Raw genomic sequence first — 115,343 nt, forward strand, 5'->3', positions numbered from 1 at the left:
GTCGCTAAGCGCGTGAGGTCATCATGGCTGAACGTTGGTAGCTCGGTGGGGACAAATAGACCACCATCATTCGCTAAACCTTTTAGCAGCACGTCTTCGAACGATAGTTGCTCGGCGGCACCTCGGGTACTTTGATACTTCATAGCATTAACCTTAAAAACGTGTCTCTACGCGGATCATTGCGATATCACCTACCACGCTATCCAGCGCTTTAAGGTCTATCAGAGCCTGATTAAACAACCACTCACGCACTCCATGGGTTAGGAGTACAACGGTAACCTGATCATCCTCGGAACTTTGCTTCTCCTTCTGGGAGATAGCCTCAAGGCTAATTCCATGATTTGAGAAAGCACCCGTAATGGCCGCCATAACACCGGCTTTATCGGTAGCCTTGAAGCGGATGTAGTAACTAGACTCAGCGTCCTCAAGAGGCAACACTTTGCCTGTAGATTGCTTTGGGCGAATAACGCGAGCAGCTTCACCTGCTTTCACCACATCAACCACATCGGCAATAACCGCTGACGCGGTAGGTTCTGACCCGGCTCCAGCGCCAACAGATAGCACTCCGCCGACTGCATCCCCGTAGATGAAAATGGCATTCAGCGCATCGTCAACATTGGCCAAGCTGTGCTTCACCGGAACCAAGGCTGGGTGAACCCGAAGCTCGAAGCCATGGTGACGTCGGCGCGCGATACCAAGGTGCTTAATACGGTAGCCGAGTTCTCTCGCGTATTCGATATCAGCGGGGGTGATTTTACTAATCCCCTCAGTGGACACCGAACCAAATTCAAACGGCTTATCAAAGCCAAGGGAAGCGAGGATCTGCAGTTTGTGAGCTGCATCAATCCCCTCCACATCAAAGGTGGGATCGGCCTCGGCATAACCGAGGCGCTGGGCCTCAGCGAGGGCACTTTCAAAGGTTTTCCCCTCGTTAGTCATCGCGCTGAGGATGAAGTTACCCGTGCCGTTAATGATCCCCACAATGCTGTGGATCTCATTCGCTGATAGTCCTTCAGTAAGCGTCTTGATAATGGGGATACCACCGGCGACAGCCGCTTCGTAACGCAGCACCGCTTCACATTCTTCAGCGAGTTTAAACAGCGCATCACCATGTTCCGCAATCAGTGCTTTGTTCGCGGTCACCACGTGCTTGCCGTTCTTGAGCGCCGTTTCTACCAAATCTTTCGCAACAGTAGTGCCACCAATGAGTTCCAGAACGATATCAACTTCACCATCATTGGCCACCGCAAAAATATCGCGGCTCACCTTGATCTTGCTCACATCGCACTTGGTGGAGTCGGAACGGGCGCCAATGTGATGAATCACCACTCGCTTGCCCGTTCTTCGGCGAATGAGATCAGCATTGCGTTCGAATATGTTTACAACGCCGCTACCAACCGTACCTAAACCACATAGACCTAACTTGACTACTTTCACGCTGAACCTCAATATTTTTTCGGGATAAGTTCCCCAGTTAAACCGAGAGTATCAGACACCCGAGTTAGGTCAATTACACTAACTTATGGTTTATATTCCCAATTGTTGAAGCAGGACCTCGGTAGGCTGCGCACCCGGAATTTTGGTTCCGTCTTCAAGGAAAATATGTGGGGTAGAATTTACGCCCAGTGACATGCCGAAATTGTACTGATCGCGAACCGCATCCGAGCAATTGGCTTGCTGGAATGATTCACCTTCAAACGCTTCATTCAATGAGCCCTTGGGATCACGCGAGCACCAGACGCCTGTCATAGTGCGATAGGCAGTAGGTTGTCGGCTTTGCGTATCGCGTGGATAAGCTAAATAAACGACTTCTACGCCGGCCTCGTTAAGCTCATCGAGTTGACCGTGGAAACGGCGACAATAGCCGCAGGACACATCGGTAAAGACATAAATACGCGCCTTTTTCTCGGAGCTGGCAGGATAAACCAACGCTTCACTCAGGTCATAACTTGCTAGCTTCTCAGCACGCTCAGGCATTAATTGCTCTTCGGCGATATCTACTGGCGAATTACCACTGATACGGAATACTTTCCCAGTGAATAGATGCTCACCATCATTCGAGACATAAATAGTCTCTGCAGAGCCAATGATCGGTACAACTAACCAGCCTTCGATGGACGACGGCTCTGGCGTACCCCAGGGGACCTGAGGATAAATACGTTGCAGATTAGCCTGGGCACGGGCGACAGTTTCCTCTGCCTGAGGAGCTAACGCCTGACCAATCGATGGTACAGATAAACCGAGGGCCACGACGACCAACGCAATGTTAAACAACTTCATGATATCACTTCTCTCTTTAGCCTCGCGGGTGATGGGTGCGATGCACCTCCCCTAATCGGGCTCTACTAACGTGTGTGTAAATCTGGGTGGTGGATAAGTCGCTGTGCCCCAATAACATTTGTACCGCTCTTAAATCAGCACCGTGATTAAGTAAATGGGTCGCAAATGCATGGCGCAGAACGTGGGGAGAAATTGCCTCTTCTAACCCAATAGCCGCCGCGTACTTTTTGATTCGATACCAGAACGTCTGGCGAGTCATTATCGTCCCTCGTGTGGAGGGGAATAATACGTCACTTTGCCGTCCTTTTAACAGCTCCGATCGTGCGCTTTTCATGTAAAGAACCAGCCACTCCTCAGCCTCCTCGCCTAACGGAACTAGCCTATCCTTAGCGCCCTTCCCCGTTACCCGAATAATACCTTGGTTGATATTAAGCGATAGTCGCGACAAATTTACGAGCTCGGATACCCGCAATCCAGTTGCGTACATAAGTTCGAGCATCGTCCGATCCCTGCATCCTAGCGGCGTGCTCGTATCAGGTTCAGCCAATAAGAGCTCAACCTGTTGTTCACTAATATCCTTGGGGAGTCGCCTACCAAGTTTAGGCAAGTCAATATTTGCACAGGGATTATCACTGCGATAATTACTACTGATTAACCACAGGCAGAGGTTGCGCAAACTCGACAGCCGTCTTGCCTGTGACTTAGCCGAAGCTTCTTCAGTAAAGCCATTACTCAACCAATGTTTCACATCATCGCTTTTGAAACGATCAAGTGAGATATCAGTAAAGCGAATGAATTGGCTGACATCACGACGGTAACTTTCGCAGGAAAGTTTCGATAAACCAGCCTCAAACTGAAGGTAATGGCACCAGCCTTCCAGCCGATCCGCATTATGGGGATCCACGTCAACCATTACCCTAACTACTTCCGTGGCGAGTCATCTATGCACCGGCTATGGCAAGAAGACTGAAGGCCGCCAACCATACGAGTTCCGCATTTTGCACTAATTGAAAGAGGCGCTCTAAGGACTTTTCACCCTCATCGTGCGCGTCATTATCAATCACTAGCGCTGCCTTTGCTCCGTCACAAAGTAGTCGACTTGTACGAATGTGAAAATCAGTTAATGACTGCATAAGCACAGGCAGGGTGGTACTGAAATTCCCCACAAACGCATAGCCCAACAATGCTAAGCGCGCCGGGACCCACCCGGCTATATGCCGCAATTTAAAGAACCACTTATCGTGCGCTGCGCCAATAAAGATAAGTCGCCAAGCCATCGCAAAGAGCGCACCTAAACCAAAGAAACTTTCGCCCAGCCAGTACCAGAAGAGAATTGCGAAGAAATCAATGAAGGCACGACGAGCCAACGCCTGCCAAACTAGCTTATAGGCGCCTTCGCTGTCCGTAGGGCTATCGTAGCCAAGGTCCTTGGCCGCTCGCGCACCAACTTCCATCATCTCACCCGCTACCAGCTGCTCACGATAGTCATCGAAATGAGCGCGGAGGGACTGTTCTCCGAGGATCTGCACCAGGACGAAGAGATCAATAAGGACAAGCGCCAAACTCCCCATCATGCCCATCGGCGACAGCAGCCAGTAAGCGAAGAAAAGCCCGCCTAACGGAATTGCCAAATAGATAATTCTGCTAGCAGCGGTACCCTTATCACCGGTGATATTCCACCAATTCCCCAACCAAACACGGCGCTGCAGGCGATGCCAACCTTCGCCCTTGCGATAAAGCAAATACACCACTAACACTACAAAGAAACTCATGCCTTCTCCAATTCTTCCCTAAATTTCTGCCAAGCAAAGTGCGGTCCGGGATCGGTCTTTCGTCCTGGCGCTATGTGTTCATGCCCCACTATTCTATCTAACGTGAGGGCCGGGAAATATCCCTGTAACTGCTTTACTAAATCAACGAGCACCTGATACTGAATCTTCTCGTACCCATCCTCATCACAACCTTCCAACTCAACGCCCAGCGAAAAGTCATTACAGTTTGAGCGACCGTTAAAGGACGATAAACCCGCATGCCAAGCCCTCTCAAGACAACTCACGTATTGGCTTAGCCTACCGTCTCTGGTGATAAAAAAATGTGCCGAAACTTCCAATCCTTCAAGATCTGCAAAGGAAGGGTGCTCATTGCCGCGAATCTGATTTAGAAACAACTTATCCACCCACGGGCCGCCATAACTACCCTCGGGCAAACTGATACAGTGGACTACGAGCAAGTCTACCTCGCCGCTCGGCCGCGCATTAAAATTAGGCGACACCCGTTTCTGAGTATTCGCTAACCAACCGTCCCACTGCAATGATGACATCTCCTCGAATTCTTTAAATAGCAGTATGGGGGGCTATTATCCTGAGTTCAAGGGCGCCTGAGCTCAAGCTATATTCGTACTTCAGTGGCGCTTAGCTTAGATAGCCCTGCGTTTAAAGCTGTCATCGTTCAGTTTTCATTGACGCGCTCATAGGCGCTCCTATAGAAACTCTAATGGCGGCTCTCTTCAACCCTTGAGAAAATATTGCGCCATTAAGGGCTAGCATTATTACCTCGCTGAATTGCTGTGCTAGAATTCGACCAATTAGGAGGCAAGCCCTAACAACGGTCCTATCTCCTGCAAACCGACACCAACACCAGCTAACCAAGGGACATACCATGAGCATTGCCGCCCATCTTCTCAGCGCTGAAGACATCGCCAACCAAGTATCTCAAGCTCTGCTTGAGGATGTGGGATCGGGTGATATCACCGCACAGTTGATTAGCGCTGAGGCGATGAGTGAAGCGCGCATAATTACGCGTGAAGGTGGTGTGTTCGTGGGCAAAGCATGGGTACTTGAAGTATTCAAACAGCTGGACCCTAGCGTGACAATTAATTTTGCCGTGGAAGATGGCGATCGCCTTGAGCCAAATCAAACTTTATATACCCTCAGTGGCAGCAGCCGAAGCCTACTTACCGGCGAACGCGCTGCGCTGAACTTCGTACAAATGTTAAGTGGTACCGCAACAACCTGTCGCCGCTACGCAGATATGGTTGAAGGGACGAGTGTGAAGATTCTCGACACTCGCAAAACTATCCCACTGTTTCGCAACGCTCAAAAGTACGCGGTTAGCTGTGGAGGGTGCTTCAACCATCGAGTAGGCCTTTACGATGCTTTCCTGATCAAAGAGAACCACATCGCCGCCAGCGGCGGCATTCAACAGGCCGTTAGCCGCGCCCACGAGATTGCGCCAGGTAAGCCGGTAGAAGTTGAAGTGGAAGACCTTCACGAGTATCAGGAAGCGTTAGATGCCGATGCTGATATCATCATGTTGGACAACTTCAGCCTTGCGGATCTGCGTACTGCGGTGGAAATGAATGATGGGCGTGCCAAGCTTGAGGCTTCAGGTAATGTGACGGATAAGACGTTGCGTCCCATTGCTGAAACCGGCGTTGATTTTATTTCCATTGGGGCGCTGACGAAGGATGTTAAGGCGTTGGATTTGAGTATGCGGGTGGGTTGATCCTGCAGTTCTTAGATGGGCTACTATTACACTACAATTTCAGTCACCGCGAAATTAAAGTACCGACGAACAACCTTCATAGTAAGGTATTCTAACAAGCTCTTCGAGTTGCATAGCGGTTCTAGTCCACTCGACATCTAGATCCTCTTTAGATATGCATTCACCGAAGCCTCCATACCCTTCCGATGAAAACTTGAAACAATTCTGCCTTCCCGAATAACTTAAAACCGCCGAAGGCGTAACCCTTGCCACCTGCTTTTTGCCTAGCTCACTAACAACCTGGCTTTGGTCGAAAACCACCGCCGGCCCCTCCAGCACGAATTGCGTTAGATTTTCCTCAATAATCCGGGATTCGTTCAAGGAATCCAAGAATAATGACGGCGAAACACGCCCAGTTTCCAAGTAAACTGCCTCCGAGGATAAATTAGGTGCGCCATGAATCAAACCGGCAACAGAAGACTCAACTTGCGCTAATAATGATTCATAGATTTCTACAAGTGACCCTAACTCATCACTCCTGCCTGACCTACTTACTACCTTTCCATTCCTATACTGTAAAAAGACTACAGGTACTCGATATTGAGCTTCACTAAGAACTGATGTGCCATGCCCAGTTCCAGCAACGCTATGCTCTTTAAAGTAACCAATAGGCTGGTCGGTCATTTTTATGCTCTCTCCGTGATCTGAGTAGAAATAAACTAACGCATTATCTAAAAGCCCCATGACAGTAAGTGTATCAATATAGTCGCCAATCTGAGTCTCAACCTCTTGTATCGACAATAAGTAGTTATCATCGATTGAATACTCTCCGTGAGGTTCTGGATCATTGACATAGGGCCAATGCGCCAAGGTGAAATGAGTATGTGCAAATATTGATTTTTCTTCGCCAACTAACTGATCGAGGATTTGAGTAGTAAAAATATTAGCCTCATACATATCAGGCCTTGCCCTATTAATTACTCTGTAAGAATAGAAGTCACTTACCCATCGAAACTGATTAAGTAACACAGCCCATGGATGCTTTACAAAGGAGGATAATATCATCTCAGAACTTCCCGGCTGAGGACCGACGGTTACATCAAAACCATAACTTTCTGATATATTCGAAAACCGACGCTCGTCCATCGCGAAAAACGTTTTGTAGCCAATAGCTTTCAACTTTGCCGGCAATGATCTATCCAAAGCACAATTCTTCGGAGCCATTAAATTAAAACGTGCACCATGCTCGATGGGTTGAAGTCCAGTTAATAGGCTAGTAAGCGCTACGTGTGTTCTCGCCATCGGTGTATATATGTTTGTATAAAATACACCACTCTCGCGGAGCTGTTCAAATACACCACCCGATGCTAAATCAAATGTATCTAAACGAAGCGAATCCACCCCAATTAGAAAAATGTTTGGTTGCTCCGTGACTTGGGGCTCCGCATCCGTTAACAGACTCCCATATACCAAAAAGCCTGCTGCTAAAGAACTCGAAAGCAAAACAAACGTAGCTAATTGCAAACCTTGATTCAAGAAATAGAAGAACAGTGCTAGGCAGCAGATTAGCGAACCAAGATTTAAAGTAAAGCTTTTGAACAGCGAATAAGTACTCTCAACATTTAGTAACGAGACCAAGGTAATTGCCGCTAATTGACTTAGTACAATTAGTAAAAATCTAATCTTGGGAATCGGCTTTGCGAACCTATGTATCAACCAGACTATTGGTAAATTTACTAAAAGAAGGAGCACCAACTCAAGGAACAGAGTCTTCAGAAGTGGCAATAGCTCGGCGAACCCTAACTGAGAAACTACATAGTTGAAGTCGATAACTGTGCTAGGGAATCGCTGCAACAAACCGACCGAGTCTGAAAGCAACCAAAGTATTGAGATTAGAAGGCAATCCATCCCGATACGAAGGGGGGCTATCTTGTTCATATGTTTTTGAAACTCCAACTAGGATGGATACCTAAAACAGTTAGTAAAGAGTCGAAGAGTATAAGAGTATAAGAGTATAAGAGTATAAGAGGGCCAACGCTAACGAGCTAAAGATTATACTAGAGCACTAACAACCTTTGGAGTCGGAATTATGATCTTTACATTTAAGGACGACCTAGCACTTCAAATACTTCGACAGCAATAATGTATTGAACTTTCTAAACGAACAACAAGAAAACGGCTAACTTCAGCAATATTCAGATAATTACAGGGTACTGCATCTAAGTACCGAGCTAACCAACGAAAAAGAGGGAGGGGCTAGCCCCTCCCTCTTTTCTTTCTAACAGATCAGTCAAACTTAAGATCCTGCACCACAACCTTTCGGGTGGTGAATCGTCTCATCGATAGTCGTGGTACAGGTCCACGTGCCCGTGTCGGCTCTAGTCAAAACGATGTTTGCGCCACCCACCGCTGGCGATGATGAGGCAGCGTCAAAACTGAAAGTAATTGACATAACGCCGGATGTTACCGTTGAGTTCGAAATGTCACCCAAAGTATTGCCATCCGCGTCATAACCTAGGGTAGCTTCATCATCGGCAGTGATTGTTGCGGCGCGAAGAATTGCCTCCTCAGCTGCAGTTTTAAGCGGACTGATCGACGCTAGGCCTGAAGCCGCCTCAGAACGCGCAACGTAGTTCTGGTACTGAGGAATAGCTACTGCTGCCAAAATACCAATGATCGCAACAACGATCATCAATTCAATTAAGGTAAAACCCTTTTGATTTTTCATGATAATTCTCCATTATAAAATTTTATCGCATCACAGCGAAAACTGCTGTTAGTCGGAACACAAGCATTTACCGTGCCAATTTCACATCAGTAACCACTTACCACCTTTTAACAGGCTATTTTTCAGGGCAACGCTATTGCTTTTTTTCTAAGTAGGCAATTTCAGTGAGATCAAAGTCAGTTTTAAGAATCGACCCACCGACAATTTGCGTCACCAAAAGATCAGCCATCACGACGATTAATGTCACCTGGATTACAGTAATTGTTAACTAGCCAACTAAACCGCTAACACTCTGACAACAAGCCCTTCTTACTAATTTTCTAACACCATCACCTTTTCCGCCTTAATGGTGCTGTTTAGAGACTAGGATTTGGGGTAAGCTAACTTTAAATCACAACGACGAAAACTTGCTATGGCTTATACGCAAAATGACGCCAACCTCTTAAAGCGGTTGGCAGAGGAACAACTGCTAACCGAAGAGCAATTAGAAGAGCTTCCCCCGTTACTCAAACGAGAGGAAAGCAGCACTATTGCCTACTTAGTTAATAATGAAATAATTAGCGATTCGGCTTTAGCCCGTTCGCAAAGTAAAGCCTATGGTTCGCCGCTGTTCGCTGTGGACTCAATGAACTCGGAGATGTTCCCCGATGATATTCTTAAGACAGAATTGATCGAGAAACTTCAAGTTCTTCCTCTATATGTTCGCGGCAGCCGCCTGTTTATAGCAACCAGTGATCCTGCTCGCTTTGAAGTCTTTGACGACATCAAATTCGCCACCGGAATGAGTGTTGATGTCATTACCGTTGAGCATAAAGCCCTTACTGAGGCAATAGGACTATTTCTGAAGGGTTCTTCCAGTGAAGCAACATCCGGTATGGATGACCTCAATGACGATGAACTGGATGATATCGATACCGTGGATACCGAAGTCGCTGATGATACAAGCGAAGAGGCGGCTTCCGAAACACCTATCGTTCGATTCATCAATAAGATGCTATTCGACGCGATTAAAATGGGTTCTTCGGATTTACACTTCGAGCCCTACGAAAAAGCCTATAGAGTGCGCTTTCGCACCGATGGAGTTCTTCATGAGGTCGCTCGACCACCTATTGCTACGGCCGGGCGGATATCAGCGCGCCTTAAAGTACTGAGTCAAATGGATATCTCTGAGCGCCGTAAACCGCAGGACGGTCGAATCAAACTGAAGGTATCCAAAACCAAAGCCATCGACTTCCGCGTTAACACGCTACCTACGCTGTGGGGAGAAAAAATTGTACTGCGTATTTTGGACCCTACTAGTGCGCAGATGGGCATTGATGCATTGGGTTACGAGGATGAGCAAAAGCAACTCTTCATGGATGCACTTAATCAGCCGCAGGGTATGATTCTGGTTACCGGACCTACGGGTTCGGGTAAAACCGTATCGCTCTATACCGGCCTCAACATCCTCAATACCGAACAGCGCAACATCTCCACCGCCGAAGACCCTGTAGAGATCAACCTTGAGGGTATCAACCAGGTCAACGTCAACGCGAAGGTAGGACTAACCTTTTCAACCGCACTCCGCTCGTTCCTCCGCCAGGATCCGGATATTGTGATGGTGGGAGAGATCCGAGATTTGGAAACCGCGGAAATTGCTATTAAGGCGGCGCAGACCGGTCACTTGGTACTCTCAACCCTGCACACTAACTCGGCACCGGAAACCTTAACGCGCCTGGCAAACATGGGCGTCCCATCCTTTAATATCGCTACCTCAGTGAACCTTATTATCGCTCAACGTCTTGCTCGACGCCTCTGCAAGAGCTGCAAAATACCGGCAGAGGACATCCCGGAGGAAGTGCTTCAAAAGGAAGGTATTTTAGATTGCGGTTTCAATCCTGATGAGATGGAATTATTCCAGCCTAACCTTAAAGGTTGTGGCGGTTGTACCGGGGGTTACAAGGGGCGTGTTGGTATTTACGAAGTAGTTCGCATTACTCCGGCTATCTCTCGGATTATCATGGAAGAAGGAAACGCAATTCAAATCGCTGATGCCGCTGCCGAAGCCGGCTTCAATAACCTCCGTACCTCAGCCTTACGCAAGGTCTGTATGGGCGTAACTAGCCTCGAAGAGGCCAACCGAGTAACCAACGACTAATTATTATGGCTACAGCAACGAAAGAAAAAGTATTTGAGTACTCTGGAGCAGATCGCCGAGGCAATAGCACCAAGGGTGAAATTCGCGCAACGAATAGTGCCGCGGCTAAGGCGCTGTTGAGCAAACAGGGGATCATTGCGAAAAAAGTCCGCCCCAAAGCCAAGCCACTGTTTGGCGCGTCGAAGAAAGTTACGCCTCAGGATATCGCACTCTTTACTCGCCAGCTCTCCACCATGATGAAGGCCGGTGTGCCGCTGATTCAATCCTTTGAGATTGTAGCGGAAGGCTCAGACAGTGCCGGGGTGAAAGAGTTGATGACCGACGTAAGAGATACCGTTGCGGGCGGAGAGAGCTTTGCAAACGCCATTCGCAAGCATCCAAAGTATTTCGATGACCTATTTTGTGAACTGATTGCGGCGGGTGAACAATCCGGTGCTTTAGAGACCATGTTGGATCGGGTTGCCACCTACAAGGAAAAGTCTGAATCACTCAAGAAAAAGATCAAGAAGGCGATGACCTACCCTATTGCCGTTTTAGTGATTGCCGCCATTGTGACCGTGGTGCTACTGGTAAAAGTCGTTCCACAGTTTGCCACCACCTTTGCGGGCTTCGGTGCCGAGCTTCCTGCCTTTACCCTCTTCGTTTTAGGTCTTTCGGAAACCATGCAGGCGAACTGGTGGAAGATGTTAATAGGTATCGGAATTATTGGTCTCGTCTTCAAGGAAGCAAAAGCCCGCTCAAAAGTCTTTGCCGACGGTGTTGATAAGTTCATTCTTAAGATCCCGGTTCTAGGTGCGATTCAAGAGCAATCTGCCATCGCGCGCTTCGCTCGCACACTTTCTACTACCTTTGCCGCAGGTGTGCCATTGGTTGACGCACTAGACTCAGTTGCCGGTGCTTCGGGTAATGCCGTCTTTCGGGATGCCTCAAAGCAGGTAAAGGAAGACGTCAGCTCCGGTATCGCGCTAAACGTAGCCATGCGCCAAACCGACACTTTCCCCAGCCTTGCTATTCAGATGACGGCTATCGGTGAGGAGTCGGGGGCGTTGGACGACATGCTAGATAAAGTTGCAACCTTCTATGAAGAGGCCGTAGATAACCTCGTTGATCAGCTAACTGCGCTTATGGAGCCGTTTATTATGGCCGTACTTGGGGTGCTTGTAGGGGGTCTATTGATTGCTATGTACCTACCTATCTTCTCCATGGGGAACGCGATGTAATGTTGGCGCTATTTCAACAAAACCCTGGGTATCTCATCGCTATTGCAACCATTTTGGGCTTGGTAGTGGGTAGCTTTCTCAATGTGGTCATTCACCGCCTGCCAAAGATTTTACAGGCACAATGGGCCGCTGAATTTTCTGAGGAGGAAGCAGGTTCCGCAGGCAAGCAATACAATCTCGCCTTCCCTGCTTCGCACTGCCCTAACTGTGATGCGCCCATCAAGCCCTGGCAGAACTTGCCGCTCATTAGCTGGCTAATGCTCAAAGGTCGATGCGCTAGCTGCCGTGTTAACATTCACTGGCGCTACCCGGTAGTAGAGTTGGCTACTGGAATACTTACTGGCTTTGCAGCTTGGTATATGGGCGCTGTCGCTCCCGTTATTTATGTCATCATAGCTATCTGGATTCTAATCGCCTTAATCGCCATCGATATCGATTGCTATTTGTTACCGGACACCCTAACTCTGCCACTACTTTGGGCCGGATTGATCGCTAACAGTTTGGGTTGGTTTACGGATTTAGATTCAGCCCTTTGGGGTGCCGTTGCCGGCTACCTATCGCTTTGGATTATCTTTTGGCTGTTCAAGCTGGCGACCGGCAAAGAGGGAATGGGCTATGGTGACTTTAAGCTCCTAGCGGCGCTGGGTGCTTGGATGGGTTGGCAGGCACTGCCAATGATTATTCTTATCAGTTCATTTGTGGGTGCCCTACTCGGGATATTGGCGATAGTCATCTACGGCCGCGATAAAGCAAAACCTATCCCCTTCGGCCCCTATTTGGCGATTGCGGGATTACTGGTGTTTTTCTTTGAAGACTTTATTCGTCAGGTGATACCACTCTTCGCGGGGCTCTAGAATCAATCTAGAGTCTCTTCGGTTTATTTGCAGCGTTGACCTTAGTCTGGCCGGCATTAGGTTGAATGCCTGAGACGCTGCAGTTCAGCTACCCAACAACTCATCCAAATCCTTCAGCAACTCGACAATATAATGTCGTTCTGTCAATTTCTGCGCCCAAACGACTTCCGCCATTGCCGCTACACCACTAAGCGCTGGTAGCGGCGCCGCAACACGGAGCATTTCATCTAAACGTTCAATCAATACAAACTGTATCCATTGCTCAAATGGCATCGTATCCGTGAAGAAGGGAATGGTACTATGAAAGGCACTTAAGGCAGGACGAGTAGTGGACCAGAGTTGAGCTCGCTGCAGCTCGGCCCTGAGTGAATCCAGTGTCATTGTTAGCGCTTCGTGCTGCTCCACGGTCAGACCTCTATACGCCGGCGATACGGCGGCAGTGAATTGAGTAACTGATGGCCGTAGCGCTTGGTAATCACGCGCTTGTCTAACAGTACCACCTGCCCCGTATCGGTCTCGGTGCGAATTAAACGACCACAGGCCTGGACTAGCTTCAACGAGGCATCAGGAACCGATACCTGCATGAATGAATTACCCCCTTCGGACTCAATCCACTCGGATAACTGCGCTTCAACCGGCGCATCCGGCACCGAGAAGGGTAATTTTACAATCACCACTCGCTCACAATATTTACCGGGTAAATCTAAGCCCTCGGCGAAGCTAGCAAGCCCCAGCAAACAACTGCGCTTGCCCTCATCAATACGCGCCCTATGCAACTCAAGAACACGCGAGCGAGAATACTGCCCCTGATATAACGTTGCTTCCAGCTGCTCCGCACTTAACGCCTCGACATACTGCTCCATATGGCGTCTTGCCGTGAACAGCACCAAGGTAGCGATCTCATCATCGACTAGTTTAGGCAGGTCAGCCTCTATAAGATGATCAAATGCAGCGTTCTGACTGGGGTCAACCGCTATCGGCGGAATCCATAACTCAGCGACGTTGGCGAAATCAAACGGACTTTGGACTATGGCATAGGTGTCCTCGGCGGCGGTACCTGCACGCATTTTGAAACGGTCAAAGTGCCCTAAGCTCGAAAGCGTTGCCGAGGTCACTACCGCGCCAAAACAACGGTTCCATAATTTACTCTGTAGTGTCCCCGACGCTAAAATAGGACTACAACTTAGCAATGGATCCCCATCATTCATCCAGGTAATCCAACGTGCATGAGGCAAGCGATCCGCTGCATCCACATCGGACCAAGCCTCCCATAACGCCAAGTTCTCTTCGCCACGGGAAACCGCAGCGCCAACTCCCGCAATAGCCGCCTCAAGTTGTCCTCGTTCGTCACCGACTGCTAATTCAATACCGTCTTGCAGCGCATCTCTAAAACGCCCTAGCCAACTATTGAGACGCTTGTAGGTATCGCGGTTACGCTCAGCTTCACTGCGCAGCTGATCAGGAACCCGTCCCTGAGGGAAACGATATCTCGGCAGGTCATTTCGGTCATTCACTGGGATTTCGATGAGGTCATTCATTACTGGTTCGAACTCCTGCTGCACGCGAATGGTATCGGCAACGGCGCGCGGCAACTCGCCAACGGCAGCGAGACCTAACGAGAGTTTCTGAGCAAGATCTAACACGGGTGGCAACTGCTTTTCCAGGCTCGCCAGCCATTTGATTGAGCCATTCAGTCGACAGGTTGCTGCAAAATGATCCAGAGCCTTATCGGGTAAATGATGCCCCTCATCAAACACATAAATACTGTCCTCGGGACGAGAAAGAATAGCTCCCCCACCCAACCGAAGGTCCGCGAGAACGAGATCATGGTTGGCAACAATAACATCCGCCGTTTCCAAACTTTCTCTGGCTTGATAAAACGGGCACGCGTTGAACTGTTCGCAGCGGCGACCCGTGCAACGATTATGATCCGTGGTAACACGGCGCCAGTTTTGATCTTCAATGGAATCCGGCCAAGAGTCTCTATCCCCTTCCCAGCGCCTCGCGTCAAAGGAGGCTTTGAGCTCCTCAAAAAGCTCTCGCTGATCTTTGGTCGGTAGGCCGTCCGTTTCATCCGGATAGAGTCCTAATGAACCTTGAGAGGGGTCAGCGTTAGTGAGCTGCTGCTGCAACTGCACTGGGCACAAATAGCGTCCTCGCCCTTTGGCCAGCTCAAAAGAGAAGGATAGGCCACTATGACGAAGTACCGCGGGTAAATCTTTGTGTAGGATCTGCTCCTGCAGAGCAACCGTAGCGGTAGAGACAATGAGCTTTTTATCGTGTCGTTTCGCCAGGGGAATGGTAGGGATCAGATAGGCAATAGTTTTACCCGTACCCGTACCCGCCTCGATAACCGCTAAGCCCCCGGAAATACGCTCGCCCGATTCGTCATCAATCTCAACGGCACCCATAGCACGCGCAATGTGGGCGATCATTTCCTTCTGGCCTTGACGCGGGCCGAGTTCATTCGCCTTTAGGTAGCGACTATAGGCCTTTTGAATAGTCGACTTGTCAGAGTCTTTCAGCATTGTATCAACCTAGGCGAGGAGAGAGGCTGCAGTTTACCATGTGAACCGCACCCCCCAACTACCCCTTAAGAGAATTTTAACTACTAAGCTGCCGCGTTCGACTCGTTCTTCGCCAGCTTAATATTCAAGAGGCCGTAGGCAATACCTATAAACGGACAGATGATATTGAACAGTGCCCAAGGCGCGTAGGTCCAGGTCGCAATACCCAGGGTCGCTGCCATGTATGCGCCACAGGTGTTCCATGGAATCAACGGAGAGGTAATGGTTCCCGCGTCCTCTAAACTCCGAGAGAGGTTCAGCGCATTTAATCCGCGGCGCTCGAATTCTAGGCGGTACATTCTACCTGGCAGCACAATGGCCATGTATTGGTCTGAAGTCACCACGTTCGCTGCAAAGGCCGTCACAATGGTGGTAGTTATCAATGAACCCGTAGAGTGCACCATACTGAGTGCGCCGCCTACTAACTTCTCTAAGATGCCTACTTTCTCAATCGCGCCGCCAAATGCCATGGCGCAGACAATCAACCATACTGTATTCAGCATGCTGCTCATTCCACCTTTAGATAGCAGCGAGCCTAACATTTCATTACTGGAATCAGAGACGTAACCATCAAACAACGTGGTCCAAATGCCCTTCAGATGCAGTGCTACGACACCTAGATCACCCACTTCTCCCGCTAGCTTTTCAACTGCCTGAGGCTGTAACACCGCCGCCATAATGGCGCCAAAAAGCGCACCAAGCAAAATGGTGGGAAATGCTGGCACCTTTTTGTAAGCCAAAAATAGTAGCAATACCAACGGTAATAAGCTGATTAGTGAAATATTGAACTCAACCTGAATAGCCGAAATTAACGCAGAAATTTCGACGGGCGTAATTTGCGTCTCATTACCGAAGCCAAGAAAAGCGAAAAAAAGTAGCGCCACTGCATAGGCTGGGACCGTAGTCCACAGCATATGACGAATGTGCTCAAAGAGGTTGACGCCAGTAATCGCTGAGGCCAAATTGGTCGTTTCAGAGAGTGGCGAGAGCTTATCGCCGAAGTAAGCGCCGGAAATAATGGCTCCTGCCGTGATAGCCGGATCTAACTGCAACGCCTCAGCAATACCAATTAAGCCAATACCAAGCGTACCCGCGGTCGTCCACGACGAACCAATACTGACGGAAACTAAGGCACAAATTAAGCAGGCCGCGAAGTAGAAAATGGAGGGATCGAGTATTTGTACACCATAGTAAATCATCGCTGGTACAGTGCCCGACAAAATCCAGGTACCAATGAGCGCGCCAACAGCAAGTAAAATCATCACCGAACCAAAGGCAAGCGAAATACCCTTTAACATGCCCTCTTCGAAACTCTCCCAGCTCATGCCATTATAGATACCAATGAGGCCGGTAATCGCCGCACATAGCAGCAAGGCAATTTGGTTAGCACCGTAAGACGAATCTGCTCCGTACAAATAGACGGATGCCGATAGCATCAAGATTAATGAGATAACCGGAATAATCGACTGGAGATATGAGGGGGCTTTGATGGTAGACATAACTATTATGACTCTAGCGGCTTCTGTATTTTACAGTTTGCCGCAAACTCAGCCGAAGTGATAGTTTCTAGCTAAAAAAATCAATCTTGCCGTAGTGACTAATCGGTCATTGTTGTTTGAGTAAATCTGACTTAAAATCAGCTCCTTTTTAAACCGTGGTATTTGAAAGCAGTTATGGCAAATTTCGACGATATTCGTCCCTTTAATGATGACGAAGTACAACCTACTCTACAAAGAATTATTCGCGATCCAGAATTACTCGCTACCTTCAGTCATTATAAATTCAGTAGCTGGCCGAAGTTTCTGCGTAAATCTCTTGGCAGCAAATTGATTTCCGTGGGGCTTCGTCGACATGTCAACAAACTCCAGACTGTTCGGGACTTTCAGGAAGAAGTCGAGCAATACATGAACAAGATGATCAAAGAAACGATCAGCGATCTATCAGTGATTGGAGTTGAAAAAATTCCCAAGGGTCCATGCTTGTTCATCTCCAATCATCGCGATATTGCGATGGACCCTGCGTTAATTAATTGGAGTATCTTTCAACACGGTCGGGACACCGTTCGTATCGCGATTGGCGATAATTTGCTATCAAAGCCCTGGACCAGTGACGTAATGCGCCTCAATAAAAGTTTTATCGTGCAGCGATCGATCACCGCCCCGCGTAAACTCTTTGCAGCATTTAAAAAGCTATCGGCCTACATCGGTCACTCGATTACAGTTGATCATCACGACGTATGGATTGCGCAGCGAGAGGGCCGTGCGAAGGATGGCATTGATACCACTGAACCTGCAATCATAAAGATGTTTGCCATGAGTAAAGCTAAGGAAGAATCGCTTGGCGCCTACTTAAACACGCTTAACATCATACCCGTAAGCTTAAGCTACGAATATGACCCGTGTGATGTTGCGAAGGCACGTGAGCTCACGCTCAAAGCTACTAGCGGTAATTACGAAAAGGGTGAGCACGAGGACATTCAAACAATCGGAGCCGGCATTACTGGGTTTAAGGGCCGGGTAACGGTAGCTTTTGGCGAGCCGCTAAATCAATTATCCGACGAAACAACGGCCGATGAACTCGCTTCGTTAATCGATCAGCATATCCTTAGCAATTACAAGATTCGTCCAGCTAATGTTCTGGCGTTACGAAAGCTTGAACCCGAACTTAATTTTGACCCCGCGGCCTTTAACGTTTCCGAGCAGGACATTACTGCACAGCGTAGCGTGTTTGAGCAGCGCCTTGCGAACTGCGACGACATGTATCAAACGCAATTCCTCTCTGCCTATGCAGCGCCACTGAAACGCAAACTTGTAGCCATAGACGCGTAACCTAGTTAGTCACCGAGCACTCGCGTTACCGATCTAAGAGCTACGAGCTACGAAATGATCTGACTGTTCAGTGAACTCAAATCGCTGAATTTCAGAGACAAAAAAAGGAGTCCCAGGACTCCTTTTTTATGACTTAGCCACTTGCTCAGCAAACCGCTAGGCGATTCACGAAGCGAATCATTCGCTTGCGCTGCTGCTTAATTTCAAACTCTAGCGCAGCAAGCTTTTCTGAAATAACTACCAATTCGGTCTCGGCTAAGGCACGGAGTTCTTCTCCGCGCTGCTCCACTAACTCCTTTTTCGCCTCCACCCAACTTAGGCGAAGCTCCTTCCAGTGCTGGAGCTGCTGCTGGAAACGCATAGACTCCAATGCGATTTGATCGCTAAAGCGAAGCGATAGTGGTTTCGACTTGAAGGTGTCTTCGGCGCGCTTAAGCTGAGTTTCAATCATCGCCTGATTAATCTTAGCCGCCGGCGTTCGCTTCAGCTTCGAAGCAAGCCCCAACTTAGAAGCAGTAAAGATCAACCACTTGGTAGGGTCATACTGCCACCACTTCACACCATTACGGTAGTCACCTTGGAAAAGATGATGGTAGTTATGGTAGCCCTCACCGTAGGTGAAGAGTGCTAAGACATCGTTATCGCGCGCCGTATTCTCTTCCGTATAAGGACGTCGACCCCAGATATGAGCTAGCGAGTTGATGAAGAAGGTGGTGTGGTGAGAAACGACTAAGCGCAGGAAGCCAATAAGCAATGCGCCGGCAATAATGTCCCCAAGCAACCAGCCCAATGCCAGCGCCGGAATCAAGTTCATCACCAGTGTCAAAACTACATAGTGCTTATGCTGCCAGACGACAATCGGATCACGCTGCAAGTCCTTCACATTCGAGAAGTCCACCTCGCCACTTGGATAGGCGCGGAGCATCCAACCAATGTGAGAAAAGAAGAAACCACGCTTGGCCGAATAGGGATCGCGCTCATTATCATCTACGTGTCGGTGGTGGCGACGGTGCCCCGAGGCCCAGACCAAAATACTATTCTGAGTTGCGGCGGCACCAAACAGTGCGAACATCAGCCGCAGACTCCAGTGAGCTCGATAGCTATTATGCGCCCACAGGCGATGGTAACCGGCCGTAATGGACATTCCATTAGCGCCGAGTACTAGGATGGCTGCAAGCCACATTGCGCCGCTATAGCCAACAGCGTAGCCATACCAGGGAACACCAATAAAAGTAACAATTGTAGTAAACACGAACACCGAGACGGGTAGCCACATAATGGGCGGTTTTTCTGACTGCATATCAAATTCCAAAACTTCTTATTGCCACCACTGTACGAAAGGAGGCGCCCCTAAACATGACAGAATACGACACGAAGATGAATGGTGAGAGATCAGTGACTAGGGGGTTTCCGGAACAAAAAAAGCGCACCCTGTTACCAGAGCGCGCTTCTTTCGGTGCTGCCGAAGCAGCAAGAGGGTCAGGCTATATTAGCTCAACTTCTCTTTGATACGTGCAGAACGACCAGAACGCTCACGCAAGTAGTACAACTTCGCGCGACGAACGTCACCACGACGCTTAACGCTAATGCTGTCAACCAACGGGCTGTAAGTCTGGAACGTACGCTCTACACCGATACCGTGAGAAATCTTACGGACGGTGAAAGCTGAGTTTAGGCTGCGGTTACGCTTAGCAATGACAACACCTTCAAACGCCTGTAGACGCTCGCGGTTGCCTTCTTTAACCTTAACCTGAACAACGACTGTATCACCAGGACCGAAGGCTGGGATTTCTTTGTTCATCTGCTCTGCTTCAAGCTGAGCAATAATTTTGTTGGCGCTCATTTCAGTGCTCCTGTTAATCACGTTTTCCAGCTTGGCTATCAAAGCCAGGCATCATAAATTATTTCTGTTTCCGCTCATCGAGGTATTCCTCGAGTAAACGCTGCTGTTCGTCGCTCAGCTCCAGACGCTGTAGCAAATCCAAACGCCGCTCATAGGTGCGGCCCAACGACTGTTTTAATCGCCATTGGCGAATTCGCTCATGATTTCCCGATAGTAAAACCTCGGGAACCGTTTCGCCTTCGTATACTTCTGGACGAGTATAATGAGGGCAATCGAGCAATCCATCCGAAAATGAATCTTGCTCGGCTGATTGGTTGTGTCCAAGAACTCCAGGTAACAATCGCACAATTGCGTCAATCATCACCATGGCGCCCAGTTCACCGCCGCTCAACACGTAATCACCGATAGACCATTCTTCGTCTATCTCGGCATTGATCAATCGTTCATCAACACCTTCGTAGCGCCCGGCCAGAAAAACCAAACCGGGTTCTGCCGCCAATCGCTGCGCTGCGCGCTGATTGAACGGCTGTCCCTGAGGGGACAAATAGATAACCTTAGAACCTTCGCCCGCCCATGCTTTAGCCGCATGAAGCGCTTGTTTTAGTGGCTCGACCTTCATCAACATACCAGGCCCGCCCCCGTAAGGACGGTCATCGACAGTATGATGTCGATCGTGCGTAAAACTACGCGGATTCCAAGCTTCCAGTGCAACCGACCCCTGATCTATTGCTCTGCTAGAAACGCCATATTGGCTAATAGCAGAGAGCATTTCAGGGAATATGCTCACAACCCCATATCGTTTTGCGCGACGACGATCGCTACTCAAAACTCAGGGTCCCAGTCGATCAGCATTTCACCGACTGCGATATCCACATTGAGGATGTACTGTTCGGGCACGAAGGGGATAAGGCGCTCGCGTTCATCGATGCTACCTTTACAGCCGCGTACTACAAGGACGTCGTTAGCACCCGTCTCAACTAGGCGCTGTACCTTTCCCAAGAGCTGACGTTCGCCGCTGTACTCACTGACAACATGCAAACCAATCAACTGACTCCAGTAGTACTCTCCTTCGTCTAATGGTGGTAACTGGCTATTAGCTACCACACAATCCGATTGACAGTAAGTTTGTGCAATATCGCGGTCATCGACACCTTTAAGGTGAGCAATTAAGCCCTTCCCGTGTCTCTGCCACTGATCAACCTCAACTGCTTTATCACCTTGCGGCGTTTTTACAGTCCAGGGCTGGTAATCAAATATATTTTCTATTGGTGAGGTATAAGAATAAATCTTAACCCAACCCTTCACTCCGAATACCGAAGTGATTTTCCCTACGGTTAACGATTTCGCGTTATTTTCCATAGGGGCAGCGAATTACTTCGCTTCTTTCAATAGCTTAGCAACGCGATCAGTTGGTTGTGCGCCTTTGCTCAACCAGTACTCTGCACGTTCGCTATCTACGCGTAAACGCTCTTCTTGACCACGGGCTACCGGGTTGAAGAAGCCAACACGCTCAATGAAACGGCCGTCACGCGAATTGCGTACGTCACTTACTGTGATGTGGTAGAACGGGCGCTTTTTTGAGCCACCACGTGCTAGTCGAATAGTAACCATACGTATACGTATCCTGTAGTTAAAAATTAGCACGAAAAGCGTGCAAACATCTTAGAGCCTCAATACCCATGCACAGGCATAGCTTTGAGGCGCGCTATAATACGGAAAAAAAGCCCTCGATGCAAAGCCTAGTTTCCCCTTATAGGAAAAGGCGATTACACCCAGATGAGACCTATTGCTAAAACTAGCTTATAAGCCAGGGAATCCGCCCCCGCCAGGGAACTTACCACCGGGTGGCATGCCGCCCTGTCCAGGCATCATTCCACCCATGCCGCGCATCATATTTGACATGCCGCCCTTTTTACCCATTTTCTTCATCATTTTAGCCATTTGCTTGTGTTGCTTGAGCAAACGATTCAAATCCTGAATTTGTGTTCCCGACCCAACAGTAATACGGCGCTTGCGCGACCCGTTAAGTAGGTCCGGATTGGCTCTTTCGGCCGGCGTCATCGAGTCAATAATGCACTCCATACGCTTGAAATTCTTAGTTACCTCTGGGTTCTGAGCCATCTGACTTACTTGACCCATGCCCGGCATCTTATCCAAAATACCGCCAATACCGCCGAGGTTTTGCATTTGCTGCAACTGATCGCGAAGGTCCTCGAGATCAAAGGCCTTACCCTTCTTAACCTTTTTGGCAAGCTTTTCGGCTTTCTTCTTATCCAGCTTTCGTTCAGCTTCTTCGATCATGGTGAGCATATCGCCCATACCCAAAATCCGCGAAGCGATACGATCGGGATGGAATGGCTCTAAGGCATCCACCTTTTCACCGGCACCAATAAACTTAATTGGCTTGCCAGTAATATGACGAACAGAAAGTGCTGCACCACCACGGGCGTCGCCATCGGTCTTCGTTAAGATAACACCGGTCAATGGCAATGCTTCGATGAAGGCCTGCGCCGTATTCACCGCATCCTGACCAATCATGGCATCGATAACAAATAAGGTCTCGACCGGATTTACTGCGGCATGGAGCGCTTGAATCTCGGCCATCATAGCTTCATCAACCGCTAGTCGACCCGCGGTATCCACAAGAAGCACATCGGCGTGCGTCTTGCGCGCTGCATCGATTGCACCGTTGACGATATCTACCGGCTTTTGATCAACCGTTGAAGGATGGAAGATGGCATCAACTTCACTGGCGAGTGTCTCAAGCTGTTTAATTGCTGCGGGACGATAAACGTCAGCCGAAACAACCATGACTTTCTTCTTTTCGCGCTCGATAAGGTATTTAGCAAGCTTAGCGGTAGAGGTGGTCTTACCCGCACCTTGTAAACCAGCCATTAAGACTACTGCTGGCGGCGCTACCTTAAGATCAAGGCTTTCATTCGCCTCACCCATCACCAGCGTCAATTCATCATTTACGATCTTGATAAACTGCTGACCTGGATTCAGGCTCTTGGCAACTTCAGTACCCACTGCACGCTGTTTAACCTGTTCGACAAAGCTTTTTACAACGGGCAGCGCCACGTCAGCATCAAGCAATGCGCGGCGAACTTCACGCAGGGTATCTTTAATATTGTCTTCGCTTAACTTCGCCTTGCCCTGAATGGAGCGAAGCGTTGACGATAAGCGATCGGATAGTGAATCGAACATAAAGCTTTCCACAAGATAAATTCTGTTAGCCGCGCATCATAGCACAGACCTGAGTGTAGTTTAATCACCTCGTAGCACTTATTCATCGCAAAAAAGGAGCATATAGCGGGTAAAAAAGTTGCCAACACACTAACGAATAAACGACAATCATTATTCGACGCGTACTTTATGCATCACCACCAAGGCAACTGCCATGTTTGATAGCTTAATTGTAATTTCCGCCGCCATCTTTATCAGCTTAGGCTGGAGCCAGTTACGTGCCCTAAAGCACGGTAAGCCACGTCATGCCAAGCTTGGCACCACCAGCCTGTTGATCGCTTGCCTGCTGGCTATGCCGCCGCTATTAGCAGCACTCTATGATGGTTATGCATTGCGGCTAGAACTACTCAATGTCCTGGCGCTAATTATGATTAGCTCACAGTGGGCACTCTTGATTGCCAGTGTCCGCCAACCAACGCAGGGACTCTCGTTTGCGCTGGGACCTATCACGGCACTCGCTCTATTCGGCCTATTGTTACCCGGACAGGACTTAGCAACGCCACTTAGCGACTTAACACCGGGGCTAATGGCGCATATCTTACTCTCGGTATTGGCTTACAGTTTCTTGACGAGCGCGGCCATTCAGGCCATGTTAACCGCCATTCAAAATCGTCAGCTTCGCCAACATAACGTGACCGGTTTTAGTTCAGTAATGCCGCCGCTGCAGACCATGGAAGCTATCCTATTTAGCTTCCTCTGGGCTGGATTTATTATTCTGAGTGCAGGAATAGCCACCGGCTTCGTCTATGTGGATGATCTGTTCGCCCAACACCTTGCCCACAAAACGGTGCTCAGTATTCTGGCATGGTGCTTCTATGCGGGTTTGTTGGTGGGACACTACGCCTTGGGCTGGCGCGGGCAGCGAGCAACTACCCTATCCTTCGTTGGTTATGGCTTACTGCTATTGGCCTACGTCGGCAGTCAGCTAGTGCTAGAGTACCTCGTTAGCTAACTTAGTGTTCACCTTGACTATTTTTCTGGTTAGTCCGCTTTTCGGCTTTCTTCTCGGCTCGTCGGCGTTTAAAAAATGCCTGCAGTAGGGCCTTGGAATCATCAGCGAGCAGCCCCCCTTCAACCTCGGGCCACGCGTTGAGCCAAGGCGATTCGAAGAACTTCGCTTGGCTCTTAGCAACTCCAGACTTCGGCTCATCTGCGCCAAAAACAACCCGCTTCACTCTGCTATGAACAATTGCGCCCGCACACATTGAGCACGGCTCCATGGTGATGTAGATTTGCGCCTCGGGAAGTCGGTAATTTTGTACTGACTTAGCAGCCTGTCTTAAGGCAACCATCTCTGCATGAGCCGTCGGGTCATTCGCGGTGATGGGCTGATTGAAACCCTCGCCAATGATCTCACCATCGAGTACCACCACCGCGCCAACAGGCACTTCATTTAGCTCACCACCCATTGCCGCCAACTCAAGTGCTCGACTCATGAAGTCCTTATCACTCACGGTGCTCACCCTTCGTTAACATATTGCTAAGATGTCGCTGCAGTGCTTTAGCTGTGGCGGCCTCCGGTGCTATAGCCGGGGCAAACTGAAGTTCAGTTCTGAAATCCTCTTTAGCAAACGGCTTACCTATCGCTCGCCACCATCGTTGAGAGAAAGAAGTTCCCGCAAAACCACGAAGTGCAGCCGGGATGACAGGCACCTGAACTTCGTCTAATACTTGCTCGAAGTCAGTGTGAAAAGCTTCTAACTCAGTAGCGTCACCTAACTTTCTTTCAGGGAAGACCAATACTAACTCACCATTTTGTAGCGCTTGAACCATTGCCGCCATCGCTTCGCGATAGCAACGTTCATCTTCGTCGCGTGATGTAATGGGGATAGCGCCTGCCCAACGCAATACAGGACGAAGTACACGAATATTATAAAAAGGCCGATATACCACAAAACGTAGAGGCCTAACGCAAGCTGCTCCTAGGAGCATCCAGTCAATCACACTCACATGATTAGCAACAATTAATGCAGGCCCCGACTCCGGTATATGACGCCTACCCGACACACGCAGGCGATAAGTTGTCTGAGCCGCCAACCACATAATCATGCGGATAAAGTAAGCAGGTGCCGCTTTTACGATGACTGCTAGCACCAACAAATTGCCCATCGCGCTGAGCAATAGTAGTGTTGATAATTGCCACTTAAGCAGGACTAAAACAATAATGCTAAAGAGCGCCGCAACCACCATAAATAGTGCGTTCATCACACTATTAATTGCCATCGTTCGGCCACGCATATCGCTTCTCGTCTTCGCTTGAATTAACGCCATTAGCGGAACAATATAGAGCCCTCCGAAGACTCCTATCATCACAACATGTAGCCCTATCCAAAAACCGTCCAGACGACCAAAGAACATGGCGGCATTGACTAGCTCAAGTCCTTCAGCAGTGGGCGCATAGGCAAATAGGCTTCCGAAGATCGCCATCCCTATAGCGCCCAAGGGAACGAGGCCGATCTCCAAGCGCCCAGCAGACAGACGTCCACATAGTAATGAACCAACGCCAATCCCCACCGAGAAAATAGCTAATAACACACTAACGACCGTGGCGTCACCGCCAAGCACGGATTTACTGAAACTCGGTAGCTGAGTAAGCACCACCGTTCCGAGAAACCAAAACCAAGATACTGCTATAATGGAGAGTAGTATTCCGGGCGTTTGGCTAATCTCCCCAAGCGCCAATCGCCCCATTCGCCAAATATTCCAGTCTACCTTGGCGGTAGTATCCTGACTGGGTGGTGCGGGGGGGACAAAGCAGGCAAAAACATAACCCAGTAATGCCACTCCCACAATCAGACCACACAGCCAGTAAAGTAGTATTTCACTACTCGCGAAGATTCCACCCACTAGGGTACCCACTAAGATCGCTACAAATGTTCCCATTTGAACTAGCGCATTACCGCCCACAAGTTCATGCACCGCCAAGTGTTGAGGAAGGAGGGAGTATTTAGCTGGGGCGAAGAAAGCGCTCTGCAAGCCAAAACCAAACAACACCGCCAACATTAGCTTTACATCGCCGCTCAATAAGGCCGGAACCGACGCAAGTGCCAGCAGACATTCCGTTAATTTAAGGCGCTTAATAATAAGCTGTTTGTCCACGGTATCAGCGATGTTTCCAGCTACCAGAGCAAAGAGGAAGAATGGGAGGATAAATAAACCCGCCGCAAGGTTATTAATAAGGCCAATTTCTTGCTCGGAACGCGCTGCACCAAAGGCGACGATAATCAGTAAGGCATTTTTGAACAAATTGTCATTAAAGGCGCCCAGAAATTGTGCCACGAAATAGGGCCCAAATCGTTTTTGGTGCAGTAACTGTCGGGATGATGAAGTCTTCACTTTCTATCCTCTTAACTCTGACGCGGTTGGTTAGTACTGGGAATCAAGCGCAACTTTCATTATTCTAGACCCATGATTACGCTTAAGAAATATCCCAATAGACGAATCTATGATACGTCAATAAGCTGTTACATCACACTCGATGATGTTCGCGATATGCTTTCCTCTGGAGAGGAATTCAACGTCGTGGACTCTAGAACTGGTGTGGATCTAACTCGCGCCACGCTCCTTCAAATCCTGTTCGACATCGAAAGCGAGAAACAGTTCGCGCTACTTTCTCAGCAAGCCCTGGCATCACTCATTCGTTTGCACAGCTCCCCAGATAAGGCAAAATTTGCGCCGGTTATTGAGCAACTACTCAATATGTCCGATGATTAGTCGCCTACGCAGAGCAAACCTCTTGCTGCGTGGTTGTGTAGCAACATTTTCACTTTACTTCATATGAAGATAGCCGAAAGCCGAGTAGATCGTATTTTCATCGACGAAACTTCGTCGTATAATTTTTAAAAACGTCGACACACCCAATTAGTTGAGTTCATTATGGCCACCTCTAAGCGCTATCAACCTTCGTTCTCGCAGCTACGCGGACTGATTGCTGTCATCATCATGATTGCCAACACACTTGTATGCTTTTTGCCGCTGATTCTCATCAGCGGACTCAGGGTCATCCCCATTCAACGCTGGCAAACCTCTTGCACCAAGTTTGCCTGCACCATAGCAACCTTTTGGATCAGTGTTAATAGTTGGACGCTGAGCGTTACCGAAGTTCAGTCATGGAAGGTTCAAGTCCCTGAAAACTTATCCACTAAAAAATGGTACTTCGTCACCGCCAATCATCAGAGTTGGGCGGACATCCTCATTGCCCAACGAATACTCAACCGCAAAGTGCCAATGCTAAAGTTCTTTCTGAAGCGTGAACTATTCTGGGTGCCTGTACTTGGCCTTTGCTGGTGGGCGCTCGACTTCCCATTTATGCGTCGCTATAGCCGAGAATATCTTGCTAAGAACCCTCACAAACACGGTAAGGATCTTGAAGAAACACGCAAGGCCTGTGAAAAATTTCAGTACACGCCGACCGCTGTTTTTAATTTCATGGAAGGTACCCGCTTTACCGAACAGAAATATCACGCAAAACAAAGCAGCTTCCAACATTTACTCCCTCCTAAGGCTGGAGGTACAGGGTTTGTGTTGGGAGCGATGGGTAACACCTTAGATACCTTACTCGATATTAGCATCCACTACCCGCACGGTAGACCGACATTCTGGGAGTTCCTTTGCGGAAAAGCTGGTGAGATTGAGGCCACAGTGCGGTGCGTCGATATTCCGGACCGTGTCCGCGGCGGAGATTATCAAAATGATCCAGAGTATAAAGCCGAAGTTCAGGAGTGGGTAAACAAGGTTTGGCAAGAAAAAGATGCCATTCTCGCCGCGTTAACTTCATCGTAATTTAAAATTGCCGCGTTTCCACGTGGGCAATGACTTATTGCTCGATCAGCTCTATTGACTGAATCATCCCAACTGCTTAAAAAATGCACAAAAAAGCCCAACTCACAACAGTGGTTGGGCTTGATCACTACCTGTTTATCTAGCTATCAGCTATTCCCACTCAATCGTCGCTGGTGGCTTACCCGAAACATCGTAAACAACGCGCGACACGCCACTAATTTCATTAATGATGCGATTCGACACATGTCCGAGCAATTCGTAGGGTAGGTGAGCCCAATGAGCTGTCATAAAGTCAACTGTTTGGACCGCACGAAGTGAAATGACCCACTCATAGCGACGGCCATCACCAACTACTCCCACCGATTTAACGGGTAGGAATACTGCAAAGGCCTGACTCGTCTCATGGTACCAACCAGCTTTGTGCAATTCTTCGATAAAAATAGCATCGGCTTCACGAAGGATATCCGCATACTCGCGCTTCACTTCGCCCAGAATACGGACGCCCAGGCCCGGGCCTGGGAACGGGTGACGGTATACCATGTCGTAGGGTAGCCCTAGCTCTAGGCCAATCTTACGAACTTCGTCCTTAAACAGCTCCCTTAGAGGCTCTACCAACTCAAAGGCCATGTCGTCAGGTAGTCCACCCACATTGTGGTGCGACTTAATTACGTGGGCTTTGCCGTGCTTGGAGGCGGCTGACTCAATAACATCCGGGTAGATTGTGCCCTGCGCTAGGAAGTCGATACCCTGTAATGCCGTCGCTTCTTCATCAAAGACATCAATAAAGGTATTACCAATGATCTTACGTTTCGCTTCCGGATCGCTCACGCCAGCAAGACGATCGAGGAATAAGTCTTCACGGTCTGAACGAATCACACGGATGCCCATGTTCTGGGCGAACATATGCATAACCTGGTCGCCTTCGTTCTTGCGCAGCAAGCCGTTGTCTACGAAGACACAGACCAACTTATCGCCAATAGCCTTGTGCAGTAACGCCGCAACCACCGAAGAATCAACACCACCGGATAGCCCCAACAGAACCTGCTTGTCGCCAACTTGCTCGCGCACCGTTGCCACCAAATCATTAACGATATTACCTGGAGTCCAAAGTGTGTCGCAGCCGCAGATATCAACCACGAAGCGACGCAGAATACGCTCGCCCTGAAGGGTGTGAGTAACTTCTGGGTGGAACTGAACGCCATAGAGTTTCTTAGCTTCGTTTGCCATCCCCGCAATGGGGCATGAAGGAGTAGAAGCCGTCACCACAAAGCCCTCAGGGAGCGTGGTGACCTTATCGCCGTGACTCATCCAGACATCAATCTGCTGACCTACTTCGTCGTCATGATCTACGATGCCATTTAATAGCGAGCCTGCCGCTTCCAGTTTGACGCGAGCAAAACCGAATTCACTTTCGTCCGAACCGGTAACTTTACCGCCCCACTGCTCGGCCATGGTCTGCATGCCGTAGCAAATCCCCAGTACTGGCAATTCTGAATTGAAGACGTAGTCCGAGGCGCGAGGAGAATCCTCCTCCGTCACACTTTCAGGTCCACCTGATAGGATGATCCCCGTTGGGTTAAATTCGCGAATATGTTCTTCCGCGAGATCCCACGGAAGGATTTCGCAGTAAACCCCAATTTCACGAACACGACGGGCGATGAGCTGGGTGTACTGTGAACCGAAATCCAGAATAAGAATACGATGTTGATGAATATCTTGCGTCATAGCTATTTCACTTTGTTGGCCGAATCAACGAGTCGGCGAAAATGGTTCTGCAAAATGCAAAGAACCGAGTAACTAGCCTAGGCCTATTTACTCGGTTCCGCATGGCCATTACTACCCTAGACTTACTTCATTGGGTAGTTAGGGGCCTCTTTGGTAATCTGTACGTCATGGACGTGTGATTCACTCATACCAGCGGCCGTAACTTTTACGAATTCCGGTACACTGCGGAAGGTTTCCATATCCGCCGAACCGGTGTAACCCATTGAAGACTTTACGCCACCTAACAGCTGGTGAATCACATTCTTCAGTGCGCCTTTGTAGGGAACGCGACCTTCAATACCCTCGGGAACCAGTTTCTCAGTTCCCTTCGAGGTATCCTGGAAGTAGCGATCGGCAGAACCCTTCGTGCGGCTCATAGCACCCAGTGAACCCATGCCGCGATACGCTTTATAGGTTCTACCCTGGAATAATTCTGTCTCGCCCGGTGATTCTTCCGTACCCGCGAACATAGAACCCATCATCACAGCGCTTGCGCCAGCGACTAATGCCTTCGCAATGTCACCAGAGAAACGAATACCGCCGTCAGCGATAACCGGAATGCCTTCGCCGCCCACTTCAGCAACCGCATTGGCGATGGCTGAAATCTGTGGGACTCCAATACCAGTCACAATACGGGTAGTGCAAATTGAACCCGGGCCGATACCCACTTTCACGCCATCAGCGCCAGCTTCAACCAGTGCACGAGCGGCGGCTGCCGTAGCAATGTTGCCACCAATCACATCAACCTGAGGGAAGTCAGTTTTGATCTTGCGAACGCGCTCAAGGACGTTCTTAGAGTGGCCGTGCGCAGTATCAACCACTAGGACATCAACGCCCGCAGCAACCAACGCAGCAACGCGATCGTCGGTATCAGGACTAGTTCCCACTGAAGCGCCAACACGAAGCTGCCCTTCGGCATCTTTATTGGCATTGGGGTACTGCTCGGTTAGGTCAATATCCTTTACGGTGACTAGACCGGTTAAACGGAAATCTGCATCCACAACAAGCAACTTCTCGATGCGGTTTGCTTGCAGTAATTGCTCAACACGTGCTGGCTCAATCTCGCCATCCAGCAGTGTGACAAGGTCTGCCTTAGGGGTCATGACCTTGGCAATCTGAGTAGACATGTCTTCAATGAAGCGAACATCACGGGACGTTACGATACCTACTAAGTCATCACCATCGACTACTGGCACACCCGAGATATTATTCTCGCGGCGGATAGCCATCAGCTCGCCAACCGTAGCAGTTGGAGCAATAGTAATGGGGGAGCGAACTACGCCACTTTCGTATTTCTTAACGCGACGGACTTCTTGCGCTTGCTCTTCAATCGTCATGCTCTTATGGATTATGCCAATACCACCCTCTTGGGCGATGGCAATCGCAAGGCGACTTTCGGTGACAGTGTCCATGGCGGCGGACACGATAGGAATATTGAGCGATATATTACGTGTTAGTTGGGTTTTCACGCAGACGTCCTGCGCGGTTACTTCCGAGTAACCTGGTAACAGCAATACATCATCAAAGGTTAGAGCCTCTTGGGCGATTCGCAGCATGGGGCATACCTCTATAGATGTTAAAAAAGGCAACTAGTGTTAAAGTATCTGTAGATGACTTTAGCTAGCTGCCCGAGAATTTATAAGCCTTAAATTATGCACAATTCACCCCCCTCAGAGCAAAGGCAAATATTCACGGTTGCCCAGCTTAATAACTTCGCCAAACAGGTGCTAGAAGCCAACCTACCTATGATTTGGGTGGAAGGTGAACTCTCGAATGTAACTATTGCCGCTTCCGGGCACTGGTACTTCACCCTTAAGGATAGTCGAGCTCAGGTTCGTTGCGCGATGTTTAAAGGGCGAAATATGCGTTCTCGGGTGCGGCCACAGAATGGCCAAAAGGTATTAGTTTGTGGTCGAGTCAGTCTCTACGAAGGCAGAGGTGATTACCAATTATTGGCTGATCACATGGAAGACGCCGGGCTTGGTGCACTTCAAAGACAGCTCGACGAACTAAAACAAAAGCTACAGAACGAGGGGCTATTTAACCCCGAATTTAAGCAGCCTCTACCAGAACAACCGCAACACATTGGCGTGATCACCTCCGCCAAGGGCGCTGCCATTCATGATATCCTAAAAGTCCTCCATGCCCGTTGCCCGAGTATTCCCGTAACAATTATCCCCACAGCTGTTCAGGGCGCTGACGCCCCAGCAGCGATCGTCAAGGCCATCCAGCTAGCGGAGGCCAGTGAGTTATTTGATGTACTCATTGTTGGTCGAGGTGGCGGGTCTCTTGAGGATCTGTGGGCCTTCAATGACGAACAGGTGGCGAGAGCCATTTTCTCAGCTGAAGTGCCTATTATATCGGCCGTTGGGCATGAATCCGATGTGTCGATTGCCGATTTAGTCGCCGACGTCCGTGCCGCGACGCCTTCGCAGGCCGCTGAACTTGCGAGCCCTGACCAAAGCGTCTGGCTCACTCAGGTGCAACAGCTTCGCGCTCGTCTGCAGCGGGCTTTGATTCGCATCGGCCAACTGAATAAGCGCCAGTTCACTACTCTGTCACAGCGGCTTCGTTCGCCCTCCCGCCAGCTCCAGCAGCACGCACAAACCGTTGATCGCAATCAAATTTCCCTCCAACAGGTGATGGGCAGGCAGCTTAGCGCCCGTAAACAGCACCTAGCGAGCTTGGCACAACGACTGCGTCACCCCGGTGAGCGCCTGACTCAACAGCAGCAGCTTGTGGGCCAGCTCAGCAACCGTCTAATTCGCGCCCAGGAGGCAAATTTAGCCCACCAGCGCAACGCACTGGATCGTAATAGTCTTAGTAACACGTTTTTACAGACACCGCTTTCGGCTCAGCAATCTCGACTGCACGAGAGTGTTAAGCAAATTGGCTTTATCCAGCAGCGACTCCTCACGCCTAAGCAGGAGCAATTTAAGCTTCTAGTATCAAAGCTCAATACCGTTTCGCCATTAGCGACGCTTGAGCGCGGTTATGCGGTGGTTAAGGATGACTCCGGTAAAGTTGCACCAAGCAAAAGTGCACTTAAGACGGATGACCGAATAGAGATTCTATTCCGTGATGGCAGTCTTTCGGCCCAGATTTTGGATAAGTAGCTAACCATCTCGATTTTACTTACACTATTCATGCTTAAAAAACTCCCACAAGGAATATAATATGAAGCGAATTTCGCCTTGGCTTGCCACTAGCGCGCTAAGCCTAACGCTGGTTGCCTGCTCATCACCCGATAGCACACCTCAGCAAGAAACCACCATTGATGTAACGAGCGATAGTTTTAACACCGAAGGTATGTGGATGCCTGAACAGCTTCCTCAGCTAGGTGATACACTACAAACTCTTGGCCTTGAGTTACCGGTTGAATCCCTCACCAAGCTCACCGAATTCCCAATGAATGCGGTCATCAGCCTAGGCGGTTGTACTGCGTCTTTCGTTTCTCCGCAGGGCTTGGTTGCCACCAACCACCATTGCGCCTACGGCTCTATCCAGTACAACTCAACTGAAGACAACGATCTGTTGGCCAACGGTTTTTATGCCGAACAGTTGACTGACGAACTACCCGCAGCACCCGGTTCGCGTATCTATGTGACCGAAGACGTTGTGGACGTCACTAGTGACATTAACGCTGCACTCAACGATGAAATGAGTGGTCTAGAGCGCAACCAAGCGATCGAGAATGCCGAGAAGTCCATTGTGGCGGCCTGTGAAGAAACCGATGGCTATCGCTGTAATGTCTATTCCTACTACGGCGGTTTGCAATACTATTTGCTCAAGCAGATGGAAATCCGTGACGTCCGCTTGGTCTATGCCCCTGCTAGCTCCATTGGTAAGTTCGGTGGCGATATCGACAATTGGATGTGGCCGCGCCACACGGGCGACTTCAGTTTCTACCGCGCCTACGTAAGCCCAACCGGTCAACCCGCTGATTTCGCTGAAGAGAATGTGCCATTTACCCCTAAGAATCACTTAAAGGTGGCTACACAAGGTCCAGCCGAACACGACTTCGTAATGGTCGCTGGCTATCCAGGCAGCACCAATCGTTACCGTACTGCGCTTGAAGTGGAAAACCAGTTCAACTGGTACTACCCAACCATGCAAAAGGTTTTAGCTAACTGGTCTGCCACCATTGGTGAAGCAGCGGGTGAAGGCACTGATGCTGAGCTCAAGTATGCTAGCCAGATTGCTGGTCTTAACAACTATGCCAAGAATTTCATGGGCATGATGGAAGGTTACGCGCGTTCGGATTTACTTCAGCGTAAAGTCCAACTCGAAGCCGACTTACAGGCTTGGATTGATAGTGATGCAGAGCGTACCGAGCAGTACGCCAACAGCCTTAACGACTTGAGTGAGCTCATCGCCGAAGACAGCCAAAACCAGGAACGCGACTTCGCCATTAACTACATGGCGCGAAGCAGCCTCCTAGGAGCCGCTAACACACTTGTTCGTCTAGCCCACGAAAATCAAAAGGCTAACGACGAGCGTACGCTGGGTTACCAAGAGCGTGATTTACCGCGTATCGAAGCGGGCCTGCAACGCATCAACCGTCGCTACGACCAGAACGTTGATAAGGCCGTTTGGATGTTCTTCGTTGAGAACTACTTAGCGCTTCCTGCTGACCAGCGTGTTGCAGAATTTGACGCCTTCTTCGGACTCAATGGTTCGGCTGAAGACGCACAGCTTCTCTCTGCGAAACTGGACGAAATGTATGCCCAGTCCAGCATGGAAGATGCCGAGAATCGCGTTACTCTAATGACAGCAACGCCGGCGCAACTTGCTGAGTCTGAAGATCCGTTCATTCAGCTAGCCGTAACGATGTTCGACTTTAGAATGCAGCGCGAGGAGGAGGCTCGAGATCGTTCTGGCCTATACTCACAGCTGCGCCCACGCTATATGCAAATGCTGATCGACTTCTACGGTGAGCAGGGCCTTCCTGTTTACCCGGACGCTAATAGCACCTTGCGCGTGACCTACGGTGTCGTGAAAGGCTACACCCCACCAGCAGGAAGCTTCACAGAGGCAGCTGACGGTAACGACGGTGTTGACTCTTACGTGCCCTTCACCACCCTAAACGGCATCACCGCGAAGTACACGGGCGAAGACCCATTCGATTCTCCGGCGGTTCAGCTTGAGCAAATTGAAGCGGAAAACTATGGTCGTTACTATGATGAGACTCTTGATTCGGTATCCGTGAATTACCTCACTACGGTTGATACGACCGGTGGTAACTCAGGCTCACCGACTATGAACGGTAAAGGTGAATTCATTGGTCTGCTATTCGATGGCACCTATGACAGCATCAATGCTGACTGGGACTTCACCTCATCAACGCGTTCTATTCACGTAGATGTTAGCTACATGCTTTGGGTCATGGAGAATGTGGATAACACCGAGCGTTTGCTTGAGGAAATGGGTATTGAACACTAATTCCTAGTAGCTAGTGAGCGCTCATCGCGAGCGTCAAATGTAATTGGGGGCGTCTAAGTACTAGACGCCCTTTTTTGTAACCTCTTTTATTGCTTAACCATCCCATCAAGGCAAGCGAGCACTCTAATTCACAGCGCAAGTCAGACACACTAGTCGAACACAGTATTCACGCATACTCCCGACAATAGCACTTACAAATTGAGATCTACGTTCGCCATAACAGGGAAGTATTCAATTGCATCGAGCTGTACAAAATGCAACCATCTAGATACTTATAATTTGGATAGGATCAAGGATATGAGTATCAAGCGCAAAATCATGGCACTTTCGGTGTCAGCTCTACTAACTGTTTTCTCAACAACCGCATCAGCCGCCGTTGATATGTTCATCAAGATCGGCGACATTGAAGGCGAGTCTCAGCACGCCGACCACCGAGGCGCAATCGACGTTTTAGCATGGAGTTGGGGAGTCAGTAGTGAAGGCCAGAGGAATAACCGCGGTGGCGCCTGCGTAGAAGGCTTATCGCTTACCAAGTGGATTGATAAGGCAAGTGGCGAGTTAATGATGAGCGTCGTCGCCAATCAATCATTTCCTGAAGCGACTTTGACAATTACTCGTCAAGGGGAAAGGCCAATGGATTACCTGACCATCACCCTAAGAAACGTTTCCGTTTCGTCGGTGTCTACGGGTGGTTCGAATGAACAGGATAGACTAGCTGAATCCGTAACTCTGAATTTCGAGGTAGCCGAGTGGGTCTATACTGAGCAAACTCCCGACGGTCGACCTGGTTCATCCTCAACCTCTACGATTTATGGAAGCTGTCGTTAGTGGTTCAACCTCTCGCTGAAAGGTGAGATTGAGTTGCGGATTTAGCTTTATCGCTTTATGTAGCAAAAGCTGCTAACGCATCAAAAAAGCCCCAACAGAGACTCTGCTGGGGCTTTTTATCGACTACCTCTTACTTCCTAGCTATTAGAACAGTGCGGCTAAACATCTCAGTACCCAGCAACATACTGACTATTGGTAGCCCTTCCCTAGTTAAATTCAAGAAACTCTCGATAGATAAAATCTAATGGTCTAAGGCTAGGGGGTATCAACGGCGGTCACAGCACGAGAATTTAAGGTTAAGGCACTTTGGTAGAAAGGACTATTTGTTGTTAACCGCAAACATTGATCTGATCAACAACTACTTCATATTGAGGATACCGAACCTGCGCCGGAGCAAGATTAAGCTCCACTAATAGGTCAAAGTCATCCCACCGATGGCTCAGAGAAATTACTCGTGTTAAGAAATGCTGCCGCTCCCTGCTCGACTACGGCGGGGTGCGCTGTTGCCGAAACAGGAAAAACCGCCACCAGTAAAATAGGAGGCCCCACTTGCACAGAAGTAGAATTATCATTACTCCATACGGTTAGTAATATTGCGAAGCGAAAACTAAGAGTAAAGCGCATTACAGAGCCCATAAAGAATAAGAGTATTGTGCTTCGTTATACTTTTGATCGAGACGACTTTCTAGCGAACAAATCTCTCACTTATGGTCGAACTCACCCCTAGGTCAGAAATAGAAAACAGAACATCGCAACAACAAAGCCCGCGATCAGATTCAAGCGCATGCCGGCCTTGGCCATATCAGCCACCGCAAAGAGTCCTGATGAATACACAATGGCATTCGGAGCTGTGGCTACGGGTAGCATGAACGCACAGCTTGCTGCTAACGCGACCGGTATGCAGAGAATTAACGGACTAATATCCAACTGCAGCGCAAGCGCCGCTACAATAGGAAGAAAGGTTGCCGTGGTTGCTAAATTGGAGGTCAATTCAGTGAGATACACCACCGTAAAGGTCACCGCTAGGATAAGCACCAGCAGACCATATTGGCTGAACGGCAATAGTGATTCACCCAGCCACAGCGCCAAGCCCGACGAGTTCACCGCTCCAGCTAAACTCAAACCGCCTCCAAATAGGAGTAAAACAGCCCAAGGCAAGGTCTTGGCAGTATCCCAGTCCATAAGACGCTCCTCACTGTTAGATGAAGCGGGGATCACAAACAGTAATGCCGCTGCAGCAAGTGCGATTACCGCATCACTTAAAAACGGTAGGTCGAGGGACGACGCCAACCAGGGTCTGAGCGCCCAGCAAAAAATTACCAACGAGAACACTAGCCCTACTCGTTTCTCCGCTGAGGACATTTCGCCGAGGGCTTGTTTCAGCTCAAAGATATGTGACTGAACCGTATCACTCGACGAGACCTGAAAGCGAAACACCAAGCGAGTTAGCACCCACCAGGCACAGGGCAGCAACATACAGGTTAACGGCAATCCGATAGCGAGCCACTCAGTGAAACCAATATCGATACCATATTCTTCGCTCACGAACGCCGCAACCAGGGCATTGGGAGGAGTGCCGATAATCGTTGCCATACCGCCAATGGTGGCACCGAAAGCTACGCCGATAACTAATGCGATAGCGAAATTCTTTTTCGAGGTAGGCTGAAGGTCATCCCGTTCGCTAATCAATGCGGCAACAGACAACGCAATGGGCAACAACATCATGGTTGTTGAGGTGTTCGTCATTCCCATGGATAGCAGCGCTGCGATGAGCATGAAGCCCCCGATAATCGCTCGCCCTTCCGTCCCCACTCGACTGAGGATTGCTAACGCTATGCGACGATGTAGATGCCACTTCTCAAGTGCTAGGGCAAGGATAAAAGCGCCAAGAAAAAGGAAAATTAGCGGATGCGCATAGCCGGCTGAAAAGTCTCGCAGACCTCCTACGCCTAGTAACGGCAGGACGATTAATGGCAAGAGAGCGGTTACGGCCACTGGAATCGCTTCGAATCCCCAAAGAATTGCCATTAAGACTACCAAGCTCGCCACATCCCAGGCTTGATCACTCATAGTGGTTTGATAGCCACTAGTTAGCTGCATCAGGAAGAAAAGTCCCAGTGCCGCAACGATGGCAATGCTGCTGCGTTGGCGAGGAAGATAAAACGATAGAGGCATAGCAAGTCCGAGTGATTTTTGTTATTTGCCGCCTAGCTTAACAAATTTTGGGCAAAAAAAACCGCGCTAAGCAGCGCGGTTTTTTCGAGTAACAAAGAGGGATGATTACATCATGCCGCCCATGCCACCCATTCCACCCATGCCGCCCATGTCAGGCGCGCCTGCATCAGCAGATGGCTTATCAGCAACCATGGCTTCAGTGGTAATCATCAAACCGGCAATTGACCCGGCAGCCTGAAGTGCCGAACGAGTCACCTTAGCTGGATCTAGAATACCCATTGCCATCATATCGCCGTACTCTCCCGTACCAGCGTTATAGCCGTAAGTGTTCTCACCTTGCTTCACCTTATCAACCACCACAGAAGCTTCATCACCGGCGTTATCAACGATTTGGCGAAGTGGCGCTTCCATAGCACGACGGGCTAGGTTAATACCTGCTGTCTGATCTAGGTTATCACCAGTAAGACCTTCCAATGCTTTAACGCAACGGATTAGCGCAACACCACCACCGGCAACAACACCTTCTTCCACGGCTGCGCGGGTAGCGTGAAGTGCATCTTCAACGCGATCTTTCTTCTCTTTCATTTCTACTTCGGTGGCTGCACCCACTTTAATGACAGCAACACCGCCAGCTAGCTTAGCAACACGCTCCTGAAGCTTCTCGCGGTCGTAGTCTGAAGAGGTCTCTTCAATCTGCGCACGAATCGCGACAACACGAGCTTGGATCGCATCAGCGTTACCAGCGCCGTCAACAATAACGGTAGTATCTTTGCTCAGTGTAATACGCTTAGCTTGGCCAAGGTGCTCCAGCGTAGCGCTTTCAATTTCCATGCCCACTTCTTCAGAGATCACAGCACCACCTGAAAGGATTGCGATGTCCTCAAGCATTGCTTTACGACGATCACCAAAGCCAGGCGCCTTACATGCGGCAACTTTCATAATGCCGCGCATGTTGTTAACGACTAAGGTAGCCAGTGCTTCGCCTTCAAGGTCTTCAGCAACAATCAGTAGCGGACGTGAAGATTTAGCTACCTGTTCTAGGACTGGCAGCAATTCACGAATATTAGAAATCTTCTTATCTACCAATAGGATGAATGGGTTATCCAATTCAACCTGCATGCTTTCTTGGTTGGTGACAAAGTAAGGAGATAGGTAACCGCGGTCAAACTGCATACCCTCAACGACGTCTAGTTCGTTTTGCAGGCCAGAACCTTCTTCAACAGTAATAACGCCCTCTTTGCCTACTTTTTCCATAGCTTCAGCGATGATGTCACCAATGCTCGAATCAGAGTTAGCCGAAATGTTACCAACCTGTGCAATGGCCTTTGTGTCGGCACACGGGATTGCCAAGGAGTGTAGGTGCTCAACGGCAGCAATAACCGCTTTGTCGATGCCGCGCTTAAGGTCCATCGGGTTCATGCCCGCTGCCACCGCTTTAAGGCCTTCGTTAACAATAGACTGAGCCAATACGGTAGCCGTAGTCGTGCCGTCTCCCGCCACGTCGTTTGCCTTTGACGCAACTTCTTTAACCATTTGTGCGCCCATGTTCTCGAACTTGTCTTCTAGTTCGATTTCTTTCGCAACCGATACGCCATCTTTAGTGATCGTCGGTGCGCCGAAAGACTTATCTAGTACTACGTTACGACCTTTAGGTCCAAGTGTTGCACGGACGGCGTCAGCCAGAACATTCACGCCTACTAACATCTTCGCGCGAGCCTGGTCGCCAAATAAAACTTCTTTAGCCATTTTCCAATTACCTCAATTCGTTTAAACCGGTGATATTAAGCTTCAACAATGCCGTAGATTTCAGATTCGCTCATGATAATAAGCTCCTCGTCGCCATCTTTGATGGTGTTGCTATCTGCGTAACGACCAAAGACAACCTGATCGCCTACTTGCACACTCATCGTGCGAACTTCGCCATTATCCAAAGCAGCCCCTGGGCCTACCGCTACAACTTCACCCTGATTCGGCTTCTCTTTTGCTGCTGCGGTTAGAATAATACCGCCTGCTGTTGTCTCTTCTTGTTCGTTGCGACGAACAACAACACGGTCATGTAGAGGACGAATTTTCATCGTGGTATATCTCCAATAGATTATTATTGCGGTTTACAACGTGCATTAAACTAGCACTCTTGCATAGATGGGCTCGAATTCTCTAAATTCAAGCCCTACTAAAAAATTATTTTAGATTTTTGTCGGAATGGCGCTCGAACTCACCATCAATGATCACTCCGCTCTGGCTGGCCGCATAAAATTTTGCTCTCGACTGATAGTACTTCGCTACTCGCGTGATAAAGAGATAGCGTGTTGCCGGTAGAATCAACAAAAAGCCGACGACATCAGAGACAAACCCAGGGAATAGCAACATACCTCCCCCTACTGCCATCACGACTCCTTCAACCAATTCTCCAGTAGGAGCTTCGCCACGAGCGACCTTTTCGTCAACTTGCCTAAGCAGAGCAAAGCCTTGGTGGCGCAATAGCTGAACACCAATAAACGCGGTAACAAAACATAATGCGATGGTTGCTAGCGCGCCAATTTCAGCACCGATAGTGATTAGCACCCATAGTTCTATAACTGGAATGGCAATTAAGCCGAAGAGTACTTTGTGCATAGTGAATCCTCTTTATGTGACTTATAAAAATGGAGGTGATACCTCCATTTTTCAAGTGCGGATAATATCTTACCAGGTATAAGAGATTCCTAATCGAAGTTGATAGTCAGTTTTTTGATTACCTTCACTCGGCATATCGTCGTAGTCGGCCTCGAAATCAAAGTCAGCGTTAATGCTACCGAAAACCGGGAAGCGGAGCCCCGTATTCGATTCAATCTGGGTGCGGAGGTTATCAGTGTCTGTCATGGTCACGGTGTGAGTATGATAGAAATCTGGCGCGGCACCTAACTCCTCGCTCCAAATAGGAAATGGCGTAAACCAATCAAATTTATATCGCCAACCGGTTGAGCTAGTCGTAGTTTTAAGACCACTTTCATCTAACGTTTCCTTAACATATACCGGGCCATTCTCAATGAATAAATGACCGGTATCGTCATCCCAGAAACGATAACCTATACCCACACCAAACGTGTATCGACTATCAATGGAATCCGTATCATCTCGGCGTGCTTCAGTGTTACTGTTGAGGTACCAGTGCTCATTATAAAACCAATCTAAGCTATAGCTTGCTATCCATTTAATATCAGACTCCGCTAAAGGATCGGAGTTGTCATCACGTTTATAATACAGCGCTCCCGTGTGCCGAAAATCGCCTTTGTAAACACTGGTAGCGGAATCCAAGGTCCAATCTTTATCCGTTTTATTACCCCAAAAAAGCTCTCCAGTGAGCCTGATATTGCCGGTCCAGCTAAAGTATTCATAATCTGGGTCAATCCACGGCTCCAACGATTGCAGCATATCCAAATGGACGAATGATTCGGTGCCTTCACAATTAAGTCTCATCATGCCGTCAACAAAGCTGTCCATATAGCAAGGCTCATCATGACCATTAATGTTAATAGCCTGAGTAAGCACCAACTCAGCAATATCTGACTTAGATAGTGTTAATGTACTAAAGGAGTCGGAGGCCCAAACTAATGAATCACCACGAATGGACTCCAATTCACCCAATAGACGTTCGCCATTCTTGGTGACTAATACATCGGCAGACGCAATTCCACTAGCAGTGGCTACAACTATTGCCGTAAAAACCTGTTTTATCATTATGATCTCTTTTAAAAACGTTGTAGATTGATTGGAATCTCTGAAATAGAAGATACTAATTGTATTTATGAACCCTACTTTTAATGATCAAGTGTACGCCATCCTAAGTCAAATCCCAGTAGGGACCGTCACCAGCTATGGGGAAATCGCCAAACTAGCTGGCCATCCATCGCATGCAAGGCAGGTAGCGCGGGTGCTGAAAACACTACCCCCAAACACCAAGCTACCGTGGCATCGCGTCCTTAACAGTCGACACCATATTGCCCTGCCGCTTGGCTCACCTTCAGGACAAGAGCAACGACAACGCTTGCTCAACGAAGGGGCGACCGTCGACGGCGCTCGCGTCAGTTTTCCCTCTCGCAGCTAAACTCCTTAACGCAGACTAGCTAAAGCTTCACGCTACTTTCGCTTTTACTCCCTGAGTCACTCGCGTAATCATTGGTAGCAGCAAGATAGCGGGAATTCCAAGTCCAGCACAGATAAAGAAGAAGTCCGTGAATCCATAGGACTCTACCAATACGCCTGAGGTGGTCGAAAAAAGTTTACCGGGTAGGGTCATAAACGAACTAAAAAGCGCGTACTGTGTTGCGGTATATTCTCTGTCTGTTAGTGATGAGAGAAAGGCTACAAAAGCGGTATTGGCAATTCCTGCCGCAAGATTATCAGCGCTAATTACGAGTGTTAACACCGTTAAATCGGCACCAGACACGGACAGCCAAGCAAAGAGCAAGTTAGTCGTCGCCACTAAGATTGCGCCAACGAATAGCGGTTTAATCACGCCGAATCGAACCACCGCAAAGCCACAGGCGAAGGCGCCTAAAATAGTCATGAAAAATCCAAAGACCTTAGCGATACTTGCGACGTCAGACTTCGAAAATCCTAAATCACTGTAGAGCGGATTGGCCATGCCGCCCATAGCGATATCACTTAATCGATACAGCGCAACAAAGGCTAGTATCGCTAAGCTGGCACGACCATAGCGATAAAAGAAATTTTTAAACGGGCTAACAATTACCCGTTGAATCAACGCTTGCCAATTTTCACTCTGAACAGCCTCTACGTGCGCGTCTGTGCGGAGGACGAGTAACACCAACATAGGCAGCAACATGAAGAGAGCCATTGACTGGTAGGCAAATTGCCAGGAAACAAAGTCAGCTAGGTAAAGGGACCCTGCTCCCGCTATAAGTAGGCCAACACGGTAACCAAAAATATAGGACGCTGACATGAGGCCCTGGTAGGCCTCGTCAATAGCCTCAATACGCCAAGCATCCAAGGCAACATCCTGAGTAGCCGAACTCAAGGCAACTGCTACTGAAGCCACGGCAAGCCATTGCAACTCCGTTTGCGGATTCAACAGACTCATCCAGAATAGCGCCAGCGCTATGCCTAATTGTCCTAAGAAAATCCAGCTTCGTCGGCGACCCAATTTACCTAGAAGAGGAAGTTTCCACTGGTCAATCAATGGCGCCCAAATCACCTTTATGGAGTAAGTGATACCAACGGCTGCAAAAAAACCAATGGTGGACTTGGATACACCCTCGTCAGCTAACCAATAATTTAGCGTGGAGAATACCAGTAAGAATGGCAGTCCCGCTCCCACCCCCAAGGCAGCCATAGCCATCACCTGAGGTTTGAAGTAATGTCGAATCGTGCCAATCAACGTGTTGGATTCTGCCACAGGACCTCTCCACCATCCTTTCGCGCAAGACTTCGGGCCAGCACGAACAATAGATCTGATAATCGATTTAACCAACGAATAAGGCTTGGGCTAATTTCGAGCTCGTTACTCAAGCCTACCGCCTGGCGTTCGGCGCGACGCACAACGGTGCGCACAACATGGGTCGCAGATGCCGATAGATTCCCGCCCGGAAGAATAAATTCTTTGAGAGCAGGTAGATGCTCATTGATACCATCGATACTAGCTTCAACCCAGCTGACATCTTCCTCATGAATGAGTTGCATGCCGGGAACACTTAGTTCACCACCGGCGTTGAACATTCGGTGTTGAATTTGGGTAATGATTTCGGCCTCGTGTCGATAACCTGCAGTCTCACAGTACGATGCCGCAATGCCCAGTAGAGCATTACATTCGTCAAGGGTACCAATCAACTCAATCAGTGCACTGGATTTCGCAATGCGCGAACCGTCACCCATACCGGTGGTCCCATCATCGCCTGTACGCGTATATATTTTTGATAATCTATTACCCATTGGTACTATTGCTCTAACAAATTTTTAAGGTAGCTTAACATGAGTTCATCAACCACGGTTGTCGATTTTTTACGACACGGCGCTTGCGAGGGCGGGGAGATATTTCGCGGTAGCACAGATGTCTCTCTATCAGAATTAGGCTGGCGGCAGTTGCGTGAGAAAACTCAGGAGAATAATGGCGGCTGGGAACAGGTGATTGCGTCGCCACTAGTTCGCTGTAGACGCTTCGCTGAAGAGTTTGCTCACACCCATGCTTTGGGCTTTGAGGTTGACGAACGCTGGCGTGAAATGAGTTTCGGTAACTGGGAAGGCAAGCTCGTTAAAGATGTTTGGAAAACCGATAAAGCCGCTGCCATGGCCTATTTCAGTGATCCAGTTAATTGTAATGAGGTGGGTATCGAACCTATGGAAACACTTGTCGCGCGAACACAGAGTGCCTGGCAAAACTTACTTGATACGCATCAGGGTAAACGGGTTTTGGTGGTGTCGCATGGTGGGCTAATTCGTGTTCACCTCGCCACTATTTTGAATCTTCCCTTAGCGAGTATTGGCCAATTACATCTCCCCTATGCGGCAATCTCGAGAATTGTCCATTCGCACGGACCTTTGGGCGAACGATCAAGCGTTCACTTTATTAACGGTACGGTGGTTAACGGTGGCGATGCGTTACTCAGCTAACGGACGCTAATGGATATCGGCCACTAATGGCATCGGGCGATAACTGCTAATGTCCGCTGTTTTGGTCACTTTAGGATCATCCCTATGCGTTACCAACCTATTTGGCTTGTGAATTAACGCGAGGTAGGACGTTTAGGTGCTGGCTTCTTACGCGCTGGTTTCCTAGTTCCCGCCAACTTAGCCTTCGCCTTTTCTTTGTTCTTGTGGCTCTTCAGCCCACGTTTGCGATTCACCTGTCGATCCACAAGCTTTGGCTTCTTGTGCTCGAAGGGGTTTTCATTGCCCTTAAACTCCAAGCGCAATGGGGTTCCAGCTAACTTCAAGACGCGACGGAATGTCTTCTCGAGGTAGCGCACATAACTGGCGGGAACCTTATCCGTCTGATTACCGTGAATCACGATCAGCGGAGGATTTTGACCGCCCGCGTGAGCGTAACGGAGTTTAATGCGACGACCATTAACCAACGGTGGTGGATGGGTCGCTACCGCATCCTCAAGAATTCTCGTTACTTGGTTGGTATTAAGCTTCTGCGTAGCACTTTCGTAGGCGGCATCAATAGACTCGTATAAGTGACCAACGCCGGTGCCATGGAGCGCCGAGATGAAGTGAATATCGGCATAATCCAGGAATACTAAGCGACGATTGAGTTCTTTCTTCACATAGTCCCGCTGCTCTTCCGGCAGGCCATCCCACTTGTTAAGGGCGACTACTAACGCTCGACCGCGCTTGATACAGTGTCCTAGCAAGTGTAGATCTTGATCGACCAAACCTTCGCTGGCATCCATTACCAACACGACAACATTGGCATCATCGATTGCTTGAAGACTTTTAACGATAGAGAATTTTTCTACCGTCTCACGAATACTCTTTCGGCGCCTGACGCCCGCTGTATCGATTATGGTGTAGGACTGATCATTACGCTCGTAATCAATGTAGATACTGTCTCGCGTGGTGCCAGGGTGGTCATACACTACTACCCTATCTTCGCCCAACAGACGATTAACGAGTGTGGACTTACCCACATTGGGTCTGCCGACAATCGCCATACGAATACCGCGAATGTCGTCGTCATCCTCGCCGTCTTCCACAATACTTTCAGGAATGTCACTCAACGCATCTTCAATCAGCTGTTTAATACCGCGTCCATGGGATGCTGCAATAAGATGAAGTTCTCCCAATCCTAAAGAGAAGAACTCAGCACTCTGTGCTTCGGCATGTAAACCATCGATTTTGTTAACGACTAAGTAAACGGGCTTGTTCACGGAACGCAGGTGCTCCGCAATCATTTCATCCGTTGCCGTCATACCCGCTCGGCAATCCACCAGGAAGAAAACACGGTCTGCTTCTTCAATCGCCGCCAAGCTTTGATCAGCCATACCGCGATCAATACCCCGTTCGTCGCCACTGATACCTCCGGTATCAACCACTACGAACTTGCGACCCTCGTAATTGGCGTTGCCATATTTTCGGTCTCTCGTTAGCCCGGAATAGTCGGCAACCAACGCATCTCGCGACTTCGTTAGCTGATTAAATAGCGTTGATTTACCAACATTTGGGCGCCCTACTAGAGCAATAACCGGTATCACTAGGATATTTTCCTTTTAATGAAACAAAAAAAAGCGGCCCGCAGACTTCTACAGACCGCCTTCTAACAATTTAGCTTACTCTTCGATAGTTAGCGCAGTAATTCGTCCACTATCGTCAAGGACATACAAAGATTTTCCACGCGAGGTCATTAACGAACGGACCGCACCGCTCACCGAGAAGCGTGCCACGAAGCTACCATCACGCTGAGACATCACGTGTACATAGCCATCCGCATCGCCCACCACCAAATAGGAACTCCAGGTCACCGGAGCCGAAAGGCCACGATAGCTCAACTGGTCATTGCGCCACACTTGCGCACCCGTGTCGGCACGATAAGCTGTGACACTTCCATCCAGCTCAGCGATATAAACTTGGCCAAAACCTGCCGCTAACGCCGTACTAGTCGACGCATTGGCTTCCCAGAGCACTCGACCACTACGCATATCCAGCGCTTTAATATAACCCTGAAGCGTTGCCGCTATGACGGACTGACCGACGACTACTGGCTCCCCATCAAGATCAACCATTCTTTCGATGTCCGAACGACCACTTGGCAGAGCAATAAGCGCTTCCCATGCTGGCAGCCCCGTATCAGTTCGAATTGCGGATAACTTACCTGACGCAAAACCTACCAGAGCAAACGGTCCCTCGAGTATCGGTTCGGAGACGCCTTGCATGGTGAGTAGTGGCAAGGTTTCTTTGTATTCCCAAAGCACCGAGCCATCTGCACTGGATAGACCAGTCACTAACCCATCTGGGGTATGAATCACTACCTGACGGCCGGTATTCACTGGAGCAGAGAGAACCTCTGTTGCCAATTTAGCTCGCCATTTCTCAGTACCATCAACGGTGCTAAGGGCTACAACTTGGCCCTGTGGACCACCTACAGTGACCAATCCACGTGAAGCTGAAACACCGCCAGAAAGAGGAATATCAAGCTCCACTTCCCAAACCTTCTCACCGGTATTACGTCGATAAGCATAAACCTCACCGTCGAGATTAGCGGCGAATATAACTCCTGCATCTTCAGCCAAACGCATCGGTGATAGATACTCATGCTGCGAGCCAATGGACCGCGACCAATCTTTATTGACGGAAATACTTGATTCGAAATCGACTAAATCCGCGGGTGCCTTTGGGTCTTCGTCGTCGAAAAGTTCACAGCCACTAAGCAGCGTTGCTACAACTACCCCGGCAACTAGCTTGCTAAATTTCATTCTGCGACTCCAACCTGTGCTGAGCTATCAACCAGTATACTATCGATCTTCATGGTTAGCAGACCTTCACGCTGCATGCTCGCTTGACCTTGATCACTATTTTGCAACGCAGTGAGCGCTGATTGGTAGTAAGCCCTCGCGGAAGCACGATCTGCCTGCGAGAACGCGATATCACCGCGGAGCTCATCATATAGGCTGCTAAAAGTAGTTGCCGATACGCTGTTCAGAGTAGTTAATGCTGCGTCCGCATCACCGTTGGCCCATTGCGCGCGAGCTAGACGTAGCGCTACAACTTGTGCAATTTCTGGTCGCGCTTCGGCGAGGTTAATGTTAGCGAGCACGACTTCGGCACCTAACGTATCACCTTGATTGAAGCGATACTTCGCCAACTCTAGCGCGGCGAAATCTGCGTAACCTGTATCGTCAAATTCGCTTTGAAGACGTTCACCCAACGTTTCAATTGATGCCTTTTGGATATCGGTCAGATCAGGAGTTGCCACTAAGGTCTGCAACTGGCTATACAGTGCCGATCCATCTTCACGGTGGGCTTGCTCTTGAGCACTCCAGTACTGCCAACCACCCCAACCCGCGGCAACCAGAACAATGGCCGCAACGGTTTGCTTGCCATTTTCTTCCCACCAGAGTTTTAGTGCTTCTAGCTGTTCTTCTTCTGTACGTAATGGATCCACTTGTTCTCTCCTACTACTTTTGGCGCTGCTTTGTTTGCACCTATTATTTATTGTCTGTTAAGCAATCTGTTCAACTAAGAAGGTAGCGACGTCGGCAACCGGGATCGTCATTTGATCACGTTGTTCGCGCAGCCACTTCACGTTAATCTCACCACGAGCTTTCTCGTCTTCCGCAAAAATCAATGCGAGTGACGCGCCTGAGCGATCGGCCTTCTTCATTTGCGATTTAAAGCTACCACCACCGCAATGCATTTGAACTCTAAGTCCTGGAATTGACTCGCGAGCCGATTCGGCAATTTGCATCGCCTCTGCCACGACATCACCTACCGCAACAACATAGACATCCACTTGCTGGCTTAGTTCGGCAGGAACCACGTCAAGCGCTTCCAACAATAGCACCAAACGTTCTAGTCCCATAGCGAAACCAACCGCTGGCGTAGGCTTTCCACCAAGCTGTTCAACCAAGCGGTCGTAACGGCCACCGGCACATACGGTACCCTGCGCGCCTAATTTATCCGTCACCCATTCAAAGACGGTGGCGTTATAATAATCAAGACCTCGAACCAAACGCGGGTTAATACGATAGCTAATTCCTAATGCATCTAAGAACTCGCACAACTGCTTGAAGTGCGCCGCTGACTCATCATCAAGGTAATCAAGTAAATTCGGTGCGTCACCCAACAACGCCTGAACATCTTGATTCTTCGAGTCTAAGATCCTTAGCGGGTTGGTCTCAAGACGGCGAACACTATCCTCATCAAGACGCTCAATGTGCTGGCGCAGAAATGCCACTAACGCTTCCTTGTATTCTGCTCGCGCTGCAAGTGAACCAATCGAGTTCAACTCAAGGGTTACCGCATCACGGATGCCCAATTCACGCCAAAGCTTGTCACTAATGGCAATGACTTCGGCATCGATATCAGGCCCCATCATTCCATAGGTTTCTACACCCACTTGATGAAACTGGCGCAAGCGGCCCTTCTGTGGGCGCTCGTGGCGAAACATCGGTCCGTTGTACCAAAGTCGCTGAGTCTGGTTGTAGAGTAATCCATTCTGCTCGCAGGCACGGACACAGGATGCCGTCCCTTCAGGACGCAGTGTTAAACTATCGCCATTGCGATCTTCGAAGGTGTACATCTCTTTCTCAACGATGTCTGTGACTTCGCCAATCGCCCGCTTAAACAAAGCAGTCTGTTCAACAATAGGAAAGCGAATTTCACGGTAAGCATAACTTGCTAACAGGTCGGAAATAACGCCCTCTAGATATTGCCAGACAGGTGAACCCTCTGGAGTAAGATCATTCATGCCTCGGACGGCTTGAAGTTTTTTCACAATTAAGACCCTTAGCTCTTAGCAATAATCGTCGCGTCAAGCGCCGCTTTTTCGGCCGCCTTCTTCCGAATTAAAGACTCTAATTCGTCCACCAAGTTACCTTGGCCCAATTTATGACTCGGCTCGCCGTCTACATACACTAGATTATTAGGCGTGCCACCGGTTAGACCCAAATCCGCTTCACGCGCTTCGCCAGGGCCATTAACAATGCAACCAATGACCGCAACATCTAGCGCTGTTGGGATATCTTCAACGCGCATCTCTAATTCATTCATGGTCTTAACGACATCAAAATTCTGTCGCGAACAGCTTGGACACGCAATGAAATTAACGCCCTTTGAACGCAAGCGTAGGCTCTTCAGAATGTCGTAGCCGACCTTGACTTCCTCTACGGGGTCGGCGGCTAGCGAAACTCGAATGGTATCCCCTATACCGTCCATTAGCAGCATGCCCAAGCCCACAGCTGATTTAACGGCTCCAGCTCTGAAACCACCTGCCTCGGTGATACCCAAATGAAGAGGTTGATCAATTTGCTGTGACAATTGACGATAGGCGCCAACAGCCATAAATACATCACTTGCCTTAACAGACACCTTGAAATCATGAAAATCGAGCTGATCCAGGATATCAATATGGCGCATCGCAGACTCTACCAATGCGGCCGGAGTAGGTTCGCCGTATTTCTTCTGGATATCCTTCTCCAAGGAACCTGCATTGACACCTATTCGAATGGGAATGCTATGTTCTCGAGCCTTATCAATCACCGCACGAATACGCTTTTCACGACCAATATTACCTGGATTAATTCGTAGGCAATCAACGCCAAGGTCTGCCACTCTGAGGGCTATGCGATAATCGAAGTGGATGTCCGCTACGAGAGGGACCGAGACCTGTCGACGAATCTCACCGAATGCCTCCGCCGCTTCCATGGTAGGTACAGACACGCGAACGATATCAGCGCCTGCGTTTTCTAGTCGCAAAATTTGCGCCACGGTCGCATCAATATCATCAGTACTGGTATTCGTCATACTTTGAACCGCAATCGGCGCATCGCCGCCTACTGGTACACTTCCGACCATAATCTGGCGCGTTTTACGACGTTTAATTGGAGATTCAAACTTCATATCTTGACCTACTCTCCTACGTAGAAGAACGCCGCAGCGTTATCTCGAACTCTAAAATCAACGACTTCGCCCGCATACGTCACGCTAGCTGCTGGACCATAACCCAATAGAATCGAAACGCGCTCATCGATATTCACGACGAGGCGACGGTTTGGGTTAAATAAATCGCCAACCAAAAGCGAGCCATCTTCGCGCTTGATCTCAACCCAGCATTCAGCATTGAACGTCATTTCCAAGCGTTGTCCCGACGCACCAACGATGGTTTCTCGAATCACTGGAGCAACCGTGGCTTCATCAACCGTGGTAACCGGATCAATGAGCCCAGAGGTAGCCTCGTCGGAATTTGAGGTCGCTTCAATAGAGTTAGCTTCCAGTTCACTCCCTACAGGCGCTGGCTCTGCCAGCGGTAGATCGCTCGCCGCAACCTGACTTTCACCTGAAGAAGTTTGAGTAGTCATCGAATCATCTGGCGAAGTTTGAACAGCGACCGATTCATCTGGCGAAGTTTGCATAGCCACCGATTCGTCCGGAGAAGCGTCAAGGCCACTTGCTCCTCGGCTAACTGGGGAAGTATCTGTATTTATAACTAACGGCTCACTGTTAACTTCGGTTCTGTCAGCTCCCTGGGGCGATCCCACTAGCGTATTGGCGGGTCGGAGGTACATATAAGCCAATACGGCTGCTATCACTAGTACCACAGATATCAGGGTAAGGCCTTTCAACCAGCTAGGCATTTCCCCTTGATCATTAAAGATCTCAGATTTATCAACACCGCCATCAATCCGATGGGAAACTGACATTTCGGCCGGTTTGGGGAATACTTCTGCCAATTCATCCGAGAAGCTTCCTTCATCTAATTCCAGCGCTCGAATATAGGAGTTGATATAACCTAGTATAAACACCCGTGTTGGCAGCTGCGCTTCATCGCCTGCTTCAATTGCTGTAACGACCTTTGGTAGCACGCGAAGTAACTGCGCTAACTGTTCAACAGTCAGCTCCGCGGCTTCACGATGCGAGGCGAGTTTGAGCCCTAGTCGTTGAAAGTTATTTAAATTCTGTTCTGTTTCGCTCATTGATCACTCATCTCACGATAGGCAAGCCACTCATCTGAGTAGGGATAGCGCAACTGTAATTGCTGTGCGAAGGTTCGCTCAGCAGCGATATTACCGAACGCACGCTCAACATTAATGGCGACGAGTAATGCTTCAGGCGTCTCGGCACCGAATCGAAAATATTCGCTCAAGGTGGACTTAGCTAAAGACAGTTCGTTTTTAGCAAGATAAACCTGAGTCAACTCTAAGTAGGAGGGTGCAAAGCGAACATTGATGCGATTCGCCAGCATCAGCGCTCGTTCAGCCTCGTCAAAATCCTCTCGTTTGAACTTACAACGACCGTAGTAAAAGAGCGCTACATGGCGTTGATTCCAATCTCGGTCTTCAGTAGCCCGTTCGAGTTGTTGGCAGGCCTCACGATAGCGCTCCTGATCCAGTAGGAATGCACCGTACTGAACCTTAGCAGGAGTGTAGTCACTGTCTGCTCGCAAGGCTCTCTTGAAGTACTCTTCGGCGTCTTCATATTCCGAGGAGCGAAGATATACTACGGCTAATCCTGTGTAGGCTCCCGCTGCATCATCATCGATTTCGAGCGCTCTAAAGAACCGTTGTTTAGCACTTTCGCGGTCATCGACTTTGAGATACTCTTCGCCAAGTTGAATATAGGCATCGCGCGCAGCGTTTGGGTTACGTTCACCCAAGTCACCTGTCGTGGTTGTAGTACAAGCGGCTAGCCCAGCAACGACCACCAGCGACATTAGCAACTTGGTCAGGTGGTGATGAGGCGTTAACATTTTTGTCATCTGCTTTTCCTAGTTAGCAATCAGCCAACGGATTAAGGAACCTGCTTGACTGGAATAATTGTTTCTTGATCCTGCGCGCGTGCTTCATAGCGTTCGCGGCGGCGCGTTCGGTCATAGAATTGACCCGCTAGCTGCCCACAGGCGGCATCGATGTCATCACCTCGGGTAGTACGAATTGTCACAACATAGCCAGCATTGTGCAGGATATCGCGAAAACGATACAGCGCATTATTGCTAACCCGTTCTAGATCTGACAACGGAAACGGGTTGAAAGGTATTAAGTTTACCTTACAGGGAATATCACGCAATAGCTCAGCCAATTCTTCGGCGTGGTGCTGGCGATCATTCACCTCTTTGATAAGCGTATACTCAATGGTGATATCGCGCTTATCGGAAAGGCCCGTAATGTAGCGCTTAGCCGAATCCAGTAATTGCTTAATAGGGTATTTCTTATTGATGGGTACTAGCTGATTACGCAGCTCATCATTCGGCGCATGCAAAGAGATTGCCAGGCATGCATCGGTATAGTCACCCATTTTATCGAGCATCGGCACAACGCCCGAAGTTGATAACGTCACACGGCGTTTGGAAATTCCATAGCCGAAGTCGCTCATCATAATATTCATCGAGTCCATCACATTGTGGAAGTTCATCAGCGGTTCGCCCATACCCATCATCACAACATTGGTGACCTTACGGTCGCCTTTTGGCTCAAGTTGGCCAAATGATTTGGCGGCAATAAACACCTGACCGATAATCTCGGCAGCCGTTAAATCGCGATTAAACCCCTGCTTTCCGGTAGAACAGAAAGAGCAGTCCAGTGCACAACCCACCTGCGAAGAAACACAGAGTGTCCCTCGCCCAGCTTCGGGGATATAAACTGCCTCGACATTTTGACCTTCGCCGACGCGAATAAGCCATTTACGAGTACCGTCTTTCGAATCCCAGCGCTGGACAACTTCAGGGGGCGTGATTTCGGCGATTTCCTTCAGCTTTTCGCGGAGCGATTTGCTGATATTGGTCATCTGGTCGAAATCCTCCGCCCCTAGGTGGTGAATCCACTTCATGATCTGTTGGGCACGGAACGACTTTTCACCAATACTGGCGAAAAATTCAGTCATCTTCTGCTCGGACATACCCAGCAGATTGACCTTTGGCGTTACCTGTTCAACAGTCATCGCATCATCACCAACGCTAAATTAGCGTGGGCAAAGCTCTGTAGCGGCGAAGAAGTAAGCGACTTCACGTGCTGCAGAGGTAGTAGAGTCAGAACCGTGTACAGCGTTCGCATCAATTGATTCAGCGAAATCAGCACGGATAGTGCCAGCATCAGCTTCTTTAGGGTTCGTTGCACCCATAAGGTCACGGTTAGTTAGTACCGCGTTCTCGCCTTCAAGAACCTGAACCATTACTGGGCCAGATGTCATGAATTCAACTAATGCACCAAAGAAAGGACGCTCAGCGTGCTCAGCGTAAAAGCCTTCAGCTTCTTTCTGAGAAAGGTGCTTCATCTTAGAAGCAACAACCTTTAGGCCAGCCTTCTCAAAACGAGTGTAGATTTCGCCAATTACGTTCTTTGCAACCGCATCAGGCTTGATGATAGAAAGAGTGCGTTCGATCGCCATGTTTAAAACTCCATTAAGTCGATAAGTAGATCGCGTGTAATTGCCAAGACACTTACAGCACGCTCATTTTCAAAAAAATCGCGCAATTATAGTGCGTAGGGCGAAGCTAAGCTAGTGAATTATAGACTAGATGTGATGGTAGATATGCGTAGCTGACGTAGCCTCGCTAGTAATGACGTACTAACGAGGCTGGGAGATTTCAAGGAGGACAAGTCAATGTCCGAGTCTGAACGCGAACAATTGACAAATCTAGTGCTTACAAACGATCCAACATTGCATACCAGAGCATCCCTGCAACCATACCTGGATAGCGCAGTAATGTGCCGCCAGGGAAAGTATAGGTAGGTGCACGACACAGAACATCGAACTGCTCAGCGGTGCCTGCCAAAGCATCGGCAATTAACTTTCCAGCAAAGGAAGCCAAAACGACACCATGACCAGAATAGCCCTGAGCGTAGAAAATATTTTTACCTAAACGCCCAAAGTGTGGCATTCGGTTCATGGTGATCGCTAAAGTTCCGCCCCATGCATAGTCAATCTTTACATCATCTAACTGGGGATAAATGGAGAGCATCGGCTTGCGAACAAAACTAGCAATATCCTTGGGGAATTTCTTGCCGTAGTTTTCACCACCACCGAAGCAGAGGCGATTATCCGGCGTGAGGCGCCAGTAATTGACGACAAACTTAGAGTCCACAACCGCCTCATTATCACGGATAAGTGAACGAGCACGGTCATAGCCCAGCGGCTCAGTGGCCACCACAAAATTGTTGATAGGGAGAATCTTACCCGCTACACGCTTTTCTAATTTTTCGAGGTAGCCGTTGCAGCCAAGGACGACATAGTCGGCGATGACAACGCCGTCAGCAGTCTCAATTCGCGTTGGCTCACCTTGATCATAACTAATAACGCGGGAAGCTTCGTAGATAGTCGCCCCCGCTTCTTCGGCAGCCTTAGCCAAACCACAGACATAGTTAAGCGGGTGAACATGGCCGGAGCGACTATCAAGCTGACCACCATTAAAGACTTTGGCGCCTAGCTTTTCAGACATTTCATCGGCTGAGACAAAGTTGATCCAATCACAGTTGTAATCATTATTCAGCTTTTCAATGTAGCCCTTGTACCATTCCTCGTCTGCTTTCTTGTAACAGGCATGAATGATACCTGGCGTCCAATCACACTCAATCTTGTGTTGCTTAATCCGACGCTTCATCTCATCCATCGCGGCCCAATTAAGGTCCCACTGAGCTTTAGCATCTTCCTTACCAATTTTTTTCTCAAGATCCTCCTGGTCATGGCGAGGCTCACCACTAGCTTGACCACCATTTCGTCCTGAGGCGCCCCAGCCTATTCGATTCGCCTCTAGAAGAATGACCTTGTAGCCACGCTCAGCTAAGTTTAGCGCCGCGCTAACGCCGGTAAACCCGCCGCCGACAACGCATACGTCGGCACGCTGTTCACCCTTAAGTGCAGGCCGAGTGATGAGTTCATTCGCCGTAGCGGCATAATAGGACTGAATGTGTTCGTTCATGCTTTAAATCCTGAATCGCGTGTAAAATATATTTTACAGAGTGTACACCGAATTCAACATCGAAAGGAAGTTTCGCTCGATACAAAAAATTGCGGTGACCCTTCAGTGTCACTACAATAACGCTCCATCCCTCTAACGGAGCTGTTTTCATGACCTATCGAGTTGTTTTTGGCACATTTTTGCTACTATTAAGCCTATCAGCCTGCGCGCCGTTTGGTTTATCCGGGGCGGAAAATGACGTTGGGGCTACATCTCAAACCCTTGAAGTTGAGTGCCCTCACTTCCCAGCCGATGGTGCATTGACTATCTGTACCATGGAATATATGCCCGTATGTGGTCAAGATTCCCAAGGCGAGTGGCGAACTTACTCAAATGCCTGTGATGCCTGCGCAAGTGGCGCCATCCGTCATGTAGCCAAAGCTTGTGAGATCCAAACGGATTCAGAGGAATCGAATGGGCAGTAATAAGGACAGTGTCTACTCTAATCCGCTCACCGAGGTTCATCAGTTCAAATTTGATGATCGAGTAGCACAATGTTTCCCAGATATGATTACTCGTTCAGTGCCTGGGTACGAAACTATTATTGCCATGACCGGAGTGATGGCACAGCGCTTTGCTCAAGCCAACAGTCGCATCTATGACCTCGGTTGCTCCCTAGGCGCATCGCTGCTATCGATGCGACAGCATGTGGATGATGCTTCGATCCGAATTATTGGTGTGGATAACTCACCCGCTATGATTGAGCGCTGCAGCCATATCGTGGCGCTTAACGATTCACCTATCGGCACCGAGTTACGCCTAGAGGATATGCAAGCAACCGAGCTGAGCGATGCATCGGTGGTGGTGCTCAACTTTACGCTGCAATTTATCCCTATTGAAGAGCGCGGCCCGCTTATTAAGCGTATTTTTGCCGCCATGAAACCCGGTGGAATTCTTATTCTCAGCGAAAAGATTCGCTTTGAAGATGAACATCTTCAGCAGCTCAATACCGAACTTCATCACGAGTTTAAGCGCGGTAATGGCTATAGCGATTTAGAAATTGCGCAAAAGCGAAGCTCTCTAGAGAACTATCTTCGTGCCGAAACCATCAAGAATCATGAGTCCCGACTTGCTAACGCAGGCTTCAGCAGTATCGATGTGTGGTTTCAGTGCTTCAATTTCGCCTCGGTAGTGGCCATCAAATGATTGATTTCAATAATGCTTTAAAGGCGATGTCCGACGCTGGCATCCCGCCCTGGAACGGCTTAGCCGAGCAACTTAGCGCTCGTTTTAATCAACAACGCTACGGCGATTTGCCACGCTGGCTTGATGCACTAGATCAACTGCCAGACTTACCCGTAGATACCCGTCGTACCGACCTGGATACGGTCACCATAAACGGCAGCGAGCAGATAGACCTGCGTGAACAGCTCATGCAGTTTCACCCGTGGCGCAAAGGCCCGTTCTCACTATTTGGCACCCATATTGATACTGAGTGGCGCAGTGATTGGAAGTGGCAACGACTTATTTCCTATCTCAGCCCATTAAGCGGACGAAAAGTATTGGATATAGGCTGTGGCAGCGGCTATCACTGTTGGCGAAGTCACGGCGCTGGCGCCGCCTTCACACTAGGCATTGACCCAACACCACTCTTTAACGTGCAATTTCGAGTACTACAGAAGTATTTGGAATATCAGAATGTTCAAGTGTTACCACTAGGTATCGAGGACTTGCCTGCAAAACTTCACTGCTTCGACACCACATTTTCCATGGGGGTCCTCTATCATCGCAAGTCCCCCATTGATCATTTGATCGAACTCCGAGACACCCTCCGCCCCGGCGGTGAGCTGGTACTTGAAACGCTGGTCGTCGATGGCCCTGAAGGCTATAGTCTCGTTCCGTCTGGACGCTATGCTCGAATGGGTAATGTCTGGTTTTTACCGTCGGTAGCAACGTTGACAAACTGGCTTGAAAAAGTACGTTTTAAAAACGTAAAGGTGGTGGATTTGAGCGTGACCTCAACCGAGGAACAGCGTACTACAGAATGGATGACCTATCATAGCTTAGCGAACTTCTTGGACCCTGAAGACAGTACTAAGACATTAGAGGGATACCCAGCCCCGAAAAGAGCTGTGATTATTGCCGAGGCGCCAACTAATTAACCGCAAAGCAGGTATGACAAGTACAACTTTGTCTACCGGCTAATTAGCAATGGCGCCCGAAGTCATAGAAATCAATGACACTCAAGCCGTATTAAACGGCCTTTGGCATTAAACGGCCCTTGGCCACCAGCACCATCTTCACTAATTCCGCCAGCGAATGCGTCTTCATCTTTTTCATCACGCGCCCGCGGTGAATTTCTACCGTACGCTCAGAGATACCAAGGTCGATACCAATCACCTTGTTGGCATTACCGTCAACCATCATCTCCATGACTTCGGTCTCACGTGCCGTGAGCGTCGCGAGGCGCTCTTGCACCACACGCTTCTCAATCAAGAATTGGCGCTTTGCCGCATCCTTATCGAGAGCACGACTAATTGTGTCCAGAAGCTCCTGTTCACGATAGGGTTTAGTCACAAAGTCCAGCGCACCATTTTGCATGGCTTCGACCGCCATCTGAATGTCACCATGCCCCGTCACAAAAATGATTGGGAGATTACACCCCAGTTCATTCAGTCGGCGATGGAGCTCCATGCCATTCATTCCTGGCATTCGCACATCCATGACAATACAGCCAGACATTGATGAGTTGTAGTCATCAAGAAATGCTTGAGCATCCACATAAGTCTTCGCTGGTTGATCCACTGATTCCATCATTAGTTCAATAGAATCCCTAACTGCCTCATCGTCTTCAACGATGAATACCATTGCATTTTCTTCTGTCATACCTAACCTATATCCCTAAGGGTGTTATTTGCTTTGTATAAGCGTAGACTAAAATAGACCATTGCTTAAGCTATTAATCCACAATAGGACAACTATTTCCAATGGATCATAACGATATTGAAGAACAGGACTGCCTACTGCTGGTTGATGATCATCCAACCGCGCTATCGATGTTGCAGTTAGTATTGGCAAATAAGCCCTATCGTTTAGTTACCGCTAGCAACGGACAGGAGGCTATTCGTCAAGCAAAGTATCACCGCCCAGCCCTTGTACTTCTTGACATAATGATGCCCGATATGGATGGATTTGAAGTATGTGAACGACTTAAGGCTGACGCCGATACCGCCGATTCCGCTGTTATCTTTCTCTCGGCTGTTGACGATAGTCAGGTCAAAGTTCGGGGCTTCAGTGTCGGTGCCGTAGATTACGTCAACAAACCCTTTTCTGGAGCTGAAGTTGTGGCGCGCGTGGAAACGCATCTTAGAACCAAACATCTAGAGGACCGTCTCGCTCGTAAAAATAGTCAACTTGAGGCACAAAACCAACGAATTCTCGAATCCATCAATGAGGGCATCATCGGCACCGACCGAGACGGCCGAATCACGCTAATCAACGGCGCCGCCGAGCAATTGACAGGCTGGGGTAATCAGTCGCTGATGGACAAAACGGTGGGTAGCATTTTTGAAGCCAGTGATCGGCTAATCATTCAGCAGCTAATCAATCAAGGGCAGAGTTTCGTTAGTGAGACCATTGATATGCTGACGGCAAATCAGAAAACGTTCCCAATATCGCTCTCTATTACGCCAACGCGCTATCGCGGTGAAATTGAAGGTGCAGTGCTCGTATTTCGAGACATTACCGAGCAACTCGCTCAGGATGATGCGCTTAATAAAGCTGCTGAGGAACTCAAGGAGCAACGTGAAAGGCTGGCTCATATTGAGCGCCTGAGTACTATGGGTGAAATGACCGCCGGCTTTGCCCATGAGGTGAACCAACCGTTGACCGCAATCTCTAACTATGCGCGAGTCTGTGAACGTTTTGCTAATAAATTGGAGAACCCCCCTGAACGTCTCATAGAAACCCTTCAGAAGATGGAAAAGCAAGCGCTACGCGCGAGTGAAGTCATTCAACGGCTAAGGGACTTTGTAAAGCGCCCTGTCGATGGTCGAGCACTCTACGCACCCAACGAACTAGTCCTAGAAATTGTGCAGCTCGCTGAGGTTGACGCCCGTAATAATGGAGTACAAATACACCTAGATTTGCGGCTTGACGATGCCTTAGTATTCGTTGACCCAATACAAATTCAGCAGGTTGCCCTCAATCTAATCCGCAACGGACTGGAAGCGATGTCCGATAGTGCCGAGAGGGATCTTGGCCTCTGGGTTACTGGGGTGATACGAGGAGATACAGTACAAATATCAGTGCGAGATCGTGGGGTTGGGCTTGCTGAAGGAGCTGAGAACGAACTCTTCAATCCTTTTTATACTACCAAGAAAAACGGAATGGGAATTGGCCTTAGCGTCTGTAAGACTATCATCAAAGATCACCAAGGTAACATTGGCTATCGCAGGGAGCAGTCTGGCGGCACGACGTTTTGGTTTGATCTACCGCTTGCTGACGAAGAAACTCAGCAATAAAAAAACGCGCCCAAAGCGCGTTTCGATTAAGAATTGACAATAAGCTCTGAAGGCTCAATATCATCATCTTCGTTTTGAATTCGGTCATAAATTTCTTCGCGATGAACAGACACATCACGTGGCGCCTCGATTCCAAGGCGAACTTGGTTGCCTCGGCACCCTAGAACGCTGACAACGACGTCATCGCCAATTACCAGTCTTTCACCAATTTTTCGGGTTAGGATCAACATCACTCACTCCATGAATCTAGTTCGGCAATAACAAACCACTGTGTTATTACCCCATTGAGCTTATTATCATCTTCTAGACACTAATTTAATATCCGAAAGACCACCTAATTAGTAAGCAATTACTCGCAGAGATTTGACTCAGGTATTGATGGGATAGCCCTCGAGACAACCGCTGCCTACGCCTAAATATCTTTGAATCGGTCAATCTCGGAAAGATCTAGCGAAAATTCCTCGGCTACCTTATCAAGAAAACCCTGCCACGATTGTTCAATTGCCGCTTTGGTCTCCGTCCACTTTTCAGTTCGCCCTGCTTTCGCATCTCGATCTACCGCAGTGACCAACTGAGCCAGTCGCTTCGCGCCCACCATTGGTGCCGTGCCTTTTATACGGTGTGCTGAACCCTGCAGCTGATTGGCATCCCCCATCAACTCCGCGTGTTTCATTACCACTAAGTCGGCATGTGTTGAGCGAAGAAATTCCATCAATAAATTTTCGAGTAAGGCCGGATCATCCACCAATGTCTTCAGCTCACCAAAATCTGCGACGGGCGCTATCTTTTCCTGAGCCGTATCGGCACGCGAATTCAACGTGGCGGCGACATTTTCGTGCGGTGCGGCAGTTTCGACTGACGCCCTCTCTATTGGCGCTATTTGTTGAGGTTGAAGTTGGGACTGTTGCTCACTTCTCGACTCCAACCTCTCATGGTCATTGCGCTGGTCGATAACGTCAGTTTGGCTACTCTCGTCGGTATTCGATAGATATTTCGCCAACTCATCGCGAAGCATCCGTAGCGAAAATGGTTTAGGTAAGTAACCGCTAAAACCGAGCTCTAAACAGCGTTCTCGCTCACCATCGAGGGCATTCGCCGTCGTCGCGATAATGGGGCGCGCGGGCAAACCTCTTTCCAGCTCATCGGCCCTAATTCTTTGCACGAGTTCATAACCATCCATTTCTGGCATATGGCAGTCGGACAGAATCAAATCGTATTGCTGCGAAGACATCGCTGCTAAGGCCTCAACGCCATTATCTGCAACATCTGCGACGAGACCGATTCGAGCGAGTTGAGCCAAGGTCACCTTCTGATTCGTAGGGTGATCTTCCACTAATAGTAACTTGGCACTCACCAGAGGCCTCACCGACTCGACTAATGGAACCGATTCGATGGCCGGGAGTGCGCAGGGTTGAGCGGGGAAACGGAATGTTGCTACCGTACCGCGTGGATTGTTGGGCCGAATGGTTAGCTCGCCGCCCATTAGATCGACTAGACGCTTACAGATCGATAATCCTAGGCCTGTGCCTCCGAATCGTCTCGATGTACTCGACTCAGCCTGCTGAAATGGCGCGAAAATTGTTTCAAGCTGATCAGGATCAATACCGATACCCGTATCGATAACTTTAATATTCAGCCAACACTCAATATCGGTGCTCATCGAGAAGACAATATCCACTTTCCCCTGTTCAGTGAATTTCAGCGCATTGCCAAGCAAGTTCATAAGCACCTGACGAACACGTGTCTGATCCAACATAAAGCCAGTGGAAGGCCTCTCATGAAAGACAAGATTAAACTGCAAACCTTGTTTAGAAGCTACCGGCCCTAGCGCCTGGTGAGCGTGGGTGATCAAGGCCACTACATCAACAGGAATCCGTTCGATATTTAGCTTACCCGCATCGATCTTAGAGAAATCGAGTACATCGTTAATAATCTCCAGGAGACTCTCGCCAGAAGAACGAACGGTGTGGAGTTGATCCTGCTGGTCTTCGTCTAGCCTGGACTGCGCCAAGACCTCCAACATACCCAGCACGCCATTCAACGGAGTACGAATTTCGTGACTCATGGTTGCTAAAAATGAGGATTTCGCATCCGCTGCACTCTCAGCAATTTCCCGCGCTGCGATCAATTCACTCTCCGCTTTCTGACGAGCCTTTACTTCGTGCCGTAAACGTTGGTTCCAGAGAAAAATACCAATAAAGAAGCCAGCAATAACCAGCCCAAATACACCTAGATAACGATAGAAACGAACGCGATCAAGGCCGTAGTCGTATTGAACCCTAAACCACCGATTTCTAGCCGTTGTAAGCTCTTCTTCAGTGACTGTCGCCAACCCTTTATTTAGGATACTGACGAGCTCCGGTTGATCATTTCGAACTGCTAAATGGACAGGAGGCTCTCCCAGATCAATCGGTGTTGCGACTTTCAGGTTGCTATGATTACCCCGGTCAATTTCATAACTAGCATTCAGCGAGTTACCTACAAAGGCGAAGGCCGTCCCATTGGCAACGAGACTCAGGGCATCCTGAACGTTATTAGTAAACAGGATTCGAGCTTGGGGAACGGCTTTCTGCACTTCTTCGGAAACACGCCAACCACGCTGTAAGGCTACTAATTTATATCTAAGATCCCCGAGATTTCGAACATTGACGTCTCTTCGCGTCACAATGACATCGTTGGTGGTGTAGTAAGAATCCGTGAAGGATAAGTATTCACTGCGGTCATCCGTCCGCACTACACTCGTTAGAATGTCAGCATCCTTTTTCTCTAAACTTTCTAAACCATCAGCCCAACTTTCAACGCGCTGAATTTCAAAGACTAATCCTGTCCGTTCGCTCAGCAGCCTGAGCAAATCAAGATCAATCCCAGACAAAGCATCTCGGTTATCGAAGTAGAACGGTGCGTAGGGGTCCTCTGGAAAAACAACGCGAATTGGACCACTCGACTCAACAAAGTTGGTTTCTCTCTCATTCAGCCCAATACCACTGTTGACGGTATGAAAGTAGCGAGCACTTGAACTATCAATTTGAGCGACTTCTATCTCTGCTAATCGCTCCCTAGGGATGAGATCGAAGCCTCGGTCAATCAATAGCCGCAGGTCCGTTCTGTTACTACGCACCACAGGGTAAAGTAGGCTGAAGGCGCGAAAGTTTTGATCCGAGACAATACCGTGATCCAACTGCGCTGCCAAAAAGCGCTCAGCCGCAATGGAAGAGCCGACCATCGCAACGTCAGCTTCGCCCGTCACCAGTGCTTGCATCGCCTCTTGATCGTTACCAACAATAATAAGTTGGTTATCCACACGATTCGCAAAACGTGTAAATTCAGGCGAATATTGCAGCATGGGGGTGGTAACAAGTCGTATTCCTGTGGCCTCAGGGTTAATTCCCACTGTGTGATATAGCCCGACTGAAATTCCATAATACGGTTTCACTTTCTTTAACACCGCAGAAGGCAGATATTCACCTAAAACACTAAGGTAGATATCGACATCACCAAATGCTACCGCTCTGGTTCCAGTATCTATCTCCATGGCGATAAAATTCAGTTCAACGCCCTGTCGCTGAGCCCACTCACGCCATAAATCAACGACGACTCCACGGGGATTCGCGCTATCTCTTAAGTCTAAATACGGTGGGAAGTATTCGGGAGCTGCGACGCGATATTCAGGTAGATCCGGCTGCGAGCTAACCGAAGTGTTAGCGAATAGCGAAACGACTGTCAGCCCAAAAATAATTACATAGTGCTGAAGTTTAGTCATCCTCGCCTCGCTTAGTTGCCAATCGCTTAGCGGTCTGTCGCTTCGCCGACATCGACGCACCGCAGTGTCTGCAATAATTCGCATCTTTTTCATGACCGAATCGACCACAATGGGGGCAGCTAAACGCACTGCGATGATTTGACTTTAGCTCACTGGCCAAGCTGGCAGTAAACACCCCGGTAGGGACTGCAATGATGGAATAACCGGTCAGCATCACCAGCGTTGAGACCGACTTGCCGATTGCCGTCTGAGGAGTGATGTCGCCGTAGCCGACCGTGGTAATCGTGACAACAGCCCAATAGATTCCCTCAGGAATTGAATTAAAACCGTGTTCTGGCCCCTCAATTACGTACATCGTTGAACCAAATACCGTAGCCAGAATAGCAACAATTAAGAAGAAAATGAAAATCATCTTACTCGACTGCTGAATGGCACGAATCAACAGCTGTTCCTCAACAAGAAACTCTGTTAATCGCAGTATTCGAAATAGCCTCAACACTCTAAGTACTCGCACCACGACAAGATGAGCCGCGGACGGATCAACCCATAGAAAGAGGATTGGTAAAAGGCTTAGAAGGTCAATAATTCCATAGAGTGACTTGACGTAACCCCAGCGATTTGGCGAAACCCAAATTCGTGTAGCGTACTCAATGGCGAAGATTAGAGAAAATATGATTTCTGCCAACAGAAACACATCATGGAACTCTACATGATACTGCTCAACCGAATCTAAGACCGCGACCACGAAGCTCGCAATAATAAGGCTCAATAACGTCAAATCGAACAGTTTGCCTGCCGAGGTATCGGTACCGAAAATGATGACGTATAAACGTCGCCTTAATTCCATTATTGCTCCAGCTTTGCCTTTAATCTTATGAGTGTAGTTTAAACCAGTTATACTAGTTGCCAAAGCATGTAATCTAAAACTGAGACAAATTTATGTTCTTTCTAAAACCACGCAACGCTCGCTGTCCCCATTGCGGTATAAATTTCTTAACCGACTTTCGCAGCAGCGAAAAAAATCGAGCCGCAATGAAAAGCGGGGCACCGTTAGAATGTCCAGAGTGCCATCAAGCATCCAATTACCCTCGCTATGCCGACTGGGTATTTGGCCTTGGCTTACTGACGGCAGTGTTATTCATGCCGCTCGCGTTTCAAGAAGTCATTACCTTCGTTAGCGTGCCGGTTCTCGCTTTTATCGCAACGGGTTTAGTCATTACTGGGAGCGCGTTACGCCGATTACATAAAGTCTGATTTAGAGTCTACACTAATTGCAATATCAATTAATGGTGAGACAATGCAATGACGCTAGCTGTCATTCATATATGGATGCTTGTTTTTTGTGGCGGAGCCGCGGCCCTAGCAGGGATGATGCTAATACAAACTTCTGCAGTGAGCCATCGCAGTTCGGCCAGACTTCGGTGTGACTTACTAGATCAAGCGGCAATTCTAATTGGCACTTCTGCTTCCGTTGCTCAGCTTTGCCTTGCTCGTCATCTCCGTGCTCAACTCACCACACACTTAGACGTTTTAGGTGAAAACCTAGTCCGCTTACAGCAACTGAGTACGCGATTACAACTTACCGGGGAAGATGATGCGGTAGAGGTTATTAATAAATCACAACTGCTATTATCTCGAGCCTACAATCACTGCCTGAACGATGAGGATTCACAAGTTATTTCCATCGTGGCAAAATTCCAAACAGTCATCGAGCGACGCAAGCAGCATGCGCTTGATATCATCAACACGCGCTATCAACAGGCGTTAACCGAGCTCTAATTATGCACTCTCTCAGCTTTGGCAGCTGGCCTTCCAAGATCTCTGCAGCAACCTTAACCGCTGCTAATCGCTCGGTTAATTATCCTCAAGTTTGTGACGATGTCCTCTATTGGCAGGAATCGGTAGCTGACGAGCGTCGAACGACGGTCTGTGCCATGGTTGAGGGGGAGTGTGTCAGCGTGCTTAAGACACCCTACGGGATTGGCACTAAGGCCAATATCTACGGTGGGCAGTGTTGGACACCAACACCGCACGGATTGATTTTTGTGAATAAAGGCGATCAGAAGATATACCTTAGCAACGACCACCGGGTCATCAATATCTCTCCAAAGTCTGAAGCCTATTATGCCGATTTTCATTATTGTTCGGCGCTGGATTGCGTAGTGTTTATTGGTGAGCATCCCTCGGAAGCAGGTCAACCAGAGGCCACGATCGAGTTCATCCACTTGCTCACTGGTGAGCATCGGGAGCTTTATCGCACCGACAACTTCTGTGCGGCTCCCACTGTTTCTGAGAACGGAGAGCGCATCGCCTGGATGAGCTGGTCGAAGGATACGATGAACTGGGACGCCTCAACTATTTCCCTTGCCGATTTCCGTAACGGCAGCCTAAGTAAACCTACCCGACTAGAGGAATGCCCCCGCGACGGGGTATTTCAGCCTCGCTTTTACGATAACAGCCTCTGGTACTGTAACGATCGCAGCGGTTGGTCGAAACTTTACCGACACTCCTTAACGACTGGCGATGAAGATGTCGCGGTTGAACTCGATCGAGATATTGGCAGGCCACTCTGGCTCTATGGCTGGAGTAGCTATTGCTTCAACGCCAATAAGGTTTACTCACTATCCGCTCGGGAGGGCGTTACCCAGCTTTGGCACGCTTCGCTTGCAGGCAAAAAGCCGGAAATGATTGAACTCCCCTTTTCTCAACTTGAAGCACTGCACGCCTTCGAAGACGGTGTGGCATTTATCGCTTCAAACTGGTGTACCTTGCCAACGCTCTGTACTTGGAGCCCAAGTAAAGGCTTAATTAAACTCCGTATGAGCGCATTTGAGCCGACTGAAATCGAATGGATATCCAAACCGGAACATCTTTGTTTTCCAACCACGGATGACTCCCAGGCTTATGGATATTTCTATCCGCCGAAGAATCCACACTACAGAGGAATTGAGCGCAGTTTACCACCGCTGATTGTCATGGCGCATGGAGGGCCGACGGCGGCCAATTCCGAGACCATTAATTATAAAATTCAGTTTTGGACGAGTCGTGGCTACGCGGTGATGGATGTAAATTATCGCGGATCGATAGGCTATGGGCGCCACTACCGAGAGTCGCTCAACGGCTTTTGGGGGCGTCGTGACGCAGACGATGTGATTGCCGCGGCAAACTTTCTCATCAAAAGTGGTCGAGTCCATCCTAATCAAGTCGCGATAAAAGGAAGTAGCGCCGGTGCCTACACACTACTTCAAGCGCTTCGGCGAACATCACCCTTTAAGGCTGCTGCCTGTCATTATGGCATTGGTGATCTGTTCGCCCTAGAAGCGGAAACTCACAAATTTGAAGCGGGTTATAATCGTACTCTCATCGGTCAACTTCCCGAGAGTGAAGCGGTTTACCAACAGCGATCACCACTGTTTCATGCCGACGAAATTAACTGTCCGATTATCTTCTTTCAGGGTTTGGATGACGAGGTCGTGAAGCCGGAACAAACTGAGTTGCTAGCCGCAGCATTGGATAAGCGCTCCGTTCCCCACGCCGCGCTCTACTTTAGTAACGAGGGCCATGGTTTTCGCCAAGCCGACACCATAGATCAGGTGTTAAAGGCTGAACATTGGTTCTACTCACAGCGTTTGGGCTTTGATATAGATTCTAGCGATCTACCCAAAATGGGTAGCGCCAAGAATGAGGTAACTCTGCACCATGGGTAGATGGCGACCACCGGGCGAAAAGAAGTCAAATTACATTACCATTGAGGGCGCAGAGCTGATGACTCAGGAGTTACGTCAGCTTTGGAAAGTAGAGCGCCCTCAAGTCACAGCCGTGGTATCGGCCGCCGCCAAGAATGGGGATCGATCGGAAAATGGTGACTATATTTACGGTAAAAAGCGACTGCGAGAGATAGATAGTCGCGTCAGATATCTCACTAAGCGCTTAGACGCTGTGACGATAGTGGATAGAAAACCTACGGACTCCAATAAGGTTTTTTTTGGTGCTTGGGTAACCGTTGAGAATGACGAGGGTGTCGAGCAGAGATATCGCATAGTGGGCCCCGACGAATTCGATCGCGAACCGAGCTTTATCAGTATGGATGGGCCGCTCGCTAAGGCGCTTCTCGGAAAGTGTTTAGATGACGAGGTAAGCTTTAATACAGTTGACGGAGAAAAAGTGGTCGTCATCGTAGCAATTGAGTACTAAGTCTTTCGCTACTTTTGCCTGCCATCACGAACCTCGATAACGATAAGACATGACTCAGAGCAGGCCCTTCCGCGAGTGCCGAAAGAACCTCTCCAGCTAAATACCATCTGCTAACTGCTAATAGATTGCCCTACTAAGCTAACTCAACAAACGATGAGGTTTATTCAGCGATCTTGAAGCTAATGATAAGACAGCCAATGACAGTGCAATGGTAATGGCTACGCCACCCCACGCCCACAAATCAAAGCTCGCGTCGGCGCTAAATGACGCTTTGATAATTTGCTGCTGCGAGACAAAGGGGATGAGTAATAGTTCTTGCTCAATGACCTTGTCACTCAAATCAATCGCCATCAAGCCAACAAGTGGTGCTATCTGCAAAATCCCAAGCAATGTTTGTGCCTCTTTGAAGCTCTTAGCTTTCAGTGCAACCAATAACATAAGCGCACCAGCGAACATCGCAACCGGGAGTAATTGGAAGCAGACCATTGCTAAAGCCGAATAGGAAACCTGCCAACTAATACCCAGCTCTTGCAATGGCAGCAAAGACATCACCAAACTCAATAATACTGCCGTGAGCGCCGCCCCTATCCAACCAAATGCGGCCACCACACTCCACTTGGAACACATCAACAGCCAGGTGGAGGCCGGTTGCACAAGCAGTGGCTCAAGTGAAAGTCGTTCGCGTTCACCTGAGGTGGTATCAATGGCCGTGGCTAAAGCACAGGCAAAGGCCGCAAAGATAATCATTCCCGGCATGCTGCCGAGCACAATAGCCGCCCTACTACCTGGCTTCGCGGTGTCTCGACTTACCACGGCGATTGGTCGCATTGCCGCACTCGGTACTCCAAAGCCGGTCATTCGTTGCTGCGTAAGCTGTCGACTTAGACCGCTAATCTTTGCTCTGAGTTGTCGAGCGGCACCGTTTGACGTTGACTGACTGGAGTTGTACCAGAGTTCTGAATTGGCCGGCGCAAACTGGACTAAGTCTTCAACAAAACCTTCACCCAACACCAATACAGCATCGTAGTCCTCTAGTAGCGCTTCGGGATCATAGACACCCGCCTCCAATGCCGTAACATTCAGTCTAGCGTCAGCTAAGTGGGGGATCGTATCGGGAGCCAACTGGCTATTCACAATGGCCACTTCGAAGGTAGAGCTAGACTCCTTTTCGATTAAAAAGGCGATCACACCACCCATCATCGCCGGCATCATCAGCGGGATAATCAGCGCCATGGCGATAGAACGCTTATCTCTAATCGCTTCGAGCCATTCTTTCTTAATTGCAGACAACCACTGGATCATACCAATTCCTCCATTCTTGCTAACCGAACAAAGGCATCTTCGAGACCTGTTACATTCGCCTGCGCAATGAGCTGAGTCGACGTGCCGTTCGCGACAATTTGGCCCTCAGCCATCACTAATATTCGATCCGCTAAAGCATCAACCTCCTGCATAACATGGCTAGAAAATAGCAGCGCGCCGCCGTCTTCTCGATAACGATTTAAGACATCTCGCAATAACCTTACACTTGGCACATCGAGTCCGCGCGTGGGCTCATCCAACACCAATAATTTAGGGGCATGCAAGAGTGCACGAGCGAGTGACACCTTCATGCGCTCACCCTGGGAAAAGCCCGCGGTTCTTCGCTCCAACAAAGCTTCGAGCCTCAAAAGCGTAACCACCCTGTCAATCGCGGCCGCACACTCCTTGCGACTGAGACAATGTAAGCCACCAAAGTAATTTAAATACTCACGGACGGTTAGGCGCTCATAGAGGCCTTCTCTATCTCCTACCACACCGATGAGGCGTCTCGCCTCAATTGGGTTAACAGCCGGATCAAAACCGTCGATACGGACATTGCCCCCGTCTCGATCAATCAAACCACAGAGAATTCTCAAAGCCGTGGTTTTACCCGCTCCATTTGCACCCAACAGCGCTACCGATTCGCCCTCGGCCACGCTAAAGCTAGTGCCCTTGAGAACCGGTGTTTTCGCAAATGACTTAGTGACGTCCTCATAGTTAATCATTAGCTAGGCCTCCACCTAATTGAGAGCCAAAGGCCTCGGTCATAAATAAAGGAGGTGGCAAACTACTAATACACTCGACATCCATCTCGTCATCTTTCGCTTCAAAAAAACGGCCGATTTGTGTCGGCATACAGGCGCGCATCGAATTCATGTGCCCCCCATAGGGCAGGACAATTTCTAATGAATTCGCCAACCGCTGAGCGCTAACTTCCGCATAGCTTGGTGGAGTCACTGGGTCAAGCGCTCCCGAGATAAGTAGCGTGGGATGTTCCAGTACCGTTGGTTCATCGTAGTTGAGCACCTCAGTGGGCCACTGCGCACAAGCCAGCTGCCAGAATTCTAACCATGATTGACCTACAAAACCCTTAACCGCTTCGGCGCTAAAATCCGCCGCACTCACTCGGGGGAATTCCTCCGCGCAGAGCACTGAGAGAGTTAGTCCAAGATACATAGATTCGGCCGCGGCGTTTTGCCCGGAAGCCAAAGCTACTAGGGGCTGCCAGTTATCTTTTTCTGCTTGCTCCAAAACATAAAATAGTTGCCCTGACACTTCTGGCATATACAGCAAACCACGAATAATTTGTGCCAATTGGCTTCTTGTTAAGGTTTGTTCAACCTGCTGACCTTCCGCTGCATCAAACACAGAAATCGAAACCCCCTCGCCAACGAAGGCTAAGAGATTATTTAATTGCTCCGTAGGATGAGGAAAACGCTGCAGACACTCGTTATTACTATGACAAAGTAAAACCAATTCATCCCATGCACCCTGCGCGGCTTCAGCCGTAATTAAGACGGGAAGACTTACGGGGGCCACGCCATCTAATACCATCCGATTTACCGACTCGGGGTAACGCTGCGCGTAGAGTAATGCGAATCGAGTTCCCCAACTTCCACCCCAGAGATTAACTGTATCGGCTCCGATGATGACGCGTAAGGCTTCTAGATCATCGATACTCGTGTTGGAATTTAGCTGCTCTAACGGCCAAATTGATTTATCAAAACAATCCTGTACGGCGGCGGAAATCTGCTCGTCGCTAATCACCGTCTCGTCAAGCGCGCACTGCCAAGGATTACTCCTGCCGGTCGCGCGGCGATCGACAAAGTACAGATCATGATACTGATTACTGGGCCCAAAGGCGGCATCGATTAGCACCACTAGCTCTGATGAAGCTTGGCCTGGTCCACCAGCCAGAACAAAAATAGGGGGTTTAGTACCGCCCAACTTAACTGCCGCTTTACGGGTAACAGCTAAGACTGCGCCATCTTCAAACGTTAATTCTGCACATTCGAGCTGTTTGGGGTAACCGTCACGAAAGCAAGATGACCACTCTCCTAAGCTTGCAGCCTGAGAAAGGCTGGAATAACCCAGAGTGATCAGAAAAATACTACGTAATAAAAATCGCAATGAAAGCTCCTTGCTTAGCACCAGTTTACAATGACACCTGCTTCCGCGAACATGGTTTCGCTTAAAGCAATTTTCTCCCCCCAACGCGAGAGGAATTCATCTGACTGAGTTCTACAATAGACGTTGGCGATACCGGTCTGAATAATCTTTGCGGCACAGGTTGGGCAGGGGAAATGGGTAACAAAAATCTCACATCCAGCCAAATCACGTTTAGCATGCAAAATGGCATTCTCTTCAGCGTGGATAGTCTTTAGTAGTTTAACATCGCGACTATCTTGACCTGCGGAATCACTCACTCCTGAGGGATAACCATTGAAACCCAAGCTAATCACACGGTTGCCTTTCGTAATGACAGCACCAACCTGGGTACTCGGGTCCTTACTCCAAGACGCCACGAGATCAGCCATCTGAAAAAAACGTTCAGCCCACTTAGCACTCATCTCTATGAATCCTCATATTTATAGCGGTTGCTTGGGCTATTAGTCTACTCGAAAGCATGGCCTACGTAACCCATTTAATGGCAATGGCACAGATGGAGATCTTATCGATTTGATTGTAAGTGGGGAAGCGTAGATAAAATATCGACTTTTGAGGGGTTATTGCCTAGCTCACGGCTAAGGGTGAACGGCTAACGGCTAACGGCTAACGGCTAACGGCTAACGGTGAAAATTAGTAAGTTGAACCATCCAACTCACTGATATCTCAATGGTGCTGGGAAAATCGCACCATTGAGATCGTTTTGATCCGTGCCTAATTATCGAGTGATTGCTTAAAGAATCGTTCAATCATACGATACTGATGGGTACGGGTTCGAGCGTCACGCATACCGTGCTTTTCGCCTGGATAATCCATACTCCAGAAAGGAATCATCGCTTCCTGTAACTTACGGTAAACCTGGGTACTATTGGTAAACAACACGTTGTCATCGGCCATGCCATGGTAAATAAATAAATCGCCGACTAGGTTTTCCGCATAGGGAAGGACCGATGAGGCATCATAGCCTTCGGCGTTGGTATCTGGATGCCCCATATAACGCTCAGTGTAATGGGTGTCATAGAGTCGCCAGTCACTCACCGAACCACCAGCGGCCCCGGCAGCGAAGTAGTCACTTGCGGTGAACATTGCCATCAGCGTCATATAGCCACCATAACTGTAACCGAATACACCAACTCGCTCAGGATCGACCCAGCCGGTTGAGCGCAGCACTTCGACCGCTTTGATTTGATCGCGTACCTCAACATCGCCAGTACGGAGATGAATAGCCGTTTCAAAATCCATGCCACGCGCGGCCGAACCACGGTTATCGATAGTAATGACTGCAAACCCCTGCTGCGCCATATAGTTTAAAAACAGCGAACTAAAGCTATTTGTCACTTGCTGAGACCCTGGCCCGCCATACAGAAAGACGAGTGCTGGGTACTGCTTTGAGGTATCCAAATTCACGGGTTCAAAGAGGCGGTAATGGAGTACCGTCTCACCGTCCTCGGCGAGTGTCGTGCCGAAAGTTGGCGTGACTAACTCATCCCAGTAAGGCGCCATCGGATGGTTATCATCAACTGGATTCTCGTTGATCCATAGCAGTCGCTCCCCGCTCTGACTGTGGAGACTGACCTGCGCTAGCGTATCAATCGAGCTAAAGGTATCTAGATAACGGGAGCCGTCTCCGCTAAAGGTAATATTATGCATACCCGAGCGCTGCGAAATGCGCTCGATCGGCGCTTCTTCCAGCAAGCCCGCTTGGTACAGATGGCGTTCTAATACCGTGTCTTTGCGCCCAGTGAAATAAACTAAGTCGCGCTCTAAATCAACGGCTTCTAAGCCGTCTACAACCCATTCTCCCGAGGTGATCTGACGAATCAGTTCGCCGTTACCACGATAGAGGTATAGGTGTTTGAAACCATCACGCTCGGATGCCCAAATGAACTGTTCACCGCCATTAATGAAACGAATATCAGCGTCCAAATTCACCCAGGCAGGATGTTCTTCAACCACTAGGACGTGCTCGTCATCGGCTGCGACATCGTACTGACGCAGTTCGACGCGCGTTTGCGCTCGGTTTTGCCACTGATACGTGAGCAGCCCTGGCTTCTGCCAATTAACTCGCGCCAAATAGATATCCTTCTCTTCCCCCAAATCAATCCATTTAGTCTGCGCGCCCATCAAGGTAAATACGGCTAATTCAATTTCCACATTAGCAGTACCTGCCCACGGATACTTCTGTTCAATCGTGTCAACACGGTCTGCATAAATTTCATTCCGAAGCGCCGTAGCCACCTGAGTATCATCGGTTCGCGTAAAGGCAATCTGACTTTCATCCGGCGACCACCAGTAGCCGGTCATTCTAGCCATTTCTTCTTGGGCAACGAATTCGGCCATACCATTACGAATGGCACCACCACCATCCTGAGTGATCTGTGTTTCCTCACCAGTAGTAATATGCTTGATAAAGAGGTTCTGGTCGCGGATGTAAGAGATGTAATTTCCCTTAGGTGACACCTTGATGTCAGTTTCGAATTCAGGGGTGTCTAATAGGCGCGTTGCTTCATCTTCCGCGAGATTATAAAGATAAGCGTCCCCACCTAATGGGAACAGCAGTCGCTCAGCGCTTCCGGCCCAGGAGTAACTAACGATACCATTACCGCGCAGACGCAAACGCTCACGACGCGCCTTCTCTTCGTTAGAGAGAATCTCCTCGCTCGCATTCAAACGATCAGAGTCAAACAATAAGCGTTGCTCACCTGAGTCCAGGTCAAACTCCCACAAATCAAGCTGTTGTGCATCGCTCGTCTTGCCCGCAAGGAAAGTCACACGCTTCCCATCTGGCGACATCTGCACATTTCTTACGGTTGTTCCGTAAATGCTAGGCGAAGCAAAAATTCGCTCGATGGTCAGTGGTTCAGCCGTCGTAAGCGCCGCGGACGACGCCATGACTGAGCAAACTAAGTATCGAAGTAATCGCATATTGGTCTCTCTTATTGTTGGGCAAGCTAAAAGGTGAAACGCAGCCTATCTAGGGCTGCGTTTCTTGGCGAATCGCTTCGCCGGTTGTTTTTTATTTTCTAGGGTTCGGCGAACTCCATTAGGTTTCGGCCTAGCGGAAGGTCGCTGAGGCCGTTTTGATGCCTCGGGAACCAAGGCATTCTCACCGGAGCCGATCAGATCTTTTCGCCCCATGCTGGTGAAAGCTTCACGCAGATTGTCCCAACCATTTTCATCATGGTAGCGAAGAATTGCCTTTTGACGGCGACGTTGATCTAGCGTGCGCGCTGTATGAACCTGCTCAGACTTATACTTAACACGCTTCAGGGGATTGCGGCGAGCGTGATACATTGCCGTTGCCAATGACATCGGCGATGGGTAGAAAGTCTGTACTTGATCCACTCGGAATTTATTCTTCTTTAGCCACAGAGCAAGATTAATCATGTCTTCGTCATCACAGCCCGGATGAGCGGCAATGAAATACGGAATAAGATACTGTTTCTTACCTGCTTCCTTTGAGTACTTGTCGAATAAACGTTTGAACTCATAGTAGGAACCCATCTCTGGCTTCATCATCTTCGAGAGCGTGTTTTTTTCGGTATGCTCTGGAGCAATTTTTAGATAGCCACCCACATGATGAGTCACGAGCTCACGAACATATTCTGGGTCTCGAACGGCAAGGTCATAGCGAAGCCCTGAAGCAATCGCGATACGCTTGATGCCAGGGAGCGATCGTGCTCGACGGTAGAGCTGAGTAGTCGGTGTATGATCCGTGTTCAAGTTCTTACAAATTGTTGGGTACACACAGCTTAAGCGACGACAGTTTGCCTGGATATCATCACTCTTACATTTCAGGTGGTACATATTCGCGGTCGGCCCGCCCAAATCTGAAATCGTGCCAGTGAAGCCAGGCACCTTATCGCGAATATCTTCGATCTCTTTAATCACTGATTCTTCAGAGCGAGACTGAATGATTCTCCCTTCGTGTTCCGTGATGGAGCAGAAAGTACAACCCCCAAAACAGCCGCGCATAATGTTGACCGAAAAACGAATCATTTCATAGGCGGGAATATTAGCTTCACCATAGCTTGGGTGAGGCACACGCTGATATTCAAAGGCAAAAACTTGATCCATTTCTTCCGTTAACAACGGAATTGGCGGTGGGTTTACCCAGATTTCACGATTGCCGTGTTTCTGCACTAACGGTACGGCATTGTGAGGATTAGATTCCTGGTGCAACACGCGTGAAGCGTGAGCATACAACACTGCATCGGCACCCACTTTTTCAAAACTAGGCAGACGAATGTAGGACTTGGCTTTATCGAAGTCCGCTTTGGACTTCAAAGGCTGGGGAATAATACGAATGGGCTCGGCTTTAACCTCATCGACGTCAACTGCTGTGGCGTCAACTGCAAGATTGCCGGGTTTACCTGAAGCCTTGTCGCAGTTGGCGGCTTCTTCGCTCATTGCATAGGGGTTTAACAGCTGATCGATATGTCCCGGCCAGTCTACACGGGTAGAATCAACTTCCGTCCAGCCCTCAGGAATATCGGAAAGCACAACCGTGGTGCCGCGAATATTGCGCATATCTGCCACAGTTTTTCCGCGAGAGAACGCGAGAGCGACCTCGATAATGGCTCTTTCTGCATTGCCGTAGAGGAGAATATCAGCAGTTGAGTCAATGAGCACAGAACGGCGAATTTCATCGCTCCAGTAATCATATTGAGCAATACGACGTAAGCTCGCCTCGATACCGCCAATAACCACCGGGATCTCGTTAAAGGCTTCTTTGCAACGTTGGGTGTAAACAATAACCGCCCGATCTGGACGTTTGCCGCCCTCGCCGTTTGGCGTATAGGCATCGTCGTGACGGATCCGCTTATCCGCCGTGTAACGGTTAATCATTGAGTCCATGTTGCCTGACGACACGGCAAAGAACAGGTTGGGCTTGCCCAGTCGCATGAAGTCCTTGGCATTGGTCCAATCTGGCTGGCAAATCAACCCAACTCGGTAGCCCTGTGATTCAAGCAAACGACCAATGACCGCCATGCCGAAGCTTGGGTGATCAACGTAGGCGTCACCGCAGACGATAATAATATCGCAGCTATCCCACCCCAATTGATCCATCTCCTCACGAGACATCGGCAAAAATGGAGCTGTGCCGTAGCATTCCGCCCAATATTTGGGGTATGAAGAGAGAAGTGGTGCTTTGATTAAACTCATTGTGGGTTATCGCCTAAAACTGTGCAGGCATTATCGTTCATCCCAGCGCCAATGCCAAATCAGGAGTTTCACCGTGACCTATGTGATTACCACAACATTCCTTGACTATCCGCCGGCAGCAATCGCCGCGAAGAGTTGTCGCCATTCCTCTAGCTGCGTCACCAATTGAGCGCGTTGCGGTTCGCTTAAACCATTCATGAAGGTCGCTATGTGACCGAAACTACGCTGTCGGTTATCTACCTTGATAGCTTTGTATTCCGGCGAGTACAGCGTTTCGGGATAGGACATCACCGCGATCAGTCGCGCTTCATCTCGAGCGCGAAGAGCCGCTGAAAATTCATCCAGCCACCGATGACGCCACGCCATCCATTCCACCGTAGTATCCTGCTGATCGGTGACGGAATTCATCAGCGAAGCTTTCTGACTTTCAGTCAGATCACCGACCATTTCCTCGACAAACTTAATTCGGCCTTCAGCCCAGCGCTCTTTGCGCTCACTAATATTATCCTCGGCGAGTTGCTCATCATCTTCATCTAAGCCGCGTTGAAGATTAGCGAGTAGCTCTTCGTGTTGTTCATCTGATAGCTTAACTAAAAATTCGGCGCCCATCGGCGCTAGCCATGCAAGCGTTTCGGCTCGATGGTTTATGATCCGTGTGTACCACTCCTTAACATCCGCGTCACTCACTTCTCCCAACATAATTTGGGTTTCGACATCCGATAGGAAGTTGAAATAAAGCGGCATATGCTCGTTGCGGTTTACCTCCAAGGCTTCAGTGATAAGCGCCATGAGCTCATCTTCCTGATCCCCATTTAAGGTAACAAATTCATCCATTTCCCACACTACATAGCGAGGGATGAAATCATAGAGAAAAGCTTGGGTACAACCGGTCAATAGCACAACGACCATTAACAGTCCCATTTGGGCGCTGCGACGAATTCTGCCGAAGCCATGAGCGATTACAGAGTTATCCTTGTCGTTAGCGGTTTCTATCCTAGATGGGTACATATCTCTTCAAATTCTCGCTTAGCTATAGTGGGAACGTTGGCTCCCTCTTTAGGATAACCGACGACTAACAACACGAACGCGCGTTCATTGCTCGGGCGTTCCATAATTTCATTCATAAACCCCATTGGACTGGGAGTATGAGTAAGCGTAGCCAAACCACTTAGATGCAGCGAACTTATTAGCATCCCGGTTGCCAGACCCACTGACTCCGTTGGGTAGTAAACCTTTTGCTTGGTGCCGTGCTCATCAACCCGACTCCTTTCGGCAAATACGCCAATGATCACTGGAGCCTCGGTGAGAAACGGTTTGTGCTCATCCGTCCCCAATGGGGCTAATACGTCCAGCCAGTCCTGTGGGGCTCGGCTGTTGTAAAATGCTCGCTCCTCCGCTTCGGCGGCTTCCTTAATCGCGGTCTTGCGTTCAGTATCTGTGACCACAACAAAGTGCCAAGGTTGCAAATTGGCGCCATTTGGCGCGGTGGCCGCGGCCCGAATAGCATTCCAAATCACCTCCATGGGCACCGGTTCTTCACTAAAATCTCGCACGGTTCGTCGCGTCTTTAATAGCCCAAGAAAGTCCCTACTTCGCTCACACATTGTAGCCTTCGTAAGACGGTTAAAGTTCAACGGCTCGGTCGGGAAATTGGTCATGAAAACACCCCTAGGTTACGTATTTTTATTAGGATTAGATTACAATAGGGCAATCAACCAAGTGAGACAACCATGGACCGAGTTGGCAAGCTACTTGTTAATCAAGAACTGTGTGAATCCCGTAACCGAGACCAGCGTTGAATAAGCAAGCGAAAGTTCGTTACCGATTACTTGATCGTGACGACTGGTCTACAACGACTAAGCCTAGCTTAAAGCTTCCTGCAGAGGTAAAAATCTCAGTCGAATTGAGTGATGAGGATCGCTTTGTCTCTCGCGCAGGATTGAAACAGCTTCCTAGCCAAGCGGCATTTAGCTAGGCTAGTATTATCGCATTGATAAAGAGGAGTTCGCTATGAAGTACTTTCGCTCACTTGCGCTGCTTTCTACAACAAGTCTTTTACTACTCGGTTGCGCCCAGAACCCTTCAATCATGGGGTTTCCCTCAACGCTTTCAAGCGAGGAAATCAAACAGGGACCCTCTACCGCTGTCATGAGGGAAGTCAATGTTGGCTTTATGGATGACTCCGTCGCGCTTACCACCTTCGCAGAGGAGTTATTGGCAGCAAATGACCAGCAAACCTTTAGCCCTCTTCGCCTCAGTAGCTCGGGCGACAATATTGCTACGACCACCCAGGTCAGCCGAATCTATGACACCACTATTGTCGGCACGAAGCGTGAAAGAAAAGCACGAATAGACGACATCATTAATTCATTTTATCGCAACGACAACTATCAATTTCAATATCAGGCTGAGGGTAACTTTAGCGCTGCTGAGGCATTTGAACGCCAGGCCGGCAATTGCGTTTCTTTTTCCGCGCTCGTCGTAAAACTAGCTCGGGCTCAAGGGCTAGAGGCCTCTTTTCAAATCGTGGAAACATTGCCCGGGTGGGACGAAGTGGATAGCGGCACGGTCATGTATATTCGGCACATCAATGCGAATATTCTCGTCAGTGCCTACGAATCGATCAATGTAGATATCAATAACCCGCGTGATGCCGTAACCGTTCGAACAAGGCTCATCAGTGATCAGGAAGCCGAAGCCGAATTTCTCAACAATCTTGCCATTAGTGCCCTGTCCGAAGGTAATTTCGATCAAGCCCATCAACTTCTGTACCAGTCGCTATCGCTCAACGAGAACTCCGGCGGAACCTGGTCTAATCTGGGTACGCTGTATCGTAGGATGGGTCACGATGAATGGGCTGAGCAGGCATTTTTAAAGGGAGCCTTAGCGCCACATAATTTCGAGACTGCGCAAAGTAACCTAGAACGTTTCTACCGCCAAAGAGATCAAATCGCCTATGCAGACAGGCTTGCGGAGGCGCTGCTAGAATACCGAGAAAATAACCCCATCACGCACCAAAGACGAGCCCGAGAGCAAATGATCGCAGGCAACTTTGACAGCGCGATCAATCATCTTAAGATCGCCTTAGAAATTGCTCCTAACATGCACTCGACGCTCTATCTAATGGCCATCAGCTATGAGTTTAATGGCGACGGCGAGTTAGCCAATTCCTATCAGCAGGCGGCGAATAATATAAGCGAGCAGCGTGATACGCTGCGCTTTGAACAGAAGCGTCAGGCACTTTTGCGTCACCATAATCTGTAGCTTGGATGGCGACGCTCAAAATTCGATAACGACGCTTATTATCCAAGGGAAGTATTTGACCAACGCCGCCGCACGCTAGTGAGCTACTCTGCTAGCTGTACTAAAGGATTCGCCTCCGGACAGGAGAAGAATGAGTCGATTAGTGTTGGACTCACCTCTCCAATGGAAGCATGTTGCCAAGTTGGCGACTGATCTTTATCGATGACCAACGCGCGAACACCTTCGGCGAAGTCAGGTTGTTGAAGGCAGCGGACGCTCATCCACCACTCCATCCGAAACACATCCGCCAGCGACATCTCTCCTGCTCGATTCATCTGTTCCCAAACTAAACAAGCGGTCAGCGGGCAGCCCGAACGGTATTTTTTAGCGGCAGACTCGATAAACTCGATGCCTTCATAACTACTTAATGCTTGATCTATTGCCGCGATATCATTACTCGCACAGAGCAAATCAATATCTTCTCGGTATGCCAAAAGTCGGGGGGCGAGAGAACTTGCCGCAGAGGCAAGTTGTGCAAGTAACTCAGTGAGTTGGCGCCTTGGTTGCTCCCAGCTCAACAACCGCATTGCCTCGATGAGCTCAGCATATTGACTGTCATCTAAACGGTAATCGGCTAAGCCTACGCCGACTGCATCCGTACCATTAATTGAGCAGCCGGTTAAACCCATAAATAACCCCAACTTTCCTGGTGCTCGGGAGAGAAAATAAGAGCCGCCCACGTCGGGATATAAACCAATCGTAATTTCAGGCATAGCGATTCGGGTGCTATTCGTTACCACCCGAAATGGAGCCTCTGCGAGTAAGCCTAAGCCGCCGCCCATAACAATCCCACTACCCCAAACAATTAGCGGTTTCGAGAAGGAATGAATAGCATAATCAAGGGCGTATTCTTTGGCGAAAAATTCGCGCCCTTGATCACCATTGAGGCTCAGTTCACGTAGGTGCTTAATATCTCCACCGGCACAAAGCGCTCGATCGCCAGCGCCTTTGATAATCACCGCTACCACCGACTCATCTCGTTCGCAAAGGCTTAGAGCTTGATGCAATTCTTCAACCATCTGCTGAGTCAGCGCATTGAGGGTTTTTGCGGAATTGAGAGTCAGTTCCACTACGCTAGTATGAGTAGAGGTAGGGAGCTTAGATGTTAAAATAACGGAATCAGACATAGGTTTTTCTTATTATGGTTGCTTAGTTGCCATGAGTATAACAAGCTAAAGTGGAAACAATCACCTTAAACAGAATCAAATATCATGCTGAAGTTCACCGCCACTCGCATCGCCACCGCTATTCTCAACGGTTTCGAAGCTGCGATTGAAGATCACAATCGAGTTACCTTAGGCGCCCGAGAACGCTTCGAGCGGGCCGATTGGCAGGCCGCCGCTGAGGCGCAAAAACATCGCGCCGACGTGTATCGATCCGGCATCGAAAAGGCGGCAGCAAAACTGAAGCTAGTTGCCGATGAAGCCCTTCACAATCAAGCACTTTGGGCGGATGTTAAGTATGAATTTGCGCAGATGATTGAGGATCATGACAACCGCAACATTACCCAGACCTTTTACAATTCGGTCTACAGTAATTGGTTTAGCTTCGAACGTTACGACAATAAGTATCTATTTGTAGAGGGCGAGGGTGAAAAGAATCGTGACGTGAGCGCACGGGTGTTTAATCGTTTTCGTCATCAGAACAGCTTTCTCGAACTGGCCATTAATCTGCTAGACCGCTACCAATTTAGCGTCTCATGGCGTCACCTTGAACAGGATGCGCAGCATATTGCCGAGGCCCTCGAGTCACAGTTACTCCCTCAGTTACACGTTCCCTTGGCTGACATTGAGGTTCAGGTACTAAAATCCGTTTTCTACCGCAATAAAGGCGCTTATCTGGTGGGTAGAATTCTTCATGGTGACACTATCACCCCGCTCGTCTTACCGATATCAAACATTCCAGGCGAAGGTGTTTTTGTCGACGCTGCCATTACCGCGACCGATGACGTGAGTGTTATCTTTAGCTTCACTCGGTCTCATTTCATGGTCGACGCTCCTATTCCACAAGCCTACGTTAACTTCTTACATACCATTATGCCGGAAAAGCATCGCTACGAACTCTACACCAGCTTGGGTTTTATCAAGCACGGTAAAACCGAGTTTGTCCGTGATTTTGTGAACCATAGCGATCGCTCCGATGACCAACTGGTGATGGCCGCTGGAACACGTGGGATGGTAATGAGCGTGTTTACCTTGGAGAGTTACGATGTCGTCTTTAAAATTATCAAAGATCGTTTCCGTCCACCAAAGTCGGTCACTCGAGCTCAAGTGAAAGCTAAGTATCGACTAGTGAGCCGCCACGATCGTGCCGGCCGCATGGCTGACACCCAAGAGTTTAATAACTTCTGGTTCGAGCAGCAGGAATTTGATCCCGACTGCCTCGCAGAACTATTGCAAGAATGCGCTTCGACCGTTGAACTCAAAGATAACCGAGTACTGATTAAGCATGTCTATATCGAACGGCGTATGGAGCCATTAAATCTCTTTGTCAATCATCAGCCCACCGCCGCGATTGAAAGAGCAATGGAGGACTACGGCAACGCTATCCGTGAAATTGCCGGAGCGAATATCTTTCCAGGCGACATGCTGTTGAAGAATTTTGGAGTTACTCGTCATGGCCGAGTTATCTTCTACGACTATGACGAAATTTGCTTCCTAGACGAGTGCACCTTCCGCGACATACCACCGCCACGAAACGCTCGCGATGAAATGTCTTCAGCCCCGTGGTACGCAGTCAATGAAAATGATGTTTTCCCCGAGGAGTTCAGCTATTTTTTCAGCGGTAACCCACATGCTAAAGCTGCGTTCGAGACCTTTCATTCTGACCTCTATCAACGGCAAACCTGGCGAGAAATACAGCGTCGAATTCGCGACGGCGAGAGCAGCTATGTATACCCCTACCGTGTTACTCAACGCTTCTATCCGCAAATAAAGGCGCGCTAACCAGACTGCGTAAAAACCACAATCATTTCATCGTATTTCAACTAGCAGCGCTTGGATTTTGAACTAGACTTTAGGTATAGACATATCAATACCGAGGCGTCCACGATGAAACTACTTAATCATACTGTCGGCATATTGACTCACCCCAACCAGGAATGGGCTCAAATTCGCAGTGAAAAAGAAAATAAACTCATCGTCTTTTTGACACACGTTCCTATTCTGGCGTTGATTCCAGTTCTAGCAACCTATTACGGCGTAACCGAGGTTGGTTGGGGATTCAATGGCAATCATATGTACCTCACCCGGGAGAGCGCTGCGAGTCTAGCTGCCATTTCCTATGTCGCCAATATGGGGATGGTGTATATGTTAGGTGAGTTCATTAATTGGATGACGGAAACCTTCGCCGAGAAGGAAACGGAAACGGGAAGAGGAATGACCATGGCGGTTTTCCTAATGACTCCGGTATTTCTTTCTGGTCTCGTTTTTGCCTATCCCCACCTCTGGCTGTGCGCAACCTTTGCAATTGCTGGGATCGCCTGGGCCGTTTACCTCTGTTATGAGGGCATGCCTATTCTGATGAAGATACCCAAAGAGCGGGCCTTCATGTTCTCCTCCTCCGTTATGACCGTTGGCTTGGTGCTTCTAGTCATTATGAAAGTGGCCAGTGTGATCGTATGGAGTATTGGTATCGGTCCTGAGTATACCAGCATGCCATCGTAGGCACTGCTAACCTTAGTTCATCAGAAGGATGTAGGACTCTGATGAATTAATTCAACGTCTCTCTGTTTGGCGCAATTGTTGACTCATTGCGCCTTTTTTTGTTTTAAAACATGCTCCGCACTAACGCGTTAAAGTGCACCAGTGAACCAGCTGTTCCAGCCAATGTTCGCGCGAACTATCATGATGCACTTCGTGACGTACTCCCGCATAAACTTCGAGCTGCTTGTGCCCCACTACTAAATCCGCCAAACGATACGACGACGCCACCTCGTTAATCGCGTCTTCTGCGCCGTGTCCGATTAAAATGGGGACATCAATCGTGGCGAGTTTAGTATTCACGTCAGCCAAAGCCGTCAATACTTCATTCCCCCATCGAGCCGACACCTTCCCATGTACTAGCGGGTCAGCGACATAGTCGCGAACAACGTCTGCCTGGGTTGATATCTCGTCTACCGAAAGACCCAAGGGAAGCGTAAGTTTTGGCGTAACTGATGAGAGTAGTTTCGCTGCTGCAATACGCCACCAGCTGGCCTTTGCGGCCAACAGCGTTCCACTGACCACTAGGCCATCCACCCTCAATTGCGTTGATAGCCACCAGTCCAGAACTACTAGGCTGCCCATAGAGTGCCCCCAGACAAAGAGTGGTAAGTCAGAGTCATCCTGGAGTGCTTTTACCGCTGCCTCAACCGGCTCACGATAATCACTCCAATCATTGATATGCCCGCGAGCACCTTCCGAACGGCCATGGCCTAGTTGGTCAAATCCGTACACGGAAATACCCGCTTCGTTGAGTACGTTAGCAAGCGTTTCGTAACGATGAATATGTTCGCCAACACCGTGAATGATCAACAATCTGCTAACTGGCGCCGCCGCTAACCACTGCGCGTGATAAAGACTCATAGCCTACTCCCTAATTGAGATACTCTCGTTCTCCAAGTGCCTCGCCAATCCACTGGCAAAGTTCCTCTAAATACTGCTTATCGGTTTCATCGAAGGCCGCTGGGTCATCGGAATCGACATCCAATACCGCTATCACCTGGCCGTTAGCATTGATCACCGGCACCACGATCTCTGAGTTTGTTGATGAAGCACAGGCAATATGATCGGCTCTAGCGTGTACGTCTTCAACAAGTTGCGTTGAAGCCTGTTTAGCCGCTGCACCACAAATCCCTCGATCAAAGTGAATATCTAAACAACCATGGCCACCCTGGTACGGGCCAACTTTTAGCTGTTGTGGCGCCACGGTGCGATAAAAACCTGTCCAGTGATAATAATCAAAGCTTTGGTGAAGTTCGCAACATACGGTAGATAGCAGCGCGATCATGTCGGTTTCGCCCTCACAGACGGCTTGGATTCTACGGAGCGTTTCTTGATAGTGCTCGGACTTATTCACATTTGCCTCGAAATCATTGGATTAAAGTTGGTGAAACGAGTCTTGACGATTACACTGCCAAGCTCAACTTTGGGAACAATTGTAAATGGTCAATGCCAACAAACAAGGTGTAATTGCCGCATTCGGAGCCTACTTATTATGGGGCCTACTCCCGGTCTACTTTAAGTGGATTGATAATACCAGTGCGTTTGAGATTCTGGCGCACCGAGTAGTTTGGAGTGTCATTTTCCTTGCCATCATTACCTGCGCGGTGAAGGAATGGCAACAGGTGTGGCGAGCCCTGAGTAATTGGAACACCTTGAAATGGTTACTTGGCAGTTCCACCTTCATTGCGCTCAATTGGTTAGTCTTTATCTGGGCAGTCAACGACGGTCGAATTCTAGAAACGAGTCTTGGCTACTATATCAACCCCATTATCAATTGCTTCTTAGCGATGCTGTTACTTGGCGAGCGAATGCGCCCGATCCAGTGGCTGGCATTTGCGCTGGCGTTTATTGGCGTAAGTATTCAGATCTTTCAGGTAGGTTATCTACCTTGGGTGACGCTAGTACTAGCATTAAGTTTTGGCGGCTACGGCATCATTAAGAAAAAACGGCCGGTTGAAGCCCGCGTAGGTTTATTCGTAGAGACTCTGCTAATGCTGCCCTTCGCAATCGTCTATCTGGCTTATCTCTTTAATTCGGGTGAGATGGTGTTTGGCGAGTCCACTTCGGCAACTTGGTTGCTTCCTTTGGCCGGAGTGCTCACTGCTGTGCCGCTATTATTGTTTACCGCCGCGGCAAACCGTATGCCTTTCACCGTGCTGAGTTTTTTCCAATATATTGCGCCGTCCATGACCTTCCTACTGGCCATTCTGGTCTACGGCGAAACATTAAGCTTGAGCATGCTGATGACCTTTGCCTGTATCTGGACCGGCTTAGTATTCTACAGCTTAGATTCACTTCGACGTGCCAAGGCAGCACGCCGAAGTAACGCGAGTAGCTAACTAATAACGACTCAGGCGCTAGGCACTCGCTCCAGTGCGGCTTTAAGCAGATCCCAAAAACGAGCGACGGCGGCGATCTCTACGCGCTCATCAGGCGAGTGAGCACCGCGAATTGTTGGGCCGAAACTGATCATGTCCCAATTCGGGTAGATGGCACCCAGGATCCCGCACTCGAGCCCCGCGTGAATAACCTTCACCTTAGGCTCAAAACCGAAGAGATCTTGATGCGTATCGCTCATAGCCTTTAACAACGGTGAATCCATCTTCGGCGCCCATCCCGGATAAGCACCGGTAAAACTCACATTGGCACCCGCGAGATAGAAACCTGCCGCGACTTCCTCGCAGAACTCGTCTCGTGCCGAGTCCATCAAGCTACGAACCAAACATCTTACTTTGATCTTCGACTTACCAGCACGAATAACACCAAGATTGTTTGAGGTCTCCACAATTCCCGGAAGACTGACGCTCATCTTAGTGACGCCGTGCGGCGTGGCATCAATCGCTCGAAGTAGTCTCAGCACAGCATCCAGAGGAATGTAATCTGCCGGCAATTTACTAGGTACTGCTGTAATCGATAGATTTGGCTCGGCTAACTGCCACTCATCAGCAATCTCTATGGCGATGTCATCCAGTACCGTGAGCAGTTCGTCCTGCTGGATATCCGGCACCAGCAGCGTAGCAAAGGCTTCACGGGCAATTGCGTTACGCAAGCTGCCGCCTTTGATGTCCGCGACATTCAGCTCAATACCAGCTTGCAGTAACTTGCGCAGCACACGGTTTAAAAGTTTGTTGGCGTTGCCGCGTGTTAGGTGGATATCAACACCCGAGTGACCACCTAATAGGCCTTTGACCGACAGCTGCCAGGCGCTGGTTTCGGCGGGCACCGTCTCAGGCTCATAATCGAAGTCGATATTAACGTCTACGCCACCGGCACAGCCCACATAGAGTTCGCCGTCATCTTCGGTGTCTAAATTGAACAGTACACTCCCTCTGAGAATATTCGGATCTAGGTTCATCGCCCCGGTCATTCCCGCCTCCTCATCAATGGTAAAGAGTGCCTCGATAGCTCCGTGCTGAATATCGTCGGCATCTAGCACCGCCATCATAGCTGCGACACCCATGCCATTATCTGCGCCCAACGTGGTGCCCTCGGCCTTCACCCAGTCACCATCAACATAGGCTTTGATGGGGTCGACTAAAAAGTCATGCTGGGTATCAGCATTTTTTTGCGGAACCATATCTATGTGACTCTGCAAAATAGCCGTCTGAAGATGCTCACAGCCAACCACAGCGGGCTTTCGGACAATCATATTACCAATAGTATCTTGCTCCCAAGCAAGACCTCTCGCCTCTGCAAAGGCGACAATCCAGTCAATCACTGCTTGCTCGTGCTTGGATGGACGAGGTATTTGAGTGAGTTCTGCGAAAAATGACCAGACTTTCTCTGGTTGAAGTTGCATATCGACAAGCGCTGTCACGGTGTGAGTATCCCATTACTAAAAAACACTATTTTAGCGCGAATCATCACTTAGAGAAAATCCGTAACACTGCCGATGTAAATTAGCTTGCCGCAGTGCTCTTAAGCGTTGGCGTGCGCGAAGGAATCGCAGTAACATGCTACAGTTACCAAAGCTCCAAAACGAGGAATAGTCATGAGTCAACAGATCGAATTTTACTACGATATCGCCAGTCCATTTAGCTATCTCGCTTGGCACCGGCTCAATCAACTCGTCAGTGAATACGATGCTCAACTGACTCTTATGCCGGTAGCGCTGGCCGACGTATTCACCGAAACCGGAAACCGCTCTCCCGCTCAGGTTCAGGCAAAGGCAAAGTACCTGCGTCGCGATATTGACCGCTACGCCAATCGCTATCGAGTCAACTTCACTCTTAACCCGCACTTCCCCATTGATACGAATCTCATTATGCGAATAGCACTCGTCGCCCAAGAAAACGACGCGCTGGAGCAATACACGGGCGCGCTGTTTGATGCAATGTGGAGTGACGGTAAAAACTTAGCGGATGAATCGGTTATTAAGCAGGTACTCGAAGCGAGTGACATGCCAAGTAATTGGTTGGATAAAGCCAAAGACGCTAGTTATCAAGCTCAGCTAAATACGACCACCAAAGCAGCCGTGGATCGTGGTGTTTTCGGGGCTCCAACGATGTTCGCCAATGGCGAAATGTTATTCGGCCAAGATCGCATCTGGGTGATCGATGAATTACTTGGCGCACGATCGCCATTCTAATTCTATAATTCCTACACTTTAGACTTTTAGCGAAGAGAACACTGTGCCTCGAATCAAAGCGATTACCGAGGGGAAACGTCTGTTTCATCTGGGTATCCCTCTCATAATTTCCCAAGTGGCCCTTATTGGCATGTCGGTTACCGACACCTTTATGGCGGGTCAGTATGGTACCGATGACCTAGCCGGCATTGCTGTAGCCGCCGGTCTTTGGCATCCATTATTGGTCCTTCTGCTAGGTGTGCTGGCTGGTGTCTCTCCATTTATGGCCCAAGCCTTTGGTGCCTCAGACTGGCGCCTACTAGGCCGAAAGCTTGTTCAGGGCTGCTGGCTGGGCATCTTCAGCTCGATAATCATTATCGCTATGATTTTCTGGGTGCTCCCTCAGCTGTTCGATTTTAGTGAAGCGCCCGAGGTTGATCGAGTTACCGATGGCTACCTCTTCGCCATTGCTTTCGGTGTGCCTGGACTGGCTTTCGCTACGGTCCTGAGATGCTTCTGCGAGGCAAACGGTCACACCAAGGCACCAATGATTGTGAACATTCTTGCCTTCGTCGCTAACATCTTTCTAGACTACGTACTGGTATTTGGGGTTGGCGAAAGCGAAGGATTTGGTGGTGTAGGCTGTGGTATCGCCACCGCTTCAATCTACTGGCTAACAGGCTTAGGCCTTTTAGTTCATCTGCGCTTTAGCAATAGTTACCATCATATCTGGGCAACCCTTAAACCTGAGGGGCCGCATCGACAGACCATCTATGACATTGTCAAAGTGGGTCTTCCTTCTAGCATTGGCTTTTGTGCCGAGGTTAGCTTCTTCGCAGTCGTCGCTATTTTGCTCGTTCCTTTCGGCTCCGATACCGTCGCTGCACATCAAATTGCGCTAAATATGGCCAGCATGATCTTCATGATTCCCTACGGTATGAGTATGGCGATTTGTATTCGTGTGGGTCACCTGATTGGTCAAGGGGACCTCGATCAAGCTCGCTATGCTAGCTTTCTGACTATTGCGATTAGCTGTTCCATCGCCGTGCTAACGGCTACGGCAACATTGCTCTTCAAAGACGGTATCGTAGGGCTATATACCAATGATCCAACGGTGCTCACTATTGCTCGTAATCTACTTTTCTTCTCTGCTGCATTCCAAATTATCGATGCCGTGCAGATCATCTCGGTGGGCGCATTGCGGGGATACAAGGACACACGAATCCCAATGGTCATTCAGATTCTCAGCTACTGGGGGATTGGCTTTACGGTGAGTTGGTCGCTCAGTCTGGGAAATATTACGGGTACATCTTGGGAGGCCAGCGGATTCTGGATGGGCTTCGTTGCCGGCCTGATCGCGGCAGGATTACTATTAATCGCGAGGCTAAATAGAGTCTCGAAGAAATATCGTGTTCGTGGCACCGAATATTATCAGGGCTGATGGGCCATAAGTGACCGGAACATTGTGCAATGACTCACTCCGTCGCGGACTAATTGAGTGTGTCGCGGCCCAATAGAATGCATTGCGGGCCGCGCGGGTTTGTCGTTAGTAGAGTAAGGGGGCGATCGAAGACGATGCTTGCTCAATACCCGCTATCGGCAGTCTTGGACAACCTTATTGCTCCACAAAAAAGGGCTACCTACCGGCAGCCCTCATTCTGATACAGCATTTCGTTTGCGAAGAACTACTTGGCTTTACCTTGCGCTGCAACTTCAGCCATGAGCTTTGCAACTTCTTCGGGGTCACCCACATACTCACTTGAGATAACCTGGAAATTCTCGTCTAGCGTGTAAAGCAGTGGCATACCCGTTGGGATATTGATGCCCATGATGGCTTCGTCAGAGTAATTCTCCAAGTACTTCACCAGTGCACGAAGACTGTTTCCGTGAGCCACAACTAATGGCTTCTTGCCCGCCTTCAAGGCTGGAGCAATGGCGTCATGCCAGTAGGGCAATACACGATCGATAGTGCACTTTAAGCTTTCTGCATTAGGCAGTGCTCGGGCGTCAAGGTCGGCGTAACGCGGATCATTACTTGGGTGTTCAGCATCTTCCGCTGACATCGCTGGCGGTGGAGTGTCAAAGCTACGACGCCAAATTAGCACCTGCTCTTCGCCATGCTTCGCCGCGGTTTCAGATTTATCAAGACCCTGGAGGCCACCGTAGTGACGCTCGTTAAGACGGTAGTTACGCTGAACTGGCAGCCAACTAAGATCCATCTCTTCAAGAATGTTATTCGAGGTGATAATTGCACGGCGCAATACTGAAGTGAAAACCGTATCGAATTCGATACCCTTCGCCTTCAACATCTGACCCGCTTTCTTAGCCTCGTCTAAGCCGCGCTCTGATAGCGGAACGTCCTTCCAGCCAGTAAAACGATTTTCTTTATTCCAAGTACTTTGACCGTGACGAACCAAAACCAACTGATACATGTAACTGCTCCCGTGCAGGTTGAGATGCGCCGCAGTATAGCGTGACTTTCGCCGATATACGACCTTAGCATGGCTGAATTATAGGCATAGTAACTATATCTTAGTTGTTATAGTGGTGGCTCAAGACAAGCTAGGTCGAACCCGCTTACTCGCCTCGCGGATCACATTGCTAATACGTCCAGCCTCCACATCAATGCGCGTTCCCGCGCCCGGGGGGAAACTATCTCCACCAAGCTGTTCTATAAACTGCTGAACCTCTTCATCATCGCGAGCACCGGTTGCTGACCAACTTCCGGCATTAACGCAAAGTAGTGCAATGCCTTCATCCCCTGAAACCGCGCGTTGGATGGGCCAATCGTAAGCATTGGCCGGCCCATGAAGAATCCAAATCTGACGATACGTCTGCAGGGATGGTGGTAATTCCACTGTTTTATTTAGCGAACCATTAAAACGAACGCTCTGCGCCCACCGAGTGAATAGCACGTACGCTAGAATGACAAGAATGCTAGGGACGGTGCCGGTATAGGCTTCATCCGTAGTCAGGAGCACCCCCATATACAACAGCCCAAGAATAAGCATCGAATTAGGTGACTTTTCAGTTAAAATTGGGGTGGTCGAGAATCGTCTCGCCCATTGCAGTTGCCCCTCAGGAACAAGAAAAATTAGCAATACGAGCAGGGCATTTAACGTGATACCATCGGAGAGATTAGTCAGTTGCCAAATTGCCGCTAACACTAATAACAGTCTAAAAATGATTCCATAGGCAATTTTCATCGCAGCCTCTTAATTGGTCATTCAGGGAGATTCATTATGGCTAAGACCATCGCTATCGTCGAGGACGAACCCTCGCTTGCCAGTAATTATCGTGACTTATTTGAACAGGATGGTTTCCGGGTAGTGCATTACCCAAACCGTCAGACTGCTGAGGATGGAATCCTTGATGAACACCCTCACCTAATTATTTTAGACGTTGGCTTAGATGACGAGCGCGACGGCGGTTTCCAATTATTACGAAAGTTACGCGATAGCGCTCCAACTATCCCCATTATTTTTCTTACTCACCGAGATAGCGATTTCGATAAAGTTGCCGGCCTCCACCTAGGCGCCGACGATTACCTCACCAAAGATATTGGTCTTGAGCATCTAAGGGTGCGAGTACGGAACCTGATTCAGCGTTTCGAAATCTTAGCTCAGGGTCACTCTGATACCAGTGATGAAATGTTGGTGGGTGAACTGCGAATCAATGACAAGAGCCTACAAGTTTGGTGGCAGGATAAATTGGTTGATCTCAAGGTACCTGAGTTTTATCTGGTGAAAGCCCTAGCGGAACGACCTGGTCATGTGAAATCGAAGGACGCGCTTATGTACGCGGCAAATATGACGGTGGATGACGCCACCATTACTTCCTATATTAAACGGATTCGTGGCAAGTTCGAACAGCTGGATAGCGCGTTTTCCGCTATCGAAACCATCTATGCACAGGGCTATCGCTGGCGCAGCTAACATTGCTACGCCATAGCCTTAGGCTGGAACTGAAGCTTAGTCTCAGACTTGGGTCTCGTCTCAGACTTGGGTCTAGTCTCGGATTTGCGCTGAGTCTCAGGCCTGGGCTAGGATGCCAAACCTTCCAAACTACTCTCCAGCGCAGATAGCAGCAAGGTGTTATCGGAGATACTGGATACAGTAATTCGAATACAACGCTCAAATAGGGGATGAGCGCCACAGAGGTTCTTTATCAACACGCCGCGATCTCTAAGTTCCTTGCAGAGCACCGCGCCTTCATAATTCGTTCGAACGATCAAAAAGTTCGCCTGCGATGGGAAAACTTCAAGGCCGAGCTCGGTCAGCGCGCTGCTGAGTTCCTCACGATTTTCCGTCAACTGCCCGGCTTCCAATCCTAAAGGTGCCCAGGCGTTGGCGACAAACTCCGCGGTGGCCTGAGTCAGTACGTTAATATTGTAGGGCATGCGAACTTTGTTGAACTGTTCCAACCATTCCTGCTTCGCAATCAGCATTCCCAAACGAATACCGGCAAAGCCCTGCTTCGACAGCGTGCGAACGATCACGACATTATCATAGCGGCGAATCCACTCTAGATGGTGGCGGTCGCTGTAGGCGTAATAGGCCTCATCAATCACCACTAAGCCTTCAGCAGCATCAACAATGGCTTCCAAATCCTCAACCGCCCAGTTATTGGCCGTTGGATTATTAGGCTGCGCCAAGAAGATGATTGCGGGCTGTTGCGCGTTTATCTGCTCAAGCATCGCTGGCAGATTCAACGAGAAGTCAGCATTTAAATCCACACCAATAAACTCAATACGATTCCATTGGCAGAGCGTTTCGTACATCACAAATGATGGGGATGGTGCTAACACCTTGGTGTCATCGTTGGCGACCGCTTGAATCAAAATCTGTAGCAGCTCATCGGAACCGTTGCCGAACAGAATGCCTTCATCGTCAGCTAAGCCAAATACTTCTGAAAACCGCTTTGCTGCCTTAGTAGCGTTTGGATCTGGATAGCGATTTAAGGACGTATTAGCAATAGCCTGTAACCACTGCTGCTGTAGCTCGCCACTCAGCTTGAAGGGACTTTCCATGGCATCAAGTTTGAGTAAACCCTGACTGCTTTGGACGTGATAAGCGGACTGTTTCAATAGCTCTGGACGAATTATGCGGTGAATTCGGGACACGCTTTAATCCTCTTTTCTCAACCGCGCTGATAGCGCGTGAGCGGATAGTGATTCATGATCGGCAAGTAACCCTGCGCAATCCGCTAGGACCTTTGCCCCCAATGGACTCACATTGATCACCGAGCTTCGTTTCTGGAAATCATAAACACCCAACGGCGAAGAAAATCGCGCAGTTCCGGATGTTGGTAGCACGTGGTTTGGCCCTGCACAATAGTCGCCAAAAGCCTCCGGCGTATAGCCGCCCACAAATATTGCACCGGCATGGCGAATTTTCGAAACCCACTGGTCCGCATTAGCAAACGCGAGCTCTAAATGTTCGGCGGCAATCTGATTAGCTAACTCCACCGCTTCCTCCAGAGAAGCCACCTGAATTAATGCTCCGCGGCCTTCTATGGAAGCACGGATAATATCCTTGCGCGGCATGGCTTCAATCAGTTCATCTAGCGCTGTTTGAACCGCTGTTAACACTTCAGCGTCAGCACTGATAAGAATCGATTGCGCTAATTCATCGTGCTCTGCCTGAGCAAACAAATCAGCCGCTAACCACTGTGGAGAAACGGTATCGTCCGCAATCACCAAAATTTCCGAAGGCCCCGCTATCATATCTAAGCCAACGCGCCCAAATACCTGACGTTTGGCCGCAGCGACAAAGCGATTGCCAGGACCAACGATTTTGTCGACCTTAGGGACACTCTGCGTCCCATAGCATAACGCAGCAACCGCCTGAGCTCCGCCTATCGCGAAGAAACGACTCACACCAGCGAGAGCCGCAGCGGCCATCACAAGAGGATTCAATTCACCGCTAGGAGTTGGACTTACCATAATGATTTCATCCACACCCGCAACCTGTGCAGGTAGTGCGTTCATCAACACCGAGGATGGGTAAGAAGCTTTGCCTCCCGGGACATAAATTCCCACCCGCTCTAAAGGGGTGACTTGCTGGCCCAGAGCAGTGCCGTATTCGTCTGTAATCGTCCAGCTCTCAGCCAGCTGATGCCGGTGATAGCTCCGAATGCGATCGGCCGCCAACTCCAAGGCACTACGGACTTCATCGTCCAAGTTCTTGAGTGCGTCTTGGCAGACTGCCATTGGGATTTCGAAGCTGTTGGCATCGGTGAAATCGGTATTATCAAAGCGATTGCTCAGCTCAACCAGAGCCTCATCGCCATGGGAGCGAACCGAGCTAATAATGTCGCGAACCGCTAGGTCCAATTGATCATCGTTGGTCGCTTCCCAAGCAAGTAGCTCACTCAATTTCTGTTGAAAACGATCATTTGAACTATCGAGGTGTTTTATCTTCAAGCTCACTGGGCTATTGCCTCACGTAATGCGTCAATAATTGCAGTCACAGCGGCATGTTTAGTCTTCATTGATGCGCGGTTAACGATGACTCGAGAACTCACATGGCAGATAAATTCGCGCGGCTCGAGGCCATTGGCCTTTAGGGTATTGCCGGTATCAACGATATCAACAATCTCATCGGCCAAATCCAAGATCGGTGCGAGCTCCATAGCTCCGTAGAGCTTAATCAGATCAACCTGCCTGCCCTGCTCCGCATAGAACTGCTCAGCGACTTTGAGGTATTTAGTCGCCACACGAATACGTCCCGTTTTTATTTCCGAGCCCTTTTTCGCCGCGGTCATTAGATCGCAGGTCGCGATACCCAAGTCAAGAGGTTCATAGAAATCGCCATTGTCTATTTCTAACAGTATATCTTTGCCCGATATACCAATATCAGCACTACCAAAACGAACATAGGTAGGTACATCAACTCCTCTGAGAATAAGGAGTTGAACATCTGCTCGGTTAGTCGCAAACACCAGCTTTCGACTGGTGTGGATATCTTCGATAGGTTCAATGCCGGCTTTGGCAAGAAGTGGAAGCGTTTCTTTGAGAATTCGCCCTTTAGTCAAGGCTATTGTAATGGTCCTCATTTATCCCCCAGTAATGAACGCATCAAATTATTTGATGCGTTCTACGCGTGCTCCAAGCTGCGCAAATTTGGTCTCAATTGACTCGTAGCCACGGTCAATGTGATAGATACGATCAATCAGTGTCTCGCCGTCAGCCAACAATCCTGCTATGACCAAACTCGCCGATGCGCGTAAATCCGTTGCCATAACCGGCGCAGCACTCAGTGACTCAACACCGTTAACCTTTGCAATATTTGATTCGAGCTGAATTTGCGCGCCCATGCGATTCATTTCCTGGGCCGCCACTAATCGATTCTCAAAAATCGTCTCCACCACCTCAGACTGACCTTCCGCAACCGCATTCATCGCCAAGAACTGCGACTGCATATCCGTTGGAAATTCTGGGTGTGGTGCGGTGACAAAACTCACCGCCTTAGGTCGTTGGCTATTCATAGTAAGGTGAATTGAAGTGCCATCGATTTGGATGTCCGCACCGGCTTCGCGCAACTTATCGAGCACAATTTCCATTGTTTCCGGCGCGGCGTCTAACAAAGTAATACTTCCGCGCGTCGCTGCCGCGGCCACTAGGAAAGTACCCGCTTCGATTCGATCGGCCACAACTCGATACTCACAACCATGAAGCGCCTCAACACCATCGATAACGAGCGTCCCAGTACCAATCCCGGTGATCTTTGCACCCATTGCGTTAAGGAAATGACAAAGATCGACGACTTCCGGTTCGCGTGCTGAATTATGTAGCGTAGTTCTACCATTAGCCAAACTCGCTGCCATCAGCAAGTTCTCTGTGGCTCCTACAGACACTACGTCGAAATGGATATCTGCTCCTTCCAAGCCGCCTTCCGGCGCTTCAGCAATAATATAGCCATCGCGAACATCAATCTTAGCGCCCATGGCTTCAAAACCTTTCAAGTGAAGATCTACGGGGCGACTACCGATTGCACAACCACCCGGAAAAGAAACTTCTGCTTTCCCAAGTCGAGCTAATAATGGGCCCAGAACAAGAATACTGGCGCGCATCGTCTTGACCAGCTCGTAGGGGGCAACAATCTTATCTACTGAGGTGGCATCAACCTTCGCGACGTTTCCATCCAGCTCAACGTTAGCGCCTAAACACTGGATAAGCTCAGCTAGCGTTCGGATATCGTTTAGTTGAGGGACATTTGATAATGTTAACGTGCCATTGGGCAAAAGTGCTGCTGCCATAATGGGCAATGCGGCATTCTTTGCGCCCGACACAGAAACTGTGCCGGAAATTTTTGTAGGTCCGTAAACCTTAAACTTATCCATAAATCAGCCCTGTTTCGCTGCCCACTGCGCCGGTGTCAGCGCTTGAATATGCAGTGCATGTAATGCACCGGAAGCAATGTGATCGTTCAAGCAAGCGTAGACGCTCTGCTGTTTTTTAACCGGTGTCATCCCCGCAAACGTCTCGCTCACGACCCGAATTGAGTAGTGACTGCCATCACGGCCCACTTCAACCTGCGCTTCAGGAAAGGCGGCTACTACGATTTCTTTAACTTGTTCTGCTTCCATATTATCCTCTGGTCTGGAAAGGCTTATTGCCCCCAGTTATCGATTACCGCGTCAATAGAGTTGAGCTCTGTCATCATTCGCGCGAATTGTTGATTATAGGTTTGCCCTAAATTTACGCCATTTACACGCAAATTTAACATTACCCAGCGGCCATCTGAACGTTGCCCCATGGTGTAGATAACGTTAAGACCGCCAGCAATCCCCTCAACGGTTTGGCGAACTGGTACTCTGCGTTCTCCCGCATAACGTTCTTCTACGGGCAAAGTGGTAACGCGCTCGCCGTTATAGGCTAAAAAACTCTTTGCATAGGTTGATATCATCACCGATCTAAAACGCGTGCCAAAACGCGAAATTTGTTCTGGTGAGGCGCTTTGGCGATAACGACCCATAATTTGCGCTGCAATCCAGTCGAAATCTGCGTAATAGGTCATTAACTCGTCTAGCCGTGGCATGAAACCGTCGAGGTCATTGCCATTTTCCTTGGCCTCCATAACCACCTCAATGACTTCATTAGTCATCTTGGCCACCGCTTCATCCGCAGGTAAATTCTCGGATATAGCCGTATTCACTTGTAGAGAACACAACGTTAGTAATGCGATTTGCAAATACTTCATAACTCAAGCTTCCTATCTCTAATGATGCCATTCTACCGCTACTAGTGGTAAGTTCCAATGAAAGGACATCGAATTCTACTGACATTAACTCGTTCTATGTTTAAAATTACCAGTTCATCTAATCATATGTTGTAACACCTGCCTTTATGCCAACAGAAATTGTCTATCAAACACTTGCCATTCTTCTCGGTTTTAGCGGACTCATTTGGAGCGCCGACCGATTCGTAGCAAGCTCCGCTTCGATTGCTAAAAACCTGGGTATGTCAACCATGACCATTGGTTTAACGATTGTATCGCTAGGCACTTCTGCCCCGGAGGTACTCGTTGCGTTAAGTGCCAGCCTCGATAACTCCGGTAGTTTAGCCATGGGCAATGCTTTAGGCTCGAATGTTGCCAATATCGCGCTGGTGTTAGCCATTACCGCCATTGTCGCTCCCATACCCATTGCCAAACAGTTATTCAAAATGGAAGCGCCATTTCTAGTTGGCGTCACTGCTCTGCTGGGATTATTCATCTTTAATGGCGAGCTTAGCCCACTGGAGGGATTGATTCTCCTGTTACTTATACCTGTTTTTCTCTGGTTAGTTTCGCGTACTCAAGCCGACCTCGAGCAAGAGGAAATTGAAGGCAGCGAAGGCTTGAAAACCTTTTTATGGTTTGTCGTTAGCCTGGCTATCCTGATTGGTAGCGCTAATACGCTTGTTTGGGGAGCCAAGGGCGTTGCCTTAACGTTAGGCGTGAGCGAACTCGTCATCGGACTAACAATTGTGGCCATAGGTACTAGCCTGCCCGAATTAGCCGCCTCGGTTGCCAGTGCACTGAAGGGTCATCATGATATCGCCCTCGGTAATATTATTGGCTCTAATATTTTCAACATCATCGCGGTGGCAAGTATTCCTGGGGTCGTCGGCCCTCTCGTTATAGAGGCTGATATTCTTTCGCGCGACTATTATGTCATGGCGGGATTAACAGCACTCTTAGTGATCGCCTGCGCATTAACACTAAAACGCACCCATAGTAAGCTAGGCAGAAGCTTTGGCGTCGTTATGTTAAGCTGCTTCTGCGCCTACTATTACTTTCTTGTTTGAGGACGTTTATGACCATTGACCACCTTGCATCGGCCAAGCGCACGATAGACCTTGAAGCTAGCGCCGTTAGCGGCCTGTTAAGCCGTCTCGATGAAAATTTTTCGATCGCTTGTGACATCGTCATGAACTGTTCAGGAAGAGTTATTGTCACGGGCATGGGTAAGTCTGGGCATATTAGCAAGAAGGTTGCAGCAACATTGGCCTCAACAGGAACGCCCGCATTCTTCGTTCATCCCGCTGAAGCCAGCCATGGTGATTTAGGCATGATGACGGAAAACGATGTAGTCCTAGCGCTAAGCAACAGCGGCACCACCGCTGAAGTCGTTTCACTACTACCCCTAATCAAACGCCTGGGGATAAAGCTTATTAGTATCACTGGCAACCTAAATTCCACCCTCTCACTGGCCGCGGATGCTCCACTAAATAGTGGTATAGATACCGAAGCATGCCCGCTCAATCTAGCGCCTACCTCTAGTACTACCGCACAGTTAGTGATGGGTGACGCCTTGGCAATCGCCCTGTTAGAAGCTAGGGGTTTCAGCGCTGAGGATTTTGCCTTTTCTCACCCCGGTGGAGCACTGGGACGTAAGCTACTATTAAAGGTCAGCGACGTGATGCATAACCGCGACGATTTACCGGTTTGTTCACCAGCGACCTCAGTGAAGGACGCGCTGTTCGAAATCACCAGTAAGGGACTTGGCATGACCCTAGTACTTGACGAGGGTAAGCTGCAAGGGATCTTCACCGATGGAGATCTGCGTCGCGCGATGGATCATTATGACCGAGTCATGCCGGTGGCGTTGGCGGAGGTAATGACTACAGAATGTAAGACCGTTGCTCCAAATATGCTCGCCGCCGAGGCGCTGTGCCTCATGGAAGACTGGCAAATCACTAGCTTAGTGGTAACGGAAGGTGGTCAGGTGGTTGGTGTTGTTCATCTTCATAGTCTTCTGAAAGCAGGAGTAGCCTAATGAGCGCAACTGATCTTGCCAAGGATATCTGCTTCGTCGTGACCGATGTTGACGGCGTTCTTACCAACGGACAACTTATGTTCACCGCTCAGGGCGAGCAGTTTAAAAACTTCAACACCCTCGATGGCCACGGCATCAAGCTACTTCAGTCGGAAGGCATTGAAGTCGCAATCATCACCGGCAGAACCAGTGAGATGGTGCTTAAACGAGCGACCGATCTCGGAATCAAGACAATTATTCAAGGCCGTGAGGACAAGTGGATTCCCCTTCAGGAAATGCTAGCCGAGCGTAATTTGCAACCTAAGCAAGTTGCTTATGTTGGTGACGATTGGCCTGACCTGGCCTGCATTCGCCGCGTGGGCCTAGGTGTTGCGGTCGCCAATGCCGACGAAGCCGTTAAAGCCCATGCAGATTATATTACCGAGCGCCGCGGTGGCGAGGGTGCATTTCGCGAAGTCGCTAGCTTGATTTTAAAAGCTCAAGATCGCTATGACAGAGTCCTGGAAAAATGGTTGTAATAAGTCATCGTGGCAGAGTAGTCGGCGCGTTCTTAGCTGCTTGTGCCGTTATCTATGTACTATTGATTGCCAATCAATCTGAACCGGCCCTGCCCGCTCCTACTGAACAGGTTCCACCTTCATTGTTCTTAGTCAATGCGGAGGTTCGTCACTACTCGGATTTGGTCGGCAACTTAGAATGGCAGCTAAACTCCCCTGACTTAAAGTATTTTGAAGTCACTGAATTAATGATTGCTGAGCAACCTACTATGCGCTTACTTGGGCAAAAAAATCTTAGTCCATGGGAAGTCCAAGCAGGAAGAGCTGCATTCCACCGTCGTGATGACATGATTCGCCTTAACCAGCAAGTTAAGCTTTTTCAGCAACTTAGCGACGGTGAATACCAATTGATTGAAACCGCCCGAATTGATTACTATCCTAACGAAGCATTCGCTCAAGCTATTTATCCAGTGACTATCGATAGTCACGCTGGAAAGTCTCGTGGCGACCGCCTCAAACTATGGCTCGCACGCGAGTATTACGAACTCCAAGGCAATGTTGAAACCTATTATGAACCTACTCGCTAACGCCATTTTATTAATCGCGGCTTTTGTTTTGCTTTTACCTTCTAATGTTCATGGACTTCCCGAGGACAGAGCCAAGCCAATCGAAATGTCCTCCGAGGATTTTGCGCAGGACCTTGCGCGCGGGATTACTTCCTACATAGGTAGCGCAAAGATTACCCAGGGTGCACTAATCATAGAAGCTGGGCGCATTGATGTATTCTACAAAGATGGCAAAATTCTCCGAGTTGTAGCGATAGGTCCGCCAGCAACTTTTCGAGACAATCCTTCAGAAGAAGTGGGACCGGTATATGCCCAAGGTAATCAAGTTGATTACGACCTACTTACTAACATCGTAGTAGTGACCGGTGATGCGTTATTCAGTAACAACGCTTCCGAAGTTTCTGCTAATAGTATCGAATTCGATCTTGAACGCGGTGCAGCCAATGCCTCAGGTAGCGTCCGACACGTTATCCAGCCGCCTACTGAAGACACTGACGAGGATTAATCAATGGCCATCCTAAGTGCCCAGCATCTTGCGAAAAGTTACAACAAGAGACCGGTTGTTATTGATGTATCCATAGAAGTCGCTAGTGGCGAAGTCGTCGGGCTGTTAGGCCCGAACGGCGCAGGAAAAACCACCTGTTTCTACATGATTGTCGGCCTTGTCCCCTCGGACAAGGGAACCGTCAAACTTGATGAGCTTGATATTACTCAGCAACCGATGCATGGCAGAGCAATTTCGGGCATCGGCTATTTACCGCAGGAAGCCTCTATTTTCCGTAAGCTTACTGTGAGTCAAAATATTCTCGCTATTTTAGAAAATCGAGCCGATCTCACGCAAATCCAACGACGTGAGAGAATGAATGAACTGCTCGAAGAATTCAGCATTACGCACATCAAAGATGCCATAGGGATAGCTTTGTCTGGCGGCGAGCGCCGACGAGTTGAAATTGCCCGTGCACTGGCGATGGAACCAAAGTTTATCCTTCTTGATGAGCCCTTTGCTGGGGTTGACCCTATCTCAGTTAATGAAATCATGTCCATTATTGAGCACGTCCGTTCAAAGGGGATCGGCATCCTAATTACCGATCACAATGTTCGTGAAACCTTGGCAATTTGTGAACGAGCCTACATTGTGGGTGGTGGCCATATCATTGCACATGGCGGCAAAGACGATATCCTGAACAACGCGAAGGTAAAAGAGCTTTATCTTGGTGAAAACTTTCAGTACTAGCGTTGGATATTCCCTCATGGATGGTTTGTCATGAAACAGAGTTTACAATTAAAGACCAGCCTCAAGATGACCATGACACCGCAGCTTCAGCTGGCGGTGAAAGTCCTACAACTATCTACACTTGATCTTCAGACTGAGATTCAAGACACGCTAGATCGCAATCCACTGTTAGATCTCGAAGACAACAACCCTATCCTGCCTTCAGAGAGCAATTCACTGAGCAACGAACAGCGCGATGAGGATCCATCAGCTAGCTATGAATTGGAACAATCCACCGCTGAAGCTAAATGGGAAAAAGATATCCCAAGTGAAATGCCTGTCGACAGCCAATGGGATGAGGTATATTCCGGCGGCTCAGCTAAGACTTCGAGTGATAATGATTTTGATTTTCTCGCTAATCGTACTCAAGAAAGTAGCTTACAGGATCACCTCAGCTTTCAATTGGAGATGAAACCGCTGTCCGTACGCGACCGACTAATCGGCGACTACCTAATTGATAGCATCAATTCGAATGGGTGGCTTACTGCAGAACTTAGCTCCATCACTGAAGACTTAAATACCCACGAAGAACCCGAGAACGATGAATTCGAAATTGATGAAATTGAAGCAATACTGCATCTAATCCAAAGCTTCGATCCGATCGGAGTGGGTGCCAGAGACCTTGGGGAGTGCATCGCTCTTCAGCTAGGAGAAATGGACGGAGAGCACCCTACAGTTGCCAGAGCTATCGTCATTGCTCGTTCGCATATGCCGGCAATTCTAAAGCAGGACTTCAAAAAACTCGCAAAATTATTAAGATGCTCCGAAGGTGAACTCGATTTATCTATTGATTTGATTCAAAAGCAAAACCCACATCCCGGTGATATCTTTTCAGAGACAGATTCAGAATATGTCATTCCTGACGTACTCGTGTCGCTTCGAAAAGATCTCTGGCATGTCGAGATCAACCCGGAGGTAGCACCAAGACTTTGCGTTAATCGTGAGTACTCCGCGCTGATTAAACGTGGTGATGTGAGTGACGACAATAAGTTTCTCCGAGAAAATCTCCAAGAGGCGCAATGGTTTATAAAAAGCGTTGAAAGCCGTTTTGATACCCTCTTCAACGTGGCATCGGCCATTGTTGAGCGCCAGCGAGCATTCTTCGATTATGGTCCTGAAGCAATGAAGCCAATGGTTCTCGCCGACGTGGCAGAGGAACTCGGCCTTGCGGAATCTACTATCTCGCGCGCAACTGCGGGCAAGTATATGCTAACTCCAAGAGGCGTTTTTGAACTCAAGTATTTCTTCTCGTCTCATGTTTCATCGGACAGCGGCGACGCTACCTCAGCAACAGCAATTAAAGCATTTATCAAGAAGCTTGTTGCGAGCGAGGCGCCAAATAAACCTTTATCCGATGCAAAACTGATGGCACTTTTAGAAGCAGATGGTGTCAAAGTAGCAAGAAGAACTGTGGCGAAATATCGTGAAGCTATAGGTATTGCACCGTCAAGTCAGCGGAAACGTCTCAAATCATAGAATTTTTCCCACAGTTTGTTGAAAATCTATTACCTTTAAATAATGGAGAGTCATTATTTTTTCAGACGGTTTGCAGCGAAGACAGCCCGCCAAATCCGTCAATAGAAGGGGTTCTTTCCCCAGGCTGTTCTCTTAATCGATAGCAATACGAAGAGGGTCAATACTTATGCAAGTAAATATCGCTGGACACCAACTTCCTCTCACCGACGCCATTCGCGCTCATACCATGTCAAAACTCGAAAAGCTTGAACGCCATTTTGACAACATCCATAATGTAAATGTGACATTTAGTGTTGAAAAGAACGGTCAAAAAGCGGAAGCTACCTTACATGTTCTCGGAGAAGACATTCATGCAGAGAGCGTTGAGGATGATCTTTACGTAGCGATTGACCATATGGTTGATAAGCTTGACCGACAAATTCTAAAGCACAAGGAGAAAGGGATTGCCGCAAGACGCCAAGGCTGATCCCACGCCATCATGGAGTTAGCACATCTTCTAACCCCTGAAACAACCCGAGCACACGCTCGGGTTAGCAGTAAAAAAACCTGCCTAGAACTGGTTGCTAAGATTGCTTCTGATTCACTTGGAGTCAGTGATTCAGAGCTTTTTAAGGCACTCTTTGAGCGTGAGCGACTGGGCAGCACTGGTCTCGGAAACGGCATTGCCATTCCGCATTGCCGAATTTCAAACTGTCAGAATATTATAGGCGTCCTACTGACGGTAGAAACCCCAATAGACTTCGACGCTCCCGACAATCTCCCCGTTGACGTCGTGTGTGCACTCATCGCGCCCAGGGAGGCCACATCAGCTCACTTGCAGGCGCTTGCAGCGATTGCTGAGCGCTTTAATGATGAAAAGTTCGTCGATCAACTTCGTCAAACAAGCAGCACAACCCAACTTTATGAGTTCGTAAACGGAAGTCTTAGTTAAATACTGAACACAAGCATGCTTTCAGAAAAAACCTAGAGGGAACTGAAGATGACTGCGCCAACGCAGCTAATAATCGTAACCGGTCGCTCCGGGTCTGGAAAGAGCCAAGTACTCAACACCTTAGAGGACAACGGCTTTTATACGGTCGATAATCTTCCCGCATCTCTGATTCCTGATCTAGTTGATAAGGTTAATCAAAACAATGACGTTTTCAGAGGCATTGCCGTTGGCATTGATGCCCGTAATAGCCGTAGTGAAATTGCACGATTTGGCACCATTGTCGAGTTACTTAAACAACTCAAAATTCAAGTCCGCATTATCTTTTTGGACGCCAGCACTGAAATTCTGATGACGCGTTTCTCAGAGACGAGGCGTCGCCACCCGCTTTCAGGGGATAGCCAAGCGCTACGCGAATCACTTCAAGAGGAATTAATACTCCTTGAGCAGCTTTCAACTTTGGCAGATTTACGTGTCGATACTTCAACCACAACAGTTCATGAACTCAGATCCCTGGTAAAAGAGAAAATTGCGAGCGCTGAGAACGAAACTAGACTCAATCTCACGTTACAGTCGTTTGGCTTCAAGCATGGAGTGCCTAATGATTCAGACTTTGTATTCGATGTTCGTTGTCTTCCGAATCCCCACTGGGATGAAGGATTAAGAGCCTTCTCAGGGCGGGACATTCAAGTGGTTAACTTCCTTAAGGATGAGCCAATGGTAAAGGCTATGCTTGAAGACATCTCTCAACTCGCTGAACGCTGGATCCCCGAATACGAAGGTGAAAATCGCGCCTACTTCACCATTTCCATCGGCTGTACTGGTGGCAAGCATCGGTCTGTCTACCTCGCCGAGGCGCTTGCAAGGCGACTCTTAGAACAACATCCAAACCTTGTTGTTCGTCATCGAGAGCGTCACCGCTGGACTTCGAAACCAAGCTAGCTAGCAAAATTTTTAAAATGAGTGTCATTTAGTGGTAGACTAGGCAGCGATAATAGCTCCTATACGTGACATTCTATGATTACCAAGAAAATTTCTATCATCAATAAACTTGGACTTCATGCTCGAGCAGCCGCGAAGCTAACTAAATGTGCCTGCGAGTTTAGCTCTTCTGTCCAAATAGGCTACGCTCAACGAGAGATTGATGCTAAAAGCATTATGTCGGTCATGATGCTCGCCGCTGCCCAAGGCGCAGAAATTGAAATTAGCTGTGAAGGTTCAGATGAAGAGGCTGCTATGATGAGTATTGAGGCGCTAATTAATAATCGCTTTGACGAAGACGAATAACCGTCATGATACACGATGATGCGCTATCCCACGAACAGTACGCCGAGCTCGGTAATGCCGTAGCCCAAGACGACGGTGCTCGTATTCGTAGCGTCATCAAGCACTTACCTCCGGTCAATCAAGCGCGACTAATTGAAAGTTCAACGCCTCCAACTCGTCGGCTATTGTGGGAAAATATCGCCGACGAGGCCCAACCTGAAGTATTAACCGAACTCTCTGAGGATATCCAAAGTCAATTTCTTGAGCGCATGGAAGCCTCCGAAGTTGCGGCGGCTACAGAAGGCCTCGAAACCGACGATATTGTCGATATTCTCCAGCAGTTACCCGAAAATATCATCCAAGATGTATTACAAGAAATGTCTTGGCAGGATCGTCATCGTGTTGAACGCGTCTTAAGCTTCGATGAGGACACCGCCGGCGGCCTCATGAATACCGACACCATTACAGTGCGCCCCAAATTTACTCTCGATGTCGTCCTGCGCTATCTTCGTCGTCACGACGACCTACCAAACACCACGGATAGTTTGTTCGTTGTGAATAGCGGTGATGAGTATGTCGGTACACTGCCTCTGTCACGGGTACTCACTTCCGACCCGAGTATGACGGTGCGCGAAGTCATGGTGACCAGCGTTGAACCCATCGTTGCCACCGCAACCGATCGTGAGGTCGCTATGCTCTTCGAGCGTAACGACTTAGTTTCGGCACCCGTCGTAGATGAAAGTGGATGTCTACTCGGTCGAATTACGATTGATGACGTCGTTGATGTGATTCGTGAAGATACTGACCATAACATGATGGGCTTAGCGGGCTTAGATGATGACATCGACACCTTTGCCACGGTTCGCAAGTCCCTTCCGCGTCGAGCACTGTGGTTATCTATCAATCTACTGGCAGCATTTACCTCTTCCAGCGTCATCAAGATGTTTGAAGCAACCATTGAACAGGTCGTTGCACTCGCTATCCTAATGCCTATCGTAGCCAGTATGGGTGGCGTTGCAGGAAACCAGACACTAACCGTTGTTATTCGCGGCATGGCGCTTGGGCAGATTAGCAAAAGTAACCTCGGCTGGTTACTCCGCCGTGAACTCACCATGGGTCTAATCAATGGTCTATTTTTCGCGATCTCCGTCGGTTTAATGAGCTACCTATGGTTTGGAGCCTGGACCTTAGGACTAGTCATTGGCCTCGCGCTAATATTTAACCTGTTAAATGCGGCAATTGCAGGCACAGTCATCCCGCTCGTGTTAAAATCAATGAAAATCGACCCAGCACTCGCAGGTGGAATGATTCAAACCACTGCAACGGATGTCCTGGGATTCCTGTCCTTCTTAGGACTAGCGACCATTTTCTACGGCTAACACATGACTGAACAAAACAATGACCATGAAGATGATTGGATCAGTAAATCTGAAGTCAAACGACAGATGGATGCACTGCAGTCATTAGGCACCTCACTGATCGAACTCAACAAAAAGCAGCGCGCGACGATTCCAATGTCGGAACTACTGACTGAAGCCATTGACGAGTACGATCGGCTCAAGCACAAGGAAGCAAAACGCCGAATGATGCAGCGTATTGGGAAATTGATGCGTGACGAAGATAGCGAAGCAATTCAAAATGCCTATGAACTGACTCAGCCCGGCTCCGAAGCAAATGTTAGACGTGAAAAGCAGCTGGAATCTTGGCGCGCTCGTCTTATTGACCGCGGTGATCAAGCTGTTTTTCAATTGATTGAAGAGTTTCCACAAGTTGACCGACAACAGATGCGAAATTTGGTTCGAAATGCTCAGAAGTCAGCAGCTAAACAGCCGGAAACCCCCTACTCTACTAATGATGCCAAGAAGCTTTTCAAAGCCCTGCGCGACTATCTAATCAACTAGGACCTTATATCACTAGCTAGGCGGCGTGGTCTATCTTGCGCCCGCTATCTTTTCGATAAATCCGTTTTCCTTGCGCGAATAGACAGCAATAAGATTCAACACTTCGAAGGTCTAATGTAGAGCACTACTTTTCTTCATTTTTCCCAAAGAAGCGCTCAAACGTTACATTCGGATCATCTATCGACCCATCAACTTTATAACTTAAGGTTGAAAGCTGATCTACTTGCCCCTCAAAGAGCTGACTCGCTAGAAATACACCAGCCGCGGCAGGTAAACTCACAGCGATAGCGGTGATCCATGCGACATTATTTCCCACCGGCAAAGTTATATTCAAGCGCGAGTCAACCGTATTTCTATTCAAATCAGCAGTGCCTGTCATCACGAAGCGAGATGACGGACTATCTAGTTCGACGGGGGTTACCACGCTAAGATGTCCCGAATCGAGGATAAATCGACCCGACAGTTCATCAAAGCTAATCCCGCCTTTCTCGAGATCGGAAAAATCTAGCTGCAGTCTTCTTGCCCAAGTATTGAAGTTAAATAAGTTAAAAAGTCGCATTGCGTCGGTGCTCGCAGAACTCGTCTCAAGCCGACCTCGCTTAAGGTTGAAATCTACATCCGCAGCGGCAGCAAGTAGATCAAATTCAAGTGGGTTACCATGCCAACTAGCGCGGAGTGCTAGCTCGGCTTGCTCTGCTTTGATAGGAATCTTCCAATCCATTTCTGTGCGCAACTGCTCGAAACTATTCGTGACCATTCGCAGATTCAGCGCTGTGGATGTACTATTTTCACGCTCTCGCCACTCAACCCAAAGGGACTCCTCAGCTGCTGGTTCTACTGACAAGCTGCCATACTGACCAATAATATTCTCTAGCCTAAAGCCATCATCGATGTTCCGGGTTCTGAACTGCCAGCGGCCTAAGTCGTTACCACCAACACTTAAGCCGTCAACCCGCACATTCAGCTCAGGAAGTCTCCGAAGCTCCATTGCTGAAATAGGCTTCGATCCCTGCTCTTGGTCGCTAGTGCTTCCAGCGTTGACCCCCGGCAGATTTAAATAGTCAAGATTGAGCTCCCACGGTTCATCTCCGTCTGCAATCCGAACGCCGCCCGAGAATTCGTTCGCGCTCGCATCAAATTTCCAAGCGTTAGTCTGGCGCGTAGCGACACCTTCAACGGCTGTGAGAAGTATATCGTCGGAGAGCCGCAACTGATTAGTTCGCACGGCTGCGCCAAATGTTAAGCCGGACACCACATCACTATCTGAACCGAAAGTGGTCTGTTTTCGACTAAACCAATCCAAAAACCGATTTGGGTCTAGATAATCGAGCTCTGCGCTTAGCCAGATATCGGTTCTAGGCTCGTGAAATTCGGAATCAAGTTTTCCAAGCGAGATACTCGACTTTGTTAAAGCGCCTCCCACTACCTCCAGTTTGCCGTGAAAATCATCGCGATAGTCAATCTCAACCGTAAACCCGTTCTGATAAAACGGTATCGTGACTCTTAACGGAGTTTCCTCAGATGCTGTTTTCGACCAACGATCAGGGAGATCGATGGCGACTCCTGCAAGATTCGACTGAAAAATAACCCTGGGTGGAGCGTCCTTCCGCAAGCTAAAGCTACCAGTGAAGTCCGTAGTTCCTACACCAATGAGATCGAGCGGTTGACCGATCCAGTCGGCAATTTCGGTCATTGAGGCCTTGGTATTAAAACCTAGAGAAAGATCATCGAGGTTTCCGCTTAAGTTAATGCTCAGCGGGTCGCTATAGAACACTCCCTCCAAATTAGTCGACTCAAGGCGATATAGATCCGATTCAACATGTCCGGTTAAGGATGCTATTGAAAGGCCAACATCGTCCATTATCATGTCGACACCATTCAGCTCTGCATTAATCAGGATTTGCGGAATAACTCCAGGTGAGAGTTCACTGCTGAGCTTTATTTCGGCATCCACTTCGCCAGCAAACCCCCAACTACCCAGCGTAGATTCGATATTTGACCACACTGGTGTCTGCTGGAATGATTGGATAATATCGCCACTCTCGCCGGTGGTGATGGCATCTACCTCGAGCTCCATAACGCCCTGGTTGTTCGGCGCTAGGAAGAGCTTTTCGACCACCACGGTACCGCCTAAATAAGACAGCGGCTCAATCTCTGCTGTGACCTGATCGTTATTGACGATCACTCTTCCATTAAGCGCTTCAATAGCAGGCCAATCATCTAAATAGTTGAGAGTTGTATTCTGTGCATCGACTTTTAACTGCAAGGCCGTACAGGTCGAACACGCTCCATCGATCTCTGTAAGCATCACGAAGTCCGCCTCTGCAATATCACCGGCCACTAACGCACTGTCCAACCAATCTCGTAAGCCCGGCGAGACGATAAAGGGAACTAGCGTCTCATGCCAAACTACTTGCGAATGATCCAAGCCGATTTGCAAGGTTAGCTTACTCTTAACATCCTCAACGGGTTTAGTTAATCCATCTAAGTAGAATGCGCCTGACATAACTCCCATGGGGCCAAGCATTTGTAAGTTGTTAGCGCCAACCTGCACTCGGTCTGAACTAGGGTCTACTTGCCAATAAACTCTGCCCGAAGTTTGATCTGTTTCAAAACCGCCATGATAAATAGTTGGAAAAGCCATAGTAAGATCGGTAGCCTGAATGTCTATATACCCATTCAACGCGCCAGCCACTAACTCCCCCGACAAGTTGGTTACAGCAGGTGCACCTCCCCAGGCTTCCAAATTCACCCCATCAAGCTGCGCACTAATAGCCGTATCATTGGGTGAAGAGAAAGGCACTTTGACAGATAAATCTCGAAGCGTCCCCACGGGACTAAGCGTAGCGAATACCTCAGTCAAACCGCTATCGGGGAGTTTGGCGATAGCGTCGCTAGTCCCCGCTAGATCTAAATATGGGATATCAAACTGAAGGAACGCCTGTGGTCCCGTCAATTCACCCTCAATCAATATGGTCGGCAACGTATAGGCAGTGTCGTTTAGCTGAAACTCAGCATTCTCGAGAAGGAGTCGACTAACTCGCTGCCCATCCCACTGGATCGCCAGGCCCGTTCGAACCGAGTGCAGCTTAAACTGCTCCCAAGTGGAAGGGAGAGGAACATAACTCAACGAAATTTCGCCCTGCGCTTGGACTTGGTCGATTGAATCCCAGGTAGCCCAAAGCTGCCCGCCAATTGCAAGATCTTTCGATAAATTCAATTCGCCTGAGAAGAGGCGTGATTCTAAAGCTAGCGCTTTGACGTCATCATCGATGACTTGATTCCGAATATCAAGGTAAGCCTCACCATCGAACTTGGTCGACCAAGGAAGTCCTTCAAACTCCGCCAAAAATTGAACCTGTCGAGCTAGACGACCTACCAGTAACTGAGCTTCGATGCTGTGTGCTGAACGACGTGACTGAATATTGGCCTCAGCAATAACTAAGGGTAACTCCACATCGTTTCGAGTGATCAATTTAACGGTTGAATTTCTTAATATCAGTGAATTCGTTCGAAACAAACTGTCCAAAAACTGCTTAACGTCAGTTCCTTCAGTTGCTCCAGCACTACCACTAGAGAACCAGAGGCCATTTTCGCGCTGACGCAGTGAAAAATTAAGCCCTACAATCTCGCCACTTCGTGTCGTTAGCGCGCCATTCCAAAGTGAACTCAATAGGTCAATCTGAAGAAATACCCGCTCCAATGTTGCGATAATGTCGCCATTACGGTCTACAACGCGAACACCCTGGACCTCAACTTCAGGAGCTAATCCATGCCACCCAGCAGAAATCGCATCGCTGTTGACTTCTAATCCGGTAACTCTGGAAAGGTAACTATCGAATTCCGCTCGATATTTATAGGCATTCGGCGCCAGCTCTCTTGCAAGACTGATCACCACCGCAGAGACCACCAGCAGACTAAGTAAAGTCCACCAGAAAGATGTGATTAGGAAGGGAACTATACGCTTCGTCATACTAAAATAATGTCATACTGTTCTTGGCTGTAGAGAGGTTCGTGACGAAACTCAATGAGCTTACCGGATAATTGTTCAATATCGGCTACCGCATTGGATTCTTCGTCTAGGAGACGATCGATAACGGCTGAAGAAGCCACCACCACGAGCTTTTCTCCCTCGTACTGACGCGCGTCACGTAAAATTTCTCGAAACACCTCATAACATACTGACTCAGCTGATTTAACAACGCCCCGACCATCACAGACTGAGCACAGGTCGCAGACCTGCTGCTCTAAGCTCTCTCGTGTTCGCTTGCGTGTTAGCTCAATGAGACCAATCTCTGAAATACCCGTGATCGTTGACTTAACCGAGTCTTTGGCCATGACCTTCGCAAACGCACGATGAACAGTTCTTCGGTGCTCAGCATCTTTCATATCAATAAAATCGAGAATGATAATTCCACCGATATTTCGTAATCTGAGTTGGCGAGCAATGACACTAACCGCTTCAAGATTCGTTTTGAAGATGGTCTCTTCAAGGGTCTTTCCGCCTACGTAGCCTCCGGTATTCACATCAACGGTAGTCATTGCCTCCGTCTCATCAATCACGATATGCCCACCAGACTTAAGCTGAACCGTTCGCTTTAACGCCTTATGAATTTCATCCTCAACGCCAAACAGGTCAAATAGAGGGGTCTGCCCAGTGTTTAGCGATAGTCTTGCGGTGATATCAGGAAAATACTTGTTGGTAAAACCCATGAGCTCTTCGTAGACACCGTTATCATCGATTCGAATTCGATCGATGTTAGGGCTAACGTAGTCACGGATAACTCGCAAATAAAGCGGTAAATCTTGATACACTCTCCGGGGAAATTTCTGAGTTGTATTGACGAGTTGATGCTCAATATCTAGCCATAGTTTTTGCAGAAACTTCGCATCAGAAGCAAGTTCACGCTCGTCCGCTCCTTCGGCCACGGTTCGAATGATGAATCCACCGCCACGTTCATCGCGGCATTGCTCAGTAATAAGCTTTAGGCGCTCTCGCTCAATTTCATCATCGATGCGCTGAGACACACCAACATGATCCGTCTTTGGCATGTATACCAAATATCGAGAAGATAAGCTGAGGTGGGTAGTCACCCGAGCTCCCTTGGTGGCGATAGGATCCTTAAGAACCTGCACAGCGATCCGCTGACCTTCATGGAGTAATTCTCGTATCGGCGGGGTTGCCGACGAGGGTTTGCGCAGCTCCATACCGTGCTGATCTAGCTCAACGACATCTTGAGCATGAATAAAAGCAGCTTTCTCTAAGCCGATATCCACGAAAGCAGCCTGCATGCCCGGTAGTACACGCTGAACTTTACCCACATAGATATTGCCAACCAAACCACGATGATTAGCACGCTCTAAGTAAAGTTCATGCGCCAATCCATCTTCAACAATCGCTACGCGAGTTTCAAGGGGGGTTATGTTAATTAGTATCTCATTACTCATCGTAGTTCAGTACTCGAATTCCGAATAGGGCTAATAGCTCAGCCGTCTCTACTAAAGGTAGACCCACTACAGCATGGTAGCTGCCACTGATACGCTCAACGAAAGCACCACCGATTCCTTGTATTGCGTAACCGCCTGCTTTGTCTTGCGGTTCTCCCGAATCCCAGTAATACGTCATTTCTGACTCTAAAATGGATCGGAAGTACACCGTAGTAGACACTACGCGACTTAACGTTTTCACACCATCCGTAAGAGCCACTGCCGTGAGGATTTCGTGGCTTCGCCCCGACATCCGTTGCCACATTAAAAAAGCATCATCTCTATCTTTTGGCTTTTCCAAAACGGTGCCATCAAGCACGCCGAGGGTATCGGACCCAATGACAATACCCTCTCTACCTTTAATTCCCGCCTCGGCCTTTTCACGAGCCAAACGCTCAACATAGGCGGTGGGAGATTCATCCTCAGCCTGAAATTCAATGAGGTCATTAGTCACTACCTCGAATGGCACCCCTAAAAGCTTCAGTAGCGCTTTACGACGAGGTGAACCCGAAGCTAGAAAAAGTTGTTTTGTCATCATCGGGGCATCGCTCTCTGCGGGTGAATCCATCGCATAAAGAGACTCCAAACAGGCCAAACTAAGGCCGACGTGAACGCAGGTAATAAATAGTTTAACCCCGGAATCGCGTCGCCGCGAATTGCAAAGCCCCAATTAATAATAGCTTGAGAAATCCCCATTACTACAAATATAAATAGGATTCGTTGTACCCAAGTAAACATTAACAGGCGGCGATTCATCAACGTGGTCAAATAGGCAACAACGCAGAACCCTAATGCATGTGAGCCAAACAGTGCACCCGTTAGCGAGTCAGCAATTAGGCCACAGATAAAAGCCGAGCCCAGGGAAACCTTATCAGGAAAATATAGACACCAGAAAACTACGCTCAATCCCAGCAATGAGGGACGATAAATTGGCTCAACTATCCCCGCAACGGTTAACAACACAGCAACTAGCACCGTGATCACCGCCGACATCCAAACTTGGGGCAACATTAGGTTAACGCTCCTAACTCAGCGGGAGGTTCCGCTTCACCCGAAGGAGTGACGATCGTTTCATCAAAATGAGGAACCAGAATCATATAGAAGCGGCTCCTATTTAATTGAGCGTAAGGGCGGATACGAATTTCCATGAAGGGTTGGTTTGGGTCACGCAACAGGAAGTCAACTTCACCCACTGGATAGCCCTCGGGAAAGACATCCCCCAAACCAGACGTCACAATGATATCTCCCGGTTGTACATTCGAGGTTTGCGGCACGAATAGAAGTTGAAGCTGACTAATGTCTCCCGCCCCTTCTGCTACCGATCGGATACCACTATCAAGAAAACGTACCGGAAGCGCGTGACTCTGATCAGTGAGAAGCAAAATACTGGCGGTCGTTGCAGACACATCAATCACCTGTCCAGCGACACCTAATCGATCTAAAACAGGTAATCCAATTCTGACGCCATCGTCTTGGCCCTTATCAACAATAATCACCTGCCTAACGGGGTCTGGAGAAACACCAATTAGCTGACCTGTGATTACATCGTGACTCAAGCGCTCCGAGGCACCCATCATTTGACGTAGCCGATCATTTTCAGTGGTCACGGACTGAAATCGCTGTAACAGCAACTGAAGCTGATCATTTTCAGCTCGGAGAGAGGCGTTCTGAGCCATAAGTCGCTCACGACTCACGAGATTATCATCCCCCCACTGGTCGACGCGGTCAGGCAAACTCGTCAGCCAATAAAAAGGCGCTGACAAAGTTGTCAGCGCCATTCGCAAAGAGCTTAAGCCCAAGTTCTTATCAACAACTAATAGAATGACTGCCACGACCATGAGCCGAACAAGGTAACTTCCTAACTTGGCGTCACGTTTAAACAGCGGTTTGATAAGATCACCTCAATTATGAGAACAGTAATCCAAGCTTACTATTATCCAACATTTCCAAAGCCTTACCGCCACCACGTGCCACACAAGTAAGTGGATCTTCGGCAACAATGGCTGGTAGACCTGTTTCTTCCATTATCAGGCGATCAAGATCGCGCAGCATAGCTCCACCGCCTGTTAGCACGATACCTGATTCGGCGATATCGGAGGCTAACTCTGGTGGAGATTGCTCCAGAGCCGTTTTGACAGCCTGAATAATTCCTGCCAGAGGATCCTGAAGCGCCTCAAGAATTTCATCGCTATTAAGCGTGAAACTACGTGGTACACCTTCGGCCAAATTACGACCACGAACATCGATCTCACGCAATTCAGAGCCGGCATAGGCGCA

111 protein-coding genes (2 of these 111 cut by a window edge) are annotated in these 115,343 nt (G+C 48.9%); 42 read left to right on the top strand and 69 right to left on the bottom strand.

The window, feature by feature from the left end; genetic code table 11:
• From thrC to ampD, 6 genes are all read right to left on the bottom strand, one after another.
• On the bottom strand, positions 1 to 143 hold the 5' portion of the coding sequence (thrC, locus tag Q0698_RS05350; RefSeq protein WP_298634470.1) for a threonine synthase. 1,258 nt of this gene lie to the left of the window's left edge; only the first 143 of its 1,401 coding nucleotides appear in the window; the start codon lies at positions 141 to 143; the stop codon falls past the left edge of the window.
• A gap of 10 nt (positions 144 to 153) precedes the next feature.
• Positions 154 to 1,437, bottom strand: coding sequence for a homoserine dehydrogenase (locus tag Q0698_RS05355; RefSeq protein WP_298634471.1), 1,284 nt, complete (start codon positions 1,435 to 1,437; stop codon positions 154 to 156).
• A 90-nt stretch (positions 1,438 to 1,527) separates the two neighbouring features.
• Positions 1,528 to 2,280 (bottom strand): DsbC family protein, encoded by a 753-nt coding sequence (locus tag Q0698_RS05360; RefSeq protein ID WP_298634472.1) that lies wholly within the window; start codon positions 2,278 to 2,280, stop codon positions 1,528 to 1,530.
• Between the two features lie 16 nt (positions 2,281 to 2,296).
• On the bottom strand, positions 2,297 to 3,193 hold the full coding sequence (gene xerD / locus Q0698_RS05365; RefSeq protein ID WP_298634473.1) for a site-specific tyrosine recombinase XerD: 897 nt from the start codon (positions 3,191 to 3,193) through the stop codon (positions 2,297 to 2,299).
• 28 nt (positions 3,194 to 3,221) lie between these two features.
• Positions 3,222 to 4,052 carry a regulatory signaling modulator protein AmpE gene (ampE, locus tag Q0698_RS05370; RefSeq protein ID WP_298634474.1) on the bottom strand — a complete coding sequence of 277 codons (831 nt, stop codon included), beginning with the start codon at positions 4,050 to 4,052 and terminating at the stop codon, positions 3,222 to 3,224.
• Positions 4,049 to 4,600: a 1,6-anhydro-N-acetylmuramyl-L-alanine amidase AmpD gene (ampD, locus tag Q0698_RS05375; RefSeq protein ID WP_298634475.1), complete on the bottom strand. Its 552-nt coding sequence runs from the start codon at positions 4,598 to 4,600 to the stop codon at positions 4,049 to 4,051. Before ampD ends, ampE begins: the two co-directional genes overlap by 4 nt.
• A 338-nt stretch (positions 4,601 to 4,938) precedes the next feature.
• On the opposite strand from ampD, the gene nadC reads away from it, so the two are divergent.
• A complete protein-coding gene (gene nadC / locus Q0698_RS05380) occupies positions 4,939 to 5,784 on the top strand; it encodes a carboxylating nicotinate-nucleotide diphosphorylase (RefSeq protein WP_298634476.1) in 846 nt (281 codons plus the stop codon).
• 54 nt (positions 5,785 to 5,838) lie between these two features.
• On the opposite strand, the gene Q0698_RS05385 is transcribed toward nadC, so the two are convergent.
• Both Q0698_RS05385 and Q0698_RS05390 read right to left on the bottom strand, forming a co-directional pair.
• Entirely contained in the window at positions 5,839 to 7,719 is a 1,881-nt protein-coding gene (locus Q0698_RS05385) for a sulfatase-like hydrolase/transferase (protein WP_298634477.1), read from the bottom strand.
• 340 nt (positions 7,720 to 8,059) lie between these two features.
• Positions 8,060 to 8,491: a pilin gene (locus Q0698_RS05390; protein WP_298634478.1), complete on the bottom strand. Its 432-nt coding sequence runs from the start codon at positions 8,489 to 8,491 to the stop codon at positions 8,060 to 8,062.
• Between the two features lie 412 nt (positions 8,492 to 8,903).
• Between Q0698_RS05390 and pilB the strand changes: the two genes are divergently transcribed.
• Genes pilB through Q0698_RS05405 form a run of 3 tightly spaced genes read left to right on the top strand, consistent with a single transcriptional unit; the run spans position 8,904 to position 12,702 of the window.
• Positions 8,904 to 10,628, top strand: a complete 1,725-nt coding sequence (pilB, locus tag Q0698_RS05395; protein ID WP_298634479.1) for a type IV-A pilus assembly ATPase PilB — start codon at positions 8,904 to 8,906, stop codon at positions 10,626 to 10,628.
• 5 nt (positions 10,629 to 10,633) lie between these two features.
• Positions 10,634 to 11,848, top strand: coding sequence for a type II secretion system F family protein (locus tag Q0698_RS05400; protein WP_298634480.1), 1,215 nt, complete (start codon positions 10,634 to 10,636; stop codon positions 11,846 to 11,848).
• On the top strand, positions 11,848 to 12,702 hold the full coding sequence (locus tag Q0698_RS05405; RefSeq protein ID WP_298634481.1) for an A24 family peptidase: 855 nt from the start codon (positions 11,848 to 11,850) through the stop codon (positions 12,700 to 12,702). The genes Q0698_RS05400 and Q0698_RS05405 overlap by 1 nt, the downstream gene beginning before the upstream one ends.
• Positions 12,703 to 12,786: 84 nt before the next feature.
• On the opposite strand, the gene Q0698_RS05410 is transcribed toward Q0698_RS05405, so the two are convergent.
• The 3 genes from Q0698_RS05410 to nhaC form a co-directional block, all read right to left on the bottom strand.
• Positions 12,787 to 13,107: a YqcC family protein gene (locus Q0698_RS05410; protein ID WP_298634483.1), complete on the bottom strand. Its 321-nt coding sequence runs from the start codon at positions 13,105 to 13,107 to the stop codon at positions 12,787 to 12,789.
• Positions 13,108 to 13,109: 2 nt separating this feature from the next.
• On the bottom strand, positions 13,110 to 15,230 hold the full coding sequence (gene dinG, locus Q0698_RS05415; protein WP_298634485.1) for an ATP-dependent DNA helicase DinG: 2,121 nt from the start codon (positions 15,228 to 15,230) through the stop codon (positions 13,110 to 13,112).
• A gap of 83 nt (positions 15,231 to 15,313) precedes the next feature.
• Positions 15,314 to 16,768, bottom strand: coding sequence for a Na+/H+ antiporter NhaC (gene nhaC, locus Q0698_RS05420; protein ID WP_298634487.1), 1,455 nt, complete (start codon positions 16,766 to 16,768; stop codon positions 15,314 to 15,316).
• A 174-nt stretch (positions 16,769 to 16,942) separates the two neighbouring features.
• Between nhaC and Q0698_RS05425 the strand changes: the two genes are divergently transcribed.
• Complete coding sequence (locus Q0698_RS05425; RefSeq protein ID WP_298634489.1) at positions 16,943 to 18,097, top strand: 1-acyl-sn-glycerol-3-phosphate acyltransferase; 1,155 nt, start codon at positions 16,943 to 16,945, stop codon at positions 18,095 to 18,097.
• Between the two features lie 145 nt (positions 18,098 to 18,242).
• Here Q0698_RS05425 and Q0698_RS05430 read toward each other — a convergent pair whose 3' ends face one another.
• From Q0698_RS05430 to ffh, 6 genes are all read right to left on the bottom strand, one after another.
• A complete protein-coding gene (locus tag Q0698_RS05430; protein WP_298634491.1) occupies positions 18,243 to 19,397 on the bottom strand; it encodes a fatty acid desaturase in 1,155 nt (384 codons plus the stop codon).
• A 189-nt stretch (positions 19,398 to 19,586) separates the two neighbouring features.
• Complete coding sequence (gene rplS / locus Q0698_RS05435; RefSeq protein ID WP_298634493.1) at positions 19,587 to 19,940, bottom strand: 50S ribosomal protein L19; 354 nt, start codon at positions 19,938 to 19,940, stop codon at positions 19,587 to 19,589.
• Between the two features lie 58 nt (positions 19,941 to 19,998).
• Positions 19,999 to 20,766 (bottom strand): tRNA (guanosine(37)-N1)-methyltransferase TrmD, encoded by a 768-nt coding sequence (gene trmD, locus Q0698_RS05440; protein WP_298634495.1) that lies wholly within the window; start codon positions 20,764 to 20,766, stop codon positions 19,999 to 20,001.
• Positions 20,763 to 21,299 carry a ribosome maturation factor RimM gene (gene rimM / locus Q0698_RS05445; RefSeq protein WP_298634497.1) on the bottom strand — a complete coding sequence of 179 codons (537 nt, stop codon included), beginning with the start codon at positions 21,297 to 21,299 and terminating at the stop codon, positions 20,763 to 20,765. The genes trmD and rimM overlap by 4 nt, the downstream gene beginning before the upstream one ends.
• 12 nt (positions 21,300 to 21,311) lie before the next feature.
• Complete coding sequence (gene rpsP, locus Q0698_RS05450; protein WP_121877127.1) at positions 21,312 to 21,551, bottom strand: 30S ribosomal protein S16; 240 nt, start codon at positions 21,549 to 21,551, stop codon at positions 21,312 to 21,314.
• Positions 21,552 to 21,740: 189 nt separating this feature from the next.
• Positions 21,741 to 23,147 (bottom strand): signal recognition particle protein, encoded by a 1,407-nt coding sequence (ffh, locus tag Q0698_RS05455; RefSeq protein WP_298634499.1) that lies wholly within the window; start codon positions 23,145 to 23,147, stop codon positions 21,741 to 21,743.
• Between the two features lie 193 nt (positions 23,148 to 23,340).
• Between ffh and ccsA the strand changes: the two genes are divergently transcribed.
• The gene (gene ccsA / locus Q0698_RS05460) at positions 23,341 to 24,138 is read left to right on the top strand and encodes a cytochrome c biogenesis protein CcsA (protein ID WP_298634501.1); all 798 of its coding nucleotides are present in this window, start codon (positions 23,341 to 23,343) and stop codon (positions 24,136 to 24,138) included.
• 1 nt (position 24,139) lies between these two features.
• On the opposite strand, the gene tadA is transcribed toward ccsA, so the two are convergent.
• Both tadA and Q0698_RS05470 read right to left on the bottom strand, forming a co-directional pair.
• On the bottom strand, positions 24,140 to 24,622 hold the full coding sequence (gene tadA / locus Q0698_RS05465) for a tRNA adenosine(34) deaminase TadA (protein WP_366140284.1): 483 nt from the start codon (positions 24,620 to 24,622) through the stop codon (positions 24,140 to 24,142).
• Positions 24,623 to 24,632: 10 nt separating this feature from the next.
• Positions 24,633 to 26,522: an MFS transporter gene (locus Q0698_RS05470; protein ID WP_298634503.1), complete on the bottom strand. Its 1,890-nt coding sequence runs from the start codon at positions 26,520 to 26,522 to the stop codon at positions 24,633 to 24,635.
• A 72-nt stretch (positions 26,523 to 26,594) separates the two neighbouring features.
• Between Q0698_RS05470 and Q0698_RS05475 the strand changes: the two genes are divergently transcribed.
• Both Q0698_RS05475 and Q0698_RS05480 read left to right on the top strand, forming a co-directional pair.
• A complete protein-coding gene (locus Q0698_RS05475) occupies positions 26,595 to 26,900 on the top strand; it encodes a polyhydroxyalkanoate synthesis regulator DNA-binding domain-containing protein (RefSeq protein ID WP_298634505.1) in 306 nt (101 codons plus the stop codon).
• A 162-nt stretch (positions 26,901 to 27,062) separates the two neighbouring features.
• A complete protein-coding gene (locus Q0698_RS05480) occupies positions 27,063 to 27,968 on the top strand; it encodes an acyltransferase (RefSeq protein WP_298634507.1) in 906 nt (301 codons plus the stop codon).
• 150 nt (positions 27,969 to 28,118) lie between these two features.
• On the opposite strand, the gene guaA is transcribed toward Q0698_RS05480, so the two are convergent.
• Both guaA and guaB read right to left on the bottom strand, forming a co-directional pair.
• Positions 28,119 to 29,693 (bottom strand): glutamine-hydrolyzing GMP synthase, encoded by a 1,575-nt coding sequence (gene guaA / locus Q0698_RS05485; RefSeq protein WP_298634509.1) that lies wholly within the window; start codon positions 29,691 to 29,693, stop codon positions 28,119 to 28,121.
• Between the two features lie 122 nt (positions 29,694 to 29,815).
• The gene (gene guaB / locus Q0698_RS05490) at positions 29,816 to 31,288 is read right to left on the bottom strand and encodes an IMP dehydrogenase (protein WP_298634511.1); all 1,473 of its coding nucleotides are present in this window, start codon (positions 31,286 to 31,288) and stop codon (positions 29,816 to 29,818) included.
• 96 nt (positions 31,289 to 31,384) lie between these two features.
• On the opposite strand from guaB, the gene xseA reads away from it, so the two are divergent.
• The 3 genes from xseA (at position 31,385) to Q0698_RS05505 (ending at position 36,002) form a co-directional block, all read left to right on the top strand.
• On the top strand, positions 31,385 to 32,848 hold the full coding sequence (gene xseA / locus Q0698_RS05495) for an exodeoxyribonuclease VII large subunit (RefSeq protein WP_298634513.1): 1,464 nt from the start codon (positions 31,385 to 31,387) through the stop codon (positions 32,846 to 32,848).
• Between the two features lie 61 nt (positions 32,849 to 32,909).
• Positions 32,910 to 35,174, top strand: coding sequence for a S46 family peptidase (locus Q0698_RS05500; protein WP_298634515.1), 2,265 nt, complete (start codon positions 32,910 to 32,912; stop codon positions 35,172 to 35,174).
• 297 nt (positions 35,175 to 35,471) lie between these two features.
• A complete protein-coding gene (locus Q0698_RS05505) occupies positions 35,472 to 36,002 on the top strand; it encodes a type VI secretion system tube protein Hcp (protein WP_298634517.1) in 531 nt (176 codons plus the stop codon).
• 423 nt (positions 36,003 to 36,425) lie between these two features.
• Here the strand turns inward: Q0698_RS05505 and Q0698_RS05510 are convergent, their stop codons facing one another.
• The 6 genes from Q0698_RS05510 to Q0698_RS05535 all read right to left on the bottom strand — a co-directional run bounded on the left by Q0698_RS05510 (position 36,426) and on the right by Q0698_RS05535 (position 41,897).
• Entirely contained in the window at positions 36,426 to 36,626 is a 201-nt protein-coding gene (locus Q0698_RS05510) for a hypothetical protein (RefSeq protein ID WP_298634519.1), read from the bottom strand.
• A gap of 99 nt (positions 36,627 to 36,725) precedes the next feature.
• Positions 36,726 to 38,177 (bottom strand): DASS family sodium-coupled anion symporter, encoded by a 1,452-nt coding sequence (locus tag Q0698_RS05515; RefSeq protein ID WP_298634521.1) that lies wholly within the window; start codon positions 38,175 to 38,177, stop codon positions 36,726 to 36,728.
• Positions 38,178 to 38,282: 105 nt separating this feature from the next.
• Positions 38,283 to 39,923 carry a chaperonin GroEL gene (groL, locus tag Q0698_RS05520; protein WP_298634523.1) on the bottom strand — a complete coding sequence of 547 codons (1,641 nt, stop codon included), beginning with the start codon at positions 39,921 to 39,923 and terminating at the stop codon, positions 38,283 to 38,285.
• A gap of 35 nt (positions 39,924 to 39,958) precedes the next feature.
• On the bottom strand, positions 39,959 to 40,252 hold the full coding sequence (locus tag Q0698_RS05525) for a co-chaperone GroES (protein ID WP_298634525.1): 294 nt from the start codon (positions 40,250 to 40,252) through the stop codon (positions 39,959 to 39,961).
• A 106-nt stretch (positions 40,253 to 40,358) separates the two neighbouring features.
• On the bottom strand, positions 40,359 to 40,793 hold the full coding sequence (locus Q0698_RS05530) for an FxsA family protein (protein ID WP_298634527.1): 435 nt from the start codon (positions 40,791 to 40,793) through the stop codon (positions 40,359 to 40,361).
• 69 nt (positions 40,794 to 40,862) lie between these two features.
• Positions 40,863 to 41,897: a DUF481 domain-containing protein gene (locus Q0698_RS05535; protein WP_298634529.1), complete on the bottom strand. Its 1,035-nt coding sequence runs from the start codon at positions 41,895 to 41,897 to the stop codon at positions 40,863 to 40,865.
• A 67-nt stretch (positions 41,898 to 41,964) separates the two neighbouring features.
• Between Q0698_RS05535 and Q0698_RS05540 the strand changes: the two genes are divergently transcribed.
• Positions 41,965 to 42,264, top strand: a complete 300-nt coding sequence (locus Q0698_RS05540; RefSeq protein ID WP_298634530.1) for an MGMT family protein — start codon at positions 41,965 to 41,967, stop codon at positions 42,262 to 42,264.
• A 27-nt stretch (positions 42,265 to 42,291) separates the two neighbouring features.
• Here Q0698_RS05540 and Q0698_RS05545 read toward each other — a convergent pair whose 3' ends face one another.
• Together Q0698_RS05545 and Q0698_RS05550 are read right to left on the bottom strand one after the other, a co-directional pair.
• Positions 42,292 to 43,575 (bottom strand): MFS transporter, encoded by a 1,284-nt coding sequence (locus Q0698_RS05545; RefSeq protein ID WP_298634531.1) that lies wholly within the window; start codon positions 43,573 to 43,575, stop codon positions 42,292 to 42,294.
• Complete coding sequence (locus Q0698_RS05550; RefSeq protein ID WP_298634532.1) at positions 43,554 to 44,108, bottom strand: cob(I)yrinic acid a,c-diamide adenosyltransferase; 555 nt, start codon at positions 44,106 to 44,108, stop codon at positions 43,554 to 43,556. The genes Q0698_RS05545 and Q0698_RS05550 overlap by 22 nt, the downstream gene beginning before the upstream one ends.
• A 39-nt stretch (positions 44,109 to 44,147) precedes the next feature.
• Between Q0698_RS05550 and Q0698_RS05555 the strand changes: the two genes are divergently transcribed.
• Entirely contained in the window at positions 44,148 to 44,786 is a 639-nt protein-coding gene (locus tag Q0698_RS05555; protein WP_298634533.1) for a histidine phosphatase family protein, read from the top strand.
• Between the two features lie 113 nt (positions 44,787 to 44,899).
• On the opposite strand, the gene der is transcribed toward Q0698_RS05555, so the two are convergent.
• From der to Q0698_RS05605, 10 genes are all read right to left on the bottom strand, one after another.
• The gene (gene der, locus Q0698_RS05560) at positions 44,900 to 46,372 is read right to left on the bottom strand and encodes a ribosome biogenesis GTPase Der (protein ID WP_298634535.1); all 1,473 of its coding nucleotides are present in this window, start codon (positions 46,370 to 46,372) and stop codon (positions 44,900 to 44,902) included.
• Between the two features lie 75 nt (positions 46,373 to 46,447).
• Positions 46,448 to 47,590, bottom strand: coding sequence for an outer membrane protein assembly factor BamB (gene bamB, locus Q0698_RS05565; RefSeq protein WP_298634537.1), 1,143 nt, complete (start codon positions 47,588 to 47,590; stop codon positions 46,448 to 46,450).
• A complete protein-coding gene (locus tag Q0698_RS05570; RefSeq protein WP_298634539.1) occupies positions 47,587 to 48,279 on the bottom strand; it encodes a tetratricopeptide repeat protein in 693 nt (230 codons plus the stop codon). The genes bamB and Q0698_RS05570 overlap by 4 nt, the downstream gene beginning before the upstream one ends.
• Before the next feature lie 57 nt (positions 48,280 to 48,336).
• The gene (gene hisS, locus Q0698_RS05575) at positions 48,337 to 49,611 is read right to left on the bottom strand and encodes a histidine--tRNA ligase (protein ID WP_298634540.1); all 1,275 of its coding nucleotides are present in this window, start codon (positions 49,609 to 49,611) and stop codon (positions 48,337 to 48,339) included.
• Between the two features lie 11 nt (positions 49,612 to 49,622).
• The gene (gene ispG, locus Q0698_RS05580) at positions 49,623 to 50,735 is read right to left on the bottom strand and encodes a flavodoxin-dependent (E)-4-hydroxy-3-methylbut-2-enyl-diphosphate synthase (protein ID WP_298634542.1); all 1,113 of its coding nucleotides are present in this window, start codon (positions 50,733 to 50,735) and stop codon (positions 49,623 to 49,625) included.
• 8 nt (positions 50,736 to 50,743) lie between these two features.
• Positions 50,744 to 51,808: a helix-turn-helix domain-containing protein gene (locus tag Q0698_RS05585; RefSeq protein ID WP_298634544.1), complete on the bottom strand. Its 1,065-nt coding sequence runs from the start codon at positions 51,806 to 51,808 to the stop codon at positions 50,744 to 50,746.
• Positions 51,805 to 52,590: a tetratricopeptide repeat protein gene (locus Q0698_RS05590; protein WP_298634546.1), complete on the bottom strand. Its 786-nt coding sequence runs from the start codon at positions 52,588 to 52,590 to the stop codon at positions 51,805 to 51,807. The genes Q0698_RS05585 and Q0698_RS05590 overlap by 4 nt, the downstream gene beginning before the upstream one ends.
• Positions 52,591 to 52,622: 32 nt before the next feature.
• Positions 52,623 to 53,768, bottom strand: a complete 1,146-nt coding sequence (gene rlmN / locus Q0698_RS05595) for a 23S rRNA (adenine(2503)-C(2))-methyltransferase RlmN (RefSeq protein ID WP_298634548.1) — start codon at positions 53,766 to 53,768, stop codon at positions 52,623 to 52,625.
• A gap of 21 nt (positions 53,769 to 53,789) precedes the next feature.
• Positions 53,790 to 54,215, bottom strand: a complete 426-nt coding sequence (gene ndk, locus Q0698_RS05600; protein ID WP_121877153.1) for a nucleoside-diphosphate kinase — start codon at positions 54,213 to 54,215, stop codon at positions 53,790 to 53,792.
• 256 nt (positions 54,216 to 54,471) lie between these two features.
• Positions 54,472 to 55,746: an FAD-binding oxidoreductase gene (locus Q0698_RS05605; RefSeq protein ID WP_298634551.1), complete on the bottom strand. Its 1,275-nt coding sequence runs from the start codon at positions 55,744 to 55,746 to the stop codon at positions 54,472 to 54,474.
• A gap of 149 nt (positions 55,747 to 55,895) precedes the next feature.
• Here Q0698_RS05605 and Q0698_RS05610 point away from each other — a divergent pair, with 149 nt between their 5' ends.
• Genes Q0698_RS05610 through cmoB form a run of 3 tightly spaced genes read left to right on the top strand, consistent with a single transcriptional unit; the run spans position 55,896 to position 57,887 of the window.
• Positions 55,896 to 56,210 carry a hypothetical protein gene (locus tag Q0698_RS05610; RefSeq protein WP_298634553.1) on the top strand — a complete coding sequence of 105 codons (315 nt, stop codon included), beginning with the start codon at positions 55,896 to 55,898 and terminating at the stop codon, positions 56,208 to 56,210.
• Positions 56,200 to 56,931, top strand: coding sequence for a carboxy-S-adenosyl-L-methionine synthase CmoA (gene cmoA, locus Q0698_RS05615; RefSeq protein ID WP_298634555.1), 732 nt, complete (start codon positions 56,200 to 56,202; stop codon positions 56,929 to 56,931). The genes Q0698_RS05610 and cmoA overlap by 11 nt, the downstream gene beginning before the upstream one ends.
• Positions 56,928 to 57,887: a tRNA 5-methoxyuridine(34)/uridine 5-oxyacetic acid(34) synthase CmoB gene (gene cmoB / locus Q0698_RS05620; protein WP_298634557.1), complete on the top strand. Its 960-nt coding sequence runs from the start codon at positions 56,928 to 56,930 to the stop codon at positions 57,885 to 57,887. Before cmoA ends, cmoB begins: the two co-directional genes overlap by 4 nt.
• A 91-nt stretch (positions 57,888 to 57,978) precedes the next feature.
• Here the strand turns inward: cmoB and Q0698_RS05625 are convergent, their stop codons facing one another.
• Complete coding sequence (locus tag Q0698_RS05625; protein WP_298634559.1) at positions 57,979 to 58,611, bottom strand: response regulator; 633 nt, start codon at positions 58,609 to 58,611, stop codon at positions 57,979 to 57,981.
• A gap of 101 nt (positions 58,612 to 58,712) precedes the next feature.
• Here Q0698_RS05625 and Q0698_RS05630 point away from each other — a divergent pair, with 101 nt between their 5' ends.
• Positions 58,713 to 60,248: a response regulator gene (locus tag Q0698_RS05630; protein ID WP_298634561.1), complete on the top strand. Its 1,536-nt coding sequence runs from the start codon at positions 58,713 to 58,715 to the stop codon at positions 60,246 to 60,248.
• Positions 60,249 to 60,274: 26 nt separating this feature from the next.
• On the opposite strand, the gene csrA is transcribed toward Q0698_RS05630, so the two are convergent.
• The 3 genes from csrA to Q0698_RS05645 form a co-directional block, all read right to left on the bottom strand.
• The gene (csrA, locus tag Q0698_RS05635; protein ID WP_298634563.1) at positions 60,275 to 60,478 is read right to left on the bottom strand and encodes a carbon storage regulator CsrA; all 204 of its coding nucleotides are present in this window, start codon (positions 60,476 to 60,478) and stop codon (positions 60,275 to 60,277) included.
• A 182-nt stretch (positions 60,479 to 60,660) separates the two neighbouring features.
• Positions 60,661 to 64,008, bottom strand: a complete 3,348-nt coding sequence (locus Q0698_RS05640) for a transporter substrate-binding domain-containing protein (RefSeq protein ID WP_298634564.1) — start codon at positions 64,006 to 64,008, stop codon at positions 60,661 to 60,663.
• Positions 64,001 to 64,855: an ion transporter gene (locus tag Q0698_RS05645; RefSeq protein ID WP_298634566.1), complete on the bottom strand. Its 855-nt coding sequence runs from the start codon at positions 64,853 to 64,855 to the stop codon at positions 64,001 to 64,003. The genes Q0698_RS05640 and Q0698_RS05645 overlap by 8 nt, the downstream gene beginning before the upstream one ends.
• A 185-nt stretch (positions 64,856 to 65,040) precedes the next feature.
• On the opposite strand from Q0698_RS05645, the gene Q0698_RS05650 reads away from it, so the two are divergent.
• From Q0698_RS05650 to greB, 4 genes are read left to right on the top strand one after another with little or no spacing between them, the layout of a single operon-like run.
• Positions 65,041 to 65,262 carry a hypothetical protein gene (locus Q0698_RS05650; protein WP_298634568.1) on the top strand — a complete coding sequence of 74 codons (222 nt, stop codon included), beginning with the start codon at positions 65,041 to 65,043 and terminating at the stop codon, positions 65,260 to 65,262.
• Positions 65,263 to 65,310: 48 nt separating this feature from the next.
• Positions 65,311 to 65,787, top strand: a complete 477-nt coding sequence (locus Q0698_RS05655) for a hypothetical protein (protein ID WP_298634570.1) — start codon at positions 65,311 to 65,313, stop codon at positions 65,785 to 65,787.
• 2 nt (positions 65,788 to 65,789) lie between these two features.
• Positions 65,790 to 67,715 carry a prolyl oligopeptidase family serine peptidase gene (locus Q0698_RS05660; protein WP_298634572.1) on the top strand — a complete coding sequence of 642 codons (1,926 nt, stop codon included), beginning with the start codon at positions 65,790 to 65,792 and terminating at the stop codon, positions 67,713 to 67,715.
• Positions 67,708 to 68,202, top strand: a complete 495-nt coding sequence (gene greB / locus Q0698_RS05665) for a transcription elongation factor GreB (protein WP_298634574.1) — start codon at positions 67,708 to 67,710, stop codon at positions 68,200 to 68,202. Before Q0698_RS05660 ends, greB begins: the two co-directional genes overlap by 8 nt.
• Before the next feature lie 138 nt (positions 68,203 to 68,340).
• Here the strand turns inward: greB and Q0698_RS05670 are convergent, their stop codons facing one another.
• The 8 genes from Q0698_RS05670 to Q0698_RS05705 form a co-directional block, all read right to left on the bottom strand.
• Complete coding sequence (locus Q0698_RS05670) at positions 68,341 to 69,504, bottom strand: ABC transporter permease (RefSeq protein WP_298634576.1); 1,164 nt, start codon at positions 69,502 to 69,504, stop codon at positions 68,341 to 68,343.
• Positions 69,501 to 70,229, bottom strand: a complete 729-nt coding sequence (locus tag Q0698_RS05675; RefSeq protein ID WP_298634578.1) for an ATP-binding cassette domain-containing protein — start codon at positions 70,227 to 70,229, stop codon at positions 69,501 to 69,503. Before Q0698_RS05675 ends, Q0698_RS05670 begins: the two co-directional genes overlap by 4 nt.
• The gene (locus Q0698_RS05680; protein WP_298634580.1) at positions 70,222 to 71,634 is read right to left on the bottom strand and encodes an alpha/beta hydrolase; all 1,413 of its coding nucleotides are present in this window, start codon (positions 71,632 to 71,634) and stop codon (positions 70,222 to 70,224) included. Before Q0698_RS05680 ends, Q0698_RS05675 begins: the two co-directional genes overlap by 8 nt.
• Positions 71,635 to 71,648: 14 nt before the next feature.
• Positions 71,649 to 72,074 carry a cytidine/deoxycytidylate deaminase family protein gene (locus Q0698_RS05685; protein WP_298634581.1) on the bottom strand — a complete coding sequence of 142 codons (426 nt, stop codon included), beginning with the start codon at positions 72,072 to 72,074 and terminating at the stop codon, positions 71,649 to 71,651.
• Positions 72,075 to 72,384: 310 nt separating this feature from the next.
• Positions 72,385 to 74,595, bottom strand: a complete 2,211-nt coding sequence (locus tag Q0698_RS05690; protein ID WP_298634583.1) for a DPP IV N-terminal domain-containing protein — start codon at positions 74,593 to 74,595, stop codon at positions 72,385 to 72,387.
• Between the two features lie 45 nt (positions 74,596 to 74,640).
• Positions 74,641 to 76,836 (bottom strand): YgiQ family radical SAM protein, encoded by a 2,196-nt coding sequence (locus Q0698_RS05695; RefSeq protein ID WP_298634585.1) that lies wholly within the window; start codon positions 76,834 to 76,836, stop codon positions 74,641 to 74,643.
• A 105-nt stretch (positions 76,837 to 76,941) separates the two neighbouring features.
• Positions 76,942 to 77,844: a DUF6279 family lipoprotein gene (locus Q0698_RS05700; RefSeq protein WP_298634588.1), complete on the bottom strand. Its 903-nt coding sequence runs from the start codon at positions 77,842 to 77,844 to the stop codon at positions 76,942 to 76,944.
• The gene (locus Q0698_RS05705; RefSeq protein WP_298634590.1) at positions 77,826 to 78,494 is read right to left on the bottom strand and encodes a nitroreductase family protein; all 669 of its coding nucleotides are present in this window, start codon (positions 78,492 to 78,494) and stop codon (positions 77,826 to 77,828) included. The genes Q0698_RS05700 and Q0698_RS05705 overlap by 19 nt, the downstream gene beginning before the upstream one ends.
• 137 nt (positions 78,495 to 78,631) lie before the next feature.
• On the opposite strand from Q0698_RS05705, the gene Q0698_RS05710 reads away from it, so the two are divergent.
• Positions 78,632 to 78,811 (top strand): hypothetical protein, encoded by a 180-nt coding sequence (locus Q0698_RS05710; RefSeq protein WP_298634592.1) that lies wholly within the window; start codon positions 78,632 to 78,634, stop codon positions 78,809 to 78,811.
• Positions 78,812 to 78,846: 35 nt separating this feature from the next.
• Positions 78,847 to 80,100, top strand: a complete 1,254-nt coding sequence (locus Q0698_RS05715; protein WP_298634595.1) for a transglutaminase domain-containing protein — start codon at positions 78,847 to 78,849, stop codon at positions 80,098 to 80,100.
• Between the two features lie 83 nt (positions 80,101 to 80,183).
• On the opposite strand, the gene Q0698_RS05720 is transcribed toward Q0698_RS05715, so the two are convergent.
• On the bottom strand, positions 80,184 to 81,266 hold the full coding sequence (locus tag Q0698_RS05720; protein ID WP_298634597.1) for an enoyl-CoA hydratase/isomerase family protein: 1,083 nt from the start codon (positions 81,264 to 81,266) through the stop codon (positions 80,184 to 80,186).
• Between the two features lie 84 nt (positions 81,267 to 81,350).
• On the opposite strand from Q0698_RS05720, the gene aceK reads away from it, so the two are divergent.
• Together aceK and Q0698_RS05730 are read left to right on the top strand one after the other, a co-directional pair.
• Positions 81,351 to 83,084 carry a bifunctional isocitrate dehydrogenase kinase/phosphatase gene (aceK, locus tag Q0698_RS05725; protein ID WP_298634600.1) on the top strand — a complete coding sequence of 578 codons (1,734 nt, stop codon included), beginning with the start codon at positions 81,351 to 81,353 and terminating at the stop codon, positions 83,082 to 83,084.
• 105 nt (positions 83,085 to 83,189) lie between these two features.
• The gene (locus Q0698_RS05730; RefSeq protein ID WP_298634602.1) at positions 83,190 to 83,804 is read left to right on the top strand and encodes a Yip1 family protein; all 615 of its coding nucleotides are present in this window, start codon (positions 83,190 to 83,192) and stop codon (positions 83,802 to 83,804) included.
• 120 nt (positions 83,805 to 83,924) lie between these two features.
• Here the strand turns inward: Q0698_RS05730 and Q0698_RS05735 are convergent, their stop codons facing one another.
• Positions 83,925 to 84,704, bottom strand: a complete 780-nt coding sequence (locus Q0698_RS05735) for an alpha/beta hydrolase (RefSeq protein ID WP_298634605.1) — start codon at positions 84,702 to 84,704, stop codon at positions 83,925 to 83,927.
• Between the two features lie 10 nt (positions 84,705 to 84,714).
• Positions 84,715 to 85,197, bottom strand: a complete 483-nt coding sequence (locus tag Q0698_RS05740) for a GAF domain-containing protein (RefSeq protein ID WP_298634608.1) — start codon at positions 85,195 to 85,197, stop codon at positions 84,715 to 84,717.
• 85 nt (positions 85,198 to 85,282) lie between these two features.
• On the opposite strand from Q0698_RS05740, the gene rarD reads away from it, so the two are divergent.
• The gene (gene rarD / locus Q0698_RS05745) at positions 85,283 to 86,182 is read left to right on the top strand and encodes an EamA family transporter RarD (protein ID WP_298634611.1); all 900 of its coding nucleotides are present in this window, start codon (positions 85,283 to 85,285) and stop codon (positions 86,180 to 86,182) included.
• 11 nt (positions 86,183 to 86,193) lie between these two features.
• Here the strand turns inward: rarD and Q0698_RS05750 are convergent, their stop codons facing one another.
• A complete protein-coding gene (locus Q0698_RS05750) occupies positions 86,194 to 87,660 on the bottom strand; it encodes an aminoacyl-histidine dipeptidase (protein WP_298634614.1) in 1,467 nt (488 codons plus the stop codon).
• Between the two features lie 174 nt (positions 87,661 to 87,834).
• On the opposite strand from Q0698_RS05750, the gene Q0698_RS05755 reads away from it, so the two are divergent.
• On the top strand, positions 87,835 to 88,431 hold the full coding sequence (locus Q0698_RS05755; RefSeq protein WP_298634617.1) for a 2-hydroxychromene-2-carboxylate isomerase: 597 nt from the start codon (positions 87,835 to 87,837) through the stop codon (positions 88,429 to 88,431).
• Between the two features lie 43 nt (positions 88,432 to 88,474).
• Complete coding sequence (locus Q0698_RS05760) at positions 88,475 to 89,851, top strand: MATE family efflux transporter (protein WP_298634620.1); 1,377 nt, start codon at positions 88,475 to 88,477, stop codon at positions 89,849 to 89,851.
• A 244-nt stretch (positions 89,852 to 90,095) separates the two neighbouring features.
• Here the strand turns inward: Q0698_RS05760 and gpmA are convergent, their stop codons facing one another.
• Positions 90,096 to 90,842, bottom strand: a complete 747-nt coding sequence (gpmA, locus tag Q0698_RS05765; protein WP_298634623.1) for a 2,3-diphosphoglycerate-dependent phosphoglycerate mutase — start codon at positions 90,840 to 90,842, stop codon at positions 90,096 to 90,098.
• A gap of 120 nt (positions 90,843 to 90,962) precedes the next feature.
• On the bottom strand, positions 90,963 to 91,616 hold the full coding sequence (locus Q0698_RS05770) for a hypothetical protein (RefSeq protein ID WP_298634626.1): 654 nt from the start codon (positions 91,614 to 91,616) through the stop codon (positions 90,963 to 90,965).
• 36 nt (positions 91,617 to 91,652) lie between these two features.
• Between Q0698_RS05770 and Q0698_RS05775 the strand changes: the two genes are divergently transcribed.
• Positions 91,653 to 92,345 (top strand): response regulator, encoded by a 693-nt coding sequence (locus tag Q0698_RS05775; protein WP_298634628.1) that lies wholly within the window; start codon positions 91,653 to 91,655, stop codon positions 92,343 to 92,345.
• 107 nt (positions 92,346 to 92,452) lie between these two features.
• Here Q0698_RS05775 and hisC read toward each other — a convergent pair whose 3' ends face one another.
• Genes hisC through Q0698_RS05805 form a run of 6 tightly spaced genes read right to left on the bottom strand, consistent with a single transcriptional unit; the run spans position 92,453 to position 97,613 of the window.
• Positions 92,453 to 93,532: a histidinol-phosphate transaminase gene (gene hisC / locus Q0698_RS05780; protein WP_298634631.1), complete on the bottom strand. Its 1,080-nt coding sequence runs from the start codon at positions 93,530 to 93,532 to the stop codon at positions 92,453 to 92,455.
• Positions 93,533 to 93,535: 3 nt separating this feature from the next.
• On the bottom strand, positions 93,536 to 94,834 hold the full coding sequence (gene hisD / locus Q0698_RS05785; protein WP_366140285.1) for a histidinol dehydrogenase: 1,299 nt from the start codon (positions 94,832 to 94,834) through the stop codon (positions 93,536 to 93,538).
• Positions 94,835 to 94,836: 2 nt separating this feature from the next.
• Complete coding sequence (gene hisG, locus Q0698_RS05790; RefSeq protein ID WP_298634634.1) at positions 94,837 to 95,466, bottom strand: ATP phosphoribosyltransferase; 630 nt, start codon at positions 95,464 to 95,466, stop codon at positions 94,837 to 94,839.
• Between the two features lie 27 nt (positions 95,467 to 95,493).
• Positions 95,494 to 96,753 (bottom strand): UDP-N-acetylglucosamine 1-carboxyvinyltransferase, encoded by a 1,260-nt coding sequence (murA, locus tag Q0698_RS05795; protein ID WP_298634637.1) that lies wholly within the window; start codon positions 96,751 to 96,753, stop codon positions 95,494 to 95,496.
• A gap of 3 nt (positions 96,754 to 96,756) precedes the next feature.
• Complete coding sequence (locus Q0698_RS05800) at positions 96,757 to 96,999, bottom strand: BolA/IbaG family iron-sulfur metabolism protein (protein ID WP_298634639.1); 243 nt, start codon at positions 96,997 to 96,999, stop codon at positions 96,757 to 96,759.
• 23 nt (positions 97,000 to 97,022) lie between these two features.
• Positions 97,023 to 97,613: an ABC transporter substrate-binding protein gene (locus tag Q0698_RS05805; protein ID WP_298634642.1), complete on the bottom strand. Its 591-nt coding sequence runs from the start codon at positions 97,611 to 97,613 to the stop codon at positions 97,023 to 97,025.
• Between the two features lie 146 nt (positions 97,614 to 97,759).
• On the opposite strand from Q0698_RS05805, the gene Q0698_RS05810 reads away from it, so the two are divergent.
• From Q0698_RS05810 to yjgA, 13 genes are all read left to right on the top strand, one after another.
• Positions 97,760 to 98,701 carry a calcium/sodium antiporter gene (locus Q0698_RS05810; protein WP_298634645.1) on the top strand — a complete coding sequence of 314 codons (942 nt, stop codon included), beginning with the start codon at positions 97,760 to 97,762 and terminating at the stop codon, positions 98,699 to 98,701.
• Between the two features lie 8 nt (positions 98,702 to 98,709).
• Positions 98,710 to 99,672, top strand: a complete 963-nt coding sequence (locus tag Q0698_RS05815; RefSeq protein ID WP_298634647.1) for a KpsF/GutQ family sugar-phosphate isomerase — start codon at positions 98,710 to 98,712, stop codon at positions 99,670 to 99,672.
• Positions 99,672 to 100,190: an HAD-IIIA family hydrolase gene (locus Q0698_RS05820; RefSeq protein WP_298634650.1), complete on the top strand. Its 519-nt coding sequence runs from the start codon at positions 99,672 to 99,674 to the stop codon at positions 100,188 to 100,190. The genes Q0698_RS05815 and Q0698_RS05820 overlap by 1 nt, the downstream gene beginning before the upstream one ends.
• Positions 100,181 to 100,756 (top strand): LPS export ABC transporter periplasmic protein LptC, encoded by a 576-nt coding sequence (gene lptC / locus Q0698_RS05825; RefSeq protein WP_298634652.1) that lies wholly within the window; start codon positions 100,181 to 100,183, stop codon positions 100,754 to 100,756. Before Q0698_RS05820 ends, lptC begins: the two co-directional genes overlap by 10 nt.
• Positions 100,725 to 101,240, top strand: coding sequence for a lipopolysaccharide transport periplasmic protein LptA (gene lptA, locus Q0698_RS05830; protein WP_298634654.1), 516 nt, complete (start codon positions 100,725 to 100,727; stop codon positions 101,238 to 101,240). The genes lptC and lptA overlap by 32 nt, the downstream gene beginning before the upstream one ends.
• 3 nt (positions 101,241 to 101,243) lie before the next feature.
• Positions 101,244 to 101,969 carry an LPS export ABC transporter ATP-binding protein gene (lptB, locus tag Q0698_RS05835; protein ID WP_298634656.1) on the top strand — a complete coding sequence of 242 codons (726 nt, stop codon included), beginning with the start codon at positions 101,244 to 101,246 and terminating at the stop codon, positions 101,967 to 101,969.
• A 30-nt stretch (positions 101,970 to 101,999) separates the two neighbouring features.
• The gene (locus Q0698_RS05840; protein WP_298634659.1) at positions 102,000 to 103,484 is read left to right on the top strand and encodes an RNA polymerase factor sigma-54; all 1,485 of its coding nucleotides are present in this window, start codon (positions 102,000 to 102,002) and stop codon (positions 103,482 to 103,484) included.
• A gap of 166 nt (positions 103,485 to 103,650) precedes the next feature.
• A complete protein-coding gene (gene raiA, locus Q0698_RS05845) occupies positions 103,651 to 103,950 on the top strand; it encodes a ribosome-associated translation inhibitor RaiA (RefSeq protein WP_298634661.1) in 300 nt (99 codons plus the stop codon).
• Between the two features lie 12 nt (positions 103,951 to 103,962).
• Positions 103,963 to 104,415: a PTS sugar transporter subunit IIA gene (locus Q0698_RS05850; protein ID WP_298634664.1), complete on the top strand. Its 453-nt coding sequence runs from the start codon at positions 103,963 to 103,965 to the stop codon at positions 104,413 to 104,415.
• A 48-nt stretch (positions 104,416 to 104,463) separates the two neighbouring features.
• The gene (gene rapZ / locus Q0698_RS05855) at positions 104,464 to 105,354 is read left to right on the top strand and encodes an RNase adapter RapZ (protein WP_298634666.1); all 891 of its coding nucleotides are present in this window, start codon (positions 104,464 to 104,466) and stop codon (positions 105,352 to 105,354) included.
• Between the two features lie 75 nt (positions 105,355 to 105,429).
• Positions 105,430 to 105,699 (top strand): HPr family phosphocarrier protein, encoded by a 270-nt coding sequence (locus Q0698_RS05860; protein WP_298634669.1) that lies wholly within the window; start codon positions 105,430 to 105,432, stop codon positions 105,697 to 105,699.
• A 5-nt stretch (positions 105,700 to 105,704) separates the two neighbouring features.
• Positions 105,705 to 107,057 (top strand): magnesium transporter, encoded by a 1,353-nt coding sequence (gene mgtE / locus Q0698_RS05865; RefSeq protein WP_298634671.1) that lies wholly within the window; start codon positions 105,705 to 105,707, stop codon positions 107,055 to 107,057.
• A 3-nt stretch (positions 107,058 to 107,060) separates the two neighbouring features.
• Complete coding sequence (yjgA, locus tag Q0698_RS05870; RefSeq protein WP_298634674.1) at positions 107,061 to 107,579, top strand: ribosome biogenesis factor YjgA; 519 nt, start codon at positions 107,061 to 107,063, stop codon at positions 107,577 to 107,579.
• 124 nt (positions 107,580 to 107,703) lie between these two features.
• Here yjgA and Q0698_RS05875 read toward each other — a convergent pair whose 3' ends face one another.
• The 6 genes in view from Q0698_RS05875 to Q0698_RS05900 are tightly spaced (at most 13 nt apart) and all read right to left on the bottom strand, a layout consistent with a single transcriptional unit that may run on beyond the window.
• Complete coding sequence (locus Q0698_RS05875; RefSeq protein ID WP_298634676.1) at positions 107,704 to 111,552, bottom strand: AsmA-like C-terminal region-containing protein; 3,849 nt, start codon at positions 111,550 to 111,552, stop codon at positions 107,704 to 107,706.
• Positions 111,549 to 113,027 (bottom strand): ribonuclease G, encoded by a 1,479-nt coding sequence (gene rng, locus Q0698_RS05880; RefSeq protein WP_298634679.1) that lies wholly within the window; start codon positions 113,025 to 113,027, stop codon positions 111,549 to 111,551. Before rng ends, Q0698_RS05875 begins: the two co-directional genes overlap by 4 nt.
• Positions 113,020 to 113,604: a nucleoside triphosphate pyrophosphatase gene (locus Q0698_RS05885; RefSeq protein ID WP_366140278.1), complete on the bottom strand. Its 585-nt coding sequence runs from the start codon at positions 113,602 to 113,604 to the stop codon at positions 113,020 to 113,022. Before Q0698_RS05885 ends, rng begins: the two co-directional genes overlap by 8 nt.
• Entirely contained in the window at positions 113,601 to 114,077 is a 477-nt protein-coding gene (gene mreD / locus Q0698_RS05890) for a rod shape-determining protein MreD (protein ID WP_298634681.1), read from the bottom strand. The genes Q0698_RS05885 and mreD overlap by 4 nt, the downstream gene beginning before the upstream one ends.
• Positions 114,077 to 114,958 (bottom strand): rod shape-determining protein MreC, encoded by an 882-nt coding sequence (gene mreC / locus Q0698_RS05895; RefSeq protein ID WP_366140287.1) that lies wholly within the window; start codon positions 114,956 to 114,958, stop codon positions 114,077 to 114,079. The genes mreD and mreC overlap by 1 nt, the downstream gene beginning before the upstream one ends.
• 13 nt (positions 114,959 to 114,971) lie before the next feature.
• Positions 114,972 to 115,343: the end of a rod shape-determining protein gene (locus Q0698_RS05900; protein WP_121877213.1), read on the bottom strand. The gene runs 669 nt beyond the window's last position; 372 of the gene's 1,041 nt are visible here — the last part of the coding sequence; its start codon lies off the right edge, out of view — the gene reads right to left on this strand; the stop codon is at positions 114,972 to 114,974.

Source organism: uncultured Umboniibacter sp. (assembly GCF_947497555.1).
Lineage (GTDB): Bacteria > Pseudomonadota > Gammaproteobacteria > Pseudomonadales > DSM-25080 > Umboniibacter.

Coding starts and splice junctions, on each gene's coding strand:
- Q0698_RS05695 (WP_298634585.1), bottom strand. CDS start 76,836: ATGAGTTTAATCAAAGCACCACTTCTCTCTTCATACCCCAAATATTGG.
- nhaC (WP_298634487.1), bottom strand. CDS start 16,768: ATGTCTACCATCAAAGCCCCCTCATATCTCCAGTCGATTATTCCGGTT.
- Q0698_RS05630 (WP_298634561.1), top strand. CDS start 58,713: ATGGATCATAACGATATTGAAGAACAGGACTGCCTACTGCTGGTTGAT.
- aceK (WP_298634600.1), top strand. CDS start 81,351: ATGCTGAAGTTCACCGCCACTCGCATCGCCACCGCTATTCTCAACGGT.
- Q0698_RS05700 (WP_298634588.1), bottom strand. CDS start 77,844: ATGTACCCATCTAGGATAGAAACCGCTAACGACAAGGATAACTCTGTA.
- guaA (WP_298634509.1), bottom strand. CDS start 29,693: ATGACGCAAGATATTCATCAACATCGTATTCTTATTCTGGATTTCGGT.
- guaB (WP_298634511.1), bottom strand. CDS start 31,288: ATGCTGCGAATCGCCCAAGAGGCTCTAACCTTTGATGATGTATTGCTG.
- Q0698_RS05675 (WP_298634578.1), bottom strand. CDS start 70,229: ATGATTAACTATGAGGACGTCACTAAGTCATTTGCGAAAACACCGGTT.
- Q0698_RS05540 (WP_298634530.1), top strand. CDS start 41,965: ATGAACCCTACTTTTAATGATCAAGTGTACGCCATCCTAAGTCAAATC.
- Q0698_RS05860 (WP_298634669.1), top strand. CDS start 105,430: ATGATTACCAAGAAAATTTCTATCATCAATAAACTTGGACTTCATGCT.
- Q0698_RS05500 (WP_298634515.1), top strand. CDS start 32,910: ATGAAGCGAATTTCGCCTTGGCTTGCCACTAGCGCGCTAAGCCTAACG.
- Q0698_RS05405 (WP_298634481.1), top strand. CDS start 11,848: ATGTTGGCGCTATTTCAACAAAACCCTGGGTATCTCATCGCTATTGCA.
- Q0698_RS05515 (WP_298634521.1), bottom strand. CDS start 38,177: ATGCCTCTATCGTTTTATCTTCCTCGCCAACGCAGCAGCATTGCCATC.
- gpmA (WP_298634623.1), bottom strand. CDS start 90,842: ATGTATCAGTTGGTTTTGGTTCGTCACGGTCAAAGTACTTGGAATAAA.
- Q0698_RS05610 (WP_298634553.1), top strand. CDS start 55,896: ATGACCTATCGAGTTGTTTTTGGCACATTTTTGCTACTATTAAGCCTA.
- Q0698_RS05605 (WP_298634551.1), bottom strand. CDS start 55,746: ATGAACGAACACATTCAGTCCTATTATGCCGCTACGGCGAATGAACTC.
- Q0698_RS05685 (WP_298634581.1), bottom strand. CDS start 72,074: ATGAGTGCTAAGTGGGCTGAACGTTTTTTTCAGATGGCTGATCTCGTG.
- ndk (WP_121877153.1), bottom strand. CDS start 54,215: ATGGCGATCGAACGCACTCTTTCTATCATCAAGCCTGATGCGGTTGCA.
- nadC (WP_298634476.1), top strand. CDS start 4,939: ATGAGCATTGCCGCCCATCTTCTCAGCGCTGAAGACATCGCCAACCAA.
- lptB (WP_298634656.1), top strand. CDS start 101,244: ATGGCCATCCTAAGTGCCCAGCATCTTGCGAAAAGTTACAACAAGAGA.
- Q0698_RS05655 (WP_298634570.1), top strand. CDS start 65,311: ATGACGCTAGCTGTCATTCATATATGGATGCTTGTTTTTTGTGGCGGA.
- xerD (WP_298634473.1), bottom strand. CDS start 3,193: ATGGTTGACGTGGATCCCCATAATGCGGATCGGCTGGAAGGCTGGTGC.
- Q0698_RS05875 (WP_298634676.1), bottom strand. CDS start 111,552: ATGACGAAGCGTATAGTTCCCTTCCTAATCACATCTTTCTGGTGGACT.
- Q0698_RS05640 (WP_298634564.1), bottom strand. CDS start 64,008: ATGACTAAACTTCAGCACTATGTAATTATTTTTGGGCTGACAGTCGTT.
- Q0698_RS05480 (WP_298634507.1), top strand. CDS start 27,063: ATGGCCACCTCTAAGCGCTATCAACCTTCGTTCTCGCAGCTACGCGGA.
- Q0698_RS05670 (WP_298634576.1), bottom strand. CDS start 69,504: ATGATCCAGTGGTTGTCTGCAATTAAGAAAGAATGGCTCGAAGCGATT.
- mgtE (WP_298634671.1), top strand. CDS start 105,705: ATGATACACGATGATGCGCTATCCCACGAACAGTACGCCGAGCTCGGT.
- Q0698_RS05715 (WP_298634595.1), top strand. CDS start 78,847: ATGAAGTACTTTCGCTCACTTGCGCTGCTTTCTACAACAAGTCTTTTA.
- Q0698_RS05510 (WP_298634519.1), bottom strand. CDS start 36,626: ATGCGCTTTACTCTTAGTTTTCGCTTCGCAATATTACTAACCGTATGG.
- Q0698_RS05730 (WP_298634602.1), top strand. CDS start 83,190: ATGAAACTACTTAATCATACTGTCGGCATATTGACTCACCCCAACCAG.
- Q0698_RS05810 (WP_298634645.1), top strand. CDS start 97,760: ATGCCAACAGAAATTGTCTATCAAACACTTGCCATTCTTCTCGGTTTT.
- Q0698_RS05705 (WP_298634590.1), bottom strand. CDS start 78,494: ATGACCAATTTCCCGACCGAGCCGTTGAACTTTAACCGTCTTACGAAG.
- murA (WP_298634637.1), bottom strand. CDS start 96,753: ATGGATAAGTTTAAGGTTTACGGACCTACAAAAATTTCCGGCACAGTT.
- Q0698_RS05885 (WP_366140278.1), bottom strand. CDS start 113,604: ATGATGACAAAACAACTTTTTCTAGCTTCGGGTTCACCTCGTCGTAAA.
- Q0698_RS05650 (WP_298634568.1), top strand. CDS start 65,041: ATGAAAAGCGGGGCACCGTTAGAATGTCCAGAGTGCCATCAAGCATCC.
- rarD (WP_298634611.1), top strand. CDS start 85,283: ATGGTCAATGCCAACAAACAAGGTGTAATTGCCGCATTCGGAGCCTAC.
- bamB (WP_298634537.1), bottom strand. CDS start 47,590: ATGAAATTTAGCAAGCTAGTTGCCGGGGTAGTTGTAGCAACGCTGCTT.
- yjgA (WP_298634674.1), top strand. CDS start 107,061: ATGACTGAACAAAACAATGACCATGAAGATGATTGGATCAGTAAATCT.
- mreD (WP_298634681.1), bottom strand. CDS start 114,077: ATGTTGCCCCAAGTTTGGATGTCGGCGGTGATCACGGTGCTAGTTGCT.
- Q0698_RS05505 (WP_298634517.1), top strand. CDS start 35,472: ATGAGTATCAAGCGCAAAATCATGGCACTTTCGGTGTCAGCTCTACTA.
- ispG (WP_298634542.1), bottom strand. CDS start 50,735: ATGAAGTTTGAATCTCCAATTAAACGTCGTAAAACGCGCCAGATTATG.
- rapZ (WP_298634666.1), top strand. CDS start 104,464: ATGACTGCGCCAACGCAGCTAATAATCGTAACCGGTCGCTCCGGGTCT.
- Q0698_RS05530 (WP_298634527.1), bottom strand. CDS start 40,793: ATGCACAAAGTACTCTTCGGCTTAATTGCCATTCCAGTTATAGAACTA.
- Q0698_RS05645 (WP_298634566.1), bottom strand. CDS start 64,855: ATGGAATTAAGGCGACGTTTATACGTCATCATTTTCGGTACCGATACC.
- Q0698_RS05590 (WP_298634546.1), bottom strand. CDS start 52,590: ATGACAAAAATGTTAACGCCTCATCACCACCTGACCAAGTTGCTAATG.
- Q0698_RS05475 (WP_298634505.1), top strand. CDS start 26,595: ATGATTACGCTTAAGAAATATCCCAATAGACGAATCTATGATACGTCA.
- Q0698_RS05735 (WP_298634605.1), bottom strand. CDS start 84,704: ATGAGTCTTTATCACGCGCAGTGGTTAGCGGCGGCGCCAGTTAGCAGA.
- rng (WP_298634679.1), bottom strand. CDS start 113,027: ATGAGTAATGAGATACTAATTAACATAACCCCCCTTGAAACTCGCGTA.
- greB (WP_298634574.1), top strand. CDS start 67,708: ATGGGTAGATGGCGACCACCGGGCGAAAAGAAGTCAAATTACATTACC.
- Q0698_RS05400 (WP_298634480.1), top strand. CDS start 10,634: ATGGCTACAGCAACGAAAGAAAAAGTATTTGAGTACTCTGGAGCAGAT.
- ampE (WP_298634474.1), bottom strand. CDS start 4,052: ATGAGTTTCTTTGTAGTGTTAGTGGTGTATTTGCTTTATCGCAAGGGC.
- ampD (WP_298634475.1), bottom strand. CDS start 4,600: ATGTCATCATTGCAGTGGGACGGTTGGTTAGCGAATACTCAGAAACGG.
- csrA (WP_298634563.1), bottom strand. CDS start 60,478: ATGTTGATCCTAACCCGAAAAATTGGTGAAAGACTGGTAATTGGCGAT.
- Q0698_RS05425 (WP_298634489.1), top strand. CDS start 16,943: ATGGCAAATTTCGACGATATTCGTCCCTTTAATGATGACGAAGTACAA.
- raiA (WP_298634661.1), top strand. CDS start 103,651: ATGCAAGTAAATATCGCTGGACACCAACTTCCTCTCACCGACGCCATT.
- Q0698_RS05775 (WP_298634628.1), top strand. CDS start 91,653: ATGGCTAAGACCATCGCTATCGTCGAGGACGAACCCTCGCTTGCCAGT.
- dinG (WP_298634485.1), bottom strand. CDS start 15,230: ATGCTGAAAGACTCTGACAAGTCGACTATTCAAAAGGCCTATAGTCGC.
- ffh (WP_298634499.1), bottom strand. CDS start 23,147: ATGTTCGATTCACTATCCGATCGCTTATCGTCAACGCTTCGCTCCATT.
- groL (WP_298634523.1), bottom strand. CDS start 39,923: ATGGCTAAAGAAGTTTTATTTGGCGACCAGGCTCGCGCGAAGATGTTA.
- cmoA (WP_298634555.1), top strand. CDS start 56,200: ATGGGCAGTAATAAGGACAGTGTCTACTCTAATCCGCTCACCGAGGTT.
- Q0698_RS05585 (WP_298634544.1), bottom strand. CDS start 51,808: ATGAGCGAAACAGAACAGAATTTAAATAACTTTCAACGACTAGGGCTC.
- Q0698_RS05805 (WP_298634642.1), bottom strand. CDS start 97,613: ATGAAGTATTTGCAAATCGCATTACTAACGTTGTGTTCTCTACAAGTG.
- rlmN (WP_298634548.1), bottom strand. CDS start 53,768: ATGACTGTTGAACAGGTAACGCCAAAGGTCAATCTGCTGGGTATGTCC.
- Q0698_RS05690 (WP_298634583.1), bottom strand. CDS start 74,595: ATGCGATTACTTCGATACTTAGTTTGCTCAGTCATGGCGTCGTCCGCG.
- pilB (WP_298634479.1), top strand. CDS start 8,904: ATGGCTTATACGCAAAATGACGCCAACCTCTTAAAGCGGTTGGCAGAG.
- Q0698_RS05390 (WP_298634478.1), bottom strand. CDS start 8,491: ATGAAAAATCAAAAGGGTTTTACCTTAATTGAATTGATGATCGTTGTT.
- Q0698_RS05820 (WP_298634650.1), top strand. CDS start 99,672: ATGAGCGCAACTGATCTTGCCAAGGATATCTGCTTCGTCGTGACCGAT.
- Q0698_RS05840 (WP_298634659.1), top strand. CDS start 102,000: ATGAAACAGAGTTTACAATTAAAGACCAGCCTCAAGATGACCATGACA.
- tadA (WP_366140284.1), bottom strand. CDS start 24,622: ATGAGTCGAGCACTTGAGTTGGCGGCAATGGGTGGTGAGCTAAATGAA.
- Q0698_RS05535 (WP_298634529.1), bottom strand. CDS start 41,897: ATGATAAAACAGGTTTTTACGGCAATAGTTGTAGCCACTGCTAGTGGA.
- rpsP (WP_121877127.1), bottom strand. CDS start 21,551: ATGGTTACTATTCGACTAGCACGTGGTGGCTCAAAAAAGCGCCCGTTC.
- Q0698_RS05800 (WP_298634639.1), bottom strand. CDS start 96,999: ATGGAAGCAGAACAAGTTAAAGAAATCGTAGTAGCCGCCTTTCCTGAA.
- Q0698_RS05360 (WP_298634472.1), bottom strand. CDS start 2,280: ATGAAGTTGTTTAACATTGCGTTGGTCGTCGTGGCCCTCGGTTTATCT.
- Q0698_RS05550 (WP_298634532.1), bottom strand. CDS start 44,108: ATGGGTAATAGATTATCAAAAATATATACGCGTACAGGCGATGATGGG.
- lptA (WP_298634654.1), top strand. CDS start 100,725: ATGTTGAAACCTATTATGAACCTACTCGCTAACGCCATTTTATTAATC.
- rimM (WP_298634497.1), bottom strand. CDS start 21,299: ATGGAAAATAACGCGAAATCGTTAACCGTAGGGAAAATCACTTCGGTA.
- Q0698_RS05815 (WP_298634647.1), top strand. CDS start 98,710: ATGACCATTGACCACCTTGCATCGGCCAAGCGCACGATAGACCTTGAA.
- cmoB (WP_298634557.1), top strand. CDS start 56,928: ATGATTGATTTCAATAATGCTTTAAAGGCGATGTCCGACGCTGGCATC.
- hisG (WP_298634634.1), bottom strand. CDS start 95,466: ATGAGGACCATTACAATAGCCTTGACTAAAGGGCGAATTCTCAAAGAA.
- Q0698_RS05430 (WP_298634491.1), bottom strand. CDS start 19,397: ATGCAGTCAGAAAAACCGCCCATTATGTGGCTACCCGTCTCGGTGTTC.
- Q0698_RS05770 (WP_298634626.1), bottom strand. CDS start 91,616: ATGAAAATTGCCTATGGAATCATTTTTAGACTGTTATTAGTGTTAGCG.
- lptC (WP_298634652.1), top strand. CDS start 100,181: ATGGTTGTAATAAGTCATCGTGGCAGAGTAGTCGGCGCGTTCTTAGCT.
- Q0698_RS05525 (WP_298634525.1), bottom strand. CDS start 40,252: ATGAAAATTCGTCCTCTACATGACCGTGTTGTTGTTCGTCGCAACGAA.
- Q0698_RS05755 (WP_298634617.1), top strand. CDS start 87,835: ATGAGTCAACAGATCGAATTTTACTACGATATCGCCAGTCCATTTAGC.
- Q0698_RS05720 (WP_298634597.1), bottom strand. CDS start 81,266: ATGTCTGATTCCGTTATTTTAACATCTAAGCTCCCTACCTCTACTCAT.
- xseA (WP_298634513.1), top strand. CDS start 31,385: ATGCACAATTCACCCCCCTCAGAGCAAAGGCAAATATTCACGGTTGCC.
- Q0698_RS05555 (WP_298634533.1), top strand. CDS start 44,148: ATGAGTTCATCAACCACGGTTGTCGATTTTTTACGACACGGCGCTTGC.
- Q0698_RS05660 (WP_298634572.1), top strand. CDS start 65,790: ATGCACTCTCTCAGCTTTGGCAGCTGGCCTTCCAAGATCTCTGCAGCA.
- rplS (WP_298634493.1), bottom strand. CDS start 19,940: ATGAGCGCCAACAAAATTATTGCTCAGCTTGAAGCAGAGCAGATGAAC.
- ccsA (WP_298634501.1), top strand. CDS start 23,341: ATGTTTGATAGCTTAATTGTAATTTCCGCCGCCATCTTTATCAGCTTA.
- Q0698_RS05850 (WP_298634664.1), top strand. CDS start 103,963: ATGGAGTTAGCACATCTTCTAACCCCTGAAACAACCCGAGCACACGCT.
- Q0698_RS05625 (WP_298634559.1), bottom strand. CDS start 58,611: ATGACAGAAGAAAATGCAATGGTATTCATCGTTGAAGACGATGAGGCA.